Annotated in this window: 104 protein-coding genes and 1 tRNA gene (2 of these 105 running past the window's edge); 64 read left to right on the top strand and 41 right to left on the bottom strand. The window is 68.6% G+C overall.

Annotation, left to right across the window (positions count from 1 at the left end; all coding sequences use genetic code 11):
• Positions 1–313 carry the 5' end (the start) of an ATP-binding protein gene (locus RALTA_RS02655; protein WP_012351868.1) on the bottom strand. 959 nt of this gene lie to the left of the window's left edge, so 313 of the gene's 1,272 nt are visible here — the first part of the coding sequence; the start codon lies at positions 311–313; its stop codon lies off the left edge, out of view.
• Between the two features lie 67 nt (positions 314–380).
• Positions 381–1,124, bottom strand: a complete 744-nt coding sequence (locus RALTA_RS02650) for a response regulator (RefSeq protein WP_012351867.1) — start codon at positions 1,122–1,124, stop codon at positions 381–383.
• Positions 1,125–1,449: 325 nt separating this feature from the next.
• Between RALTA_RS02650 and RALTA_RS02645 the strand changes: the two genes are divergently transcribed.
• Genes RALTA_RS02645 through RALTA_RS02630 form a run of 4 tightly spaced genes read left to right on the top strand, consistent with a single transcriptional unit; the run spans position 1,450 to position 10,903 of the window.
• The gene (locus RALTA_RS02645) at positions 1,450–2,934 is read left to right on the top strand and encodes an MdtA/MuxA family multidrug efflux RND transporter periplasmic adaptor subunit (protein WP_012351866.1); all 1,485 of its coding nucleotides are present in this window, start codon (positions 1,450–1,452) and stop codon (positions 2,932–2,934) included.
• A gap of 9 nt (positions 2,935–2,943) precedes the next feature.
• Positions 2,944–6,066: an MdtB/MuxB family multidrug efflux RND transporter permease subunit gene (locus tag RALTA_RS02640; protein WP_012351865.1), complete on the top strand. Its 3,123-nt coding sequence runs from the start codon at positions 2,944–2,946 to the stop codon at positions 6,064–6,066.
• Between the two features lie 2 nt (positions 6,067–6,068).
• Positions 6,069–9,368, top strand: coding sequence for an efflux RND transporter permease subunit (locus RALTA_RS02635; RefSeq protein WP_012351864.1), 3,300 nt, complete (start codon positions 6,069–6,071; stop codon positions 9,366–9,368).
• 17 nt (positions 9,369–9,385) lie between these two features.
• Positions 9,386–10,903, top strand: a complete 1,518-nt coding sequence (locus tag RALTA_RS02630; RefSeq protein WP_041232056.1) for an efflux transporter outer membrane subunit — start codon at positions 9,386–9,388, stop codon at positions 10,901–10,903.
• On the opposite strand, the gene RALTA_RS02625 is transcribed toward RALTA_RS02630, so the two are convergent.
• Positions 10,900–11,802, bottom strand: coding sequence for a LysR family transcriptional regulator (locus RALTA_RS02625; RefSeq protein ID WP_012351862.1), 903 nt, complete (start codon positions 11,800–11,802; stop codon positions 10,900–10,902). The genes RALTA_RS02630 and RALTA_RS02625 overlap by 4 nt on opposite strands.
• A gap of 108 nt (positions 11,803–11,910) precedes the next feature.
• Here RALTA_RS02625 and RALTA_RS02620 point away from each other — a divergent pair, with 108 nt between their 5' ends.
• The 7 genes from RALTA_RS02620 to RALTA_RS02590 all read left to right on the top strand — a co-directional run bounded on the left by RALTA_RS02620 (position 11,911) and on the right by RALTA_RS02590 (position 18,715).
• Positions 11,911–12,375, top strand: a complete 465-nt coding sequence (locus RALTA_RS02620) for a PACE efflux transporter (RefSeq protein WP_012351861.1) — start codon at positions 11,911–11,913, stop codon at positions 12,373–12,375.
• A 282-nt stretch (positions 12,376–12,657) separates the two neighbouring features.
• Positions 12,658–13,911 carry a flavin-dependent oxidoreductase gene (locus tag RALTA_RS02615; protein ID WP_012351860.1) on the top strand — a complete coding sequence of 418 codons (1,254 nt, stop codon included), beginning with the start codon at positions 12,658–12,660 and terminating at the stop codon, positions 13,909–13,911.
• Positions 13,912–13,954: 43 nt separating this feature from the next.
• The gene (locus RALTA_RS02610) at positions 13,955–15,106 is read left to right on the top strand and encodes an ABC transporter substrate-binding protein (RefSeq protein WP_012351859.1); all 1,152 of its coding nucleotides are present in this window, start codon (positions 13,955–13,957) and stop codon (positions 15,104–15,106) included.
• Entirely contained in the window at positions 15,103–15,690 is a 588-nt protein-coding gene (locus RALTA_RS02605; protein ID WP_012351858.1) for a MarR family winged helix-turn-helix transcriptional regulator, read from the top strand. The genes RALTA_RS02610 and RALTA_RS02605 overlap by 4 nt, the downstream gene beginning before the upstream one ends.
• A 51-nt stretch (positions 15,691–15,741) precedes the next feature.
• Entirely contained in the window at positions 15,742–17,343 is a 1,602-nt protein-coding gene (gene dacB, locus RALTA_RS02600; RefSeq protein ID WP_012351857.1) for a D-alanyl-D-alanine carboxypeptidase/D-alanyl-D-alanine endopeptidase, read from the top strand.
• 188 nt (positions 17,344–17,531) lie between these two features.
• Complete coding sequence (locus tag RALTA_RS02595; protein ID WP_012351856.1) at positions 17,532–18,380, top strand: AzlC family ABC transporter permease; 849 nt, start codon at positions 17,532–17,534, stop codon at positions 18,378–18,380.
• The gene (locus RALTA_RS02590; RefSeq protein WP_012351855.1) at positions 18,377–18,715 is read left to right on the top strand and encodes an AzlD domain-containing protein; all 339 of its coding nucleotides are present in this window, start codon (positions 18,377–18,379) and stop codon (positions 18,713–18,715) included. The genes RALTA_RS02595 and RALTA_RS02590 overlap by 4 nt, the downstream gene beginning before the upstream one ends.
• Positions 18,716–18,881: 166 nt before the next feature.
• Here RALTA_RS02590 and RALTA_RS02585 read toward each other — a convergent pair whose 3' ends face one another.
• The 7 genes from RALTA_RS02585 to RALTA_RS02555 all read right to left on the bottom strand — a co-directional run bounded on the left by RALTA_RS02585 (position 18,882) and on the right by RALTA_RS02555 (position 26,712).
• Positions 18,882–19,871, bottom strand: coding sequence for an L-threonylcarbamoyladenylate synthase (locus RALTA_RS02585; protein WP_012351854.1), 990 nt, complete (start codon positions 19,869–19,871; stop codon positions 18,882–18,884).
• A 13-nt stretch (positions 19,872–19,884) separates the two neighbouring features.
• Entirely contained in the window at positions 19,885–21,129 is a 1,245-nt protein-coding gene (locus tag RALTA_RS02580) for a 5-(carboxyamino)imidazole ribonucleotide synthase (RefSeq protein ID WP_012351853.1), read from the bottom strand.
• A gap of 52 nt (positions 21,130–21,181) precedes the next feature.
• Positions 21,182–21,679: a 5-(carboxyamino)imidazole ribonucleotide mutase gene (gene purE, locus RALTA_RS02575; RefSeq protein ID WP_012351852.1), complete on the bottom strand. Its 498-nt coding sequence runs from the start codon at positions 21,677–21,679 to the stop codon at positions 21,182–21,184.
• 119 nt (positions 21,680–21,798) lie between these two features.
• Complete coding sequence (locus RALTA_RS02570; RefSeq protein WP_012351851.1) at positions 21,799–22,707, bottom strand: phosphoribosylaminoimidazolesuccinocarboxamide synthase; 909 nt, start codon at positions 22,705–22,707, stop codon at positions 21,799–21,801.
• A 163-nt stretch (positions 22,708–22,870) separates the two neighbouring features.
• The gene (gene fba / locus RALTA_RS02565; RefSeq protein WP_012351850.1) at positions 22,871–23,935 is read right to left on the bottom strand and encodes a class II fructose-bisphosphate aldolase; all 1,065 of its coding nucleotides are present in this window, start codon (positions 23,933–23,935) and stop codon (positions 22,871–22,873) included.
• A 50-nt stretch (positions 23,936–23,985) separates the two neighbouring features.
• Positions 23,986–25,422, bottom strand: a complete 1,437-nt coding sequence (pyk, locus tag RALTA_RS02560) for a pyruvate kinase (RefSeq protein ID WP_012351849.1) — start codon at positions 25,420–25,422, stop codon at positions 23,986–23,988.
• Between the two features lie 93 nt (positions 25,423–25,515).
• Positions 25,516–26,712 (bottom strand): phosphoglycerate kinase, encoded by a 1,197-nt coding sequence (locus tag RALTA_RS02555; protein WP_012351848.1) that lies wholly within the window; start codon positions 26,710–26,712, stop codon positions 25,516–25,518.
• 414 nt (positions 26,713–27,126) lie between these two features.
• Between RALTA_RS02555 and RALTA_RS02550 the strand changes: the two genes are divergently transcribed.
• A complete protein-coding gene (locus RALTA_RS02550; RefSeq protein WP_012351847.1) occupies positions 27,127–28,230 on the top strand; it encodes a helix-turn-helix transcriptional regulator in 1,104 nt (367 codons plus the stop codon).
• A 99-nt stretch (positions 28,231–28,329) separates the two neighbouring features.
• Positions 28,330–29,469: a helix-turn-helix transcriptional regulator gene (locus tag RALTA_RS02545; RefSeq protein WP_012351846.1), complete on the top strand. Its 1,140-nt coding sequence runs from the start codon at positions 28,330–28,332 to the stop codon at positions 29,467–29,469.
• Between the two features lie 34 nt (positions 29,470–29,503).
• Here the strand turns inward: RALTA_RS02545 and RALTA_RS02540 are convergent, their stop codons facing one another.
• Complete coding sequence (locus RALTA_RS02540) at positions 29,504–30,520, bottom strand: Bug family tripartite tricarboxylate transporter substrate binding protein (protein ID WP_012351845.1); 1,017 nt, start codon at positions 30,518–30,520, stop codon at positions 29,504–29,506.
• 321 nt (positions 30,521–30,841) lie between these two features.
• The gene (locus RALTA_RS02535; protein WP_012351843.1) at positions 30,842–33,835 is read right to left on the bottom strand and encodes a DEAD/DEAH box helicase; all 2,994 of its coding nucleotides are present in this window, start codon (positions 33,833–33,835) and stop codon (positions 30,842–30,844) included.
• A 250-nt stretch (positions 33,836–34,085) separates the two neighbouring features.
• On the opposite strand from RALTA_RS02535, the gene RALTA_RS02530 reads away from it, so the two are divergent.
• From RALTA_RS02530 to RALTA_RS02505, 6 genes are all read left to right on the top strand, one after another.
• Positions 34,086–35,006 carry a branched-chain amino acid transaminase gene (locus RALTA_RS02530; RefSeq protein ID WP_012351842.1) on the top strand — a complete coding sequence of 307 codons (921 nt, stop codon included), beginning with the start codon at positions 34,086–34,088 and terminating at the stop codon, positions 35,004–35,006.
• Positions 35,007–35,101: 95 nt separating this feature from the next.
• Complete coding sequence (locus RALTA_RS02525; protein WP_010812205.1) at positions 35,102–35,296, top strand: zinc-finger domain-containing protein; 195 nt, start codon at positions 35,102–35,104, stop codon at positions 35,294–35,296.
• Positions 35,297–35,414: 118 nt separating this feature from the next.
• Positions 35,415–36,437, top strand: a complete 1,023-nt coding sequence (gene waaF, locus RALTA_RS02520; protein WP_012351841.1) for a lipopolysaccharide heptosyltransferase II — start codon at positions 35,415–35,417, stop codon at positions 36,435–36,437.
• Between the two features lie 31 nt (positions 36,438–36,468).
• Complete coding sequence (locus tag RALTA_RS02515) at positions 36,469–36,909, top strand: YybH family protein (RefSeq protein WP_012351840.1); 441 nt, start codon at positions 36,469–36,471, stop codon at positions 36,907–36,909.
• A 41-nt stretch (positions 36,910–36,950) separates the two neighbouring features.
• The gene (locus tag RALTA_RS02510; protein ID WP_012351839.1) at positions 36,951–38,030 is read left to right on the top strand and encodes a YheT family hydrolase; all 1,080 of its coding nucleotides are present in this window, start codon (positions 36,951–36,953) and stop codon (positions 38,028–38,030) included.
• Between the two features lie 36 nt (positions 38,031–38,066).
• A complete protein-coding gene (locus RALTA_RS02505; protein ID WP_012351838.1) occupies positions 38,067–38,657 on the top strand; it encodes a DUF2946 family protein in 591 nt (196 codons plus the stop codon).
• Positions 38,658–38,676: 19 nt separating this feature from the next.
• On the opposite strand, the gene RALTA_RS02500 is transcribed toward RALTA_RS02505, so the two are convergent.
• Entirely contained in the window at positions 38,677–40,500 is a 1,824-nt protein-coding gene (locus tag RALTA_RS02500) for a beta-barrel assembly-enhancing protease (protein WP_041232054.1), read from the bottom strand.
• A 110-nt stretch (positions 40,501–40,610) separates the two neighbouring features.
• On the opposite strand from RALTA_RS02500, the gene moaC reads away from it, so the two are divergent.
• The 3 genes from moaC to RALTA_RS02485 all read left to right on the top strand — a co-directional run bounded on the left by moaC (position 40,611) and on the right by RALTA_RS02485 (position 42,288).
• The gene (moaC, locus tag RALTA_RS02495; RefSeq protein WP_012351836.1) at positions 40,611–41,090 is read left to right on the top strand and encodes a cyclic pyranopterin monophosphate synthase MoaC; all 480 of its coding nucleotides are present in this window, start codon (positions 40,611–40,613) and stop codon (positions 41,088–41,090) included.
• 233 nt (positions 41,091–41,323) lie between these two features.
• Positions 41,324–41,758, top strand: a complete 435-nt coding sequence (locus RALTA_RS02490; protein WP_041232053.1) for a hypothetical protein — start codon at positions 41,324–41,326, stop codon at positions 41,756–41,758.
• Between the two features lie 14 nt (positions 41,759–41,772).
• A complete protein-coding gene (locus tag RALTA_RS02485; RefSeq protein WP_041232052.1) occupies positions 41,773–42,288 on the top strand; it encodes a glycine zipper family protein in 516 nt (171 codons plus the stop codon).
• 1 nt (position 42,289) lies between these two features.
• Here RALTA_RS02485 and RALTA_RS02480 read toward each other — a convergent pair whose 3' ends face one another.
• From RALTA_RS02480 to recA, 8 genes are all read right to left on the bottom strand, one after another.
• On the bottom strand, positions 42,290–44,104 hold the full coding sequence (locus RALTA_RS02480) for a PglL family O-oligosaccharyltransferase (protein ID WP_012351834.1): 1,815 nt from the start codon (positions 44,102–44,104) through the stop codon (positions 42,290–42,292).
• A gap of 96 nt (positions 44,105–44,200) precedes the next feature.
• The gene (locus RALTA_RS28970; protein WP_012351833.1) at positions 44,201–44,695 is read right to left on the bottom strand and encodes a pilin; all 495 of its coding nucleotides are present in this window, start codon (positions 44,693–44,695) and stop codon (positions 44,201–44,203) included.
• 316 nt (positions 44,696–45,011) lie between these two features.
• Entirely contained in the window at positions 45,012–45,707 is a 696-nt protein-coding gene (locus RALTA_RS02470; RefSeq protein ID WP_012351832.1) for a TerC family protein, read from the bottom strand.
• Positions 45,708–45,960: 253 nt separating this feature from the next.
• Entirely contained in the window at positions 45,961–46,842 is an 882-nt protein-coding gene (gene sucD / locus RALTA_RS02465) for a succinate--CoA ligase subunit alpha (RefSeq protein WP_012351831.1), read from the bottom strand.
• Positions 46,843–46,930: 88 nt separating this feature from the next.
• On the bottom strand, positions 46,931–48,097 hold the full coding sequence (gene sucC, locus RALTA_RS02460; RefSeq protein WP_012351830.1) for an ADP-forming succinate--CoA ligase subunit beta: 1,167 nt from the start codon (positions 48,095–48,097) through the stop codon (positions 46,931–46,933).
• Positions 48,098–48,186: 89 nt separating this feature from the next.
• Positions 48,187–48,894, bottom strand: coding sequence for a DUF2889 domain-containing protein (locus RALTA_RS02455; protein WP_041232051.1), 708 nt, complete (start codon positions 48,892–48,894; stop codon positions 48,187–48,189).
• Between the two features lie 324 nt (positions 48,895–49,218).
• Positions 49,219–49,686: a recombination regulator RecX gene (gene recX / locus RALTA_RS02450; RefSeq protein WP_012351828.1), complete on the bottom strand. Its 468-nt coding sequence runs from the start codon at positions 49,684–49,686 to the stop codon at positions 49,219–49,221.
• A 111-nt stretch (positions 49,687–49,797) separates the two neighbouring features.
• Positions 49,798–50,862: a recombinase RecA gene (gene recA / locus RALTA_RS02445; RefSeq protein ID WP_012351827.1), complete on the bottom strand. Its 1,065-nt coding sequence runs from the start codon at positions 50,860–50,862 to the stop codon at positions 49,798–49,800.
• A 235-nt stretch (positions 50,863–51,097) separates the two neighbouring features.
• Between recA and RALTA_RS02440 the strand changes: the two genes are divergently transcribed.
• The 5 genes from RALTA_RS02440 to RALTA_RS02420 all read left to right on the top strand — a co-directional run bounded on the left by RALTA_RS02440 (position 51,098) and on the right by RALTA_RS02420 (position 55,867).
• On the top strand, positions 51,098–51,787 hold the full coding sequence (locus RALTA_RS02440) for a response regulator (protein WP_012351826.1): 690 nt from the start codon (positions 51,098–51,100) through the stop codon (positions 51,785–51,787).
• Between the two features lie 48 nt (positions 51,788–51,835).
• Complete coding sequence (locus RALTA_RS02435; RefSeq protein ID WP_012351825.1) at positions 51,836–53,383, top strand: sensor histidine kinase; 1,548 nt, start codon at positions 51,836–51,838, stop codon at positions 53,381–53,383.
• On the top strand, positions 53,380–53,712 hold the full coding sequence (locus tag RALTA_RS02430) for a DUF4212 domain-containing protein (RefSeq protein WP_012351824.1): 333 nt from the start codon (positions 53,380–53,382) through the stop codon (positions 53,710–53,712). The genes RALTA_RS02435 and RALTA_RS02430 overlap by 4 nt, the downstream gene beginning before the upstream one ends.
• Before the next feature lie 247 nt (positions 53,713–53,959).
• Positions 53,960–55,657, top strand: a complete 1,698-nt coding sequence (locus RALTA_RS02425) for an MFS transporter (protein ID WP_012351823.1) — start codon at positions 53,960–53,962, stop codon at positions 55,655–55,657.
• Positions 55,658–55,790: 133 nt separating this feature from the next.
• Positions 55,791–55,867, top strand: a tRNA-Met gene (locus tag RALTA_RS02420).
• 118 nt (positions 55,868–55,985) lie between these two features.
• Here the strand turns inward: RALTA_RS02420 and RALTA_RS02415 are convergent.
• The 4 genes from RALTA_RS02415 to RALTA_RS02400 all read right to left on the bottom strand — a co-directional run bounded on the left by RALTA_RS02415 (position 55,986) and on the right by RALTA_RS02400 (position 60,175).
• Positions 55,986–56,573, bottom strand: coding sequence for a YcbK family protein (locus tag RALTA_RS02415; RefSeq protein WP_012351822.1), 588 nt, complete (start codon positions 56,571–56,573; stop codon positions 55,986–55,988).
• A gap of 35 nt (positions 56,574–56,608) precedes the next feature.
• On the bottom strand, positions 56,609–58,198 hold the full coding sequence (locus tag RALTA_RS02410; protein ID WP_012351821.1) for a L,D-transpeptidase family protein: 1,590 nt from the start codon (positions 58,196–58,198) through the stop codon (positions 56,609–56,611).
• 93 nt (positions 58,199–58,291) lie between these two features.
• A complete protein-coding gene (locus tag RALTA_RS02405; RefSeq protein WP_240991129.1) occupies positions 58,292–58,909 on the bottom strand; it encodes a response regulator transcription factor in 618 nt (205 codons plus the stop codon).
• A gap of 198 nt (positions 58,910–59,107) precedes the next feature.
• A complete protein-coding gene (locus RALTA_RS02400) occupies positions 59,108–60,175 on the bottom strand; it encodes a CaiB/BaiF CoA transferase family protein (RefSeq protein WP_012351819.1) in 1,068 nt (355 codons plus the stop codon).
• Positions 60,176–60,524: 349 nt separating this feature from the next.
• Here RALTA_RS02400 and RALTA_RS02395 point away from each other — a divergent pair, with 349 nt between their 5' ends.
• On the top strand, positions 60,525–60,965 hold the full coding sequence (locus tag RALTA_RS02395; RefSeq protein ID WP_012351818.1) for a universal stress protein: 441 nt from the start codon (positions 60,525–60,527) through the stop codon (positions 60,963–60,965).
• Positions 60,966–61,016: 51 nt separating this feature from the next.
• Here RALTA_RS02395 and RALTA_RS02390 read toward each other — a convergent pair whose 3' ends face one another.
• Positions 61,017–62,063, bottom strand: a complete 1,047-nt coding sequence (locus RALTA_RS02390) for a serine/threonine protein kinase (RefSeq protein WP_012351817.1) — start codon at positions 62,061–62,063, stop codon at positions 61,017–61,019.
• An 18-nt stretch (positions 62,064–62,081) separates the two neighbouring features.
• Complete coding sequence (locus tag RALTA_RS02385) at positions 62,082–63,632, bottom strand: DEAD/DEAH box helicase (protein ID WP_012351816.1); 1,551 nt, start codon at positions 63,630–63,632, stop codon at positions 62,082–62,084.
• A gap of 299 nt (positions 63,633–63,931) precedes the next feature.
• Between RALTA_RS02385 and RALTA_RS02380 the strand changes: the two genes are divergently transcribed.
• The 15 genes from RALTA_RS02380 to RALTA_RS02310 all read left to right on the top strand — a co-directional run bounded on the left by RALTA_RS02380 (position 63,932) and on the right by RALTA_RS02310 (position 80,152).
• Positions 63,932–65,617: a ClcB-like voltage-gated chloride channel protein gene (locus RALTA_RS02380; RefSeq protein ID WP_012351815.1), complete on the top strand. Its 1,686-nt coding sequence runs from the start codon at positions 63,932–63,934 to the stop codon at positions 65,615–65,617.
• A gap of 204 nt (positions 65,618–65,821) precedes the next feature.
• Positions 65,822–66,211, top strand: a complete 390-nt coding sequence (locus RALTA_RS02375) for a hypothetical protein (protein WP_012351814.1) — start codon at positions 65,822–65,824, stop codon at positions 66,209–66,211.
• A 90-nt stretch (positions 66,212–66,301) separates the two neighbouring features.
• Entirely contained in the window at positions 66,302–67,654 is a 1,353-nt protein-coding gene (gene miaB, locus RALTA_RS02370; protein ID WP_012351813.1) for a tRNA (N6-isopentenyl adenosine(37)-C2)-methylthiotransferase MiaB, read from the top strand.
• 49 nt (positions 67,655–67,703) lie between these two features.
• On the top strand, positions 67,704–68,705 hold the full coding sequence (locus RALTA_RS02365) for a PhoH family protein (protein ID WP_012351812.1): 1,002 nt from the start codon (positions 67,704–67,706) through the stop codon (positions 68,703–68,705).
• Positions 68,706–69,461 carry an rRNA maturation RNase YbeY gene (gene ybeY, locus RALTA_RS02360; protein ID WP_012351811.1) on the top strand — a complete coding sequence of 252 codons (756 nt, stop codon included), beginning with the start codon at positions 68,706–68,708 and terminating at the stop codon, positions 69,459–69,461. It begins immediately after the preceding gene.
• Positions 69,462–69,593: 132 nt separating this feature from the next.
• Entirely contained in the window at positions 69,594–70,481 is an 888-nt protein-coding gene (locus tag RALTA_RS02355) for an HlyC/CorC family transporter (protein WP_012351810.1), read from the top strand.
• Positions 70,478–72,091 (top strand): apolipoprotein N-acyltransferase, encoded by a 1,614-nt coding sequence (gene lnt, locus RALTA_RS02350; RefSeq protein WP_012351809.1) that lies wholly within the window; start codon positions 70,478–70,480, stop codon positions 72,089–72,091. The genes RALTA_RS02355 and lnt overlap by 4 nt, the downstream gene beginning before the upstream one ends.
• A gap of 571 nt (positions 72,092–72,662) precedes the next feature.
• On the top strand, positions 72,663–73,613 hold the full coding sequence (gene glyQ, locus RALTA_RS02345) for a glycine--tRNA ligase subunit alpha (protein ID WP_012351807.1): 951 nt from the start codon (positions 72,663–72,665) through the stop codon (positions 73,611–73,613).
• The gene (locus tag RALTA_RS02340; RefSeq protein WP_012351806.1) at positions 73,610–74,248 is read left to right on the top strand and encodes a hypothetical protein; all 639 of its coding nucleotides are present in this window, start codon (positions 73,610–73,612) and stop codon (positions 74,246–74,248) included. Before glyQ ends, RALTA_RS02340 begins: the two co-directional genes overlap by 4 nt.
• A 38-nt stretch (positions 74,249–74,286) precedes the next feature.
• Complete coding sequence (gene glyS / locus RALTA_RS02335) at positions 74,287–76,410, top strand: glycine--tRNA ligase subunit beta (protein WP_012351805.1); 2,124 nt, start codon at positions 74,287–74,289, stop codon at positions 76,408–76,410.
• Positions 76,411–76,453: 43 nt separating this feature from the next.
• Entirely contained in the window at positions 76,454–77,062 is a 609-nt protein-coding gene (gene gmhB / locus RALTA_RS02330) for a D-glycero-beta-D-manno-heptose 1,7-bisphosphate 7-phosphatase (protein WP_012351804.1), read from the top strand.
• 49 nt (positions 77,063–77,111) lie between these two features.
• Positions 77,112–77,876: a lysophospholipid acyltransferase family protein gene (locus tag RALTA_RS02325; RefSeq protein ID WP_012351803.1), complete on the top strand. Its 765-nt coding sequence runs from the start codon at positions 77,112–77,114 to the stop codon at positions 77,874–77,876.
• Positions 77,873–78,733, top strand: coding sequence for a M48 family metallopeptidase (locus tag RALTA_RS02320; protein WP_012351802.1), 861 nt, complete (start codon positions 77,873–77,875; stop codon positions 78,731–78,733). The genes RALTA_RS02325 and RALTA_RS02320 overlap by 4 nt, the downstream gene beginning before the upstream one ends.
• 94 nt (positions 78,734–78,827) lie before the next feature.
• Positions 78,828–79,235, top strand: coding sequence for a lactoylglutathione lyase (gene gloA, locus RALTA_RS02315; RefSeq protein ID WP_012351801.1), 408 nt, complete (start codon positions 78,828–78,830; stop codon positions 79,233–79,235).
• A 65-nt stretch (positions 79,236–79,300) separates the two neighbouring features.
• On the top strand, positions 79,301–80,152 hold the full coding sequence (locus tag RALTA_RS02310) for a DMT family transporter (RefSeq protein WP_050976467.1): 852 nt from the start codon (positions 79,301–79,303) through the stop codon (positions 80,150–80,152).
• Between the two features lie 64 nt (positions 80,153–80,216).
• On the opposite strand, the gene trpS is transcribed toward RALTA_RS02310, so the two are convergent.
• The 5 genes from trpS to RALTA_RS02285 form a co-directional block, all read right to left on the bottom strand.
• Positions 80,217–81,254, bottom strand: coding sequence for a tryptophan--tRNA ligase (gene trpS / locus RALTA_RS02305; RefSeq protein WP_012351799.1), 1,038 nt, complete (start codon positions 81,252–81,254; stop codon positions 80,217–80,219).
• A gap of 77 nt (positions 81,255–81,331) precedes the next feature.
• Positions 81,332–82,165, bottom strand: coding sequence for a 16S rRNA (adenine(1518)-N(6)/adenine(1519)-N(6))-dimethyltransferase RsmA (gene rsmA, locus RALTA_RS02300; protein WP_012351798.1), 834 nt, complete (start codon positions 82,163–82,165; stop codon positions 81,332–81,334).
• 17 nt (positions 82,166–82,182) lie between these two features.
• A complete protein-coding gene (gene pdxA / locus RALTA_RS02295; RefSeq protein ID WP_012351797.1) occupies positions 82,183–83,271 on the bottom strand; it encodes a 4-hydroxythreonine-4-phosphate dehydrogenase PdxA in 1,089 nt (362 codons plus the stop codon).
• 49 nt (positions 83,272–83,320) lie between these two features.
• Complete coding sequence (locus RALTA_RS02290) at positions 83,321–84,790, bottom strand: peptidylprolyl isomerase (RefSeq protein ID WP_012351796.1); 1,470 nt, start codon at positions 84,788–84,790, stop codon at positions 83,321–83,323.
• Between the two features lie 9 nt (positions 84,791–84,799).
• Complete coding sequence (locus RALTA_RS02285) at positions 84,800–87,241, bottom strand: LPS-assembly protein LptD (RefSeq protein WP_012351795.1); 2,442 nt, start codon at positions 87,239–87,241, stop codon at positions 84,800–84,802.
• Between the two features lie 264 nt (positions 87,242–87,505).
• Here RALTA_RS02285 and RALTA_RS02280 point away from each other — a divergent pair, with 264 nt between their 5' ends.
• From RALTA_RS02280 to RALTA_RS02200, 17 genes are all read left to right on the top strand, one after another.
• Positions 87,506–88,540: an aminoglycoside phosphotransferase family protein gene (locus RALTA_RS02280; protein ID WP_012351794.1), complete on the top strand. Its 1,035-nt coding sequence runs from the start codon at positions 87,506–87,508 to the stop codon at positions 88,538–88,540.
• A gap of 4 nt (positions 88,541–88,544) precedes the next feature.
• Entirely contained in the window at positions 88,545–89,348 is an 804-nt protein-coding gene (locus RALTA_RS02275; protein ID WP_012351793.1) for an AzlC family ABC transporter permease, read from the top strand.
• Positions 89,345–89,671 carry an AzlD domain-containing protein gene (locus RALTA_RS02270; RefSeq protein WP_012351792.1) on the top strand — a complete coding sequence of 109 codons (327 nt, stop codon included), beginning with the start codon at positions 89,345–89,347 and terminating at the stop codon, positions 89,669–89,671. The genes RALTA_RS02275 and RALTA_RS02270 overlap by 4 nt, the downstream gene beginning before the upstream one ends.
• Entirely contained in the window at positions 89,668–90,393 is a 726-nt protein-coding gene (gene murU / locus RALTA_RS02265) for an N-acetylmuramate alpha-1-phosphate uridylyltransferase MurU (protein WP_012351791.1), read from the top strand. The genes RALTA_RS02270 and murU overlap by 4 nt, the downstream gene beginning before the upstream one ends.
• A gap of 82 nt (positions 90,394–90,475) precedes the next feature.
• Complete coding sequence (locus RALTA_RS02260) at positions 90,476–91,888, top strand: aminopeptidase P N-terminal domain-containing protein (protein WP_012351790.1); 1,413 nt, start codon at positions 90,476–90,478, stop codon at positions 91,886–91,888.
• Positions 91,885–92,364, top strand: a complete 480-nt coding sequence (locus tag RALTA_RS02255) for a hypothetical protein (protein ID WP_012351789.1) — start codon at positions 91,885–91,887, stop codon at positions 92,362–92,364. Before RALTA_RS02260 ends, RALTA_RS02255 begins: the two co-directional genes overlap by 4 nt.
• Entirely contained in the window at positions 92,345–93,583 is a 1,239-nt protein-coding gene (locus tag RALTA_RS02250) for a UbiH/UbiF/VisC/COQ6 family ubiquinone biosynthesis hydroxylase (RefSeq protein WP_012351788.1), read from the top strand. Before RALTA_RS02255 ends, RALTA_RS02250 begins: the two co-directional genes overlap by 20 nt.
• 322 nt (positions 93,584–93,905) lie before the next feature.
• Positions 93,906–94,967 (top strand): tRNA dihydrouridine synthase DusB, encoded by a 1,062-nt coding sequence (gene dusB, locus RALTA_RS02245; RefSeq protein WP_012351787.1) that lies wholly within the window; start codon positions 93,906–93,908, stop codon positions 94,965–94,967.
• Entirely contained in the window at positions 94,964–95,197 is a 234-nt protein-coding gene (locus tag RALTA_RS02240; RefSeq protein ID WP_010813887.1) for a Fis family transcriptional regulator, read from the top strand. Before dusB ends, RALTA_RS02240 begins: the two co-directional genes overlap by 4 nt.
• Positions 95,198–95,219: 22 nt before the next feature.
• Positions 95,220–96,794, top strand: coding sequence for a bifunctional phosphoribosylaminoimidazolecarboxamide formyltransferase/IMP cyclohydrolase (purH, locus tag RALTA_RS02235; protein WP_012351786.1), 1,575 nt, complete (start codon positions 95,220–95,222; stop codon positions 96,792–96,794).
• Positions 96,795–96,948: 154 nt separating this feature from the next.
• Complete coding sequence (gene ruvC, locus RALTA_RS02230) at positions 96,949–97,494, top strand: crossover junction endodeoxyribonuclease RuvC (RefSeq protein ID WP_012351785.1); 546 nt, start codon at positions 96,949–96,951, stop codon at positions 97,492–97,494.
• A gap of 86 nt (positions 97,495–97,580) precedes the next feature.
• Entirely contained in the window at positions 97,581–98,825 is a 1,245-nt protein-coding gene (locus RALTA_RS02225; RefSeq protein ID WP_081479463.1) for a glycerophosphodiester phosphodiesterase, read from the top strand.
• Positions 98,826–98,897: 72 nt separating this feature from the next.
• Positions 98,898–99,479, top strand: coding sequence for a Holliday junction branch migration protein RuvA (ruvA, locus tag RALTA_RS02220; protein WP_012351783.1), 582 nt, complete (start codon positions 98,898–98,900; stop codon positions 99,477–99,479).
• A 59-nt stretch (positions 99,480–99,538) separates the two neighbouring features.
• Positions 99,539–100,603: a Holliday junction branch migration DNA helicase RuvB gene (gene ruvB, locus RALTA_RS02215; protein WP_012351782.1), complete on the top strand. Its 1,065-nt coding sequence runs from the start codon at positions 99,539–99,541 to the stop codon at positions 100,601–100,603.
• A gap of 198 nt (positions 100,604–100,801) precedes the next feature.
• On the top strand, positions 100,802–101,395 hold the full coding sequence (locus RALTA_RS02210; protein ID WP_012351781.1) for a hypothetical protein: 594 nt from the start codon (positions 100,802–100,804) through the stop codon (positions 101,393–101,395).
• Between the two features lie 44 nt (positions 101,396–101,439).
• On the top strand, positions 101,440–102,024 hold the full coding sequence (locus RALTA_RS02205) for a BPSL1445 family SYLF domain-containing lipoprotein (protein WP_012351780.1): 585 nt from the start codon (positions 101,440–101,442) through the stop codon (positions 102,022–102,024).
• Positions 102,025–102,214: 190 nt separating this feature from the next.
• Positions 102,215–102,940: a queuosine precursor transporter gene (locus RALTA_RS02200; RefSeq protein WP_012351779.1), complete on the top strand. Its 726-nt coding sequence runs from the start codon at positions 102,215–102,217 to the stop codon at positions 102,938–102,940.
• Between the two features lie 8 nt (positions 102,941–102,948).
• On the opposite strand, the gene RALTA_RS02195 is transcribed toward RALTA_RS02200, so the two are convergent.
• The 4 genes from RALTA_RS02195 to tyrS all read right to left on the bottom strand — a co-directional run bounded on the left by RALTA_RS02195 (position 102,949) and on the right by tyrS (position 106,140).
• The gene (locus tag RALTA_RS02195) at positions 102,949–103,623 is read right to left on the bottom strand and encodes a histidine phosphatase family protein (protein WP_012351778.1); all 675 of its coding nucleotides are present in this window, start codon (positions 103,621–103,623) and stop codon (positions 102,949–102,951) included.
• An 87-nt stretch (positions 103,624–103,710) separates the two neighbouring features.
• On the bottom strand, positions 103,711–104,370 hold the full coding sequence (locus RALTA_RS02190; RefSeq protein WP_012351777.1) for a YbhB/YbcL family Raf kinase inhibitor-like protein: 660 nt from the start codon (positions 104,368–104,370) through the stop codon (positions 103,711–103,713).
• A gap of 59 nt (positions 104,371–104,429) precedes the next feature.
• The gene (gene dtd, locus RALTA_RS02185; protein ID WP_012351776.1) at positions 104,430–104,891 is read right to left on the bottom strand and encodes a D-aminoacyl-tRNA deacylase; all 462 of its coding nucleotides are present in this window, start codon (positions 104,889–104,891) and stop codon (positions 104,430–104,432) included.
• Between the two features lie 7 nt (positions 104,892–104,898).
• The gene (gene tyrS, locus RALTA_RS02180; protein ID WP_012351775.1) at positions 104,899–106,140 is read right to left on the bottom strand and encodes a tyrosine--tRNA ligase; all 1,242 of its coding nucleotides are present in this window, start codon (positions 106,138–106,140) and stop codon (positions 104,899–104,901) included.
• Positions 106,141–106,390: 250 nt separating this feature from the next.
• Here tyrS and RALTA_RS02175 point away from each other — a divergent pair, with 250 nt between their 5' ends.
• Positions 106,391–107,782 carry a M23 family metallopeptidase gene (locus RALTA_RS02175; RefSeq protein WP_012351774.1) on the top strand — a complete coding sequence of 464 codons (1,392 nt, stop codon included), beginning with the start codon at positions 106,391–106,393 and terminating at the stop codon, positions 107,780–107,782.
• 49 nt (positions 107,783–107,831) lie between these two features.
• A complete protein-coding gene (locus RALTA_RS02170; RefSeq protein ID WP_050976466.1) occupies positions 107,832–108,920 on the top strand; it encodes an anhydro-N-acetylmuramic acid kinase in 1,089 nt (362 codons plus the stop codon).
• Here the strand turns inward: RALTA_RS02170 and RALTA_RS02165 are convergent.
• Positions 108,908–109,822: a LysR family transcriptional regulator gene (locus tag RALTA_RS02165; RefSeq protein ID WP_012351772.1), complete on the bottom strand. Its 915-nt coding sequence runs from the start codon at positions 109,820–109,822 to the stop codon at positions 108,908–108,910. The two genes, RALTA_RS02170 and RALTA_RS02165, sit on opposite strands and share 13 nt — an antisense overlap.
• Before the next feature lie 91 nt (positions 109,823–109,913).
• Between RALTA_RS02165 and RALTA_RS02160 the strand changes: the two genes are divergently transcribed.
• Entirely contained in the window at positions 109,914–110,711 is a 798-nt protein-coding gene (locus RALTA_RS02160) for a phytanoyl-CoA dioxygenase family protein (RefSeq protein ID WP_012351771.1), read from the top strand.
• A gap of 60 nt (positions 110,712–110,771) precedes the next feature.
• On the opposite strand, the gene erpA is transcribed toward RALTA_RS02160, so the two are convergent.
• The 4 genes from erpA to rplM form a co-directional block, all read right to left on the bottom strand.
• The gene (gene erpA, locus RALTA_RS02155) at positions 110,772–111,140 is read right to left on the bottom strand and encodes an iron-sulfur cluster insertion protein ErpA (protein WP_010813904.1); all 369 of its coding nucleotides are present in this window, start codon (positions 111,138–111,140) and stop codon (positions 110,772–110,774) included.
• A 102-nt stretch (positions 111,141–111,242) separates the two neighbouring features.
• Positions 111,243–111,719, bottom strand: coding sequence for a bactofilin family protein (locus tag RALTA_RS02150; protein ID WP_012351770.1), 477 nt, complete (start codon positions 111,717–111,719; stop codon positions 111,243–111,245).
• 258 nt (positions 111,720–111,977) lie between these two features.
• Complete coding sequence (gene rpsI / locus RALTA_RS02145) at positions 111,978–112,370, bottom strand: 30S ribosomal protein S9 (protein WP_012351769.1); 393 nt, start codon at positions 112,368–112,370, stop codon at positions 111,978–111,980.
• A 12-nt stretch (positions 112,371–112,382) separates the two neighbouring features.
• Positions 112,383–112,811, bottom strand: coding sequence for a 50S ribosomal protein L13 (gene rplM / locus RALTA_RS02140; protein ID WP_010813907.1), 429 nt, complete (start codon positions 112,809–112,811; stop codon positions 112,383–112,385).
• A gap of 728 nt (positions 112,812–113,539) precedes the next feature.
• On the opposite strand from rplM, the gene RALTA_RS02135 reads away from it, so the two are divergent.
• On the top strand, positions 113,540–113,892 hold the 5' portion of the coding sequence (locus tag RALTA_RS02135; protein ID WP_012351768.1) for an OsmC family protein. It continues 70 nt past the right edge of the window; the window shows 353 of its 423 coding nt (coding positions 1–353); it begins with the start codon at positions 113,540–113,542; its stop codon lies off the right edge, out of view.

The following is a 113,892-nucleotide window of genomic DNA, read 5'->3' as shown; positions in this document are numbered from 1 at the left end:
CTTGCGGCAACCGGCTGATGAACTGCTCCACCAGCCGGCGCGAGCGCCCGCCCTTGGGCGCGGTGGCGTGCTCGTCGGCATCGGCGGTGTTGGCGGTTTCCACCAGGCTGGGCAGCTTCGCCGGCGGCCGCGCGTCGAGCGCGCGCTCGATGCTGTCGAGCTGGAACAGCATCTGCTCCACCGAATAGTCGACCTGCTGCTGGCGCCGGTCCATGCGCAGGATGGCGAGCCACGAGAAATGGCTGATCACCAGCACCGCGGCGATCAGCAGCGCAATGCGGCCGAACAGGGTATCGATACGTCGCAACTTCATCGGGAAGCAGGTCCTGGTGGCGCCGGATGCGGGGCGCCAGCAGCGCCGGCGCATGGCCGGCGCCGGGTTATTCGGGGAGGCCCGCGGGAATCTCTTCCGCTTCGTCAGGCACGAAGGTGTAGCCGCGGCCGCGCACGGTCTGGATATAGCGCGGGCGCTGCGCGTCCTCGTCGAGCAGCCGGCGCAGGCGCCAGATCTGCACGTCGATGCCGCGGTCGCTGATGCCGCTGGCGCTGCCGTACATCAGCTCGACAATGCGCTCGCGCGACAGCACTTCGAGCGGATGCATCAGCAGCAGCTTGAGCAGCGCGAACTCGGTATCGCTGATCGACAGCGCCTGGCCGGCACGCGCCAGCGTGCGCTGGCGGAAGTTGACGCGGAACGGGCCGAACGCAACCGACTCGCGGTCCTCGGGCGCCGCCGCCGGGCGCGCCAGCTTGCGGCGCAGCACGGCGTTGATCCGCGCCAGCAGCTCGCGCGGCGAGAATGGCTTGCCGAGATAGTCGTCGGCGCCGATCTCCAGGCCGACGATGCGGTCGATCTCGTCGCTGCGGGCGGTGAGCAGGATCACCGGGATATCGTCGTTCCTGGCGCGCAGGTTGCGCAGCGCGGTCAGGCCGTCGACCTTGGGCATCATCAGGTCCAGCACGATCAGCGCCGGCCGCTCGCGCTCCAGGCGCGCCTGCAGGCCGTCGCCGTCATGCATCACCGAGACGGCGAAGCCTTGCTGGGTCAGGTACTCGCGCAGCAGATCGCGCAGTTCGGGATCGTCGTCGACGACGAGGATCTGGGTAGGCTGGTTCGTTCGCATAGGCACATGATAGTCAGCCCCGGCGCCACATACGCCGGCGGGGCCGGACGGTTTTGTTTCCGCAGGTTACACCCGGGGTCCTGGTAATCCTCTGTAATAAATCGGCCGGACGCGGAAATACGGGCGTCCGCGCCCGCACATTATCCTTGCCGCATGACTTGCCGCCGGCGCCGCCCCATGCGCGCCGCGCGGCACTCGGGCCCGCTGCCCCGCAAGGCCGGCCGGCGCCCATTGCAATGCGTGCGATGCGGCATACTGCGGCATCGTCACTTGCCAGCAGAACACATGACGGTGCGCCGGGCGCGCCGTCCCCAGGATTGCGGACATGTCCAACCCCGAACACGGCCAACCTAACCCTACCCCGTCCCCGTCTTCCCCCCCGCCCGGTTCGTCCGGCACCCCGCCGCGCCGGAACCGGCGCCGGCTGTATGCCGGGCTGCTGGTGCTGTTGCTGGCCGGCGGCGCCTGGTACTGGCATGCGCACCGCGGCGACGCCTCCAAGGGCAGCCCGGGCGGGCCCGGCGGTGCCAGCGGACCGGCCGCCGCCGGCCCTGGCGGCCCTGGCGGTCGCCCCGGCATGCCGCGCTCGCCGGTGGTGGTCGCCACCGTGGCCCAGCGCGACATGGACGTGGTCCTGAACGGGCTGGGCAACGTGACCCCGGTCTCGAACGTGACCGTGCGCGCGCAGGTGTCCGGCCCGCTGCTCAAGGTGCTGTTCAAGGAAGGCCAGATGGTCACGGCCGGCGACGTGCTGGCCGAGATCGACCCGCGCCCGTTCCAGGCCGCGCTCGACCAGGCCGTGGGCCAGCTGGCGCGCGACCAGGCGCTGCTGCAGAACGCGAAGCTGGACCAGCAGCGCTACCGCACGCTGCTGGGCCAGGATTCGATCTCCAAGCAGCAGGTCGATACCCAGGACGCGCTGGTGCGCCAGTACGAGGGCGTGGTCAAGACCGACCAGGGCAACGTCGCCAACGCGCGCCTGCAACTGGGCTACACGAAGATCGTGGCGCCGGTGTCGGGCCGCATCGGCCTGCGCCAGGTCGACCCCGGCAATATCGTCAACACCAGCGACACCAACGGCATCGCGCTGATCACGCAGATCCAGCCGATCGCGGTGATGTACACCATCCCCGAGGACAACCTGCCCTCGGTACTGAAGAAGCTCAACGCCGGCGAGAAACTGCCGGTGCAGGCCTGGGACCGCCAGGTGCGCAACCAGCTGGGCGAAGGCACGCTGCTGACCACCGACAACCAGATCGACACCACCACCGGCACGGTCAAGCTCAAGGCGGTCTTCCCCAATGCCGACGGCATGCTGTTCCCCAACCAGTTCGTCAATGTCCGCACGCGCGTCGACACGCTGCGGGACGCCACCGTGATCCCGGTGGCGGCGATCCAGCGCGGCCAGCAGGGCACCTTCGTCTATACCGTCGACGAAGCCAGCAAGGTCAAGGTGCAGGTGGTCGAGCTGGGCCCCGGCGACGGCGCCCGCACCGCGGTGCTCAAGGGGCTCGAGCCGGGCCAGCGCGTGGTGGTCGACGGCGCCGACCGGCTCAAGGAAGGCATGACGGTCGAAACCGTCGACCCGGCGGCACGCGCGGCCGCGGTGGTGCCGGCCAGCCAGCCGCGCGCGCGCGGGCGGCGCCATCGCGATGGTGCGAGCGGTGCGGGCGGTGCCGGCGGTGCCAGCGGCGCGCAGGCCGATGCCGGCGCTACAGGCGCTGCAAGCGCTTCGGCACCGCAAGGCGAACGCCGCCGCCACCGCGAAGCCGGCGCCAGCGCACCGGCCGCGCGCGCGCCGCAGCAGTAAGGACGCCGCATGAACCCGTCCCGCCTCTTCATCGAGCGCCCGGTCGCGACGGCGCTGCTGATGCTGGCCATCCTGCTGTCCGGGCTGGTGGCCTACCGGCTGCTGCCGCTGTCGGCGCTGCCCGAGGTCGACTACCCGACGATCCAGGTCACCACGCTATACCCCGGCGCCAGCCCCGACGTGATGACCTCGTCGGTGACCGCGCCGCTGGAGCGCCAGTTCGGCCAGATGCCGGGCCTGAAGCAGATGTCGTCGTCCTCGTCAGGAGGGGCGTCGGTGATCACGCTGCAGTTCGAGCTGACGCTGCCGCTGGACGTGGCCGAGCAGGAGGTGCAGGCCGCCATCAATGCCGGCAGCAACCTGCTGCCGTCGGACCTGCCGATGCCGCCGGTCTACAGCAAGGTCAACCCGGCCGACGCGCCGATCATGACCATCGCCATGACGTCCGACACCATGCCGCTGCCCAAGCTGCAGGACATGGTCGATACGCGCGTGGCGCAGAAGATCTCGCAGATCCAGGGCGTGGGCCTCGTCACCATCAGCGGCGGGCAGCGTCCCGCGGTGCGCATCCAGGCCAACCCGACCGCGCTGGCGTCGCTGGGCATGTCGATCGACGACCTGCGCACCGCCATCGGCGCGTCCAATGTCAACGGCGCCAAGGGGAGCTTCGACGGCCCGCAGCGCGCGTCGACCATCGACGCCAACGACCAGCTGCGCTCCGCCGACGAATACCGCCAGATCATCCTCGGCTACAAGAACGGCGCGCCGATCCGCATCACCGACGTGGCCGAGATCGTCGACGGCCCCGAGAACAGCCGCCTGGCCGCATGGGCCAACGACAAGCCCGCGATCGTGCTCAACATCCAGCGCCAGCCCGGCGCGAACGTGATCGAGGTGGTCGACCGCATCAAGGCGCTGCTGCCGCAGCTGCAGAACGCGCTGCCGGCGTCGGTGCACGTGCAGCTGCTGACCGACCGCACCACCACCATCCGCGCCTCGGTCGAGGACGTGCAGTTCGAGCTGCTGCTGGCGATCGCGCTGGTGGTGCTGGTGATCTTCCTGTTCCTGCGAAATATCCCCGCCACCATCATCCCGGGCGTGGCGGTGCCGCTGTCGCTGGTGGGCACGTTCGGCGTGATGTACCTGGCCGGGTTCTCGATCAACAACCTGACGCTGATGGCGCTGACCATCGCCACCGGCTTCGTGGTCGATGATGCGATCGTGATGATCGAGAACATCATGCGCTACATCGAGAAGGGCGATTCGCCGATGCAGGCGGCGCTCAAGGGCTCGAAGCAGATTGGCTTCACCATCATCTCGCTGACCTTCTCGCTGGTCGCGGTGCTGATCCCGCTGCTGTTCATGGGCGACGTGGTGGGTCGGCTGTTCCGCGAGTTCGCGATCACGCTGGCGGTGTCGATCCTGATCTCGGCGGTGGTGTCGCTGACGCTCACGCCGATGATGTGCGCGCGGCTGCTGCACCATGTGCCGGAGGAGAAGCTATCGCGCTTCCACCGCGCCACCGGCCGCTTCTTCGACAACGTGATCGAACGCTACGGGCGAGGCCTGGAGTGGGTACTCGACCGCCAGAAGGCCACGCTGGTGGTGGCGGTGGCCACGCTGGCGCTGACCGTGCTGCTGTACCTGCTGGTGCCCAAGGGCTTCTTCCCGGTGCAGGACACCGGCGTGATCCAGGGCATCACCGAGGCCGCGCAGACCACCTCGTTCAACGCCATGGCGCGCAAGCAGGAAGCGGTGGCCAAGGTGGTGATGCAGGACCCGGCAGTGGCCAGCCTGTCGTCGTTCATCGGCGTGGATGGCAGCAACGCCACGCTCAACGCCGGGCGCATGCTGATCAACCTCAAGCCCAAGGGCGAGCGCGACCCGATCGACGTGGTCACCCAGCGCCTCCAGCAATCGGTGCAGAGCCTCGGCGGCGTGTCGCTGTTCACGCAGCCCGTGCAGGACCTGACCATCGAGGACAAGGTCTCGCGCACGCAGTACCAGTTCACGGTGGAAGACCCCGATCCCGCGACGCTGGCGGCGTGGGTGCCGAAGCTGGTCGAGCGCCTGCGCCAGGAGCCGGAGCTGCGCGATGTCACCAGCGACCAGCAGAACAACGGCCTGCGCGCCTATGTCGACATCGACCGCGACGCCGCGGCGCGTTTCGGCATCACCACCGCGGTGATCGACAGCGCGCTGTACAGCGCCTTCGGCCAGCGGCTGGTGTCGACCATCTTCACGCAGTCGAGCCAGTACCGCGTGGTGCTCGAGACCATGCCGGAATTCCGCACCAGCCCGCAATCGCTGGCCGAGCTGCGGCTGCCCTCCTCGTCCGGCGGACAGGTGCCGCTGGGCGCGTTCGCGCGCATCACCGAGCGTACCGGGCCGCTGGTGATCAACCACCAGGGGCAATTCCCCGCGGCGACGATCTCGTTCAACCTGGCGCATGGCGAATCGCTCGGCGCCGCGGTCGACAAGATCACCCGGGTCGAGCAGGAGCTGGGCCTGCCGATCTCGATGCAGACCAGCTTCCAGGGCGCGGCGCTGGCGTTCCGTGCGTCGCTGTCAAACACGCTGTGGCTGATCCTGGCCGCGGTGGTGACCATGTATATCGTGCTGGGCGTGCTGTATGAAAGCACCATCCACCCGGTCACGATCCTGTCGACGCTGCCGTCGGCCGGCGTGGGCGCGCTGCTGGCGCTGCTGGTGGCGGGCATGGACCTGGGCATCATTGCCATCATCGGCATCATCCTGCTGATCGGCATCGTCAAGAAGAACGCGATCATGATGATCGACTTCGCGCTAGAGGCCGAGCGCGAGCAAGGCATGTCGCCGCGCGACGCGATCTTCCAGGCCTGCCTGCTGCGCTTCCGCCCGATCCTGATGACCACCATGGCGGCGCTGCTGGCGGCGCTGCCGCTGATGCTGGGCTCGGGCATCGGCAGCGAGCTGCGCCGGCCGCTGGGCGTGACCATGGTGGGCGGCCTGCTGGTCAGCCAGGTGCTGACGCTGTTCACCACGCCGGTGATCTACCTGGCGTTCGACCGCGTGGCGACGCGCGTGAAAGGCTGGCGCAAGCGCCGCTTCGGCGATCCGGAGGAAGGCGGCACGGGCGAGGAGCCGGTGTAACGATGAATCTCTCGGCTGCCTTTATCCACCGCCCGGTCGCGACCGCGCTGCTCACGCTGGGCATCCTGCTGGCGGGGCTGGCGGCGCTGCGGCTGCTGCCGGTATCGCCATTGCCGCAGGTGGACTTCCCGACCATCTCGGTGTCGGCGTCGCTGCCGGGCGCCAGCCCGGAAACGATGGCCGCCACCGTCGCCACGCCGCTGGAGCGCGCGCTCGGCACCATCGCGGGCGTGACCGAGATTACCTCGAGCAGCTCGCTGGGCTCGACCCGTGTGACGCTGCAGTTCGACCTGTCGCGCGATATCGACGGCGCCGCGCGCGACGTGCAGGCGGCCATCAACGCCTCGCGCGCGACGCTGCCGACCAGCCTGCCCAACAACCCGACCTACCGCAAGGTCAACCCGGCCGACGCGCCGATCATGATCATCGCGCTGACCTCGCCGACCATGACGCGCGGGCAGCTGTACGACGCGGCCTCGACCATCCTGGCGCAGAAGCTGTCGCAGGTCGAAGGCGTGGGCCAGGTCACCATCGGCGGCGCCTCGCTGCCGGCGGTGCGGGTCGAGCTGAATCCGACCGCGCTGAACAACTACGGCATCTCGCTCGAGGACGTGCGCAACACCATCAGCGCGACCAATGCCAACCGGCCGCTGGGCACGCTGGAAAACGCCAGCAACAACTGGCAGGTCTACGCCAACGACCAGGCGATGAAGGCGGAAGACTACATGCCGCTGATCATCCGCTACGCCACGCCGGGCACCTACTCGTCGGCGTCGGCGGGCGCGCTGATCGCCAGCACCGCCAACGCGACCGCCAGTGGCGGCGTCAGCACCAAGGTCGTCAACGGCGTCACCGTGACCACGCTCACCACCAGCAGCGGCACCACCACCATCACCAGCGGCGCCACCGGCGGCACCAGCGCCACCAGCGGCCCAAACTCGTTCGCGGTGCCGGTGCGGCTGCGCGACGTCGCCAACGTGGTCGATTCGGTGCAGGACATCCGCAACGCGGGCTCGGCCAACGGCAAGCCGTCGGTGCTGCTGGTGCTGAACCGCTCGCCCGGCGCCAACATCATCGAGACCGTCGACCGCGTCAACGAGATGCTGCCAAACCTGCAGAAGATGATCCCGGCGGCGATCTCGATGGACGTGATGATGGACCGCACGCCCACCATCCGCGCCTCGCTGCGCGAGGTCGAGCACACGCTGATGATCTCGGTGGCGCTGGTGATCATGGTGGTGTTCGTGTTCCTGCGCAACGTGCGCGCCACCCTGATTCCCAGCGTGGCGGTGCCGGTATCGCTGATCGGCACGTTCTCGGTGATGTACCTGGCCGGGTTCTCGCTGAACAACCTGTCGCTGATGGCGCTGACCATCGCCACCGGCTTCGTCGTCGACGATGCCATCGTGGTGCTCGAGAACATCTCGCGCCATATCGAGGAAGGCATGAAGCCGCTGGCGGCGGCGCTGCGCGGCGCGCGCGAGGTCGGCTTCACGGTGCTGTCGATGAGCCTGTCGCTGATCGCGGTGTTTATCCCGCTGCTGATGATGGGTGGGATCGTCGGCCGCCTGTTCCAGGAATTCGCGATCACGCTGTCCGTGGCGATCCTGGTGTCGCTGGTGGTCTCGCTGACCACCACGCCGATGATGTGCGCGCGCATGTTGCGGCCGGTGGAACCGGAAAAGCAGGGACGCTTCTTCCGCGCCACCGAGCGCATGTTCCAGTGGCTGCATGACGGCTATGCACGTTCGCTGTCGACCGCACTGCGGCTGAGCCCGCTGGTGTGGCTGGTGCTGATCGCCACCATCGCGCTCAACGTCTACCTGTATGTGATCGTGCCCAAGGGCTTTTTCCCGCAGCAGGACACGGGCCGGCTGATCGGCTTTATTCGCGCCGACCAGGCCACCTCGTTCCAGGCCATGCGCGGCAAGCTCGACAACTTCATCAAGATCGTCCAGTCCGACCCGGCGGTGGTCAACGTGACGGGTTTTACCGGCGGCTCGCAGCGCAATACCGGGCAGATGTTCGTCACGCTCAAGCCGCTGTCGGAGCGCAAGGAATCGGCCGACGCCATCATCGCGCGCCTGCGCGGCAAGCTGGCCAAGGAGCCCGGCGCCAGCCTGTTCCTGCAATCGGTGCAGGACATCCGCGTGGGCGGGCGCCAGAGCAGCTCGCAGTACCAGTTCACGCTGCAGTCCGACGACCTGGAGGTACTGCGCGCGTGGGAGCCCAAGGTGCGCGCGGCGCTGTCCAACCTGAAGGGGCTGGAGGATATCGACACCGACACCAACGACAAGGGGCTGCAGACCTCGGTCATCATCGACCGCGACGCGGCCTCGCGGCTGGGCGTGACCGCGCAGCAGGTCGATGCGGTGCTGAACGATGCCTTCGGCCAGCGGCTGGTGTCGACCATCTACCATCCGCTGAACCAGTACCGCGTGGTGATGGAACTGAGCCAGGAATACCTGCAGGGCCCCGATGCGCTCAAGGACATCTATGTCGTCACCGGCAACGGCAACCGCGTGCCCTTGGCGGCGTTCGCGCGCGTGACGCCGAGCAGCACGCCGCTGGGCGTGAACCACCAGGGCCAGTTCGCGGCCTCGACGATCTCGTTCAACCTGGCCGAAGGGACCTCGTTGTCGCAGGCGACCGACGCCATCAACCGCGAGATGGCGCGCATCGGCGCGCCGGAAACGCTGCGCGCCAACTTCCAGGGCGGCGCCAAGGCGTTCCAGGACTCGCTCAAGAGCCAGCCGGCCCTGATCCTGGCGGCGCTGATCACGATCTATATCGTGCTGGGCGTGCTGTATGAAAGCTATGTCCACCCGCTCACCATCCTGTCGACGCTGCCGTCGGCCGGCGTGGGCGCGCTGCTGGCGCTGCTGGCCTCGAAGACCGACTTCAGCATCATCGCGCTGATCGGCGTGATCCTGCTGATCGGCATCGTCAAGAAGAACGCGATCATGATGATCGACTTCGCCATCGACGCCGAGCGGCGCGAGGGGCTGTCGCCGCGCGACGCCATCTACCGCGCCTGCCTGCTGCGCTTCCGCCCGATCCTGATGACCACCATGGCGGCGCTGCTGGGCGCCGTGCCGCTGGCGCTGGGCCGCGGCGACGGCGCCGAGCTGCGCGCGCCGCTGGGCATTTCCATCGTCGGCGGGCTGGTGGTGAGCCAGTTGCTGACGCTGTACACCACGCCGGTGGTCTACCTGACGCTGGACCGCTGGCGCCTGAAGGTCAGGGCCTGGCGCCAGCGCCGCCGTGGTACCGGCACGCCTGACCAGCCGGCCGCCGTCTAGATTTGCGAAGACTCGACATGAATGCTTTTACCCGTTTCCTGACCCCTGCCCTGCCGCTGCCGCTCGCATGCGCGCTGCTGCTGGCCGGCTGCGCTGTCGGCCCCGACTACCAGCGTCCCGACGCGCCGATGTCGGCAGAGTTCAAGGAAGCCTCGGCCGATACTGCCACCCCGGCCTGGACCGGCGACTGGAAGCCGGCCGAACCGCAGGATGCGCTGGCGCGCGCCGACTGGTGGACCGTGTTCGGCGACGCGCAGCTCGATGCGCTGATGGCCGAGGTGCAGATCTCGAACCAGAACATCAAGGCCGCCGAGGCCCAGTACCGCCAGGCGCTGGCATCGCTGCAGGCGGCGCGCGCGGGTTTCTTCCCGCTGGTCGATGCGCAGGCCGGCGCCTCGCGCGCGCGCGGTGCCAGCGGCAACACCCTCAACGGGCAGAACGCCACGCTGGGCGCGACCTGGGAACTCGACGTCTGGGGCCGCGTGCGGCGCCAGGTGGAAAGCAGCGAGGCCAGCGCACAGGCGAGCGAGGCCGACCTTGCTTCAACGCTGCTGTCGACGCAGGCCACGCTGGCGCAAAGCTACTTCCTGCTGCGCGTGGCCGATGCGCAGAAGGCGCTGCTGGACCGCACCGTGGCCGACTACCAGAAGTCGCTGCAGCTGGTGCAGAACCAGTACGCGGCGGGCACCGCGCAGCGCTCCGACGTGCTGCAGTCCGAGACCCAGCTCAAGAGCGCGCAGGCGCAGCAGATCGACATCCAGATCACCCGCGCGCAGCTGGAGCATGCCATCGCCGTGCTGGTGGGCAAGCCGCCCGCGGCGCTGTCGCTGGCCGCGGGCGAGTTCCGCGCCGCGCCACCGCGCGTGCCGGCCGCGGTGCCGTCGCAACTGCTCGAGCGCCGCCCCGACATCGGCGCGGCCGAGCGGCGCATGGCGTCGGCCAATGCGCAGATCGGCGTGGCGCAGGCGGCCTACTATCCGACCCTGTCGCTGTCGGCCAGCGGCGGGCTGACCGCCAGCACGCTGGCGCGCTGGATGTCGCTGCCGGACCGGATCTGGTCGATCGGCGGCGGCCTGGCCGGCACGCTGTTCGACGGCGGCGCGCGCCGCGCGGCCAAGGCGCAGGCAGTGGCGGCCTACGACCAGACCGTCGCCAACTACCGCCAGACCGTGCTGGGCGCGTTCCAGGAAGTCGAGGACAACCTTGCCGCGCAGCGTCTGCTGGAACAGGAGGCGGTGGTGCAGAACGACGCGCTGCGCTCGGCGCGCGAGGCGCTGGCACTGGTGAACAACCGCTACCGCGCCGGCACCGCCGGCCTGCTCGACGTGCTGACGGCGCAGACCAGCGCCTACACTGCCGAGCGCACCGCGCTGTCGATCACCGGGCGCCAGTACACCGCTGCCGTGGTGCTGATCAAGGCGCTGGGCGGCGGCTGGCACGCGCAGCCGGCAGGTGCTGGCGGTAGCGCCAGTGACAGCGGCAATGACAGCGACAGCGGACAAGCCGCCGCGCCCGCCACCATCGGGCAGCGCTAGCCGCCGCGCTGCGGCGCGCTCGGCAGCGGCTGCGCGCAGATGCGCTCGCGCAGCCAGGTGGCGGCCTTGCCCAGCGGCCGCTGCTTGTGCCACACCAGTTCCATCGCCACCGGCCAGTCCTGCTGCTGGAACGCCAGCGGCGGCGACACCAGCTGCGCCGCGGCCGGCGAATTGGCCACCACGTGCCACGGCACGAAGGCCCAGCCCAGCCCGCGCTTGACCAGCTCGACGATCACCCACTGGCTTTCCACCCACCACACGTCGGCGGCCACGCGCAGGCGCATCTTTTCCTCGCTGTCGGTGCGGGTCGCGACCATCAGCTGGCGGTAGCGCTTGAGCTCTTCCCAGTCCACCCGCTGCGACGCCAGCGGATGGTCGGGCGCGCACAGGATCTGCATCGGCATCCAGCCGAGCGCATGGAAGCCCAGTTCCGGCGGCAGCACTTCCTGGCGCCACATGATGCCGAGGTCGGCGCCGCCCTCCAGCACCAGCCGGCTGACATCCTCCATCAGCGGGAACAGCAGTTCCAGCTCGACCGCCGGGAAGCGCCCGGAAAACTCCACCAGCAGCGCGCCCAGCGTCTCTTCCGGATAGAGCTCGTCGACCGCCAGCACCAGCCGCGTCTCCACGCCCTCGCCCAGGCTCTTGGCCACGCCGCGGAAATGCTCGCAGCGCTCCAGGATCACGCGCGCCTCGGCCAGCAGCCGTTCGCCGGCCGGGGTCAGCACCGGGTAGCGGCCGGTGCGGTCGAACAGCGCGTTGCCGGCATCGATCTCGAGGTTGGACACCGCCGCGCTGACCACCGACTGGGCCTTGCCCAGCCGGCGCGCGGCGGCCGAGAACGAGCCGGTGTCGGCCGCGGCGACAAAGGCCTGCAATTGCTCCAGCGAGAGACTCATACGCAACCCCACCCCTTCATCTATCTGTTATGCCGATAGTATCCAACTTGGCAATCCCTGCCGAGCAGATAGACTAGGCCCCATCGTCTTTGCCCGCAAGGAGAAATCATGCGCAATACCAGGGACCGGATTCGCCATGCCGTTGGCTTCGAGGTGGTCGGCCTGCTGATTTTCGCCCCGCTGGCGAGCTGGGCCTTCGGCTATGAACTGCACCAGATGGGACTGATCGGCGCGGTCGCCTCGCTGGTCGCCACCGGCTGGAACTACCTGTACAACGTGCTGTTCGACAAGGGCATGCTGCGTTTCACCGGCCAGCTGCGCAAATCGGTGCCGGTGCGCGTGCTGCACGCCGTGCTGTTCGAACTGGGCCTGCTGGTGGTGTTCCTGCCGTCACTGGCGTGGTACCTCGGCATCAGCCTGATCGATGCGCTCATCATGGACATCGCCGTGGCCGGCTTCTACATGGTCTATGCGCTGGTGTACAACTGGCTGTACGACATCGTGTTCCCGGTGCCGTCGCTCAAGGCAAAGTCCGCGGCCCCGGCTAATCCGGAAAACGCCGCGCTGGGCTGAGCGCGGGGTTTTCACGACCCTGACACGTCGTTCCCGCGAAGGCGGGAACCCAGTGACTTCATCCCCGAAGGGGACTTGAAAGGCGCTGGATTCCCGCCTTCGCGGGAATGACGGTAGTGATTGGCACGCTACCTGTACTTCCTATCAAACCCGCTCCCCGCGGGTTTTTCCTTATCTGCAGGGGATTCGGTCGAATTGTTATACTCAATAACAAATTCAATTCGACCGGATGCAAAGCGCCCGCGCTTGCGTACCGGCGCGACCTGCCCGCGGGGAGACACCATGAAGATCGCAATCGCCGGCGGCGGCATCGGCGGGCTGACGCTGGCGCTGCTGTGCCACCGCCACGGCATCGAGGCCGAAGTCTGGGAAGCCAGCGAATCGCTGCGCCCGCTCGGCGTCGGCATCAACCTGCTGCCGCACGCCGTGCGCGTGCTGTCCGAGCTGGGCCTGCGCGATGCGCTCGCCGCCATCGCCGTCGAGACCTCGTCGCTGTCGTACTACAACAAGCTGGGCCAGCGCATCTGGCATGAGCCGCGCGGTCTTGCCGCCGGCTATGACTGGCCGCAGTTTTCGATCCATCGCGGCGAGTTCCAGATGCTGCTGCACCGCACCGTGGTCGAGCGCCTGGGGGCCGGCGCGGTTCATACCGGCCACAGCTTTGATACCGTGCTGGACACCGGCGCGCATGGCCAGGCGCGCTTCATGCTGCGCCGCCGCGCCGACAACGCCGCGGTCGAGTCCAGCGCCGACGTGCTGGTCGGCGCCGACGGCATCCATTCGGCGGTGCGCCGCCATTTCTATCCCGCCGGCGACCTGCCGCGCTTTTCGCGCCGGCTGCTGTGGCGCGCGGTTACCGAGGCGCCACCCTACCTGGACGGTCGCTCGATGTTCATGGCCGGGCACCAGGACCAGAAGTTCGTCGCCTACCCCATCTCCGAACCGCTGCGCCGCCAGGGGCGCGCGCTGGTCAACTGGATTGCCGAGTTGCGCGTGCCCGACAGCGTGCCCGACACCCCGCCGCGCAGCGACTGGAACAAGCAGGTCGACAAAGCGGTGTTCCGCGCGCGCTTTGCCGGCTGGCAGTGGGACTGGATCGACATCCCCGCGCTGATCGACGGCGCCGGCGCCATCTACGAGTTTCCGATGGTCGACAAGGACCCGCTGCCGCGCTGGACTTTCGATCGCGTCACGCTGCTGGGCGACGCCGCCCACCCGATGTACCCGATCGGCTCGAACGGCAGCGCCCAGGCCATCCTCGACGCGCGCTACCTGGTCGACAGCCTGCTCGGCACCCGCGACACCGGCTACGCCCTGCGCGAATACGAGGCAGAACGCCTGCCGCGCACCGCCGGCATTGTGCTGCGCAACCGCATGAACGGGCCGGAGCAGGTGATGCAGCTGGCTGAAGAGCGCGCGCCGCAGGGATTCAGCGATATCGACCAGGTGATCCCGCGCGCCGAGCTCGAAGCGATTTCGCTGCGGTACAAGCAGCTGGCGGGCTTCGACCGGCAGTCGATGCAGGGCAAGGCGTAAGCCTGAAAACACATCAATTCACTCAGCGTCGAGGAGAACAACCATGACGTCCCAGACCGCTGCCAGGCTCGCCCGCCTCGCACTCGGCATCGCCGTAGCCTTCACCGCCACCACCGCCCTGGCCGACATCACCGTCGGCGTCAGCCTGTCCACCACCGGCCCGTCCGCTTCGCTGGGCATTCCGCAGAAGAACTCGCTGGCCTACCTGCCGCAACGGATCGGCGGCGAGCCGGTGCGCTACATCGTGCTGGACGATGCCTCCGACCCGACGCAGGGCGCCAAGGCGGCGCGCCGCTTCGTCGCCGAGGACAAGGTCGACATCATCCTGGGCTCGTCCGCGGTGGCGCCGTCGATCGCCATTGCCGAGGTGGCCGACGAAGCCCAGACCGTGCAGCTGGCGTTTTCGCCGATCGAGCTCAAGCCCGGGCGTGGCGCATGGACCTTCCGCCTGGCCCAGCCGGTGCGGCTGATGGCCAATGCCGTGGCCGCCACCGCCAAGACCCACGGCGTCAAGACCATGGGCTTTATCGGCTTTGCCGACGCCTACGGCGAGACCTGGCTGAAGGACTTCACCGCCGCCGCCACCGCCAACGGCATCCGCCTGATCGCCACCGAGCGCTACGGCCGCGCCGACACCAGCGTGACCGCGCAGGTGCTCAAGCTGATCGCCGCCAGGCCCGATGCCATCCTGATCGCCGGCGCCGGCACCGGCGCCGCGCTGCCGCACACCACGCTGCGCGAGCGCGGCTACGGCGGCACCCTGTACCAGACCCACGGCGCGGCCACCCGGGACCTGATCCGCATCGGCGGGCGCCTGGTCAACGGCGCGATCCTGCCCGCCGGCCCGGTCATCGTGCCGGAGCAGCTGCCCGCGGGCGACCCGGTGCGCAAGCCCGCCCTGGACTACGTCACCCGCTATGAGAAGCAGTACGGCGCCGAGACCCGCACGCAGTTCGGCGCCCATGCCTACGATGCCGGGCTGGTGCTGGAGCGCATCGTGCCGGTGGCGCTGAAGCAGGCCCGTCCCGGCACGCCGGCCTTCCGCCAGGCGCTGCGCCACGCGCTGGAGACCGAGCGCGACATCGTGGTCTCGCACGGGGTGCTGAACTTCAGTGCGCAAGACCACTATGGCTTTGACCAGCGGGGACGGGTTATGGTGACAATTGAGAACGGCAACTGGAAACTGCTCAAATGATTCCCGACGCATCCGGCACACCGCCCGCCACCCCCGCGCGGCGGGCCCGCACCGCCGCAGCCCCCGCGCGGCGCAGGACGCGCGATGCGCTGGCGCCCGACCCGGCCGCCGGTGATGGTGCCGATGGCGGCTTCGACCCGCATGTGCCGAACATCGACTACGGCGTGCTCGACGACCTGGTCGGCTATGCCATCCGCCGCGCGCAGATCCGCATCTACGAAGACTTCGTGCAGTCGCTGGCGCAGTGGCAGATCACGCCGCCGCGCTTCTCGGCACTGGTAATCATCTCGCGCAACCCGCACCTGAAGCTGACCGAGCTGGCGCAGATCCTGGGCATCGCGCGCTCGGGCGCGGTGCTGCTGGTGGACGCGCTCGAAGCCATGAAGCTGGTGGCGCGGCGCCCCGCGGCTGGCGACCGGCGCGCCTACAGCCTGGTGCTGACGCCGGCCGGGCGCCGCACGCTCGAAGCGGCCACGCAGGCGGTGGTGGCGCACGACGCCCACGTCAGTTCGGCGCTGAGCGAAGCCGAGCAGGCCACGCTGAAAGCCCTGCTGGCACGGCTGGCCCCGCCGCGCGCCGGCTGAACCGCGGCGCCAGCGTCACTGTCAGCCGCTTGCGGGCGGCCATGCGTTAACATGGCCGCCATGCCCAAGACCCTCGCCGCGCCCACCGCAGCGCGACCCGGCGCCCTGCTGCGCCGCCTGTCGCCGCTGCTCTCGCCCCTCCTTGCCGCCGTGCTGCTGGCCGGCGGTCCGGCACTGACACCGGCCTACGCCAAGCCGCCTGCCAAGACCGCCAAAGCGGTCAAGGCGGCCAAGCCCGCAAAAGCGCAGAAGGTCGCGGCCGATCCGGCGCTGCTCAACGCCGGCGTGCCCGCGCCGGTGGCCGCGGCGCTGCGCCGCGCCGGCGTGCCGGCCGCGGCCGCCAGCTTCTACGTGGTGCGGCTGGGCGACAGCAGCGCGCGGGCGAGCTGGAACGCGCAGCAGCCGATGAACCCGGCGTCGACCATGAAGCTGGTCACCACCTTCGCCGGCCTGCAGCTGCTGGGGCCCGACTACCGCTGGCAGACCTCGCTCTACGCCGACGCGCAGCCCGGCTTCGACGGCACCGTCAACGGCAACGTGTACCTGCGCGGCCACGGCGATCCCAAGCTGGTGCCCGAGGAAATGGCCAAGCTGGTGGCGCGGGCGCGCGCTGCCGGGGCGACCACCATCAACGGCGACCTGGTGCTGGACCGCAGCTACTTTGCCGATGGCCTGGACAGCAACGGCACCATCGACGGCGAGGTGCAGCGCGCCTACAACGTCGGCCCCGATGCGCTGCTCTACGCCTTCAAGACGCTGTCATTCACGCTGACGCCCGACCCGGCCACGCAGACCGTGGCCGTCAGCGTCACGCCGGAGCTGGCGCAGCTGAAGCTGGACAACCGGCTCACGCTCACCAACGGCCGCTGCGGCGACTGGCAGAGCAGCGCCAGCCCGACCGTGCTGCCGCAGGCCGACGGCACCGTGCTGGCCTCGTTCTCGGGCGACTATGCCAGCGACTGCGGCGAGCACGTGCTCAATATCGCCACGCTGTCGCATGCGGAATTCACCTGGGGCGGCTTTGTCGCCGAATGGCAGCGCGCCGGCGGGCGCTTTGCCCGCCTGCCCGCGCTGCGCAGCGGCAAGGTGCCGCGCGGCGCGGTGCTTCTGGCGCGCCACTACGGCCTGCCGCTGGCCGACATCGTGCGCGACATCAACAAGTTCTCGAACAACGTGATGGCGCGGCAGCTGTTCCTGACGCTCGGCGCCGAGATGGACCGCGGCGGGCCTGCCAGCACCGGGCGCTCGATCCGCGTGGTGCAGCGCTGGCTGGCGCGGCAGGGGCTGGACATGCCGGGGCTGGTGCTGGACAACGGCTCGGGCCTGTCGCGCGCGGAACGCATCAGCGCCTATGACATGGCGCGGCTGCTGCAGCAGGCCGCGGCCAGCCCGGTGGGGCCGGTGTTGATCGACTCGCTGCCGGTGCTGGGCGTCGACGGCACGCTGCGCAACCGCCTGACCCGCGCCAGTGCGGCCGGCAGCGGCTACCTGAAGACCGGCACGCTGGCCGATGTGCGCGCGCTGGCCGGCTACGTGGATGCCGCCGAAGGCGGCCGCTACGTGGTGGTGAGCATGATCAACCATGCCAACGCCGCGCAGGCGCAGGAGGCGCACGACGCGCTGCTGCAGTGGGTGTACCGCGGGGCGCATTGACACCCCGCCGGACCGGCTACGGCGCGGCGCCGTGGCCTGCCGCCAACGCCGCGACGGCATTTTGTTAAGCACTCGCTTACCAGTCCGCCATCCCACCCTATAATGCCAGGGTGCCAGCCGCGTCCTGCGGCGGCAGCCTTCCGGGCCGGCCTGCGGCCCCGGGCCGCATCGCCCCCGCTTCCTCTGACATGACTTCCCGACAACCCCCGGTGTGGTTGCGCCTCTGGCATCGCTTCGCACCCGCCGAACGCGCCGGCTTTCTCGACGGCGCGCGCCGCTTTGCCCCGTCCCTGCCCGCGGTATTTTCCTGGGGTCTGGTCACCGGCGTGGCCATGAGCAAATCCGTGCTGACCGTGCCAGAAGCCATCGGCATGTCCCTGCTGGTCTACGCCGGCTCGGCGCAGCTGGCGGTGCTGCCGCTGTTCGCCGCGGGGCTGCCGCTGTGGACCATCTGGCTGACCGCGGCCATGGTCAACCTGCGCTTCGTCATCTTCAGCGCCGGCATGCAGCCGCATTTCAGCTACCTGACGCTGGCGCGTCGCACGGTGCTGGGCTTCTTCAACGGCGACCTGCATTTCGTCTATTTCCTGCAGAAGTACAGCACGCCCGGCTATGAGCCCGGCAAGGAAGGCTACTTCTGGGGCATGGCGCTGACCAACTTCTGCATGTGGCAAGTGTCGTCGATCATCGGCATCGTGCTGGCCAGCCTGTTCCCGGACAGCTGGGGCCTGGGGCTGGCGGGCACCATGGCGCTGATCCCGGTGATGATCGCCACCATCAATTCGCGCTCGACGCTGATGGCAGTGGTGATTTCCGCGGTGCTGGCGCTACTGTGCTTCGACTTGCCGTACCGGCTGGGGCTGGTGGTGGCGGTGGTCGGTGCCATCGCTGCCGGCATGGCCAGCGACGAACTGGCCGCGCGAGCCGCGCTGCGCGGCATCCAGCGGCGCCGGCAGGCACCGCTGGCCAAGCCCGCTTCAAAGCCCGCTTCCAAGCCGGCACCTGAGCCGGCGGACGTACCCGGAGACCGCGCATGAGCCATACCGAAGTCTGGATCGCGCTGGTCGGCATGGCGGTCGTCACCGTGATTACGCGCGCGCTGTTCCTGATGGCCGGCGAGCACATCACCGTGCCGGACCGCATCCAGCGCGCGCTGCGCTATGCGCCGGCAGCGGCGCTGGCCGCCATCATCCTGCCGGACCTGATGACCTGGCAGGGGCATTTCACCGTGGCGTTTTCGAACTACAAGCTGATGGCGGGCGTGGCCGCGACGGTGTTCTACCTGGTGACCAGGAAGATGGTGGGGATGATTGTGGTGGGGATGGCGGTGTATACGGCGTTGCGGTTGTTGGGGGGGGTAATGTTGACGTAGGCGTGCTTGGCACACGCCGGCCCTCTCCCCCGGCCCTCTCCCGCAGGCAGGAGAGGGAGCAAAACGCGGGTATGCGAGAGCGTTGGAGCTGCCGACATCCCTCGCAAGGTGGGGGAAAGGGCCAAAGCTTCAACGAAGTAATCCCCCACGCAAACCATCGTCCCGCCTACCCCCCAAACGCCGCTGCCGCCCGCTCCAGCCGGTCCCTTACCCCGGCCCAGTCCTGCCCTTCGGGCAATACCTCGAACACCAGCTGCGTATACCCCTGCCGATCCAGCTTGCGCAGCAGCCGGTACAACTCCTGCGCATACGCAGCAGCATCCCCCGGCGCCTGCACCCAGGTGCAGCGCTGGTCCGCCAGCGGCGCGCGGCCGACCCATGCCACGCGGGCATCCGCCGGCAGCGCTTCCAGGCGCGCGGCGGCAGCCTGCGCATCGGCCAGCAGCAGCGGCGTGTGCGGGGCGTAGTGGGCCTTCAGCGTGCCCGACGCGCGCGGTGCGGCGGCATCCGGCGGCAGCGGGGCTTCGCCCAGCACCTGCGCGAGCATCCCCACCGTGACCGCACCCGGGCGCAGCAGCACCGGGCCGATGCCCTGGTCCAGCCGCGACAGGTCGACGATGGTCGATTCGATGCCGACCTCGACGCCATCGCCCTCCAGCACATAGACCGCGTCGCCGAATTCCTCGCGCACATGCTGCGCCGTGGTCGGGCTGACCTGGCCGAACTTGTTCGCCGAAGGCGCGGCAATGCCGCCGCGGCCGCGCTTGAAGCGCGACAGCAGCGCCTGCGCCACCGGATGCGACGGGCACCGCAGGCCGATGCTGTCCTGCCCGCCCGCCACCGCAGCATCGATATGCGCGGCGCGCTTCAGGATCAGCGTCAGCGGGCCGGGCCAGAAGGCGTCGATCAGCTGCTGCGCGGCCGCGGGGACGTCGTCGGTCCAGTAGCCGATATCCGCGCCATCGACCACGTGCACGATCACCGGGTGGTTCGACGGCCTGCCCTTGAGCGCGAAGATGCGGCCGACCGCCGCCGGGTTTTCGGCATCGGCGCCGAGGCCATAGACGGTCTCAGTCGGAAAGGCGACCAGTTGCCCGGCCTCGAGCAGGCGGACGGCTTCATCGAGTTCAGCAGCCGTGGGCGTGCGCGGCGACATCGTGTTCCTTGCGTCAGAGCGGGATATGCAGTGCCTGCGCGGCTGCGGTAAAGGCAGCATCGGCGGCTTCGGCATGCTCGCCGATGCAGTTGACGTGCCCCATCTTGCGCGACGGGCGCGCATCGCTCTTGCCGTACAGGTGCAGCTTGGCGCCGGGTTGCGCCACCACCTCATCCCACGCGGGCGTGCGCTCCAGCCCGAACTCGAACCACACGTCGCCCAGCAGGTTCAGCATCTTGCCGGCCGAATGCTGGCGCGTGCTGCCCAGCGGCAGCCGCGCCATGGCGCGCACCTGCTGCTCGAACTGGCTGGTCTCGCAGGCGTCCATGGTGATATGGCCGGAATTGTGCGGGCGCGGCGCCATTTCGTTGGCGACCAGCGAACCGTCGGTCAGCACGAAGAACTCGATGCACAGCACGCCGACATAGCCCATCTCGGTGGCAATCGCGGCGGCGGCGGCGCGGGCGCGCTCGGCGATTTCGGGCGAGACGCTGGTCGACGGCATCTCGGTCGAGAACAGGATGCCGTCGCGGTGCACGTTCTCGGCCAGCGGCCAGGTCGCGGTGGCGCCGTCCGCGCCGCGCGCGGCCAGTACCGACACCTCGTACGCCAGCGGCAGCATCTGCTCCAGCACGCATGGGACGTGCTGCATCGCTTTCCACGCGGCGCGCACGTCGTCGCGCGTCTTCACGCGCGCCTGGCCCTTGCCGTCATAGCCCATGCGCGCCGTCTTGAGGATGCCGGGCAGCACGTGGTCGGGCAGCTGGTCGACATCCGCATCGTGCTGGATCACCCAGTGCGGCGCGGTTGGCACGCCGGTGCGCTCGGCGCACGCGGCGAAGAATTTCTTCTCGCCGATGCGGTTCTGCGCGATCGACACGCAATAACCGCGCGGGGCAACGAACGCGCCCAGCTGCTCCAGCCGGTCCAGCGACAGCGACGGCACGTTCTCGAACTCGGTGCTCACCGCCTGGCACAGCTTGCCCATCTCGGCCAGCGCGGCCTCATCGGTGTACGCCGCGCAGATGTGCTTGTCGGCCACCACGCCCGCCGGGCTGTCCTGGTCGGGGTCGAGCACGCACACGCGATAGCCCATCGCCTGCGCCGCATGCGTGAACATGCGGCCGAGCTGGCCGCCGCCCAGCATGCCCAGCCACGCGCCCGGCAGGATGGGCGCGTCGGGACGGTCGACGCCGAACTCGGCGCGCGATTCCGGCGTGTGGGCTTCGGAGAGGTAGGGATGGATATCGGTAGGCATTGCTCGGTTCCGCGTTGAGGTTCGGAAGGTCCGGAGAATTACAGCGCCAGCATTACAGCGGCAAGGTCATGGCGCGCGCGGCTTCGGTCTGCTTCGCGCGGAACGCTTCCAGCGCGGCGGCCAGCGCGTCGTCGGTCGTCGCCAGCGTGGCGATGGCATGCAGCGCGGCATTGGCGGCGCCCGCCTCGCCGATGGCGAAGGTGGCGACCGGCACGCCCTTGGGCATCTGCACGATCGACAGCAGCGAGTCCTCGCCGCGCAGGTACTTCGACGGCACCGGCACGCCGAACACCGGCACGATGGTCTTGGCTGCGATCATGCCGGGCAGGTGCGCGGCACCGCCGGCGCCGGCGATGATGGCGCGGATGCCGCGGCCGCGCGCGCTCTCGGCATAGCGGAACATGTCGTCGGCCATGCGGTGTGCGGACACCACCTGGGCCTCGAACGGCACGCCGAAGTCCTTCAGCATCGCCACGGCGTGCTGCATCACGTCCCAGTCGGAGCTGCTGCCCATTACGACGCCGACGAGCGGCTTGTCTTGCTTGCTCACTTTCTTCGTTCCTTTGATTGTCGTTCCCGCGAAGGCGGGAACCCAGTGACTTTGCCTTCGGCTTCAACGCGGCGCAAAAGACGCTGGATTCCCACCTTCGCGGGAATGACAGGAGAGTCTTACTTCAATTCCTCGCCCGTCAGGCGCGTCAGCGCCTCACGGTACTTCGCCGCGGTCTTCTCGATCACGTCGTCCGGCAGCTTGGGCGCCGGCGCGGTCTTGGGCCAGGGCTTGCCGTCGATGCGCACGGCCTCCAGCCAGTCGCGCACGAACTGCTTGTCGAACGACGGCGGGTTGGTGCCCACCTGGTACGAATCGGCCGGCCAGAAGCGCGACGAGTCGGCGGTCAGCACTTCGTCCATCAGCGTCAGCACGCCGTTGTCGTCCAGGCCGAACTCGAACTTGGTATCGGCGATGATGATGCCGCGCGTGGCGGCGAACTCGGCCGCTTCCTTGTACAGGCGGATCGAGATCTCGCGCATCTGGCGCGCCAGCGCGATGCCGATGCGGGCCTCGACCTCGGCGAACGAGATGTTCTCGTCGTGCTCGCCCATCTCGGCCTTGGCCGCCGGCGTGAAGATCGGCTCGGGCAGCTTCTGCGCGTTCTGCAGGCCCGGCGGCAGCTCGATGCCGCACACCTTGCCGGTGGCCTGGTAGTCCTTCCAGCCGCTGCCGGCGAGGTAGCCGCGCACCACAGCCTCGACCAGGATCGGCTTCAGGCGCTTGACCACCACGGCGCGGCCCCTGACCTGCTCCACTTCATCCGCGGCCACCACGGTCTCGGGCGCGATGCCGGTCTCGTGGTTCGGCACGATGTGCGCCAGCTTGCGGAACCAGAAGTTGGCCATCTGGTTCAGCACGCGGCCCTTGTCGGGGATCGGCTCGCCCATGATGACGTCGAACGCCGACAGGCGGTCGGTGGTGACGATCAGCAGCTTGTCGTTGCCGACGGCGTAGTTGTCGCGCACCTTGCCGTGGCCGAGCAGCGGCAGCGAGTTGATGGAGGACTGGTAGAGAGCGTTGGTCATGATGGTTCCGATCGAGCGGAGGTAAAGCACAGCGTCCGCAAAAAACACTGACGCTCAAAAATGCGTCGTCCCCGCGGAGGCGGGGACCCAGTGACTTTTGCCTTTGGTCAGCGCCGCGTTAAAGACGCCGGGTTCCCGCCTGCGCGGGAACGACGATTAAAACTTACTGCACGACCTGCGCCAGCTTGCCCGACTTGTACTGCTGCGCGATCTCGCTCAGCGCCACCGGCTTGATCTTGCTGGCCTGGCCTTCGCAGCCGAACGCGAGGTAGCGTGCCTTGCACACCTGCTTGGCGGCTTCGCGGGCCGGCTTCAGGTATTCGCGCGGGTCGAACTTGCTCGGGTTCTCGACGAAGAAGCGGCGGATCGCGCCGGTCATGGCCAGGCGGATGTCGGTGTCGATGTTGATCTTGCGCACGCCGTACTTGATCGCTTCCTGGATTTCCTCGACCGGCACGCCGTAGGTTTCCTTCATGTCGCCGCCGAACTTGCGGATCTCTTCCAGCAGTTCCTGCGGCACCGACGAGGAGCCGTGCATCACCAGGTGGGTGTTGGGGATGCGCGCGTGGATTTCCTTGATGCGGTTGATCGCCAGGATGTCGCCGGTCGGCTTGCGGGTGAACTTGTAGGCGCCGTGCGAGGTGCCGATGGCGATGGCCAGCGCGTCGAGCTGGGTGGCCTTGACGAAGTCGGCGGCCTGCTCGGGATCGGTCAGCAGCATGGAGTGGTCCAGCTTGCCTTCGGCGCCGATGCCGTCTTCCTCGCCGGCTTCACCGGTTTCGAGCGAGCCCAGGCAGCCCAGTTCGCCTTCGACGGTCACGCCGATGGCGTGCGACAGCTGCACCACCTTGCGGGTCACGTCGACGTTGTATTCGTAGTCGGCCGGGGTCTTGCCGTCTTCGCGCAGCGAGCCGTCCATCATCACCGACGAGAAGCCCAGGTCAATGGCCGCCTGGCAGATCGCCGGCGACTGGCCGTGGTCCTGGTGCATCACCACCGGGATGTGGGGATAGGCTTCGACCGCGGCCTCGATCAGGTGGCGCAGGAAGTGCTCGCCGGCATATTTGCGGGCGCCGGCCGAGGCTTGCATGATCACCGGAGCGTTGACCTCGTCGGCCGCCTGCATGATGGCCTGCACTTGCTCGAGGTTGTTCACGTTGAAGGCCGGCAGGCCGTAGCTGTTCTCGGCTGCGTGGTCCAGCAGCTGGCGCATCGAAACGAGTGGCATGTCTAACTCCTAAATGAAAATGGGATGTCTCGGTATTCTTCTGTCGGCGCTCAATGCCCCACCCTGACGATCTTCAGGGTGTTGGTACCGCCCGGCTGCCCCATCGGCTCGCCGATGGTCAGCACGATGAAATCGCCCCGCTGCACCACGCCCTGCGCCAGCAGCAGCTCCTCGGCCTGCTCCAGCGCGGTATCGCGGTCGGTGCTGGACTGCAACGGCAGCGGCACCACATTGCGGTACAGCTGCATCTTGCGCTGCGACGCCAGGTTGGGCGTCATCGCGTAAATCGGTACATGGATGCGGTGCCGGCTCATCCACAGCGCGGTCGCGCCCGAATCGGTCAGCGCCGCGATCGCCTTCACCTGCAAATGATAGGCGGTGAACAGCGCGCCCATCGCCACCGACTGGTCGATGCGCGAGAAGGTCTGGTTCAGGAAATCGGTGTCGAGCTGCACCACCTCGGATTTCTCGGCCTCGATGCAGACCGCGGCCATGGCCTCGACGGTTTCCACCGGGTAGCGGCCCGCGGCGGTCTCGGCCGACAGCATCACGGCATCGGTGCCGTCCAGCACGGCGTTGGCCACGTCCGAGACCTCGGCGCGCGTCGGCACCGGGTTGACGATCATGCTTTCCATCATCTGGGTGGCGGTGATGGTCAGCTTGTTGGCCTCGCGCGCCAGCTTGATCATGCGCTTCTGCAGCGCGGGCACGGCGGCATTGCCGACCTCCACGGCCAGGTCGCCGCGCGCCACCATGATGCCGTCGGAGGCCTGCAGGATTTCTTCGAGCACGCCCGGATGGATCGCCTCGGCGCGCTCGATCTTGGCGATCATGCGGGCCCGGTGGCCGTGCGGCTGGCCGGCCACGGCGGCCAGCTGGCGCGCCATTTCCATGTCGGTGGCGTTCTTGGGGAAGCTCACCGCGAGGTAGTCCGCGCCCAGCGCCATGGCGGTCTTGATGTCCTCCATGTCCTTGGCGGTCAGCGCCGGCGCCGACAGCCCGCCGCCCTGGCGGTTGATGCCCTTGTTGTTGGACAGCTCGCCGCCCACGCGCACGGTGGTGAAGATCTCGTTGCCCAGCACGCGGTCGACCACCAGCACGATCAGGCCATCGTTGAGCAGCAGCAGGTCGCCCGGGCCCACGTCGCGCGGCAGGTCCTGGTAGTCCAGGCCGGCGCGCTCCTCGTTGCCCAGCTTGCAATTGGAATCGAGGATAAAGGGCTCGCCCGCCTTGAGCAGGATCTTGCCGTGCTCGAACTTGCCGACGCGGATCTTGGGACCCTGCAGGTCGGCCATGATGGCGACTTCGCGCCCGCATGCCTGCGCCGCCTCGCGCACCAGCCGGGCGCGGTCGAGATGGTCCTGGGCGGTGCCGTGCGAAAAGTTCAGCCGCACCACGTCGACCCCTGCCGCGATCATGCGCGTCAGGATCTCCAGCGAGCTGGAGGCGGGGCCGATGGTGGCGACGATCTTGGTGGAGCGGGTCATGCGGGGGTTTCCTGGTTTCAGCGCTCGATGGCCCGACGGCCGGTGTTGCGCGACCGGCGGGCCGACGGCTCCGCCAGGCGCGGGGCGAATGCGTCAGCCTGCGGCGCGCTGCTCCAGCACTTCGAAGGCGGGCAGCGTCTTGCCTTCCAGGAACTCCAGGAACGCGCCGCCGCCGGTGGAGATATAGCCCACGCGGTCGGCGATGCCGTACTTGGCGATGGCCGCCAGCGTGTCGCCGCCGCCGGCGATCGAGAACGCCTTCGACTCGGCGATGGCTTCGGCCAGCACCCTGGTGCCGTTGCCGAACTGGTCGAACTCGAACACGCCCACCGGGCCGTTCCAGACGATGGTGCCGGCGGCCTTCAGTTGATCGGCCAGCAGCGCGGCGGTCTTCGGGCCGATGTCGAGGATCATGTCGTCGTCGGCCACGTCCTTGACGTCCTTGACCGTAGCGGTGGCGGTGGCGCTGAATTCCTTGGCGCAGACCACATCCACGGGGATGGGCACCGAGGCGCCGCGCTCGGCCATGATGTCGATGATGGCCTTGGCATCGCCGACCAGGTCGGCCTCGGCCAGCGACTTGCCGATCTTCAGGCCGGCGGCCAGCATGAAGGTGTTGGCGATGCCGCCGCCGACGATCAGGTTGTCGACCTTGTCGGCCAGCGACTTCAGGATGGTCAGCTTGGTCGAGACCTTGGAGCCGGCCACGATGGCCACCAGCGGACGCGCCGGCTGGCCCAGCGCCTTGCCCAGCGCGTCGATCTCGGCCGCCAGCAGCGGGCCGGCGCAGGCGATCGGCGCGTATTTTGCGATGCCGTGGGTGGTGGCTTCGGCGCGGTGTGCGGTGCCGAAGGCATCGTTCACATAGACGTCACAGAGCTTGGCCATCTTCTGCGCCAGCTCGTCGCTGTTCTTCTTTTCGCCCTTGTTGACGCGGCAGTTTTCCAGCAGCACCACCTGGCCCGGCGCCACTTCGACGCCGTCGACCCAGTTCTGGACCAGCTTGACCGGCTTGCCGAGCAGTTCGGACAGGCGCGCGGCAATCGGCGCCAGCGAGTCTTCGGGCTTGAACTCGCCCTCGGTCGGGCGGCCCAGGTGGGACGTGACCATCACCGCAGCACCGGCGGCCAGGCAGGCCTCGATGGCGGGCACCGAGGCGCGGATGCGGGTGTCTTCGGTGATGTTGCCGGCGTCATCCTGCGGCACGTTCAGGTCGGCACGGATGAACACCCGCTTGCCGGAGAGTTTGCCTTGGGAAATCAGATCGGAAAGACGCAGGACAGAGGTCATGACGGTGGATGGCGCGAGATTTCGCTACGGACTCGGGGAAACCGGCATTTTACCTGAACGCGATCGGGCCTTTGCCGAATCCGGACCGGCGCCGGCCATGATGCGGCCCGCAAGGCACAAACCAGCCCGCCGGCCAGTGCCAACGCGGCCCCGCCTGCCTCGACTCCCCACCAAAGAAGGGGCGCTGGCGTTTTCCGCGAGACCCCCAAGTGCGGTAATGTACGCAACGTCTGCTACAACAGACACGCAATCACGCCAGAGCCGGTTTACAAACGGCCAAGACCAGCGGCGGCGGCAAGAAGCTGACAATAGGGCCGGCCGCAAGCAGCCAGAACAACAAAGCATGCCGGGGCGCGAGCGGACGCGCCACCGGCGCCGCGCATTATTTTGTCGCGAATGCAAGGGGTAAGTCAGATGAATGAAGCCGACATGCACGGAGCCATCCGCGGCTTGTACGAGGGCATTCTGGATCCGGGAGCCTGGCAGGACAGCCTGCGCACCCTGACCGGGCTGGCGGGCGCGGCACATGCCTCGATGATGGTCTGGGACACGGTGCGCGACCAGATCACCGTCAACGAGATCGTCAATCCGGTGGTCGAGCTGTTCACCGAATACGAAACGGACTACCAGGCGATCGACCCGGCCAAGCAGTTCGCACCGGCCATGCGGCCGGGCGACTGGTATATCGACGCGCGCGAGCTGGGCGAAGGCACCATGGCGCGCCATCCGTTCTACCGCGACTTCTTCCACCGCTATGGCCTGCGCTCCTACGTGGCCTGCCTGGTCGAGCGTCAGCCCCATTACGAAGTCTATTTCTCGATGCAGCGCGCGCGCCGGCAGCCGCTGTTCTCGAGCGCCGACACCGGCGGCCTGGACTGGATCGTCCCGCATATGCGCAGCGCCATGGCGATGCGCGACCGCACGCTCGGTCTGACGGTGCTGGCGCGGCTGTCGACGCAGCTGGTGGAGCGGCTCAATTTCGCCCTGCTGGTGTTTTCGCCGCAGCGCCACGTGCTGTTGTGCAACCGCGCCGGCGAACGCTGGGCGCGGCGTCTCGACCCGGCCGGCAAGGTTTCGGAGTGGACCCTGTCGCGGCCGTTCGCCGACATGGTCCAGGCCGCCTGCGACCCGCGCCGCGCGGTGGCCGCGCAGGCGGCGCGCGCCACCAGCGGCGACGCCTCGGCGCAGGTCATCGTGCTGCCGCTGCCGCCGTCGCACGCCTTTGCCGCGCAATGGCAGGAACCGGCCGCACTGGTGATCGTGCACGAGCAGGACCGCGCGCCGCTATTGCTCGGCCCGGTGCTGCGCGACCTCTACGGGCTGACGCCGGCCGAGACCCGGCTGAGCGTCCAGCTGGCCCACGGCCAGGGCCTGCCCGAAGCCAGCCAGCAGCTCGGCATCCGCCACGAAACCGCGCGCACGCAGCTCAAGGCGGTATTCCACAAGACCGGCTGCAACAGCCAGGCCCAACTCACGCATCTGCTCTCGCGCCTTGGCGCGGCGCTGGACCAGGGCTGAATACGCAAGCACTGCTACGGGCGGAGGCCGCTGCGGCGGCACGCGCGCCGCCACGCGGGTAAAGTGCTAAAAATAAAAGAAATAAGAAGAAGGGAAGCCATGACCGACACACAGATGCACGACACCATTCGCGCGCTGTACGAGGGAATATTCGACGCCGATGCCTGGCAACGCAGCCTGGGCGCGCTGTGCCAGGCCAGCGGCAGCAGCCACGCCCACCTGCTCGTGCTCGACACGGTGCACGAACGCGTGCTGGTGCACCAGGAGGTCAATCCGATGCCCGAGGCCGTGGCCGCCTACCGCGAACAGTTCGCCGCGATCGACCCGGCGCTGCCGTTCGCCCGGCGCATGGCGGTGGGCAGCTGGTACATCGATTCGCGCGAGCTGGGTCCGCAGGTCATGCGCAAGTCGCCCTTCTACGGCGAGTTCCTGCGCCCGATCGAACAGTCGTCGGTGATGGCCTGCCTGATCGAGCGCCAGCCGCACTATGACGTCTTCCTGTCGCTGCAGCGCCCGCATGGCCACGACCATTACTCTCCCGAGGACGCGCGCGCACTCGACTGGGCCATCCCGCACATGCGCCAGGCCATGGCGCTGCGCGAGCGCACCCACCAGGTGTCGGCGCTGGCGCATGCCTCGTCGCAGTTGATGGAGCGGCTGCCGTTCGGCGTGATCGTGTTCCGCGACGACGGCAAGCCGCTGCTGTCCAACAGCATCGGCGAAAACTGGGTGCGCCGGCTGCTGCCGGCGGTGTCGATCGAGACCAGCGTCGCGGCGCCGCCAGGCGCCGCGCGCGACGATGGCGGCTGGACCCTGTCGCGCCCGTTCGCAGACGCGCTGCGCGCGGTGAGCAACCCGGCCAGCGCGCAGCCGGCGCAGGCCCTGCGCGCCGTCGACAGCGCCGGCCGGCAGGCGCAGGTGATCCTGATGCCGCTGCCCCCGGCCCATCACCTGGCGCTGGACTGGCAGCGCCCCAGCGTGCTGGTGGCGATACACGAGCCGGGCGCCGCACCGATGACGCTGCCCACCGTCTTGCGCGAACTCTACGGCCTGACGCCGGCGGAGATCCGGCTGGCCCTGCAATTGTCCACGGGCATCGGCCTGCCCGAGGCCTGCGAGCTGATCGGCATCCGGCGCGAGACCGGGCGCACGCAGCTCAAGGCGATCTTCACCAAGACCGGCACCGGCACGCAGGCGCAGCTGGCGCACCTGCTGACGCGGCTTGGCGTGCGGGCCTAGCGCCGCAGCCGGCGCCCCGCACGCCGTCGACGCATCAGTCGATCGACGCGCCCACGGTCTTGACCACGCCCGCCCACTTCTGGCGGTCGGCCTTCACCGTCGCCTTGAACTGCTCCACGGTCTCGACCCGCGGCGTGTTGCCGGCATCGATAAGCTTCTGGCGGATCGCCGGCGTTTCCAGCGCCACCCTGACCGCGTCATTGACCTTGCGCGCGATCTTCGGGTCCAGCCCCCTGGGCCCGAACAGGCCGAACCAGATGGTGCTGTTGAAGCCGGGCAGGCCGCTCTCGGCAATGGTCGGCACATCGGCGATCACCTGCACGCGCTGCCTGGTGGTCACGCCCAGCAGGCGCACCTTGCCGGCGCGGAACTGCGGCAGCACGCTCTGCACCTGGTTGAAGATGCAGCACACCTCGCCCTTCACCACTGCCTGCAGCGCGTCGGGGCCGCCCTTGTAGGGCACATGCACCATGTCCAGCCCGGCGCGCGCATTGAACTCGGCAAACGCCAGGTGCGTGCCGGTGCCGTTGCCGGTGGAGGCAAAGTTGTACTTGCCCGGATTGGCCTTGACCTTCTCGATGAACTCCTTGACCGACTTGACGTCGAGCACCGCCGGGTTGACCGTCAGCACGTTGGAGACCTCGACCAGCGGCGCGATCGGGGTGAAATCGGCGTCGGCATCGAACGGCAGCGCCTTGTACAGCGCCGGGTTGATGCCGTGCGTGGCGGCGGTGCCCAGCAGCAGCGTATAGCCGTCCGGCTTGGCATGCGCCACTACCTCGGAGGCAACGTTGCCGCCGGCACCGGGCCGGTAGTCATAGACGATGGTGGTCTTCAGCGACTTCTGCAGCGACTCCTGCAGCGTGCGGCCGACGATGTCGACGCCGGAGCCCGCGGTGAAGCCCATCAGGATCGTCACCGGCTGCGTCGGCCATTCGCCCTGCGCATGGGCGGGCAGGCTGGCCGTGCCGGCCACGGCGGCGCACAGCGCGGCCACGCGGGCGACGGAACGGAAGGACAAGCGCGGAAGCAGTCGGGACGAGTTGGGCATGGGGGCACCGTCGGTGAATGTCACAAGGAAGCGGCCCGGCGCGGCGGACTTCGCGGCGGACCTGAGCGATGGCCGGGATCTGAGCCCCGGGCCAGCGCAACAAGATAGCAAGGTTCCTGCCAAAACCAAACGACTGAGTTTGCCTGAAGGTATGCCGTGCGGGCATATGGCGGGGCGTGGTGTCATGCCGTTCAGTTAACGCCGTCGTTCCCGCGCAGGCGGGAACCCAGTGACTTTATCCCCGAAGGGGACGTTGAAAGACGTTGGATTCCCGCCTTCGCGGGAATGACAGTCGTGGTTGATACCTTAAGGCACTGTGGTTCAGCGCCGCAGCAGCCCCACCAGCTCGTCCACATCCGGCAGCGGCGCGCCGGTGCCCGCGGCGTGATCGTCGTCGGCCTCCAGCAGGCCATCGGCCAGCGCGCGCTTGTCGCGATGCAGCTCGACAATGCGCTCCTCGATGGTGCCGGCATTGATCAGCCGGTACACCGTGACCGGGCGCCGCTGGCCGATGCGGTGCGCGCGGCCCATGGCCTGGTCTTCGGCGGCGGGGTTCCACCAGGGGTCGGCGACGATGACGTAGTCGGCCGCGGTCAGGTTCAGGCCGAAGCCGCCGGCCTTCAGGCTGATCAGGAACACATCGCCCTCGCCCGCCTGGAACGCGGCCACGCGGCGCGTGCGCTCGGCCGCGGGCGTGGCGCCATCCAGGTATTGCAGCGCCAGCCCGGCGCGCTCCAGTCCCTGGCGCAGCAGCTGCAGGAAATCGACGAACTGGCTGAACACCAGGGTCTTGTGGCCGCTGGCGGCCAGCCCGCTGGCCAGTTCGACGAAGGCGCGCACCTTGGCGCCTTCGCCGCCCTGGTCGCTCAGCTGGGCGGCCACTTCCGGCGTGACCAGGCGCGGATCGCACGCCGCGCGGCGCAGCCGCATCAGCTGCGCCAGCACGTGCAGGCGCACCTGGTGCTGGGCCTGCGCCGGCACCCGGGCGCCGGCAGGCGCATCGCGGGTGGCCTTGCGCGCTGCATCCAGGCGTGCCAGCGCGGCCTCGGCCTCGGTCTGGGCCTGGCGGCGCAACGCCTCGTAGTGCGCGGCTTCCACCGGCCCGGGCTCGACCCGGATGACCAGTTCGGTACGCGGCGGCAGCTCGTCCAGCACCTGCGCCTTGGTCCGGCGCAGCACGAATGGCGCGATCATGCGGCGCAGCCGCAGGCGCGCCTCGCGGCTGCCGGCGCGTTCGATCGGGTTGGCAAAATGCTCGTTGAAGCGGGCCAGAGAGCCCAGCAGCCCCGGATTGCAGAACCGCATCACCGACCACAGCTCGGCCAGCCGGTTCTCCACCGGGGTGCCCGTCAGCGCCATGCGGAAGCCCGACGGCAGCGCGAACATCGCCTGCGCCCGCCGCGTGACCGCGTTCTTGAAGGCCTGGGCCTCGTCGGCCACCACGGTATGCCATTCGCGCGCGCAGAATTCCTGGCTGGCCTGCTGCAGCAGCGTGTACGAGACGATCACCAGGTCATGCGCCCCGGCCTGCGCCAGCAGCGCGTCGCGCTCGCCCTCGGCATAGACGTGGACGTTGAGGGTGGGCGCGAAGCGCCGCGCCTCGGCGGCCCAGTTGCCGCACACCGAGGTCGGCGCGATCACCAGCGCCGCGCCGCCGCCGGCGCGCGCGACCAGCACGGCCAGCGCCTGCAGCGTCTTGCCCAGGCCCATGTCGTCGGCCAGGCAGGCGCCGAGGCCCGAGGCGGCCAGCGTCATGGCCCAGCGGTAGCCCGCTTCCTGGTAGGGGCGCAGCTCGGCCGCGAGCGTGGCCGGCAGCGCGATCTCGGCCTCGCGCGCGGCGCGCAGCCGGGCGATGCGCGCGCGGAAATGCGCGTCGGGATCGACACCCGCGCCGGCGAGCACGTCGTCCAGCCATGGCGTGGCCATCTGCGGTACGCGGATGCCGTCAGGCACCCGCTCGCCCACGCCGGCCAGGTCGCGCAGCCGGCCGCGCAGCACCTGCGTCAGCGCCACGTAGACACCCTGCCCGATCGGCACGAAGCGCCCGGCATGGCCGGCAGTCCAGTCGATCAGCTTGCCCAGTTCCAGCACCAGCCCTTCGGCCACGCGCAGCTCGCCCGCCAGCCTGTACCACGCACCGCGGCTCTCGATCTGCACCCCCAGCTGCGGCAGGTCGGCCGGCAGCACGCGCAGCGCCTTGCCGCGCGGCCATTCGACCGCCTGCACGGCGGGCAGCGACGGCAGCGCCTCGACCACCGCGAGCGCGTCTTCGGGATCGTCCAGAGACCAGGTGTACTCGCCGCCCGGCGGCGACAGCGCCACCAGCTGCGGTAGCGCGGCGAAGACTTCGGCCACGCTGGCCAGCTCGGCGTCGAGGTCGCGTTGGGTGGACAGGGTCTCGCCGCGCACCGCGGCCATCAGCCGCTCGCGCCCCGCGCCAGGTGCCAGCCGCGGCCCCAGCGGGCCCAGCGGTGTCACCACAAGCCGCAGCGAGATGCCGCGCCCCACCGGCGCCACTTCGGCACGCAGGCGCGGCTCGGCCTCGACCGTGCGCGAGCCGGCGGCGGCATCGGCCTGGACCTGGAACTGGCCGGCCAGCGCGCGCAGGGTCTGGTCGAGCCGGGCATGGCCTTCCTCGGGAATCGCCAGGCCGTTGCCGATCAGCCGCGCGGCCTCGAACTGGGCCGGGGTATAGCGGATCAGCCGCAGCCGGTGCGGGCCGTCGCGCAGCAGCGTGAGCTGGCGCAGCGCCTCGGCCTCCTGCCGCGCGGCGGCGGGCAGCAGCGCCTCCAGCGCCGGCGCCTCGCGCACCGGCGGGAACAGGCGCAGCACGTAGCGGCCGGCGCTGCGCACCGCCTCCAGCGCGGGCGCGTCCTCGACCACCTCCAGCGTCTGGGTTGGCGCGTGGGCCAGCACCACGCCCGGGTGCCCGGCCAGCGCCATGACCGCCATGGCGCGGTCGAGCACGTAGCGCCGGTTGTGCGAGGCGTCGCGGCGGATGGCGCGCGCCACGCGTGCATCCCAGGGTTCGAGCCGGTCGTCCTCGGCGATCCGCGCCAGCGGCACCGGCCTGGGCTTGCCCCAGCCCTTCGCGCCGCGCACCTGCTCCAGCGGCTCGATCGTGCCGGGCGCGCCGTCGGCGTCCAGCGTCAGCGCCCACAGCAGGCGCCGCGCGGGCCCGGCCGCGCCCGCGGCGGGATCGGTGCCGGCGAGGGCACGCAGCGCTTCCAGCGCCTGCTGCCAGTCGGCCGGCGGCGATTCATTGGACGCTGACTCGGGCGGCGATTTGGAGGCGTTGTGTGTGGTCAGGGGCACAGCATGATCCGATGGAACGAGGGTTCAACCCAACCGTCATTCCCGCGCAGGCGGGAATCCAGTGACTTATCCAGTAACTGACAAAGACGCTGGGTTCCCGCCTGCGCGGGAACGACGAGCGGCCAACTGAACGGAATCGCCACAAAAAGAGGCATTCTAGACCGCCGCGGCGCCCGCGCCGCGTTGTGACCCATGCCCCCGGGGCTTACAATATCGTTTTTGCTATATCCACGGCGCAGGGAGAACAGACATGTCGATGGCGGATCGCGACGGCAAGATTTGGATGGATGGCAAGCTGATCGAATGGCGCGACGCCAAGATCCACGTGCTGACGCATACGCTGCACTACGGCATGGGCGTGTTCGAGGGCGTGCGCGCCTACAAGACCCCCGAAGGCACCGCCATCTTCCGCCTGAAGGAACACACCCGCCGCCTGTTCAATTCCGCCAAGATCTTCCAGATGGCCATGCCGTTCGACGAGGCCACGCTGGAAGCCGCCACGCGCGAGGTGGTGCGCGCCAACAACCTGGAATCCTGCTACATCCGCCCGATCGTGTGGATCGGCTCGGAAAAGCTGGGCGTCTCGGCCAAGGGCAACACCATCCATGTCGCCATCGCCGCGTGGCCGTGGGGCGCCTACCTGGGCGAGGAAGGCATGGAGCGCGGCATCCGCGTGAAGACCTCGTCGTTCACCCGCCATCACGTCAACGTGTCGCTGGTGCGCGCCAAGGCCAGCGGCTACTACATCAACTCGATCCTGGCCAACCAGGAGGCCACCGGCCTGGGCTACGACGAAGCGCTGCTGCTCGACACCGACGGCTACGTCAGCGAAGGCTCGGGCGAGAACGTCTTCATCGTGCGCAACGGCGTGATCTACACCCCGGACCTGGCCTCATGCCTGGACGGCATCACCCGCGACGCCACCCTCACCATCGCGCGCGACCTGGGCATCGAGGTGCGCGAGAAGCGCATCACCCGCGACGAGATGTACTGCGCCGACGAAGCCTTCTTCACCGGCACCGCCGCCGAAGTCACGCCGATCCGCGAGCTGGACGACCGCATCATCGGCGAAGGCCGCCGCGGCCCCGTGACCAGGCAGATCCAGGATGCGTTCTTTGCCGCCGTCGGCGGCACCGACGAAAAGTACAAGAAGTGGCTGACGTCGGTCTGAGCACCGGCCGGCTGCCCGCGTGCCAGTCGCCCGCCCGCGCGGGCGCTGCACGGCCCTTGTTTTGACGAACAATAAGTTTTATTCCCTGCAACACCATGACGCAAACCGCGACCATCATCGAAATCGGCGCCGAAGACATTCCGCTGCACTGCCCGACCGCCAACACCCCGGCATGGAACTACCATCCGCGCGTGTTCCTGGACGTGGCGGACACCGGCGAAGCCAAGTGCCCCTACTGCGGCACCGTGTACAAGCTCAAGCCGGGCACCGTGCTGAAGGGCCACCACTGACCCGAGCCGCCTGCCATCGCACCATCCTGACGCTCCGGGCCGCCCTCAGGCGCCCCGGAGCGTTGGCGTTGGCGGCGTCCGCGCCGCTGCGCCGGTGCCGGCTCCTTGCGCCCCTTCCATGAAGAAAGCCCTCGTCATCGCCCCCAACTGGATCGGCGACGCCCTGATGGCGCAGCCGCTGTTCGCGCTGCTCAAGGCGCGCCATCCGCGCCTGGTCATCGACGCCCTCGCGCCCAAGTGGGTCGCGCCGGTGCTCGCGCGCATGCCGGAAATCGGCCGCGTGTTCCCGTCGGACCTTGCGCACGGCAAGCTGCAGCTGTCGGCGCGGCTGATGTTCGCGCAGCAGCTGAAGAACGAAGGCTATGACCTGGCCTACGTGCTGCCGAACTCGCTCAAGTCGGCGCTGATCCCGTGGCTGGCGGGCATTCCGCTGCGCATCGGCTACCGCGGCGAAGCGCGCTTCGGCATGCTCAACGTGCGCCACGCCAATCCGCCGCGCGACCACCGCCCGCCGATGGTGGAGCACTACGCCCGCCTGGCGCTCAAGCCCGGCGCGCGCCTGCCCGAGAACCTGACCGAGCCGCGCCTGCGCGTGGACCCGGCGCGCGTGGCCGCCACCGCCGAGCGCTTCGGCCTCGCCCCGCACACGCGCGTGATCGCGTTCTGCCCGGGCGCCGAATTCGGCCCGGCCAAGCGCTGGCCCGCGGCCCATTTCGCCAGGCTGGCGCAGATGCTGCGGCGCTCCTACCCGTACGCGCAGATGATCACGCTGGGCTCGGCCAAGGATGCCGAGATCGCCGCGGAGATCGTCAGCGAGGCCCCCTTCGTGCGCAACCTGTGCGGCCAGACCTCGCTCGACGACGCGGTCGACCTGCTGGCGCTGTCCGAAGCCGCGGTCTGCAACGATTCGGGCCTGATGCACGTGACCGCGGCGCTGGGCCGGCCGCAAGTGGCGGTGTATGGATCGAGCGATCCGCGCCACACACCGCCGCTGTCACAGGCAGCGAGTATCATGTGGCTGCAGCTCGAGTGCAGTCCGTGCTTCAAGCGCGAGTGCCCGCTGGGGCACCTGCGCTGCCTGAAAGAGATCGAACCGGAAATGGTCTTCGTCGAGCTGCGCAAGCTGCTGCACCGGCCCTGACTTCCCTGCCCTTGCCACGTCCATTGCCACCATGCCTCGCTTTGCCCGCCTGTTCGATTCCGCCGAAGACATCGTCGACGCCTTTCGCGAAGCGCTGAAGCTGCGCGACGCCGAAGGCGCGCTGCGCCTGTGGCTGGACGAAGACTCGATCACCTGCGTGCTGCCCGACGGGCAGCGCCTGATCGGCCACGAACAGCTGCGCCAGGCCTTCTCGCAACTGCTGGAAGAGCAGCCGGTGCTGGTCGACGCCATCGAGACCAGCAGCCATGCATCGATGGCCGTGTCGATCTTCGACGTGACCGAGGCCTTGCGCTTCGGCAGCGACCGCGTCGAGGCCGACCTGTATGTGCACACCACCTACGTGCTGATGCAGAACCACGAAGGCTGGCGCCTGGCCCACATCCACTGCAGCCCCGCCAACGCGGTGCAGGTTGCCGCCGTGGCCGCCACGCCGGGCCAGGCATTGCACTGAAACCGCGGCCGCGCAGCGGCCGTTGCTACCACATCGCCGGCATGACGCAGCTTCCGCACCACCGCCTGCCGCAAGCCGTCCAGGACGCCGCCGCCCCGGCGCAGGGCTATTGCGCGAGCCTGCCGATGCCGTGGTGGCTACGCGGGGGCCACGCGCAGACCATCATTCCCGCGCGCTTTTCGCGCCGCCCGCCGCGCGTGCGCTTTCACCGCGAACGCTGGGCCACGCCCGACCAGGACTTCATCGACCTCGACTGGACCACCCACCCGGTGCAGGCGGACACGCCGCTGGTGGTGATGTTCCACGGCCTCGAGGGCGACTCCGGCAGCCACTACGCGCAAGCGCTGATGCATGCGCTGTCGCTGCGCGGCTGGCAGGGCGTGATCCCGCATTTCCGCGGCTGCTCCGGCGAACTCAACCTGGCGCCGCGCTTCTACCACTCGGGCGATTCGGCCGAGATCCGCTGGGTGCTCGAGCGCATGCGCCAGCACCACTGCGCCGGCGGGCGCAAGCTGCTGGTGGTGGGCATCTCGCTGGGCGGCAACGCCTTGCTGCGCATGCTGGGCGAAGACGGCAGCACTGCCGGCCACGTGCATGCGGCGGCGGCGATTTCCGCGCCGCTGGACCTGGCCGCCGGCGGCGCGGCGCTGTCGGCTGGCTTCAACCTGGTCTACACCCGCATGTTCCTGCAGACGCTCAAGCGCAAGTCGCTGGCCAAGCTGGAGCAGTTCCCGGGCCTGTTCGACCGCGACACGATGCTGGCCAGCCGCGACCTGTACGCCTTCGACAACGTCGTCACCGCGCCGCTGCACGGCTTTGCCGATACCGACGACTACTGGCGCCGCGCCGCCAGCAAACCCGTACTGCGCGACATCGCCGTGCCCACGCTGGTGCTCAACGCGCGCAACGATCCGTTCCTGCCGGCGCGGCACCTGCCCGGCCCCGCCGACGCCAGCCCGCAGGTCTGGCTGGAACAGCCCGAGCACGGGGGCCATGTCGGCTTCATGACGCCGCCCGCGGGCTGGCGCCGGCATATGCCGCTGCAGGCCGACGGGCGCTTCGGCGGCCATATCGAGTGGCTGCCGGCGCGGATCCTGCAATTCTTCGACAGCATGATGTAAGGCGGGCATCTTCCCAAGCCCGCCGGGGAGACAGAGATGGACGACATCGTCAGGCAGGCCATGGCACGCTGGCCCAACGTGCCCAATGTCTATGGCTGGCTCACGCTGGACCGCCGCGGGCAGTGGCGGCTGCGCAATGAGTATGCCCAGCAGCACGGGCTCTCGGGCGACCCCATCCGCCATGAAGCGCTGATCGGCTTTATCGAGCGCAACTACCAGTGCGACGAGCGCGGCTGCTGGTATTTCCAGAACGGGCCGCAGCGGGTGTTCGTCGCGCTGGGCTACGCGCCGTGGATCGTGCGGCTCCACCAGGGCGCGCTGCAGACCACCACGGGGCAATCCTTCACGCTGCAGGCCTGCTTTGCCGACGAGCACGGCAACGTGGTACTGGCCGGCAGCGTCGCCGGCATGGCCGCGGACACCGCGCCGGCGCTGCAGGCCGCGCTGCTGCACGACCACGACCTGGAGCAGTTCAGCGGCGCCAGCACCTGGCATGGCGAAGCCTGCGGCGCCGACCTGGGCGTGTTCCACCACGATGGCCGCGACCTGGCGATCGAGCCGATTGCCGAGAGCGAGGTGCCGAAGCGCTTCGGCTTCGTGCGCGAGCCGGCGGCGCCGGCCGGCTGAGCCGCACCAACCTCGAACCTCAGTTCGGCATGCCCTTGTTGTCCTGCTTGTCCTCGCGATACTGGCGCTCGAGCTGGTGCAGGCGCGCATCGACCTCGGACAGCGTATAGAAATCGCCGTCGCCGGCCTTGCGCGCGATCTGCAGCTGCTCGATGGCGGCCTGGTAGGCGCCGTCCATCGCATACTTCTCGGCCAGCGCCTGGTGTTGCTGCAGGCGCTTGCCCTGGCCCGCGTAGGCGCGCGCCAGCATCTCCCACCATTCGCTGCGGCCGGTTTCCTGGCGCGTGCGCTCGCGCAGGAAGCGCACGGCTTCCTCATGGCGGCCGGCGCCGATCAGGGTCTCGGCATAGGCCACCGCCACCGCGTGCGACAGCGGGAAGGCCTTCATCGAGGCATTGGCCTGCGACAGCGCCTCGGGCACGCGGCCCTGCGCGCGCGCCAGCTCCACCGCCATCACGTCCAGCATCGGGCTGCCCGAGCTGGCGCCGGGGATGGTGCCATACAGGCGGCGGGCTTCGGCCAGCTCCTGTTCGGCGGCCGGATAGCGGCGCAGGCGCTGCTCGACGAAGGCCAGCGCATAGTGCACCGCCGGCGCGCGCAGCGCCGACGCCCCGGCCAGTTGCGTGCGCAGCGCGGCGCGCAGGTTCTGCAGGTCGCTCGGCGACGCTTCCTGGATCACGCGGGCGCGCATGCGCGCGAATTCGTACTCGGGCGTGTTCGGCACCTTGCGCTGGCTGGCATGGCTCACGCGGTCCTGCATGTCCGCGATACGTTCGGAGGTCAGCGGGTGGGTGCGCACATAGGACGGCACTGAGTTCTCGGCGGTGCCCGAGGCGCGCTGCAACCGCATGAAGAAATCGGGCATCCCTTGCGGATCGAAACCCGCTGCGGTCAGGATCTGGAAGCCGACCCGGTCGGCCTCTCGCTCCGCGCCGCGCGAGAACGACAGCTGGTTGGCGATGGCGGCGCCCTGCCCGCCCATCGCCAGCGCCGCCGCCGCATCCGGGCTGCGCGTGGCGGCCAGCCCGGCCAGCACCATCGACGCCAGCGCGATCCACATCGACTGGTCTTGCTGGGTGATGCCGCGCGCGATATGCCGCTGCATCACGTGGCCGATTTCGTGGCCCAGCACCGAGGCCAGCTCGGACTCGGTATCGGACTGCACCAGCAGCCCGGTGTGCACGCCGATATAGCCGCCGGGCAGCGCAAAGGCGTTGATGCTGCGGTCGCGCACCGCGAACAGGTCGAAGCCAGTGGCGAAGGTGCCGCCGCCGGTCGAGCCCGAGATGCTCTGGCGCCGCGCCGCCTGCACCAGCCGGTAACCGAGCGCATTCAGGTAGTCGGACAGCAGCGGATCGGGCACGTACAGCGGATCGCGCCGGATATCGCGCATGATGCGGTCGCCCAGGCGTTTTTCCATGTCGGGCGACAGCGCGGCGGTGGAGGGGTCGCCGAGGTCCGGCAACTGCACGCCGCCCGCCTCGACCACGGCGTTGTTGGTGCGCAGCCCGAACTCTGACTTCTGGCCCGCCTTCACGCTGCGGTTCAGGTTGTCGTAGACCTGGTCGGCCGCTTCGCCCGACGTGGCCGGCGCCGGCGCGCGCGGCGCGGCCACCGGCGCCGCTGGCGCGGTCGCCGTGCGCGGCGTACCCTGAGGCCAGGCCGGTGCCGCGAAGGTCAGCGCCAGCAACGCCGCCAGCGGCCGCCGCCAGGGCGCCCAGGCGCCGCCGGCGCGGCAGTGGCTGGCAGCGCCGCGATGTGACGCGGAACCGGCAGGGACGGCATCCGCCACGGCGCCACGGCCACATGCGGCAGAGCTGCGAAGCGATGGGTGTTTTGGCATGTTGCTATGATAGCGGCCTCCCGTGGCCGTTCCCATCGGACGCGTCGTTCAGACGCCTCCGGGTGGCCCTGGCAACTCCGATGCATGCAGTTCGCCCGAAGCCTTCGATCATGACCCAGCTCACCCATTTCGACACCGCCGGACAAGCCCACATGGTCGACGTCGGCGACAAGGCCAGCACCCACCGCGTCGCGGTGGCCACCGGCACCATCACCATGCAGCCTGCCACCTTCGCCCTGGTGCGCGACGGCAGTGCCAAAAAAGGCGACGTGATCGGCATCGCCCGCGTGGCGGCGATCATGGCCACCAAGCGCACCGCCGACCTGATCCCGCTGTGCCACCCGATCGGCCTGACCAAGGTGGCGGTCGAGTTCGTGCTGGACGAGGCCACGGCCACCGTCGCCTGTGTCGTGCGCACCGAGACCCGGGGCCAGACCGGCGTGGAGATGGAGGCACTGACCGGCGTGCAGGTCGCGCTGCTGACGATCTATGACATGTGCAAGGCGGTGGACCGCGGCATGGTGATCGGCAATGTGAAGCTGCTGGAGAAGCATGGGGGCAAGTCCGGGGATTGGATGGCGGCAGGCTGATCCCTGTCCTCGCGGCACGGCTTGCGTGATGCCCGCGGTACGCCCGGCGAGGGCGGACGCGGCCGCTTCTTACGCCATATTGCTTCCCTGGTAATAAAGGTAACGCCACATTTCCACGCACGCCGTCGCCGCCATCCGCGCGCGACAATTTGGTATTCAATACGATTGCGGGCCGCCAGCGATGGCGGCCGGCTGACCCGGTCCGCGGCGCGCGCGGGGAAGAGGTAGATACCATGAACGGGCGCATGCTCTGCCAGATCGCCCTGGCATTCGCGGCCACGGCCGCCAGCGGCGCCGCCCTTGCCGGGCGGGCCGATCTCCACGATGCCGCCTGGCATGGCGGCGATCTGCGCGACGGCATGGTCAAGACACGCACCAGCGTAGGCGTCGGCATCTATCTCGGGCCGGGCGCATTCTACGGCGGCTATCCCTACGGCTACCCCGCTCCGTACTACTACCCGCCCGCCGTGGTCGCGGTGCCAGAGGCGCCGCCGCAATACATCGAGCAAGGCCCGAACGGCCCGGTGCCCGCCCCCGGCCCGGACGGCGTCATGCCGCAGCAGGGCTGGTGGTACCACTGCAGCCAGCCGGAAGGCTACTACCCTTACGTCGCATCCTGCCCCGGCGGCTGGCAACGCGTGCCGGCGCAGCCCTCGCCCAATTCCTGACACCGGGTGACACCATGCATGCCCTGACCCGCGCCACGCTGGCCGTGGCCACCCTAGCCCTCGGCGCCTGCGCCGTGCTGCCCTCCGGGCCCAGCGTGATGGCGCTGCCCGGCACCGGCAAGAACTTCGAACAGTTCCGCGCCGACGACTACAACTGCCGGCAATTCGCCCTCGGGCGCGTCGGCGGAGTGTCTTCGGCCCAGGCGGCCAACAATGCCGCGGTCGGCAGCGCGGTGGTCGGCACCGCGCTGGGCGCTGCCGCGGGCGCGGCCTTCAACGGCGGATCGGGTGCGGCGGTGGGTGCGGGCGTCGGCCTGCTCACGGGTGCTGCGGTCGGTGCCGGCAATGCGCAATACGCCGGCTATGGCACGCAACAGCAGTACGACGCGGCCTATGTGCAGTGCATGTACGCCAGCGGCAATCGCGTGCCCGTGCCGGGGCGCGTGGCCGCCGTCCCGGCGCCGGCGCCGCGGTACTACTATCCGCCGCCCCCGCCGCCGGTCTACTACAGTCCGTATCCGTACTACTAGGTCAGTCCCGGCCCGGCGCAAGCCGCCGCGAGCGGTCAGCCACCCACCCGCAGAACGCCTGCGGGCGCTGGTCCGCCTTCACGCCGCGGCACGCCTGCGCGATCGTCGCGTACTGCGCGGCCTCGTCGCCAAGGTAGTACCAGCGCAGGCGCTCCATCCACTGCCGGCCTTGCGCGGCATCACCCGTCAGCGCCAGCAGCCATGCCGTGCGCGCGATCATGGCGGGAGTCGGCAGCAAGTGCACCGCCGCCACATGCTGCGGCAGCAGTGCCGCGGCATTCTCGGGCGTGATCGCGGCCTGTCCTGCCGCATCGGCCGTCGCATGCTGGCGAAACCAGAAGCGCGGCATCGGCAAGGCCTCGCGGCCTTCATTGCTGGCATACTCGCGCGCCTCCGCGCGGCGATAGTCCTGCCACATGGTGCCCAGCACCACCGCTGCCACCGCGACAAACGCCAGCGCCAGCCCCCGCGCCACCGGCAACGGCACCCGCCAGCGCCCGAAGCCCGACGGCTCCAGCCACCCCAGCATGAAGCAGAACGGCAGGAAGAAATACAGGTAATGCAGCGGGTATTCCAGCATCGAATGCGCGCACAGCATCGCCAGCCAGGTCAGCACCAGCACCGTCTGCCTGCGCTCCTCGGCATCGCCATGCCACAACCGCGCCCGCACCACCCGCCACAGCCACGCCAGCAGGATCACGGCCACGCCAGCGGTGCCGACGATCCCGGTCTTCGCCAGCAGATCGAGAATCGCGTTGTGGGCGTGCAGCGACATCTCGACCTTCACGCCGACCTGATCGAGCTGCTGGAATTGCGCCCAGCCGAACTCCCCCCAGCCGACGCCGAACCACGGATGGGCGCGGAACATGGCGATGGCGTGCGCCCACAGCGCGCCCCGCGCTGAGATCTGATCTTCGGCTTCGAGCTGGGCGACGGTGTCGAACAGGCGCCAGTCGAAGGCCTGCCCTGCCGCCTTGATCGTGGATTGCAGCACCAGCAGCATCGCCACCATGGCAACGGCAGCGACAACCAGTCCGACCGGGCGCCGCATCGGATCAGCTCCGCGCCGCTCGCCTCGCGCCAGCCATGCCGCAATCATCGCGTAGCCCGCGGCAAGGCCCACATGCAGCACGCCGGTACGCGAGCCGGACAGCACGATGCCGCTTTCCAGCAAGGCCACCGCGGCAAGCCACATCGGAAAGCGCAAACGCCCGCGCGAGGCCAGCCACACCGACGCGACCAGTGCGAGGCCGTGGACGGTGGCCTGGTGGTTGGGCTGGTTCAGGTTGCCCCAGAGGCGGCGGTTGGTGTCGTAGAAGTAGGTGGAGACGAGGCCGAAGGAGCGGGGTTCGAGGTGGAAGAGTTGAACCCACTGCGTAACGGTACCGAGCAGTCCGGCAATCAGCGCCGCAATGGCAAGGGCGTCCACGGTGTCCAATGCGCTGCCAGTCTGCATGCGGCGGTACCACCATGCAGCCGATGCCACGGCTGCGCCGAGAAGCAACGTCAGGACAGTCATCAGGCGGCTGCCGGAAACGTCGGAGTGTCCCAGGCTCGCGAAGATCAGGCTGACGACGACAAGCCACAGAAATAGCAGTGAGATCAGCGGCATCGATGCAGAAGAGGCGTCAGTCGAGACAACTGGCCTGCGAACCGCTTGAAACACGACGGCAGCAACCGCGACCATGCTGCACAGCGCGGCGGCCCATTCGCCGTAGAGCGTCGCTAGCGGCAGCGTGTGCCGGGAGACCAGCAGCGGGATGACGATTGCTGCGATGAGGACAGCCGACGAGAAGTTTGGCCGGGACGGCGGCATTGCGGCGCCTGGGTTGGGAAAAGGCGCATGATAGCGTGGCCGTGAGGCAAAGAAAAAGCGCCCGAAGGCGCTTTCGTTACAGCATCTAGAGAATTTTTAGATACCGGTCTGGGCACGCGTGCAGGTCGCTCCCGTCGTCGCTCCAGTCCAAACGATCGAGTTCGCGTTGCTGGTGCCGGTAAGAGTTACGACACAACCGTTTGCTGCGCCCAAGTTGTTTGCCGTCGCGGTCAACTCAATAGTAGTCGTGGTCGCGGTTGGGGCAGTGGGCGCACCCGCGCCAAACAGCAGAGTAACACCAGCCGGAGTCGGTACAGCCGGGTAACCGGTCGCAGCGGTAAGCTGGGCAAGCGTTCCACATGCGGTCAAGTTACCACCGGACACTTGCGCACATTGTGCAATCGCTTGCTTCAGCGGGGCAATTTCCGTGAGCGGGCTCGACCACCGCGACCGCGTCACATAATCCTGATACTGCGGAATCGCAATCGCCGCCAGGATACCAATGATCGCCACCACGATCATCAGTTCGATCAGCGTAAAGCCCTTCTGGACGCGGCGGCCCAGCTTCTTCAGTTGTTGTACCCGTTGCATGATTTGACCCCTCGAAGAGATTTTGGTTAAGCGTTGCACGTCTTCGGTTGCGTGACGCGGGGACGATTGAGCAGCAAGTGTGCCAGGCACATCCCCCATCGGTAGGGGGTGAAAAGCGACAAATTTCGTCACCCGTCGGGGTGAGGCTTGCCGCTTGCGCCAAAAATTGTCACCCGGGACCGCTATCACAGGCAAGCGCGACAAAAAGTGCGATCACTCACATGAGTTAGTTGGCGCGGGCACCGACACACGTGGCGCCGCGCCCAACGAAAAAGGGCGGCCAGCTGGCCGCCCTTCCCGCATAGGCTGATTGCCGTCAGGCGGCCTGTGCCGACCGGCGGCTCAGCAGCTTGCCGATGATCACCACCAGGATCGCGCCGGCGGCGCCGAAGACCAGGTGGGCGTGCGGCACGTGGACTTCGAACCAGGCGGCATCGACCGGGTCGCTGACCAGCATCTCGCCAGCAAGGTATCCCAGCAGCGCGGCGCCCAGCACGATGATGACCGGGAAGCGCTCCATCACCTTGAGCAGGAGGGTGCTGCCGAACACGATCAGCGGGATCGACAGCCCCAGGCCGACGATCAGCAGCAGCAGCTGGCTGCCTTCCGGGCCCTTCTGCGCGGCGGCAGCCACGGCGACCACGTTGTCCAGCGACATCACCAGGTCGGCGATCAGGATGGTACGGATCGCGGCCCAGATATTGTCCTTGGCGTCATGGCCGTCCTCATCGTCCTCGCCGGTCAGCAGTTGCACGCCGATGTAGACCAGCAGCACGGCGCCGATGATCTTCAGGTACGGCAGGCTCAGCAGCTTGACCGCGGCCACGGTCAGCACCACGCGCATGATGATGGCGGCGGCGCTGCCCCAGAAGATGGCTTTCTTCTGCTGGGCCGGCGGCAGGTTGCGCGAGGCGAGCGCGATCACCACCGCGTTGTCGCCGGACAGGACGATGTTGGTCAGGATGATCGATCCCAACGCAATCCAGAAAGTGGTGGAAGACAGCAGTTCCACGGGGAGGCTCCTCGAGTTCTATGTAGTAGCGGTTCTATGTACTGGCGCGCCCCGTCATCTGACGGGTGTTCGGATGTCTGAAAGCGCAGACATGACTGTTTAACCCACGAACCTTTCGATTACATTTCAATCCTGTAATCTTTCGGGGTTTTCCTGGCGCCGGGATCACTCGCCGGAAAAACAATGCCCCCGCCGAAGGGCGGGGGCATCACACAGCCGTCATTCCCGCCACAGCGGGAACGGCAAGCAGACCTTACAGCATCGCCTTCAGCAGGCGGCCCATCTCCGACGGGTTCTTGGTCACCTTGATACCGCAGGCTTCCATGATTTCCAGCTTGGCCTGGGCGGTGTCGGCACCGCCCGAGATCAGCGCGCCGGCGTGGCCCATGCGCTTGCCCGGAGGCGCGGTCACGCCAGCGATGAAGCCAACCACCGGCTTCTTCATGTTGTCCTTGATCCAGTGGGCCGCATTGGCTTCGTCCGGACCGCCGATCTCACCGATCATGACCACGGCGTCCGTTTCCGGATCGTCGTTGAACATCTTCATCACGTCGATGTGCTTCAGGCCGTTGATCGGGTCGCCGCCGATGCCGACAGCCGACGACTGGCCTAGGCCCAGCGCGGTCAGCTGGCCCACGGCTTCGTACGTCAGCGTGCCCGAGCGCGACACCACGCCGATGCGGCCCTTCTTGTGGATGTGGCCCGGCATGATGCCGATCTTGATTTCGTCCGGCGTGATCAGGCCTGGGCAGTTCGGCCCGAGCAGCAGGGTCTTCTTGTTCTCGCGGCGCATGCGGTCCTTGACTTCCATCATGTCGCGCACGGGGATGCCTTCGGTGATGCAGACCACCAGGTCCAGGTCGGCGTCAACGGCTTCCCAGATCGCGGCAGCGGCGCCTGCGGGCGGCACGTAGATGACCGACACGGTGGCGCCTGTCTGGGCCTTGGCGTCCTTGACGCTGGCGTAGATGGGAATGCCTTCGAAGTCTTCGCCGGCCTTCTTCGGGTTCACGCCGGCGACGAACGCGTTCTTGCCGTTGGCGTAGTCACGGCAGCCACGGGTGTGGAACTGGCCGGTCTTGCCGGTGATGCCCTGGGTGATGACTTTGGTGTCTTTGTTGATCAGAATCGACATGCTTTCGTCCTTTGCTTGACTCTGGCAGCGCGGGCAAAGGCCACGCGCGCTGCCGAAGTTCGCTTGTATTGGGTAACGGCGCCTCGGCTTACTTGCCGGCGGCGGCAGCCACGACCTTCTGGGCGGCTTCTTCCATCGTGTCGGCCGAGATGATCGGCAGGCCCGAGTCAGCCAGCATCTTGCGGCCCAGTTCTTCGTTGGTGCCCTTCATGCGCACGACCAGCGGCACGTTCAGCGACACGGCCTTCGAGGCCGAGATCACGCCCTCGGCGATCACGTCGCAACGCATGATGCCGCCGAAGATGTTGACCAGGATGGCCTGCACGTTCGGGTTCTTCAGCATCAGCTTGAAGGCTTCGGTCACCTTCTCGGTGGTGGCACCGCCGCCCACGTCGAGGAAGTTGGCCGGCTCGCCGCCGAACAGCTTGATGGTGTCCATGGTGGCCATGGCCAGGCCGGCGCCGTTCACCAGGCAGCCGATGTTGCCGTCCAGCGAGATGTAGGCCAGGTCGAACTTCGAGGCTTCGATTTCGTTGGCGTCTTCTTCATCCAGGTCGCGGTAGGCGACGATTTCCGGATGACGGAACAGCGCGTTCGAGTCGAAGTTGAACTTGGCGTCCAGCGCGATCACCTTGCCGTCGCCGGTCAGGATCAGCGGGTTGATTTCGGCCAGCGAAGCATCCGTTTCGTAGAACGCCTTGTACAGGCCTTGCAGGGCCTGGCGGGCTTGCGCCACGCTCGCGTCGGGCACGCCGATCTTGCGGGCGATGTCGTCGGCGTCAGCATCGGTCAGGCCGGTCGACGGCTCGATGATCAGCGTGTGGATCTTTTCCGGGGTGTGGGCAGCGACTTCCTCGATGTCCATGCCGCCTTCGCTCGACGCCATCAGCGCGATCTTCTGCGAAACGCGGTCCACCACCAGCGAAACGTACAGTTCCTTCTTGATGTCGGCGCCTTCTTCGATCAGCAGGCGATTGACCTTCTTGCCTTCCGGACCGGTCTGGTGCGTGACCAGCTGCATGCCCAGGATGTTGGACGCGTAGGTCTTGACCTCGTCCATGCTCTTGGCAACCTTGACGCCGCCGCCCTTGCCGCGGCCACCCGCGTGGATCTGCGCCTTGACAACCCACACCGGGCCGCCGAGTTGTTCTGCGGCCTTCAGGGCCTCGTCAACCGAGAACGCGGGGATGCCGCGCGGAACCGGCACATTGTATTTGCGCAGGATTTCCTTGCCTTGATACTCATGGATATTCATGCGTGTTTCCTTTCGGGTAGGCGTAAAAGGTAGAAGGGAAGAATCTGAAAGAAGACGAACTCTCTCGTCGGGCTGGCCGATCCTGAGAATCAGCCGGAGGTGCCGGTCGGCCTGTCGGCCGGGACAGCGTCGTTGCCGTCGATTGCGTGACCACCGCGGTCGCCATTGGCCGCGGGCTGCTGCGCCTGAGGCGCGGATGCGACGGCAGGCGCGGCCTCGGCCCTTGCCTTGGGCGTCGGCTGGTGACCATACCAGCGCGGGTAAAACTGACGAACCACCTCGCCGTCGAAACGCAGGGCGTGGCAGCCGTTCAACTGATAGGGCGGCTCCGGATTCGGATCGTCCTCGCCGTTGTCGCGGATACTGATGACCTCGCCGGCAAAGGCCTGGATCGCGGTGCTGGGCAGCACACCAGCGGCTTCGGTCAGGTGCGAGCAGCCGTGCATGCCGCCCAGGCGCTCGCGCACCGCCTTGCGAAAGCCCTTGCGCAGGTTCAACCCGATCAGCTTGCGGTAAGCCGGGCCGATCGTGTCGCAATGAGACGGGTACGGCACCCAATCCGAGCAAGCCTCGGCATCCAGCACCGTCATTTCCTCGTCGATCGTGATGCGCAGCCACAGGTCGTGCAGCGGCTGGCCTTGCGGGCGGATGCGGTCGCCGGCCAGTTCGATGTCGCGGGGCTTGGTGTCGGTCAGGCGCACCTCGATATCCCACAGGCCGTCCTCCCTCCGGTACGCCTCGGCCGCAATGGCGCGGCGGTGACGCAGGGAGCGGTTGACGGGCTGGGACAGAGGCATGGCCAGGCTGGAAATACGGAAGATACGGAGGCTACGGAGAATCCGGGGGCTGGGGCACCGTGGTGCCGGGGTACCGAATAACCCGGGGAGTTTAACATGCCATGCCGCGTTGGCCGGGAACATCCTTGTGCGGCAACTGTCGCGCCCGGATTGTCGGCCGACCATGGCGCCCCGGCAGGCCGGGCGGCCTTGCCGCAATGCACCAGCCGGCACCGGCTCCCGCCCCCGACAAGAACCCGGCGCCGGCATGGCGCGATGACGCAACGCAGCGAAATACACATGACGGCAGCGCAGGTACTTCCCGATGCTGCCTCGTCACGCGGCTCAGTCCGCGTCGCCGCCGTCCTCGTCCGCGCCCCGAATGATTTTGCCGACCACCGCGCGCGAGAAGCCGCGTGCCACCATGAAGCGGATCTGCTTGGCCCGGGTCTCGGGCGTGTCGGGCGGCGTGCCGAAGCGCTTGCGCCAGACCTCGCGGGCGCGCTCGACTTCGGTGGCGCGCAGGCGCTCCTGCAGCTCGCCCAGCTGCTCGTTGTCGAGCTTGTGGGTCTTGGCTTCCTGCATCACGCGCGCGGTGCCGTAGCGGGCGCCGCGGCGATGCACCAGGCTGTCAGCGAAGCGCTGGTTCGACAGCCAGTTCTCGCGCTCCAGCGCGTCCAGCAACTGTTCCAGCTGCTCGGCCGACTCGGCGTGAGGCGCCAGCTTGCGCGCCAGCTCGGCGCGGCTGTGCTCGCGGCGCGACAGGTAGCCGACGGCGCGGGCCTTCAGCGACAGCGGGGGACGGGTTGCCATGGATAAGCGGGATCAGCGGATGGAGGACCGGGCCGCCTGCGGGCCAAGCAAAAAGGCCGGGGCATCGGCGATGCCCCGGCCTTCCGGATGGCGCAGCGGCCGCCGGCGCGGTCAGTCTTCGACCGTTGCCGCCACGGCTGCGGCCGTGGGGTTCATGGCGACCACACCCAGTGCCGCGCGCACCTTGTTTTCGATTTCGGCGGCAATGTCGGGGTTCTCGCGCAGGTATTCGCGGGCGTTGTCCTTGCCCTGGCCGATCTTCTCGCCGTTGTAGCTGTACCAGGCGCCGGACTTCTCGACGATCTTGGCATCCACGCCCAGGTCGATGATCTCGCCCTGGCGCGAGATGCCCTGGCCGTAGAGGATGTCGAAGAAGGCCTCGCGGAACGGCGGCGAGACCTTGTTCTTGACCACCTTGACCTTGGTCTCGTTGCCGATCACGTCGTCGCCCTTCTTGATCGAGCCGATGCGGCGGATGTCCAGGCGCACCGAGGCGTAGAACTTCAGCGCATTGCCGCCGGTGGTGGTTTCGGGCGAGCCGAACATCACGCCGATCTTCATGCGGATCTGGTTGATGAAGATCACCAGGCAGTTGGTGCGCTTGATGGTGCCGGTCAGCTTGCGCAGCGCCTGGCTCATCAGGCGGGCCTGCAGGCCGGGCAGCGAATCGCCCATTTCGCCTTCGATTTCGGCCTTGGGCACCAGTGCGGCCACCGAGTCGATGATGATCAGGTCGATCGAACCCGAACGCACCAGCGCGTCGGTGATTTCCAGGGCCTGCTCGCCGGTGTCGGGCTGCGAGATCAGCAGGTCGCCGACATTGACGCCGAGCTTGGAAGCGTAATTGACGTCCAGTGCGTGCTCGGCATCGATAAAGGCGCAGGTGCCGCCCAGCTTCTGCATCTCGGCCACCACCTGCAGCGTCAGCGTGGTCTTGCCCGAGGATTCCGGCCCGTAGATCTCGACCACGCGGCCGCGCGGCAGGCCACCGACGCCAAGTGCGATGTCCAGGCCGAGCGAACCGGTGGAAACCACCTGAATGTCCTTTTCGACCTCGCCGTCGCCCAGGCGCATGATCGAGCCCTTGCCGAACTGCTTCTCGATCTGGGAGAGCGCGGCGGCAAGCGCCTTTTGCTTCTCGGCGCTCACGCCGGCACCTGCCTTCTTGTCGTCCATGGTCGTCCTTGAGTCAATGGTGTATAAATAGGCCGCATGTGGCGCGGCACCGGCATTTGCCGGCATCTGCGCCGGCCCGGCTGTCTGCGCGGCCGCACTCCAGGGGGTCTCCCCGGGCGGCCCTAGCGGAACGTGCGGGTACTGTATAAAAAAACAGTATGCTTGGCAAGCCCCTTCGCGCCCCCGTGCCCGTTGCGCACCGGTGCCGGCTATGCCGGCCAGGGTGGAGACAACCATGCGCATTCTGATCGCCGAAGACGACGACGTGCTGGCCGACGGCCTGACCCGTTCGCTACGTCACTCGGGCTACGCCGTCGACCATGTCGCCAATGGCCTGGAAGCCGATTCGGCCCTGTCGACCCAGACTTTCGACCTGCTCATCCTCGACCTGGGCCTGCCGCGCATGTCCGGGCTGGAGGTGCTCAAGCGCCTGCGCGCGCGCGGCGCGATGCTGCCGGTGCTGATCCTGACCGCCGCCGACAGCGTCGACGAGCGCGTCAAGGGCCTGGACCTGGGCGCCGACGACTACATGGCCAAGCCCTTCGCCCTGTCAGAGCTGGAAGCGCGCGTGCGCGCGCTGGTGCGGCGCGGCGCCGGCGGCGGCGCCACGCTGATGCGCCACGGGCCGCTGGCCTACGATCAGGTCGGGCGCATCGCCTACCTGAACGACCAGATGCTGGACCTGTCGGCGCGCGAGATCGGCCTGCTGGAGATTCTGCTCACGCGCAGCGGCCGCCTGGTGTCGAAGGAACAGCTGGTGGACCACCTGTGCGAATGGGGCGAGGAAGTCAGCAACAACGCCATCGAGGTCTATGTGCACCGCCTGCGCAAGAAGATCGAGGTGGGCGGCATCCGCATCGCCACCGTGCGCGGGCTGGGCTACTGCCTGGAGAAATTCCAGCCGGCGGTGGCCGCGCCGCATTGATCCCAGCACCGCAGGCCATGCGACCGACCTGAACGCAACCTCGCCGACATGAGCCTGCTGCGACTGCCGTGGCGGCGCGTGCCCCGCGCCGCGCCCGCTCCGTCCTCCACGCCGGACGTCACCGACCAGGACCTGACCGACGCGCTGCCGCACCTGGAGGAAAGCACCGCCCATCCCGCGCCGCGCTCGCTGTTCGGCGAGATCCTGGACTGGATGCTGGCACCACTGCTGCTGCTCTGGCCGATGAGCATCGCGGTGACCTACCTGGTGGCCAAGTCGATCGCCAACGGCCCCTTCGACCGCGCGCTCGAAGCCAGCGCCATCGTGCTGTCGCAGCAGGTGCGCGAGGTCAACGGCCGCGTCACGCTGCAGCTGCCGCTGTCCGCGCGCGAGATCCTGCGCGCCGACGAGACCGACAACGTCTACTACCAGGTGGTCGGCAAGCGCGGCGAGTACATCGCCGGCGACCAAGACCTGCCGCTGCCTTCCGAGGACGACCAGGGCCACGCCGGGCTGGTATCGCTGCGCGATGACCGCGTGGCCGGCAACGACGTGCGCGTGGCCTACACCTATATCGAACTGAAGCAGGTCAGCGGCACACAGCCGGTGCTGGTGCAGGTGGCCGAAACGCTCGACAAGCGTGCGCGCCTGGCCAACGAGATCATCAAGGGCGTGATCTTGCCGCAGTTCGTGATCCTGCCGCTGGCGGTGGTGCTGGTGTGGTTCGGGCTGTCGCGCGGGCTGGCGCCGCTGACCGCGATCCAGCAGCGCATCCGCGCGCGCAACCCGGGCGATACCAGCCCCATCGACGAGCGCGCCGCGCCGCAGGAGATCACGCCGCTGGTGGGTTCGTTCAACGACCTGCTGGCACGGCTGGACCAGTCGGTGCAGACCCAGAAGCGCTTTATCGCCGATGCCGCGCACCAGATGAAGACACCGCTGGCGGGCCTGCGCATGCAGGCCGAGCTGGCGCAGCGCGAGCAGTCGCCGGAAGAACTGCGGCGCTCGCTGGCGCAGATCGCCGGCAGCTCGGAACGCACCGCGCACCTGGTCACGCAGCTGCTGTCGCTGGCGCGCATGGAGAACCTGGCCGGCACCGGCGGCATGGCCGCGCTGGACCTGGCGGCGCTGGCGCGCGAGGTGGTGAAGGACTGGCTGCCGCAGGCATGGGCGCGCGACATTGACCTGGGACTCGATGCCGACGACCATCCGGTGATGGTCCAGGGCAACCGCCTGATGCTGACCGAGATGCTGAACAACCTGCTCGACAACGCCATCCGCTACACCCCGCGCGGCGGCCGCGCCACGGTGCGGGTCAGCGCCGACGCGTTCGAACCGTTCGCCTACCTGGACGTGGAAGACACCGGCCCGGGCATCGCGCCGTCCGAGCGCGAGCGCGTGATGGAGCGCTTCTATCGCGTGCTCGGCACCAACACCGAAGGCAGCGGCCTGGGCCTGGCGATCGTGCGCGAGATCGTGCAGCAGCACGGCGGCGACGTCCAGATTACGGACCACGTCTACCAGCAATCGCCACGCCTGGCCGGCGCGCATTTCCGCGTAACGCTGCGCCGTCCCGAGAACTTTCCGCCAGCATGAACGACACCCCTGCCCCCGGCAGCGCCGAGGCACGCCATCGCCTCGCCTGGCACCGCAACCTGCGCTGGATCTGCGGCCTGCTCGCGGTCTGGTTTACGGTCACCTTCGTGGTGGCGTGGTTTGCACGCGACCTGCGCTTCGACTTCTTTGGCTGGCCGTTCTCGTTCTGGGTCGGCGCGCAGGGCGCGCTGGTGGTCTATGTGCTGATGGCCGCCCTGTACGCCTGGCGCATGAACCGGGACAACGCCGATGACCGAAGCGTCGAGGCGCCGCCGCCGGCAATGCCCTCGCAAGGCGCCTCGCGCGGCCCGGGCGCGGATGCTGCATAGCCGCACGCCCCGCACGGCGCATAACTGTGCCAAGCGCATGCGCCGAAGCCTTGCAGCGCAGCATCGGCAGCCCTGCCCGCGGCTAGCGTATACCCCGAGGTTTTTTGCCTTTGGCGCCCTGGAATCTGTCAGACCGCAGTAAGTTTCGCCACCCACAATCCTCTGCAACTCTGGGCATAGCGGCCAGCCGCGCGGCGCTTTCCGCGCATCACGCCCGCCCGAGATCCATTCCAGACGGAGGAGACAAATGGCAAACGTGCAAAACGTTGCGGTGCCCGGAGGGGGCGCGCAGAACGCACCGATGACTGCCGAAGAGCGCAAGGTGATCTTTGCCTCGTCGCTGGGCACGGTGTTCGAATGGTACGACTTTTACCTGTATGGCTCGCTGGCGGCAATCATCGCCAAGCAGTTCTTTGCCGGGCTGGATCCGACCTCGGCCTTCATCTTCGCGCTGCTCGCGTTTGCCGCCGGCTTTATCGTGCGGCCGTTCGGCGCGCTGGTGTTCGGCCGCCTGGGCGACATGATCGGGCGCAAATACACCTTCCTGGTGACGATCCTGATCATGGGCGTGTCGACCTTCATCGTCGGCCTGCTGCCCGGCTACGCCACCATCGGCTGGGCCGCGCCGATCATCCTGATCGCGCTGCGCATGCTGCAGGGCCTGGCGCTCGGCGGCGAGTACGGCGGCGCCGCCACCTACGTGGCCGAACACGCCCCGCACGGCAAGCGCGGTGCGTACACCTCGTGGATCCAGACCACCGCCACGCTCGGCCTGTTCCTGTCGCTGATCGTGATCCTGCTGTGCCGCGAGGCGACTGGCCCGAACTTCGAGACCTGGGGCTGGCGCATCCCGTTCCTGGTGTCCATCCTGCTGCTTGGCGTGTCGGTGTATATCCGGCTGTCGATGAACGAATCGCCGGCGTTCCAGCGCATGAAGGCCGAGGGCAAGACCTCCAAGGCACCGCTGACCGAATCGTTCGGCCAATGGCGCAACCTGAAGATCGTGATCCTGGCGCTGCTGGGCCTGACCGCCGGCCAGGCCGTGGTCTGGTACACCGGCCAGTTCTACGCACTGTTCTTCCTGACCCAGGTGCTGAAGGTCGATGCCAAGACGGCCAACCTGCTGATCGCCGGCGCACTGGTGATCGGCACGCCGTTCTTCATCTTCTTCGGCGCGCTGTCGGACAAGATCGGCCGCAAGTGGATCATCATGGCGGGCTGCGCGCTGGCCGTGCTGACCTACTTCCCGCTGTTCAAGGCCCTGACCCACTACGCCAACCCGGCGCTGGAGCGCGCCCAGCACAGCGCCCAGATCGTGGTGACCGCGGATCCGAAGCAGTGCTCGTTCCAGGGCAGCCCGATCGCCCGCGAGATCGACTTCCGCAGCTCCTGCGACATCGTCAAGCGTACCCTGGCGCAGGCTTCGGCCAGCTATGAAGTGGTCGAGGCCCCGGCCGGCACCGTGGCCAGCGTCAAGATCGGCGACAAGGAGATCAAGGCCTTCGATGCCAAGCTGGTAAATGGCCACAGCTTCGACGACGCCAGCAAGCAGCAGATCGCGGCGTTCAAGAAGGAAGTGGGCAGCTCGATGGCCGCGGCCGGTTACCCGACCAAGGCTGACCCGGCGCAGATGAACACGATCATGGTGCTGGTGATCCTGGTTATCCTGGTGATCTACGTCACCATGGTGTACGGCCCGATCGCCGCCATGCTGGTGGAACTGTTCCCGACCCGCATCCGCTACACCTCGATGTCGCTGCCCTACCATATCGGCAACGGCTGGTTCGGCGGCCTGCTGCCCACCATCTCGTTCGCGCTGGTGGCCCAGAACGGCAACATCTACTACGGCCTCTGGTACCCGATCATCATCGCCGCGCTCACCTTCGTGATCGGCGCACTGTTTATCCGCGAGACCAAGGACGTGAACATCTACGCCAACGACTGAGCGGTCGTGCGGCATCAAGCAGAACGGCAGGCCCGCGGGCCTGCCGTTTTTTTATGCACGGAAGCGTCGTGCAAAATCTTCGCCGGAAGGTGTTGACAGCCGAGAAAGCCCAGGTATAATCTCAGTCTTCGTTGGCGAATTAGCTCAGTCGGTTAGAGCGACGGAATCATAATCCGCAGGTCCGGGGTTCGAGTCCCTGATTCGCCACCATCTATTTGAAAAGCCGCGATCCCGCAAGGGTTCGCGGCTTTTTGCTTTGGGTCTCGCGGACAGACGTTGCCATCGACGAGCCGGGGCCATCCATCGCGGACGGTCCCGCGGGCCACGCTTACCAGTAGCGCACGCGCCCGGTGTCGATATGCACGAACTGGTCGGTCTCGTAGTAGCCCACACCGCCGCCCTGCAAGGACTTGGCGGCATCGCGCACATCGGCCAGCGACACGCCGGCCAGGCGGATGTCGATGGCCTTGCCGTCCATATGCAGGCTGTGCTTGGCTACCCCGCCGCCGCGCGAGTTGCGCAGGCGCGAATTGGTGGCCGGGCTGCGGTAGCCGGAAATGACCTGGAACGGCTGGTCGGTGCCGAGTTCGCGGCGGACCTGGAACAGCAGGTCGAACAGTTGCGGATCGATGGTGCCGACCTTGCCCGAGTAATGGTCGCGCAGGAAGCCATTGAGCGTCGTCAGCGCTTCGGGCACGAAACGGTCGCCCACGGCATAGACCAGCGACACGCGCTCGCCGGTGTGGGTGTGGTCGAAAGCCAGCGTGCGGGCGTCCGGCAGCCCGGCCAGCGCCCCGTGGGCGGGCAGGCTCGCCAGCGCGCGGCGCGGCGCAAACGGCATCAGGCCGGCGGCGAGCGCCAGGGTTCCGGTGGTATGAAGAAAGCGGCGGCGTGCCTTGCGCGTCGCGTCAGTCATGGTACTTCCTCTTGAATGTGCCGGGTGCGGCGCCCTTAATGGATGGCGCCGGAGGCGCTTGCAATAGCGCGCGGCTGGGGGCGCCCGGTGCGTTGCCGCAGCGCCTTGTCCAGCAATTTGTCGTGACCGTAGATGTCAGGCTGGAAGGATACACGACCATCGGCGCGCGCGATGACCGTGCCGTAAGCCAGCACCACCGGCAACGGCTGCTGCAGGCGCACCGTATTCGACTTGCCTCGCGCCATCGCTTCCCGGATGCGGGCTTCGTTCCAGTCCGGCATATCGTGCAACACGAACTGCGCCAGCGCTACTGGGGCTTCCACGCGGATGCAACCGTGGCTGAAGTCGCGCCGGTCGCGCTTGAACAACTGTGGGGACGGCGTGTGGTGCAGGTAGATGTTCTCGTTGTTGGGGAACACGAACTTGATGTCCCCCAGCGCGTTGAGCGGGCCGGGCCGCTGGCGGATGCGCAGGCTGCCGTTCAGCACCGCATCCAGGTTCTCCTCGGACAGCGTGGTCACGGCCTTGCCGTCGCCGCCCACGAACTCCAGGCCCTGCCGGCTGAAATACCCCGGATCGCGGCGCAGCCGCGGCACCGTCTCGCGGCGCGCGATCGACGGCGGGATGTTCCAGTACGGGCTGAACTCGATATAGCGCATGTCCTCCTCGAACAGCGGCGTGCGCGTGTCGAGCGCCTTGCCGACGATCACCTTCATCTCCAGCTTGATATCGAGCTTGCCGTCGCGGATTTCATAGGCGCGCAGCATGAACTCCGGCACGTTGACCACGATCATGCGTGGGCCGTCCAGCGGGGTCCAGCGCAGGCGCTCCATGGTCAGTTCGATTTGCCGCACGCGGTCGGCGATGGGCAGGTTCAGCTGCGCCAGCGTGGCCGCGCCGATCACGCCGTCGGCCTGCAGGCCGTGGCGCGACTGGAAGGCCTTGACGCCGTCGACCAGCGCGCCCTCGTAGCGCGCCGGCGGCTGCGTACCCGCCGGCAGGTCGCCCAGCGCCACCAGGCGCGCGGTCAGTGCGGCGGCACCGGCCCACGGCTGGCCCGGCGTCAGCTTGCTGGCCGGTAGCGGCGGCAGCGGCTGTTGCCACACCGGCTGCCGGGCGATGTCGCGGTAGCGGGCCAGGGCCTGGCGCAGTGTGCCGTACAGCGGGAAGGTGGGTGCCGCCTGGCGGATGGCATCGGGCAGGCGATGCTGGGCGACGGCGTCGCGCAGCCAGGTGGCGGCATCGAAGGGCCGTTCCGCCGGTGGCGCAAAATTGGCATGGACCGCGCGCGGATTGATGCGGCCGCCATGCAGGTCGGACAGCATCCGCTCCATGGCGGCGGTCAGCGCCGCATCCAGCCGCGCCGCGGCATCGGGTGGCAACGCCGGGCCCTGGGCGGCCTGGGTCACAGCCTGGCGCAGGGCTTCGGCATCGTAGTCGCGGGGATCGAGGCCATCGGCGGTGACGGCGGCCAGCGCGTCCACCGCCTGCCGGGCCTCCGGCACGGGCCGGCCCTGCACGAACCACATCGGCTCGCTGGCGAAGGCGGGCACGGCAAGCCACGTGGCGCAGGCAATGGCGACAGCGCCGAGGCGCCGTACGGCTGCATTCAGGGTCTGGGGCATCGGGCGGATAGCTCGGATTCGTCACAGATGCCCACAGTCTACCTGCGATGGCTGACGGGCGCGGCATGGCGCGGCAAACCCGCCAGGTGGCGCTCACCACACCAGCTGGTGCCGGCGCGCGTAGTCCACCATTTCGACCAGCGAGCCCACATGCAGCTTGGCCATGATATTGGCCTTGTGCGTGCTGACCGTCTTGCTGCTGATCAGCAGTTGCGCGGCAATTGCCTTGTTGGAATGTCCGCGCGCCAGGTATTGGAGGATGGTGATCTCGCGGTTGCTCAGCCGCGGCAGGCCGGCCTGCTGCTGCTCGCCGAGCTGGCGCACGGTCTCGAGCGTCTGCAGCGGAAACACCAGGTAGCCGCTCAGCACGCCGCGCACGGCCTGCATGACGTCTTCGACGCCGCGCTGCTTGGCCACGAAACCGTGCGCGCCGGCGCGCAGTGCCCGCACCGGCGCCTGGGCAGTGTCGTTGCCGGACAGGACCAGCAGCGGCACGCCGGGCAGCGTGGCTACCACCCTGCGGACGAAGTCGATGCCGGCATTGCCGAAGCGTTCGACATCGACCAGCACCAGGCCGGGCCGGTGTTCGCGCGCGAGGCGGTATCCCTCGCGGACGCCATCCGTTTCCAGGACCGCGTCGCCGTCGAATTCGGCGACGAGGTCAGCGCATAACAAGGTGCGGAACCTGGAGGGTTCGTCGACGATCAGCACTGGTGGCAATTCAGGGCTCCTTAACAACTGGCGAGGAATTGGCCAGGCGACTGGCTATGCCAAGGTTAAGGGCCCTGAGTGGCCTTGATGCGCCGAATTCTCACTGCGCAGGCGCAGCAGATTCTGCACGAGAGTCAGGCTTTTCCTTCGATGACGCGGCTGGCGTCAGGTGCCTGCAGCGTCAGGCAAGCGGCATCGTCATTCCGTCCCGGCAGGCAGGAAGCGCGGCGCGGGAGCGGAGCGCGGCACCTCGCGCTCGCCCTGCCGATAGAGGCGGTACGTGCCGCGCGCCTGGTTGTGCGGATGACGCGCGGCCTCGTCCAGCGTCAGCACCCGCGCGAAGCACACGTCGGTGCCACCCAGCACGGACTCCCAGTGGGTGCTGGGCTGGCTGGCAATGGTCGCGGCGATGCGGGCCTTCACCGCCGGCCACTGCGCGCGGTCGTACTGCGCGGCCGGGTCGATGTCGGTCAGCGCCAGCCGCTCGAGCAGTTCGCGGTAGAACTGCGGCTCCAGCGCGCCGAGGGTGATGGCGCGCCCGTCCGCACACGGGAACACGTCATAGAACGGCGAGTCATGGAACGGGCTCGGCTGCGGGCCGCCCAGCGTGCCCGCCGCGCGCGACACCTGCACCAGCGAGCCGAGCATGGCGACGATGTCGGTGATGGCGGCATCGACCACGCAGCCCTCGCCGCTGGCGCGCGCGCTGAGGATGGCGCTGGTGATGCCGAACGCCAGCCCGAGCGCGCCGGTGGCATCGCCCATCACGGTCGGCGGCACCATCGGCAGGCTGCCTTCGCGCGCGGCCATCGACAGCAGGCCGGTCAGCGCGATGTAGTTGAGGTCATGGCCCGCGCTCTGCGACAGCGGGCCGGTCTGGCCCCAGCCGGTCATGCGGCCGTACACCAGGCGCGGATTGCGGGCATGGCAGGCCCCGGGGCCCAGCCCCAGGCGCTCCATCGCGCCGGGACGCAGGCCCTCGATCAGCGCATCGGCGCCGGCCACCAGCTCCAGCGCGGCGGCGACGTCTTCGGGCGCCTTCAGGTTCAGCTGCACCACGCGCTTGCCATGCTCCAGCTCCATCTCGGCAGGCACGGACTGGCCGCGCAGGATGCGCCGCGCGTCGGGGGCCACCGGCCGGGTCACCAGCGTGACTTCAGCACCCAGGCCGGCCAGCATGGCGCCGCACAGGGGACCTGGGCCGATGCCTTCGAATTCCACGACCTTGATACCGCGCAGGGGCAGCAGGTTGCCGCGCTCACTCATGATGGTTGTCTCCGGTTCGCCGCCTGCGCGCGCCAGGGCGCGAGGCGGCTTGCATTGGGGGTGGGGTCGGTCTGCCCTGCGCCGCACGGGCGGGCCATGCTGGCCGCGGGGCTCGGGAGCATGCTACGCGCCGCCGCGTTGACGGGGCAATGGCCAAATGCTTCAGCCGGATTGACGCAATCCGACAGGGAGCGGCCAACCGGTTATCGCACCGAAAATCGGACAAATCCGATCCGACTTGATCTGAATCGCATCCTGGCAGGACACTAGGGGGCAAGATGGTCCCAGATGGCGTTGCGGCCACATGGCCGCGGCGCTTGCCGACAGCCCCCATCCAGGAGATCCCGCCATGACCAATATCGTCCTCGCCACCGACGGCTCGGCCTTCAGCGACGCCGCGGCGCGCTTTATCGCCGAAGGCAAGCTGCTGCAGAACGGCTTCACCGTGCATGTCGTGCATGTGGCGCCTGAAGTGAGCGGCCAGGTGCGCGCCTTTGTCAGCAAGGAAACCATCGACGACTGGCACAAGGAAGCCAGCGACAAGGCGATGGCAGCGGTCTGCGACATCCTCGCCGCGGCCAATGTACCCTTCGAGCGGCACGCGCTGCATGGCTTCGCGCCCGAGCGCATCGTCGCCTATGCGAATTCGGTCGACGCCGCCGCCATCGTGATGGGCACGCACGGGCGCGGGTCGTTCTTCGATGCCGTGATCGGTTCGGTGGCGGGCCGGGTGCTGGCCCAGGCGGACTGCCCGGTGGTGCTGGTCAAGACACCGGAAAAGAAAGGTTAAGCACCCACACGGAGGGGCGGTGCCGCAACGGCGCCCCCGTCCGGGCAGGCTTCAGGCGCCCCACAGGGGCGCTTCGTCCATCAGCGCGACCTGTTCGCGCAGCTCCAGGATGCGGTCCTGCCAGTAGCGCGCCGTGCCGAACCACGGGAAGGCGGCGGGAAAGGCGGGATCGGCCCAGCGGCTGGCGAGCCACGCGCTGTAGTGCAGCAGTCGCAGCGTGCGCAGCGCTTCCACCAGCCACAGTTCGCGCGTCCGGAATTCCGCAAAATCCTCGTAGCCGGCGACGATGTCGGCCAGCTGGCCTTGCATTGCCGCGCGGTCGCCCTCGAGCAGCATCCAGATATCCTGGATCGCGGGGGCCATGCGGCTGTCGTCGAAGTCGACGAAGTGCGGGCCCGGCTCGCCATGGGCGCCGCCGCGCGCGTCGTCTTCGTCGATCCACAGCACATTGCCGCGATGGCAGTCGCCATGGACGCGCAGCAGCCGCACGTCGCCGGCGCGCTCATAGCAGCGCTGTACGCCGTCCAGCGCCAGTTGCGCCACCGACTGCCATGCGGGCAGCAGGTCGGCCGGAATGCAGCCGCTGGCAAGCAGCCAGTCGCGCGGGGCAATGCCGAAGGTATGCAGGTCCAGTGCCGGACGCGCCTGGTAGGGCTGGGCCGCGCCCAGCGCATGGATGCGGCCGATGAACCGGCCGAGCCAGGTCAGCGTATCGGCGCGGTCCAGCGCCGGCTCGCGGCCGCCGCAGCGCGGGAACACGGCAAAGCGGAAGCCCGCGTGATGCCGCAGCGTACCGGCCTCGCCCGGCGCCAGCGCCATGGCGGGCACGGCGGGGACCTCGGCGTCGGCCAGTTGCTGCACGAAGGCGTGTTCTTCCAGGATGGCCGCATCGGTCCAGCGGCCCGGGCGATAGAACTTGGCGATGACCGGCGCAGCGTCCTCGATACCCACCTGCCAGACGCGGTTCTCGTAGCTGTTGAGCGCCAGCAGGCGCCCGTCGGGGCGCAGGCCGGCGCCCTCGAGCGCGTCCAGCATCAGCTCCGGCGTCAGGCCGGCATAGGGGACACCGGAGTCGGCGGGGGCGTCGGACGGGTGCATGGTGCCGGCCGGCTTTGCTTAGCGCGCCGGCTTGCGGCTGCCGCCCAGCAGCGCCGCCTGCGGCGCCGGACGGCGGTTGCGCGCGGGTGCCGGCGCAGCGTCGTGCGGCTGGCGCGCGGGCTGGGCCGCGGCCCGTTGCTGGCGTGCCGGGTCCTGCCCGTCGCGGCGCGGCGCGGGGTTGCGCGCGCCCGCGGGCTGGGCGGCACGGTTGCCGTTGGCGGCGCCGTTTCCGCGCTGACCGCCCGGCGTGCCCGCGCCACCGTGGGCGCCCTGCCCCTGGCGCGCGGGACGCTGGCGTTGCGCGCCCTCGCCAGCGCCCGCCGGACGTGCCTCGGCGCGTCCGCGGCCCTGGCCCTGGCCGCCACCGCCGCGCTGCTGGCGGCCCTTCTGGATCGGCTCGGGGGCGATGCTCGGGTCGACTTCGAAACCCGGCAGCACGGTCTGTTCGAGCTTGCGCTTGATCAGGCGTTCGATGTCGCGCAGCAGGCCCAGTTCGTCCACGCACACCAGCGAGATCGCCTCGCCTTCGGCGCCGGCGCGGCCGGTGCGGCCGATACGGTGGACGTAATCCTCGGGCACGTTGGGCAGGTCGAAGTTGACCACGTGCGGGAGCTGGTCGATGTCGATGCCGCGCGCGGCGATATCGGTCGCCACCAGCAGCCGCAGCGTGCCGGCCTTGAATTCAGACAGCGCCCGCGTGCGCGCCGACTGGCTCTTGTTGCCGTGGATCGCCAGCGCCGACAGGCCGTCCTTGGTCAACTGCTCGGCCAGGCGGTTGGCGCCATGCTTGGTGCGCGTGAACACCAGCACCTGGTGCCAGTCATGCTGGCGCACCAGGTGGGCCAGCAGCTCGCGCTTGCGTTCGCGGTCGACCGGATAGACGCGCTGGTCCACGGTCTCGGCGGTGGTATTGCGCCGCGCCACCTCGATCGAAGCGGGATTGTTCAGCAGGCGGTCGGCCAGCGCTCGGATGTCGTCCGAGAACGTCGCCGAGAACAGAAGGTTCTGGCGCTTGGCCGGCAGCACGTTGAGGATCTTGCGGATATCGTGGATGAAGCCCATGTCGAGCATGCGGTCAGCTTCATCGAGCACCAGCAGTTCCACCTGCGACAGGTCGATGGTGCGTTGTGACACATGGTCCAGCAGGCGGCCCGGCGTGGCCACGACGATCTCCACGCCGCGCTTGAGCTGCTCGATCTGCGGGTTGATGCCGACCCCGCCGAACATCACCATCGAGCGCAGGCGCAGGTACTTGCCGTAGTTGCGCACGCTCTCTTCGACCTGCGCCGCCAGCTCGCGTGTGGGCGTCAGCACCAGCGCGCGCACCGCCACGCGGCCGCCGCGCTGGGCGCCGCCGGCCTGGCGTGCCGCGGTTTCGGACAGCAGCTGCAGCATCGGCAGCGTAAAGCCGGCGGTCTTGCCGGTGCCGGTCTGGGCGCCGGCGAGCAGGTCGCCGCCTTTGAGGATGGCGGGAATTGCCTGGGCCTGGATGGGAGTCGGGGTGGTGTAGCCCTGTTCGGCTACGGCACGCACAATCTTTTCGGACAAGCCGAGTTCAGAAAAAGACATGAATTGCTGCTTGGGCCATCGCTGCGCACGCGGTGCGCCAAACGCCGGATGGCTCCTTGTAATCGATCGGAATCGGAACGCGAACGCCGGGAAGCCGGCCTGGCAGGGCACCGGCCCGCCCGCGAAGGAAAGAGCGGTAGTGTACCAGTCCGGCGCAGGCGGGTTCTGCACTGGATCCGGCCCCGCATGCGCGCCGGCGCACATGGGCTGCGCGCGGGTGGCGCTGCGCTATCATGACGGCCTGCGCCCGCCCCGCCGCCACGGGCCGGCACGTCGACCCGCCTGCCCGGAAAGCCGCCATGCGCTTGCGTTTCCTCGAAGACCAGGAAGTCACACTGCTCGCGGCCATCCCGGTCGGGATCTGCGCCGCCATTGCCACGACCCTGTTCAAGGAAGCGCTGGACGGCGCGGGCTTCGTGCTGTTTTCCAGCCATGCCGACGTGGTCACGGTGTTCGCCACGCTGGCGCTGACTTGGCGCGTGGTGGTGCCCGCCGTGGGCGGCGCGCTCGCGGGCGCCCTGCTGGTGCTGGCCAACCGCCTGGCCAGCACCCACCCCGGCGCCACGGACTATATGGAAGCGGTCGCCAACGGCAGCGGCCGGCTGCCGGTGCGCATCACCCTGCTGCGTGCGCTGTCTTCGTTCTTTTCGATCGTCAGTGGCAGCTCGGTCGGCAAGGAAGGCGCGATGATCCAGCTGGCGGCGCTGTGCGGGTCGCTGTTCCCCTCGACTCGGATCGAGCGCGGCGGCGGCTCCAACATGCGCCGCATGCTGACCGCCTGCGGCGCAGCGGCGGGCCTGGCCACTGTCTACCACACGCCGCTTTCCGCAGCGGTCTTTGTCGCCGAAGTGGTGTTCGGCGCGCTCGCGGTGCAGCGCCTGATGCCGCTGTTCCTGGCCTCGGTTGCCGGCGCCATGGTCAGCCAGTGGCACGGCGGGCTGCAGCCGCTCTACCCCGGCCTCGATATCGCCCCGGACCTGCGCCCGCAGATTCTGCTGGCCGCGGCGGCGCTGGGCGTGGCCGCCGGCATCGCGGGGGCGTTGTTCCTGCGCGCGGCCGGCTTCGCGCGCAGCCGCTTCGCGGCTCTGCCGGGCGGGCCCGTGGCGCGGCTGGCGCTGGGCGGCGCGCTGGTCGGCGTGCTGGCCATGGCGGTGCCGGAGGTCGTCGGCAACGGTTTTTCCACCATCCAGACCCTGCTGCAGGAGCAGCCGCTGAGCGTGCCGGTGGCGGCCGTGCTGCTGGCCAAGCTGGCGGCCACGGTGATCAGCATGGGCTCCGGGGCGGTCGGCGGCGTGTTCACGCCGTCGCTGTTCGTCGGTGCGGCGCTGGGCCAGCTGCTGGCGCTCGGCATGCAGGGCTCGGCAGCGGGCGCCGCGCCGCTGCTGCCGCTGGTGGGCATGAGCGCCTTCCTGGCGGCCACCAGCCAGGCGCCGCTGATGTCGGTGCTGATGGTGTTCGAGATGACGCTGGCGCCGGCGCTGCTGCTGCCGTCGATGATCGGCGCGGTGGCGGCGTACTACACCGCGTCGCGCTGCCAGACGCTGTCGCTGTACAGCGTGATCGCCGAGCGCGCGCAGGCATCGGCGGCCGCCGAGCATGCGCGCGCGCTGACGCTGGCCGGCCTGTGCGACCCGACCGACACCGTGCTCGATCCCAACGCCACACTGGCCGACGCCGCCGACAAGTTCGCCGAGACCGGTACCCGCTACCTTTACCTGGTGCAGGCCGACGGCCGCCTGCTGGGTGCGCTGTCGATCCATGCCTTGCAGCGCGCCCAGCGCGAGGGCGCACCCGACGATGTGCTGGCGCTGGCCGAGCGCGACTTCCCGGCGCTGACGCCGGATTCGCGGTTGCGCGACGCCCTCGAAGTGTTCGCCGGGCACGGCATCAACCGCATCCCGCTGGTGCGCGACCCGGCCGGGCGTGAATTGATGGGCACGGTGTCCAAGCAGCGCGTGCTGCAAGAGGCATCCTGCTTGTTCTGAGCGTGTGCCCCGGCGCCCGCACCGAGGTGCCATCCAAGGGTAAAATGGCGGGTTGCGCCGCCTGCATGCAGGCGCTCAGCTAATCCACCGTCGTTCCCGCGCAGGCGGCAACCCAGTGACTTTATCCCCAAAGGGGACGTGAAGACGCCGGATTCCCGCCTGCGCGGGAATGACAGTGGCGTTCCCATTGCCGGAGTCCTCCTTATGCCAGCAGGTCGTGATACGCACCGCCCGCCGCAGGAATCAGTCAAGCCTTCGCGCAGCCTGTGGCCTTCACTGGCATGCGCGGCCGCCCTGCTGCTCGGTACGGCCAGCGCCGCGGCCCAGCCGGTGCGCGTGCTTCCGGACGATGCCGCGGCGGCCAGGCTGGTCATCGCCGCGCCGTCGGCCGGCGCGCCGCAGACCGCCACGCTCGACGGCAAGCGCGTAGGCGTGGCGCCGGGCCTGCGCCTGTTCGGCACCGACAACCAGTTGCTGGCCAGCGCCGCAGTGGCGGGCCAGAAGCTGCCGGTGCGGTACAAGCTGGACCTGTATGGCCAGCTGCTGACCGCGTGGGTGCTGAGCGAGGCCGAACAGCAGGCGCTGAAAAAATAACCACCCCCGAAGTGCGACCGGCGTGCCCCACACGCCGGCCGTGTTGTTGCAACACCCTGATGCCCCCAGGTCAACCACTGAGATCGGCATATGAAGAAAGTTTTCGTCAAGACGTACGGCTGCCAGATGAACGAGTATGACTCGGACAAGATGGTCGACGTCCTCAACGCCAGCCAGGGGCTGGAAGCCACCGACAACGTCGAAGACGCCGACGTGATCCTGTTCAACACCTGCTCGGTGCGCGAGAAGGCGCAGGAGAAGGTGTTCTCGGAACTGGGCCGGATGAAGGCGCTCAAGGCCGTCAAGCCCGACCTGGTGATCGGCGTCGGCGGCTGCGTGGCCAGCCAGGAAGGCGCCAGCATCGTCTCGCGCGCGCCCTATGTCGACGTGGTGTTCGGCCCGCAGACGTTGCACCGCCTGCCTGACCTGATCGCGCGCCGCCAGCGCACCGGCCAGTCGCAGGTGGACATCTCCTTCCCCGAGATCGAAAAGTTCGACCACCTGCCGCCCGCGCGCGTCGAGGGCCCGAGCGCGTTCGTGTCGATCATGGAAGGCTGCTCCAAGTACTGCAGCTACTGCGTGGTGCCGTACACGCGCGGCGAGGAAGTGTCGCGCCCGTTCGAGGACGTGCTGGCCGAAGTGGCGGGCCTGGCCGAGCAAGGCGTGCGCGAAGTCACGCTGCTGGGCCAGAACGTCAACGCCTACCGCGGCAAGATGGGCGACACCAGCGAAATCGCCGACTTCGCGCTGCTGATCGAATACGTGGCCGAGATCCCCGGCATCGAACGCATCCGCTACACCACCAGCCATCCCAAGGAGTTCACCTCGCGCCTGGTCGAGCTGTACGGCCGCTGCGACAAACTGGTGAACCACCTGCACCTTCCGGTGCAGCATGCGTCCGACCGCATCCTGATGGCGATGAAGCGCGGCTACAGCGTGCTGGAATACAAGAGCATCATCCGCAGGCTGCGCGCGCTGCGCCCGGACATGTCGATGTCGTCGGACTTTATCGTCGGCTTCCCCGGCGAAACGGATGCCGACTTCGACAAGCTGATGGCGATGATCGAGGAGATCGGCTACGACACCTCGTTCTCGTTCATCTTCAGCCCGCGTCCCGGCACGCCTGCGGCCAACCTGCACGACGACACCCCGCGCGAGGTCAAGCTGCAGCGCCTGCAGCGGCTGCAGGCCACCATCGAGGAGAACGTGCAGCGCATCAGCCAGGGCATGGTCGGCACGGTGCAGCGCATCCTGGTCGAAGGCCCGGCGCGCAAGGACCCGACCGAGCTGCATGGCCGCACCGAGAACAACCGTGTGGTCAACTTCGCGCTGCCCGGGGTGCCGCAGGCCGGGCGCGACCGCCTGGTCGGCCAGCTGGTCGATGTCAGTATCACGCAGGCATTCCCGCACTCGCTGCGCGGCGAGATCGTGGTGCGCCAGTAATGCTACGACCCATCCATCCAGCAGCTTTCAGCGAGGCCATCGCCCACCGATGAAAATCCCTTCCGCAGAATTTGTCGCCCCGCGGGACGACAACACCCGGCTGCAGAACCTGTGCGGCCCGCTCGACGAGAACCTGCGCCAGATCGAACAGGCGCTGGACGTGACCATCCAGCGCCGCGGCCACCGCATGACCATCCGCGGCACCCACGCGCAGGATGCCGCGCTGGCGCTGGAGCGCTTCTACAACCAGGCGCGCACGCCGCTGTCGATCGACGACGTGCAGCTGGGCCTGGTCGAGACGCGCCAGCTCAGCGCGCATGGCAGCTACCTGCCCGGCAACGGCGATGACGACGAGGCCGAGCGCGAGGAAGGCGACGAGTCGCCGGTGCTGCATACGCGCCGCACCGGCCTGCAGGGCCGCACCGTGGCGCAGCGCGACTACCTGCGCAATATCCTGTCGCACGACCTGACCATGGGCATCGGCCCGGCCGGCACCGGCAAGACCTACCTGGCGGTGGCGTGCGCGGTCGACGCGCTGGAGCGCGACGCGGTCAAGCGCATCGTGCTGACCCGCCCGGCGGTGGAAGCCGGCGAACGGCTCGGCTTCCTGCCCGGCGACCTGGCGCAGAAGGTGGACCCCTACCTGCGGCCGCTGTACGACGCGCTGTACGACCTGCTCGGCTTCGACCGCACCCAGAAGATGTTCGAGCGGCAGATGATCGAGATCGCGCCGCTGGCCTACATGCGCGGGCGCACGCTGAACCATGCCTTCATCATCCTGGACGAGGCGCAAAACACCACGCCCGAGCAGATGAAGATGTTCCTGACCCGCATCGGCTTCGGCTCGAAGGCGGTGATCACCGGCGACACCACCCAGATCGACCTGCCCAAGGGCCAGAAGAGCGGCCTGGTCGAAGCGCAGCACGTGCTGCGCGACGTGCGCGGCATCGCCTGCACCCGCTTTACCAGCATCGACGTGGTGCGCCATCCGCTGGTGGCGCGCATCGTCGACGCCTATGACGAATACCACGCCCAGCACAAGGACGCGTAATTGAAATCCCCGAAATCCAAGTCTTCCGGCGTCAGCCTGACCCTGTTCGATAACGAAGGGCGCGCGCGCAAGAGCGCCGCGCATGCGCTGCGCGTGCAGTTGCCCGACGGCCGCAGCCTGACGCTGGACCTGTCGCAGGCCGCCGACGGCGTGGTCGCGCTGCTGGCCGAACACACCGATCCCAACCAGCAGGCCGGCCTGCTGGTGCGCCCGGACAACCATGATGCGCTCTCGGTGGCGGTGACCGCCGCGCCGCTGACCACCACCACCGGCACCCCGGCCACGCCGCCGGCGCTGGAGCTGGAGGTCCAGCACGGCGACGGCATCGGCAAGGGCAACGGCCTGCCGGCGCGGCGCAAGCTGGAAACCTGGGTCAAGTCGGCGCTGTACGCCGACGCCGCGCTGACCATCCGTTTCGTCGGCGAGGAAGAGGGTCGCACGCTGAACCGCACCTATCGCGGCAAGGACTACGCCACCAATGTGCTGACCTTCGCCTATGCCGAGCGCGAGGACGACCCGGTCACCGGCGACATCGTGCTGTGCTGCCCGGTGGTGGAAGCCGAGGCGCGCGCGCAGCGCAAGCCGCTCGAGGCGCACTACGCCCACCTCGTCGTGCACGGTGTGCTGCATGCGCAAGGCTACGAGCACGAGGACGACGCCGAGGCCGAGGAAATGGAAGCGATCGAGACCGAGACGCTGCAGGCGCTCGGCTATGCCGATCCCTATCGGGCGGAGAAGGCCGACCGGGCCGCGTGATGCGGCTGCCGCAGCAGACGCCCGCGAGCGTCTCCTGCGGCACATCCGAAGGTCGGCCACGGCCCGCCGTCACGGGACCGACAGGCTTTTAGTGTATCCTTCAGACGATCTCCACCACGCGCTCGCCGCGAAATGAACGACCCCTATCCCAGTTCGAAGCCCGCTTACCTGAAGCAGGCCGATCGGCCCAGATCGCTGCTCGAACGCCTGTCAGACCTGATCTCCCCCGAGCCGGACACCCGCGCGGAATTGCTTGAAGTGCTCCAGGAAGCGCATGAGCGCAGCCTGATCGATGCCGATTCCCTGTCGATGATCGAGGGCGTGTTCCAGGTTTCCGAACTGACCGCCGCCGACATCATGGTGCCGCGCGCGCAGATGGATCTGGTCAATATCGCCGACGCGCCGGAGACCTTCATTCCGTTCATGCAGCAGACCGCGCACTCGCGCTTCCCGGTCTACGAAGGCAGCCGCGACAACATCATCGGCATCCTGCTGGCCAAGGACCTGCTGCGCTACTACACCGACCCAGCCTTCGACCTGCGCGAGACCCTGCGCCCGGCGGTGTTCATTCCCGAATCCAAGCGCCTGAACATCCTGCTGCGCGATTTCCGCATCAACCGCAACCACATCGCCATGGTCGTCGACGAATACGGCGGCGTGGCCGGGCTGGTGACGATCGAGGACGTGCTGGAACAGATCGTGGGCGATATCGAGGACGAGTTCGACCTCGACGAGGACCAGGACAAGATCCTGCCGATGCCCGACGGCAGCTGGCGCGTGCACGGCCTGACCGAGATCTCGCAGTTCAACGAGGCCTTCGGCACCGCCTTCTCCGACCACGATGTCGACACCGTCGGCGGGCTGCTGTCCAACCACGTGGGCCACGTGCCCCATCGCGGCGAAGTCATCACGCTGCCGCCGATCCGCTTCGAAGTGCTGCGCGCCGACGCGCGCCAGGTGCACCTGCTGCAGGTGCATCGCGAAGCCAACGCTGACAGCGCCAGCGCCGCCAGCGCATGAAGCTTCCCGCCCCGCTCCCCGACGGCGCCGCAGCCGACGCCGGCACGGCGGGCGTGCCCGGCGCGCGCGCGCAGTCGCGCGCCGCGATGCTGGCGCGCCTGCTGCTGGCCGGCGTGCTCGGCATCGCCCATACCCAGGCCTTCGCCCCGCATGACTGGTGGTGGCTGCAGATCCTGTCGCTGGCAGGCCTGGCCGCGCTGATCGCCGATGCCCCGCGCACGCGCGCGGCCGGCGCGATCGGCTATGCCTTCGGGCTGGGCTGGTTCCTGTCCGGCATCTGGTGGCTCTATATCAGCATGCACGTGTACGGCGAGATGCCGTCGTGGATGGCCGCGCTGGCGGTGCTGCTGTTCTCGGGCTTCCTGTCGCTCTACCCAGCGCTGGCCGGCGCGTTCTGGCACCGGCTGACGGCGCGCCTGCCCGCGGGCACGCTGCTGGCGCCGCTGGCGTTCGGTGCAGCGTGGGGCCTGAGCGAATGGCTGCGCGGCGTGGTGTTCACCGGCTTTCCGTGGCTGTCGGGCGGCTATGCGCACGCCGACGGCCCGCTGGCGGGGTACGCGCCGGTGCTGGGCGTGTATGGCATCGGCGCGCTGGCCGCCGCGGTGGCGGCGCTGCTCGCCGCCGCCGTGCGCGGGCTAGGCCGTGGCGAACGGGGCCGCGCGCTGGGCGCGCTGGCGCTGGCCGGGCTGGTGCCCGCCGCCGGCGCGGCGCTGGCGCCGCTGGCCTGGACCACGCCCGCGGGCAAGCCGCTGACGGTGCGGCTGCTGCAGGGCAACGTGGCGCAGGACATCAAGTTCGAGCCCGTGGGCATCCAGCGCTCGATCGAGCTGTACCGCGACATGATCACCGCGGCGCCTGCCGACCTGGTGGTGACGCCCGAAACCGCGTTCCCGGTGATCCTGCAGGAGCTGCCGGTCGAGGTGGCCGTCGCCGTGCGCGACTACGCGCTCACCAGCGGCACCACGGTGCTGTTTGGCGCCGCCGGCGCCGATTCCCCGGTCGACTTCACCAACAGCGTGTTCGGCCTGGGGCCGGAAACCGAGCGCCTGTACCGCTACAACAAGCACCACCTGGTGCCGTTCGGCGAATTCATCCCGCTGGGCTTCCGCTGGTTCGTCGACATGATGAAGATGCCGCTGGGCGACTTCCGCCGCGGCGGGCTGGACCAGGCCTCGCTGCCGGTGCGGGGCGTGCGCGTGGCGCCGAACATCTGCTACGAGGATTTGTTCGGCGAAGAAATCGCGCAGACGCTGCGCCAGCAGCCGGCGCCGGCCAACCTGCTGGCCAACCTGACCAACCTGGCGTGGTTCGGCGACACCATCGCGCTGGACCAGCACCTGCAGATCTCGCGCATGCGGGCATTGGAAACGCGCCGTCCGATGCTGCGCTCGACCAATACCGGCATGACCGCGGTGGTGCGCCCGGACGGCACGGTGCAGCAACGCCTGCCGACCTTCACCGTCGGCACGCTGACGGCCGAGGTGCAGGGCATGCACGGGCTGACGCCCTATATCCGCTGGGGCAACGCGCCGGTGCTGGCGCTGATCGCGCTGGTGCTGGGAATGGCGGCGTGGCGCGCGCGCCGGGCAGGCGGGCGCAGGCGCGGCTGAAGGCGCAATGCCGGCGGGCCCCGGGGCGCGGCGGATCACCGCCGCGGGCCCGGTGCCGGAGGCGCTCAGCGGCGCGCGGGCAGGTTCAGTTCAGCAGCCCGGTCACCACGGACACGGTGGCCGCGGCGATCATGACCGCGATTGCGACCAGATAAGGTTTGCGAGAAAGAAGTGCCATGATCCGAATGTCCCCATCAATAATCAGTTCCTGACATACGGCTGCCGCGGCAAGGCCCGGCGGCCGCCGTGCCTGCATACCGGCACGGCCTGTCAATCGCAACGCTCTGAAACGGGTTGCTTACTCATACTGTATACAAAAACGTTATCGGCAAGCAGCGGCGCAACCTGAAATGGGCGTCGGTATTTTCCCGAGGCGTTGCGCCGGACCGACATTGACGCACCGCGGCGCGCCGGCCCGGCCATCGGTGCGTGCCCTATGCAGCCCTGCCAATCGGGGCGCCGCGCCAAAAAGCCGATAGAATTCAGGGTTTGGCAAAATCCGTATGCGGCGGCTCCGGCACGCGCTGCGCGGCCTCGGCTTGCCTCCCGCTTGCCTCTACCAAGTTTTCCTATGCTGACCTTCCAACAAATGATTCTGACCCTGCAGGCCTACTGGGACCGGCAGGGCTGCGCGCTGTTGCAACCCATCGATCTGGAGGTCGGCGCCGGCACTTCCCACGTCCACACCTTCCTGCGCGCGATCGGCCCCGAGCCGTGGCGGGCCGCCTACGTGCAGCCGTCGCGGCGCCCGAAGGACGGCCGCTACGGCGAGAACCCCAACCGGCTGCAGCACTACTACCAATACCAGGTGGTGCTCAAGCCCGCGCCCGAGAACATCCTTGTGTTGTACCTGGGCTCGCTCGAGGCGCTCGGCCTCGACCTGAAGCAGAACGACATCCGCTTCGTCGAGGACGACTGGGAGAACCCCACGCTGGGCGCCTGGGGCCTGGGCTGGGAAGTCTGGCTCAACGGCATGGAGGTGACCCAGTTCACCTACTTCCAGCAGGTGGGCGGCATCGACTGCAAGCCCATCACCGGTGAAATCACCTACGGCATCGAACGCCTGGCGATGTACCTGCAGAAGGTCGAGAACGTCTACGACCTGGTCTGGACCGAGTGGGTCGAGAACGGCGAGACGCGCCGCCTGACCTACGGCGACGTGTACCACCAGAACGAGGTGGAGCAATCCACCTACAACTTCGAGCACAGCAACACCGAAATCCTGTTCCGCCATTTCGCCGAGCACGAGGGCGAGGCCAAGCGGCTGATGGGCAATGGCGACGGTGCCGACGCCGCTGCGGAAACCGGCACGCGCCTGGCGCTGCCGGCCTACGAACAGGTGCTCAAGGCCGCGCACACCTTCAACCTGCTCGATGCGCGCGGCGCGATCTCGGTCACCGAGCGCGCAGCGTATATCGGCCGCATCCGCAACCTGTCGCGCCAGGTGGCGCAGGCCTACTACGACTCGCGCGAGGCCCTCGGCTTCCCGATGTGCGGCCAGCGCGACGGAGCGCGGGCATGAGGCTGCTGGCGCGCAGCGCGCTGGGCTGCGCCCTGGCCCTCGCCACGCTGGCCGCGGCGGGCAATGCCGCCGGCGCGCGCGCGCAGGCCGCTCCCAGCGCGCAGGTGCTGATGCTGCCGGCCGAACTGAGCAATGTGTGCGAGGCCGATGCGCAGGCGCTGCAGCTGGCGATGGCGCGCCAGTGGCGGCCATCGCTGAACGCGCTGGACCAGTGGACGCAACTGGTGCGCTCGTTCTCGTGCGACCTCTCCGGCCAGCGCGACCTGGGCTGGCACCGGGTGCCGCTGCGCGCCTATGAAAGCGCGATCCGCTACCCGCTGACCTGGATCGAAACCGAAACCCACAACGGCCGCACCCGGCGCAAGGTCAAGACCTACTACTCGGCGTCGCAGTTGCCGCCGAAGATCGATTTCTGGGTGGGCGGGCGCATCGACGAGATCCGCTACGACAAGCGCCTGCGCCGCATCGACGCGCGCTTCCCGGCCGCGGGCAGCCGCGGCGGCACCAATGGCGCCGCCAGCGCCGCCGCCGCAGCAGCCGCCGCGCAATGCGCCTACACCACGCTGCAATTCCGGCAACAGAACGGCCTGTGGCTGCTGTCCGGAGTGGAACCTAATCTTTCGCCGCGCTGCTGACCCGGGCAGCGCGCGCTACAACCTGTTGGATACGATTCATGTCGCAACCCATGACCGACTCGCTGCTGATCGAACTGTTCACCGAAGAGCTGCCCCCCAAGGCGCTGGCGCGCCTGGGCGACGCCTTCGCGCAGGGCCTGTTCGCCGGCCTCGGCGAGCGCGACCTGCTTGAGCCGGGTGCCACCGTGACGCCGTTCGCCACCCCGCGCCGCCTGGCGGCGCTGGTCAGCGGCGTGCGCCGCAACGCGCCGGACCGCGAACAGCGCGAGAAGGTCCTGCCGCTGTCGGTGGCGCTGGACGCCAACGGCGAGCCGACCGCCCCACTGGCCAAGAAGCTGGCCGCGCTGGCCAGGTCGGTCGGCGTTGCCGAGATCGACTGGCAGGCGCTGGAGCGCGGCTCCGACGGCAAGGCCGAAGCCTTCTTCTACCGCTACACCGCGCGCGGCGCCGAGCTGGCCGCCGGGCTGCAGGCCACGCTGGAAGACACCGTGGCGAAGCTGCCGATCCCCAAGGTCATGAGCTACCAGCGCCCGGACGGCAGCACGGTGCATTTCGTGCGCCCGGCGCACAGCCTGATCGCGCTGTTCGGCAGCGAGATCCTGCCGGTGACGCTGCTGGGGTTGCAGGCCAGCAACCTGACCCAGGGCCACCGCTTCCTGTCGCATGGCGCGATCGAGATCCGCCACGCCAACGACTATGCGCAGCAGCTGGAGTCCGCCGGCCGCGTGGTGGCGAGCTACGCCGAGCGCCGCGAGCGCATGCGCAGCGCGCTGCTGCAGGAAGCCGGCGCCGACCAGGTCATCATGCCCGAGGCGCTGCTCGATGAAGTCAACTCGCTGGTGGAATGGCCTGTGGTGTATGCCTGCCATTTCGAGGAAGCCTTCCTGGCGGTGCCGCAGGAATGCCTGATCCTGACCATGCAGACCAACCAGAAGTACTTTGCGCTGACCGATGCCGACGGCCACTTGCGCAACCGCTTCCTGATCGTGTCGAACCTGGCCACCGAGACGCCGCAATCGATCATCAGCGGCAACGAGCGCGTGGTGCGCCCGCGCCTGGCCGACGCCAAGTTCTTCTTCGACCAGGACCGCAAGAAGACCCTGGCCTCGCGCGTGCCGCAGCTGGCCAGCGTGGTCTACCACAACAAGATCGGCACGCAGCTGGACCGCGTGCAGCGCCTGCAGCAGATCGCCGGCCATGTCGCCGACGCGCTCAACGCCGCCGGCGTGGCCACCGACAAGGCGGCGGCGATGCGCGGCGCCGAACTGGCCAAGGCCGACCTGCTGACCGACATGGTGGGCGAGTTCCCCGAGCTGCAAGGCACCATGGGCACCTACTACGCCCGCCACGACGACGAAGCCGAGGACGTGGCGCTGGCCTGCTCCGAACACTACCGTCCGCGCTTTGCCGGCGACGCGCTGCCGGCAGGCGCGGTCAGCACCGCGGTGGCGCTGGCCGACAAGCTCGAGACCCTGGTCGGGATCTGGGGCATCGGCCTGCAGCCCACCGGCGAAAAAGACCCGTTCGCGCTGCGCCGCCACGCGCTGGGCATCCTGCGCATGCTGATCGAAAAGCCGCTGGCGCTGTCGCTGGCATCGCTGCTGGCGCAGACGCAGCAGGCCTTCGCCGGCATCGCCGCGGTCAAGCCGGCGCCCGAGGCCATCCTCGACTTCCTGTACGACCGCGTGCGCGGCTACCTGAAGGACAAGGGCTACACCACCAATGAAGTCGAGGCCGTGGTCAGCCTGCGCCCGGACCAGCTGCATGACATCCTGGGGCGCATGGAAGCCGTGCGTACCTTTGCCGCGCTGCCCGAGGCCGAGGCCCTGGCCGCCGCCAACAAGCGCATCACCAATATCCTGCGCAAGAACACCGAGCCGGTCGGCGCGGTGAACCCGGCGCTGTTCCGGGAAGACGCCGAAGGCGCGCTGCACGCCGCCATCGAACGCGTGCGCCCGGCGGTCGAAGCCGCCTTCGCCAGCGGCGACTTCACCACCGCCCTGCGCGACCTGGCCCAGCTGCGCGACGCCGTCGACCAGTTCTTCAACGACGTGATGGTGATGGCCGAGGACGCGCAGCTGCGCGCCAACCGCCTGGCGCTGCTGGCCTCGCTGCATGCGCTGGCAAACCGCGTGGCCGACATCTCCAAGCTGGCCGCCTGAGCGGTTCCCGCCGCTACGCCCCAAGCAACCGCCGGAGCCGCACATGCCACAGACGCCGCCCAAGTTTGTCATCCTGGACCGCGACGGGGTGGTCAACCTCGACAGCGACCAGTTCATCAAGACCCCCGACGAATGGGTGCCGATCGACGGCAGCCTGGAAGCCATCGCCGCGCTGAACCAGGCGGGCTATCGCGTGGTCATCGCCAGCAACCAGTCCGGCATCGGCCGCGGGCTGTTCGAAATGAGCGCGCTCAACGCCATGCACGAGAAAATGCACACCGCGCTGGCGCGGCTGGGCGGCCGCGTCGAGGCGGTGTTCTTCTGCCCCCATACCGCCGCCGACGGCTGCGAGTGCCGCAAGCCGCGCCCGGGGATGCTGGAACAGATCAGCGAGCGCTTCGGCATCGAGCTGCGCGGCGTGCCGATCGTCGGCGATTCGCTGCGCGACCTGGAAGCCGGCGTGGCGGTCGGCTGCGCACCGCACCTGGTGCGCAGCGGCAAGGGCCTGAAGACGCTCGACAAGGGCGGCCTGCCGCCCGGCACCCAGGTGCACGACGACCTGCGCGCCTTCGCCCGCTGGCTGACCGGCAACGACGGCGGGCAGCGGCAGCCCGCGCCGAGTGCCCAGGGCGGCCACGGCGCCGCCGGCTGACCGAGCCCGCGGCCGACCGTCCGCACCCATTTTCCATTTGCGCCCCCGCATGACTTTCCTTCGTTCCCTGTTGTTCGCGCTGTACCTGCTGGTGCTGACGCCGCCGTACGCCTGCGCCTGTTTCGTGGTGTTCCCGTTCATGAATGCCGACCAGCGATTCCGCTTCGTGCGCGGCTGGCCGCGGATGGTGATCGCCGCCGCGCGCGCCATCTGCGGCATCCAGTACCGCATCGAGGGCCATGAGCACATGGACGCCATGCTGGACAAGCCGGTGGTGCTGCTGTCCAAGCACCAGTCGGCCTGGGAAACCGTGGCCTACGTCGCGCTGATGCCCAGGCCGCTGTGCTTCGTGTTCAAGCGCGAGCTGCTGCTGGTGCCGTTCTTCGGCTGGGCGCTGGGCATGCTGAAGATGGTCCATATCAACCGCAAGGAAGGCACCCGCGCCTTCGCCTCGGCCGTGCGCCAGGGCCGCGAACGGTTGGCCGAAGGCGCCTGGATCATCATGTTCCCGGAAGGCACGCGCACCCCTTCCGGCCTGGAAAAGCCGCGCTACAAGAGCGGCGGCGCGCGCCTGGCGGTGGAGACCGGTGCCTGGGTGCTGCCGATGGCCGTCAATTCCGGCCGGGTCTGGCCGCGCAATTCCTTCATGAAATACCCGGGCACGGTGACGATCTCGGTCGGCCCGCCGATCGCATCGGCCAACAAGACCGCCGACCAGCTCAACCAGGAAGTGGCCGACTGGATCGAACGCGACATGCGCCGCATCGACCCGGAAAGCTACCGGGTCACGCAGCGCAGCGAGTCGGCCGCATGAAGCTGCTGCGACCCGCTGCGGAGGCCGACGGGGCGCAGCTGGAGCTGCCGCTGGCGGAAGCCGCCCACGCGCCGCAGCCGGCGGCGCCGCTGGCACCGGAGCCGCTGCAAGCGCCGGCCTGGCCGGTGCCGCAGCCCAACGCGCGCCTGCTGCAGATCGGCGAGCGACCGCTGCACTACACCCTCAAGCGCTCCGCGCGCCGCACCATCGGCTTCACCATCGACGACCGCGGCCTGTCGATCACGGCGCCGCGCTGGGTCACGCTGGCCGATATCGAGGCGGCCATCCTGGAAAAACAGCGCTGGATCTTCAACAAGCTGGGCGAGTGGCGCCACCGCGAAGCGCGTCGCGTGCTGCCGACGGTCCAGTGGCGCGATGGCGCCGCCCTGCCCTTCCTCGGCCAGCCGCTGACGCTGGCACTGGAGTCGCCGATCGGCGCACTGCTGTTCGATGCCGACCGCCGCGTGCTGCATCTGGCGCTGCCGGCCCATGCCGACGAGCAGCAGATCAAGGACCGCGTGCAGGGCTGGCTGCAGCAGCAGGCGCGCCGCCTGCTGGCCGAGCGCCTGGACCTCTATGCCGCCAGGCTGGGCATACGCCACACCGGCTTCGCGCTGACCTCCGCCGCCACGCGCTGGGGCAGCTGCACCGCCGACGGCAAGATCCGGCTGAACTGGCGCCTGATGCATTTCCCGCTGTCGATGATCGACTATGTCGCCGCGCATGAACTGGCGCACCTGAAGGAAATGAACCACGGCCCGCGCTTCTGGGAAACCGTCGAGTCGATCTTTCCCGAGTTCCGCGATGCCCGCGCGCAATTGCGCGCGCACCCGCCGGAGCTGCTGCCGACGTTCTGAGGGCCGCTACCGGTACTGGGACCGGGCCGGTAGGTTTCGGCCAAAGGCACTAAAATGGCGCCTTCCTATACCGATAACAGTTGAAGGCCCTCCCATGCGACTCCTCCACACCATGCTGCGCGTCGGCGACATGCAGCGCTCCATCGATTTCTACACCCGCGTGCTCGGCATGCAGCTGCTGCGCGAAAGCGACAACCCCGAGTACAAGTACCGCCTCGCCTTTGTCGGCTATGGCCCGGAGAGCGAAACCGCGGTGCTGGAGCTGACCTACAACTACGGCGTCGACAGCTACGACCTGGGCACGGCCTACGGCCATATCGCGCTGGAAACCGACAATGCCGCGGCCGCGTGCGAGCGCATCCGCGCCGCGGGCGGCAAGGTCACGCGCGAAGCCGGCCCGGTCAAGGGCGGCACCACCGTGATCGCCTTTGTCGAAGACCCGGACGGCTACAAGATCGAGCTGATCGAGCGCCATTCCACCCGCGACGCCAGCCGTCCCTGAAGGCCTGCGCCGTGAGCACGCAAGGCGTCGCACGCCAGCCGCTCGACGGCACCGCCATCGGCCTGATGGTGGTGCTGTGCGCCGCCTGGGGACTGCAGCAGGTGGTGATCAAGGTAACCGCGCCGCTGATGGGCGCGGTGCTGCAGGCCGGCGTGCGCTCGGCCGTGGCGGCGCTGCTGGTATTCGGCTTTGCGGCATGGCGCGGCACCCCGCTGTGGCGGCGCGACGGCACGCTCAACGCCGGCCTGCTGGCCGGCTTGCTGTTTGGGGCCGAGTTCTTCTGCATCTTCGTCGGCCTGGGCCACACCACGGCCTCGCGCATGGCGGTGTTCCTGTACACCGCGCCGATCTTCACCGCGCTGGGACTGCATATGGTGGTGCCCGGCGAACGGCTGCGCCCCGGCCAGTGGCTGGGCGTGGCGCTGGCGTTCGCGGGCATGGCGCTGGCCTTTGCCGATGGCATCGCCGCTCCATCATCTCAGGGCAGTACGCTCTTGGGCGATGCGCTTGGCATCCTCGCCGGCGCGCTGTGGGCGGCCACAACCGTGGTGGTGCGCGCCAGCCCGCTGGCCGGCGCACCGGCCAGCAAGACCCTGCTGTACCAGCTGGCGGTGTCCGCGGTGATGCTGCTGGGCATGGCGCTCGCCGGCGGCCAGACCGCCACCGTGCAGATCGACGGCGTGGTGCTGGCGAGCCTGTTCTACCAGTCCGTGCTGATTGCCTTTGCCAGCTACCTGGCCTGGTTCTGGCTGCTGCAGCGCTACCTGGCTTCGCGGCTGTCGGTGTTTTCCTTCCTGACGCCGCTGTTCGGGGTCGCCTTCGGCGTGGTGCTGATGCACGATGCCGTGGGCCCGCGCTTTGCGGTGGCAGCCGTGCTGGTACTGGCGGGGATCGTGCTGGTGAACCGGCGGGGGTGAGAACGGAAGCTTCCCTCTCCCGCGCGCGCGGGAGAGGGAGCAAACCCTCAGCACGTCAGCGTGCTTAGCGGCGTGACTCGAACGAGAACATGCCGAGCGCGTCGCGCACTTCTTCCAGCGTCTGCTGGGTCAGTTCGCGCGCCTTCGCGGTGCCCTGGCGCAGGATGTCGAAGACATAGTCCGGATCCTTGGCCAGCGCTTCGCGGCGCTCGCGGATCGGGGCCAGCATGTCCTGCAGCACGCCCTCGATGCGGCGCTTGAGCACCATGTCGCCGAGCCCGCCGCGCTGGTAGTGTTCCTTCAGCGCCTGGACTTCCTCGGTGTTCGGATCGAACGCATCCAGGTATGTGAACACCACGTTGCCCTCGACCTGGCCGGGATCCGACACGCGCAGGTGGTTGGGGTCGGTGTACATGCTGTGCACCGCGGCCTTGATCTGCTCGGGCGCGGCCCCCAGCGCGATCGCGTTGCCCATCGACTTGCTCATCTTGGCCTTGCCGTCGACGCCGGGCAGGCGGCCGAACTGGGGGATCATCGCCTTGCACTCGGGCAGCACGTCGCGGCCGACCTGGTGGTTGATGCGGCGCACGATTTCGTTGGTCTGCTCGATCAGCGGCGCCTGGTCCTCGCCCACCGGCACCACCTCGGCCTTGAAGCCGGTGATGTCGGCGGCCTGCGAGGCCGGATAGCACAGGAAGCCGGCCGGGATGTCGCGGCCAAAGCCGCGTGCCTGGATCTCTTCCTTGATGGTCGGGTTGCGCTCCAGCCGCGCCACCGTGACGAAGTTCAGGTACATCAGCGTCAGCTCGGCCAGCGCGGGCAGGTGCGACTGCACCGTGATGGTGGTCTTGGCCGGATCGATGCCGACGGCCAGGTAGTCCAGCGCCACCTCCAGCACGTTGCGGCGCACCTTGTCGGGATCGTGCGCGTTGTCGGTCATGGCCTGGGTGTCGGCCAGCAGCAGGTATTGCTCGTGCGAATCCTGCAGCGCGACGCGGCTCTTGAGCGAGCCGACAAAATGGCCGAGGTGCAGCGGGCCGGTGGGACGGTCGCCGGTCAGGATCACGGGACGCCGGTTGGTTTGGCTGGTTTGGGCTGTCATGGGACGGTCTTGCACGGAAATAGTCGCGGGAGAATCGGGATGCTAGCGAATGCGGGAATTTGGCGGGTTCGGGGGCCTCAGGCGGCCTGGCCGGAAGCCTTGTCGCCCAGGCGCCGGGCCAGCTCGACATACTCGCCGACCGGCACCTCCTCGGCGCGCCGGCCCAGGTCGAAGCCCATGGCATCGAAATCGACCTGGTCGCGCAGGAACGACAGCGTGTTGCGCAGCACCTTGCGCCGCTGCGAGAACGCCGCCGTGACCACGTCGCCGAGCACGGTGATGTCGCAATCGGCATGCGGCGAACGCAGCCGGCCGTCGCCGTGGCGCGGCCACGGGATCATGCGGACCACCGCGGAGTCCACCTTCGGCGGCGGATTGAAGGCGCCCGGCGGCACATCGAGCACATGCTCCATGTAGTAGCGCACCTGCAGCATGATCGACAGCCGGCCGAAGGCCTTGCTGCCGGGCTCGGCGACCATGCGCTCCACCACCTCCTTCTGCAGCATGAAATGCTGGTCGTGCACGTGGTCCGCGAACTCCATCAGGTGGAACAGCAGCGGGCTGGAAATGTTGTACGGCAGGTTGCCGACGATGCGCAGCGGACGGCCCGGCACGGCGAGCTTGTCGAAGTCGAAGTCGAGCGCGTCGCCGGCGTGGACCTGCAGGCGCTCGCCATAGCGGCGGCGCAACCGCTCAACCAGGTCGCGGTCCAGTTCGACCACCTGCATCTGCGGGATCCGCTCGAGCAGCGGGTCGGTCAGCGCGCCCAGCCCGGGGCCGATCTCGACCAGCACGTCGCCGGCCTGCGGGCTGATGGCATTGACGATGCCGTGAATGATGGTGTCGTCGACCAGGAAGTTCTGCCCGAATCGTTTGCGGGCCACATGGCCCTGGTGCACGTTAGAACGCATGATGTATTAGTCCGGCGTCAGCATGGCGGCTGCGTGCCGGAAGGGGTATGGCCCGCGGCACCGCCGCCGGGCCGTCGGCCGTTGGCGTGGCCAGACATGATAACCGCCGTGCGGATGGCCTCGATCATGCTGCCGTGCTCGGCCTGGCCGGTGCCGGCGAGGTCGAGCGCGGTGCCATGGTCCACCGACGTGCGGATGAAGGGCAGCCCCAGCGTGATGTTGACGCCGTGGCCGAAGGTGCCGTACTTGAGCGGCGCCAGCCCCTGGTCATGGTACATCGCCAGCACGCAGTCGGCATCGCGCAGGTGGCGCGGCTGGAACAGCGTATCGGCCGGGAACGGCCCGCGCGCGTCGATGCCGGCATCCTTGGCCTGCGCCAGCGCGGGCGCGATGATGTCGATCTCTTCGCGGCCCATGTGGCCGCTTTCGCCGGCGTGCGGGTTCAGGCCCGTAACCAGGATGCGCGGGCGCCCGATGCCGAAGCAGCGGCGCAGGTCGGCATCGATGATCGCCAGCGTCTGCACTAGCAGCGGCACCGACAGCGCATCGGGCACCGCGCGCAGCGGCAGGTGGGTGGTGGCCAGCGCCACGCGCAGCATGGCGTCGTCGTGCGCCGGCTGCGGGCCGGCCAGCATCATCACCACGCGCGCCACGCCGGCGCTTTCGGCAAGGTATTCGGTATGGCCGGTGAAGGGCACGCCGGCGTCGTTGATGGTGCTCTTCTGCACCGGCGCCGTGACCATCGCGGCATAGCGGGGCGCGGCGCCAGCCTGCGACCGGCAGCCTTCTATGGCGGCATCGAGCAGCTTCAGCACATAGGGGCCGTTGCGCGCGTCGAGACGTCCGGCCTCGCACGCCACCGCCAGCGCGATGTCCTCGACCACCACGCCGCCGTCGGCAAGGCGCCGCTCCCAGGCATGGGTGACGCCCAGCGCCTCGGCCCGCTCGGCCAGCAGGCGGGCATCGCCCAGCACATGGAAGCGGTAGGCTCCGCCGTCAAAGCCATGGTTGGCGCCCGCCAGCTGCAGCAGCGCCCCGATAGTGATATCGGGGCCGATGCCGGCGGGTTCTCCGGTGGTAATGGCCAGGGCTAGCGGGTCGGGCATGTCGGCTTGGCGCTGAAAGGCTGACGGGCGGGCGGACGGGAAGCGCGCGTCAGCGCTGCCGGTTGACCCGGTACTCCACGTACGCCTGCGAGCGCAGCTGGCGCACCCAGTCATCATAGGCGGCGCGCAGCTTCTGTTCGCGCACTTCGGCACGAGCGAAGTCGCGCTGCTTCTCCGGCGACAGCTCGGTCTCGCGGCGGTTCAGCACCTGGATCAGGTGCACGCCGAACTGCGTGACCACCGGCTCGGAGATCTCGTTCGGGCGCAGCCGGCTCATGGCCTGCTCGAACTCGGGCACCAGTTCGCCCGGCGAGACCCAGCCGAGGTCGCCGCCGTTCTGCGCCGAGCCGTCCTGCGAAAAGCGCCTGGCCGCGTCGGCAAAGTCGCCGCCGTGGGTGATGCGGTCGCGCAGCGTGCCGAGCTGGCGGCGCGCCTCGGCCTCGGGCATGTTGGGGCCGGTGCGGATCAGGATATGGCGCACCTGGGTCTGAGTGATCTTGCCGGCCGCGGCGGGGCCGGAGGCCGGCGCCGCGCGCTTGGCCACCAGCTTGATCACGTGGAAGCCGGCGGCGCTCTCGATCACCTGTGGCGCCACCCCGCCGGGCTGCAGGTCGACCACGGCATTGGCGAACAGCGCCGGCAGGCGGCCGATTTCGCGGAAGCCCATGGCACCGCCCTGGGCCGCTTCCGGCCCTTCGGAGCTGGCCTGCGCCAGCTGCGCGAAGTCGGCGCCGTCCTGGGCCTGCTTGAGCAGCCCCTCGGCCTTGGCGCGTAGCGCCTGCTTCTGCGCGTCCGAGGCATTCTCGGGCACGCGCACGAGGATCTGCGCCATGTTGTATTCGGTCGGGCCGGCGGCCGCGCCCTGGCCGCCGCGAGCCGCCAGGTAGTTGTCGATCTCGCCGTCGTAGACCTGCACCTTGGAATCGACCTCGCGCTCGCGCAGGCGGATCACCTGCACCTGCTTGCGCAGCTCGTCGCGGTACTTGGTCCAGGTCATGCCGCTGGCCTCGACCCGGCGGCGCAGCTCGGCCGCGTTCATCTGGTTCTGCTGCGCCACCGATTCGATGGCGCGGTCGACTTCCTGGTCGGTCACGCGGATGCCGGCGTCCTGCGCGGCCTGGGTCTGCACGCGCTCCATCACCAGGCGCTCGAGCACCTCGCCCAGCAGGTCGGCGCGCGCGGGCACCGGACGGCCGCCGGCACGCAACTGGCTCTCGATCTCGTCGGCACGGTCAAGCAGTTCGCGCCGCGTGATCACGCTGTTGTTGACCACCGCCACCACTTCGTCGATCAGCTGCGAGCGCTTCTGGCCACCGGCCTGCGGCACGCCCAGCTTGGGCTGGCTGGACGGCGCGGTGACGTCGGACGCCTGCGGCACGAAGATGCCGCTGGCGCGCGCCCCGGGTGCCTTCAGTTGCGCGGCGGCGGGCACCGCCATCGCGGCCAGCACGGCCGGCAGCAGCAGGCGGTGCCAGGACGTCAGCAAAAAGGAAAACACGGCGAATTCTTGACGTTTCATCGTAATCCGTCATTCATAGTGATCGAACTGGGTCGTCGGCACCGGCTTGGCCGAGACCGGCTCGTAGCCTGGCACGTTCAGGCGCAGGATGTTCAACGGGTTGGACCCGATCTTGGAAAGGCCACGGAACTCCACCTGCAGGAAGACCCGCCCGGTGTAGCCCTGGGTGGTGTTGCGGAAACGCTGGTAGACCACGCGGCCAACCCAGCAGTCCGCGGCGTACTCGACGCCGGCCAGCGCATCGACCATCTGGCTGGCGGTCAGGTCGAAGGCGAAGCGCGCGATGCCGTAGGCGCGGCGCGTGATCGGCCACTGGCTCGACACCTCGAACTGGTCGATCGCGGTGTTGTCGGTCACCGAGGTGGGCCGGCGATAGCGGTAGCCGGCGTTGATCACCTTGCGCGACTCGGGGCGGTAGGTAAACGCCACATTGCCGTAGTTGATCCGGTCCGAATCCGGGTTGAACTGCACCCCCGCATCCAGGTAATAGCCGCGGAACAGCTGGATGGTGGTGGCGGCGAGCAGATCCGACGAGCCTGACTTGGGGTCGGCCAGCGTGCCGTTGAGCTGCACGCGCTGCCCGGTGAAGTCATAGCGCTGGGCAATCGTGCCGCGGAAGCGCTCGATGCCGGTATCGGACTCGATCAGCCGCGTGGTCACCCCGCCGGTCAGCTTGTTGTTGTCGGCGATGCGGTCGTAGCCGGTGAACGGGTTCTCGCTGAAGATCTGCCCGTAGCCGAAGTCGGACTGCACCGTGTCGAACAGCGGGAACTGGCTCTGGTCGCGGAACGGCGTGTAGACGTAGAAGAGGCGCGGCTCGAGCGTCTGCACGTAGTTGACCCCGAACAGGCGGCTGATCGTCGGCGCATCGCGCTCGAAGGTCATGCCCGAATCGAGGCTGACGGTCGGGATCGCGCGCGACAGGTTGTTCTGCGCGGTCGGCGTGTTGGTGGCCGCTTCCATCTGGTACTGCGCGGCGCTGAACGACACCTTGGGCGTCACGTACCAGCCGGCGCGCACGATGGGGTAGCTGATGCTCGGCTGGAAATACATGCGCTCGCCCTGCGGCTGCTGGAAGCCGGTGGACGTCAGCGGAATGCGGAAGCGGGTGTAGTCGGCTTCCATCTGCACGTCGAAGCCGCCCAGGTCATAGCGGAGGTACTTGCCGTTCAGCTGCGGCACGCGCTCGTACGATGGTTCGCTGGGGCGCAGGGTCTGGAACTTCTGCACCCGCGCCAGCAGGGTGAAGTCCTGCCAGTTATAGGTGACGCCACCCTCCTGCGTGTACTGCCGCAGCGTCGATTGCGACACGCTGCGGTTGAAGTCGTCCGGGTAGCGGTCATCCGACACCCGGTTCAGGTTCAGGTACGCGGCCAGCCCCGGCGCCAGCCGCTGCGTGTGCTGCAGCGAATAGGCCCAGCGGTTCGAGTTGGTCTTCTTGTCGTCCGGCAGGAACTCGGCGCGCACGCGCCCGGAGTAGCTCTCGCTCAGGTAACGGTACTCGCCCCCCAGCTGCAGGCCGCGCTCGGTCATCAGCCGCGGGTAGATGGTCAGGTCCCGGTTGGGTGCGATATTGACGTAGTACGGCGCGGTCAGGTCGAAACCCGATTTCGAGCTGTAGCCCATCAGCGGCGGCAGGAAACCGCTGCGGCGGTCGTCGTTCAGCGGGAAGCTGAACGCGGGTGCCGCCGCGACCGGCACGCCGAAGAAATTCAGCACGCCGCCGTAGGCCACGCCCACCTGGCGGTCGCTGTCCAGGTCGATCCGGTTCGCGCTGAAATACCAGTCGGCATTGTCGGGCGAGCAGGTGGTGTACGACGCCTGCCGGGCCGTGCTGCGGTTCTGGTCCAGGAAATCGATGCGCTCGGCCTTGCCGGTGCCGCCGGTCTGCTGGAAGTAGTAGTCCGGCGACAGCATGTAGCCTTCGTTGGCCTCGACCTTGAGCCGAGCCTCCGGGCCCACCGCCAGCGTGCCGGCGCGCGACATGCGCACATTGCCCTGCGCGAAGGCTTCGTCGGTGTCCTGGTCGTAGGTGAGCTTGTCGCCCTTGACCACGCCGCCGTCGCGGCGCAGTTCGGCATGGCCTTCCAGTTCGACGCCGCGCTCGCTGTAGCCGGTCATGCGGTCAGCTTCGATAAAGGTGGGCGCGTCGGGATTGGACTCGCCTTTCGCGGCCGGCTCGGCCAGGCGCGGCACCAGTTCGCCGGACTCGACCGGCAGCGGCGGCGCCGGCGGCGCGGCTTCGAAGACCGGCTCGACCTGGTCCAGGTCGGGGATCGCCGAGCCGGTGATCTGCGCCTGGGCGCCGGCCGACAGGCCAGCCATGGCCAGCACCAGCGGGCGCAGCGCGCCTGCGTGCAGGCTGCCGCCGCGCCTGGCTCGGGCCGGGGCGCGGGGAGAAGCAGGCGAAGGCAAGGCCCTGTTGTTCGGTGATCGTTGTGGTTCGGTCATGCGCACGGGTTGTCAGTCTCGGCACGGGCAGCGGCTCGCCTGCAGGCCGCCAGGCCCCCGCCGGGGCAGGCTGCGGGGCAACGCGGCCCCTCCCGGAGGCCACCGGCGCCCCGGTCTGGTCGGGTATTATACGGGGCAACCCGGGGTGCTCTTGCCGCTTACTTCCGGTTTCATTTCCGGTTTCATTCGCGGTGTCATCGAGGGCTTTCACTTTCGTTCCGCCCCCGCGCCCCATCCCCACACGTGCCTCCGACAAGTACCTGTATGGCAGCTCTTCCCCACGACCCGCGCCTGGACCAGCTCAAGGCCTGGGTGGCCGGACTCGGACCGGCATGGTCCGCCGATCCCGATTCCTGCGTCCCGGCTTCGGCCGATGCCAGCTTCCGGCGCTATTTCCGCGTCAGCACCCGGCATCCCGGCCATCCCACCGCGATCGTGATGGACGCCCCGCCCGCGCACGAGGACTGCCGACCGTTCATCCATGTCTGCGCGCTGTTCGGCGCCGCCGGCGTGACCGTGCCGACGGTGCTGGCCCAGGACCTGGATCAGGGCTTCCTGCTGCTGGCCGACCTTGGCAGCCAGACCTACCTGTCGAAGCTGGACGATTCCTCCGCGCCCGGCCTGTACGCCGGCGCCGCCGCCGCGCTGGTGCGCATCCAGGCCGCCACGCGCCCCGGCGAACTGCCCGCCTACGACCGCGCGCTGCTGCAGCGCGAACTCGACCTGTTCCCGCAGTGGTACGTGGCCCGGCATCTTGGCGCGACCCTGAGCGAGGCCCAGCAGGCCGACTGGCACGAAGTGACCGAGGCGCTGCTTGCCAACAACCTCGCCCAGCCGCAGGTCTACGTGCACCGCGACTTCCACTCGCGCAACCTGATGGTGCTCGAAGGCGCCGCCAACCCGGGCGTGCTCGATTTCCAGGACGCGGTGACCGGGCCGATCACCTACGATGCGGTCTCGCTGTGGCGCGATGCCTATATCGAATGGGATGAAGAGCAGCAGCTGGACTGGCTGATCCGCTACTGGGAACGCGCGCGCAAGGCCGCGCTGCCGGTGAACGCCGACTTCGGCGAGTTCTACCGCGACTTCGAGTGGATGGGCCTGCAGCGCCATCTCAAGGTGCTGGGGATCTTCGCCCGCCTGTACCACCGCGACGGCAAGGACGGCTATCTGGCCAACCTGCCGCTGGTGATGAAGTACACCCGCCAGGTCGCCGGACGCTATACCGAACTGCGCAAGCTGATCCGCCTGCTGGACGCGCTCGAAGGCGTGTCCAGCCCGGCCGGCTATACGTTCTGACGCCATGCGCGACGACGCCTCCGGTCCGGACGACAGCGCCGCGCCCGCCATCACCGCCGCCGGCGAATGGCTGGCCGGGGCACGCGCGCTCGCGCCGATGCTGCTGGGCGTGGTGCCGTTCGGGCTGATCTACGGCGTGCTGGCGGTGGGCGCCGGCATGCCCGCGTGGCTGGCCTGCGCAATGAGCGCGATCGTGTTCGGCGGCGCCTCGCAGATGATCCTGACCCAGCTGTGGACTGCGGGCACCCCGGCGGTGGTGATCACGCTGACGGTGGCCATGGTCAACCTGCGCCACGCGCTGTACTCGGCCACCATCGCGCCGACCCTGGCGCACCTGCCGCGGCGCTGGAAGGCACTGATCGCCTACCTGCTGACCGACGAGGCCTTTGCCGCGATGACGCACCGGCTGGGCGACACCGGCCCGCGCGCCCGCTACCGACACTGGTATTACTTTGGCGGCGGCTTCGCGCTGTGGGCCAGCTGGCAGCTGTCGACGCTGGCCGGCGTGCTGGTCGGCGCCCAGGTGCCGCGCCACTGGCCGCTGGACTTTTTCCTGCCGCTGACCTTCATCGGCATCATCGTGCCGGGCCTCAGGCACCGCTCGCATGTCGCCGCCGCGCTCGCCGCCAGCGCGCTGGCGGTGGCCTGCTACAGCCTGCCGCACAAGCTTGGCCTGATGGTGGCCGCGCTCGGCGGCATCGCGGTGGGCATGCTGGTGCTGGGCCGCGGCAACCGACCCGGGCCGCGAGCCGCCAGCCACGCCGCCGATTCTGGCACCGGCGGCGCCGCCGGCAAGGAGGCCGCATGAGCGCGCTGACGCTGCTGTGGGTGTTCCTGGCCGCGGGCCTGGCCACCTTCCTGATCCGCCTGTCGTTTATCGCCGTCGAAGGCCGGGTGCGGCTGCCGTCGTGGTTCCGCACCGCGCTGCAGTTCGTGCCGGCCGCGATGCTGTCGGCGCTGATCGCGCCCGACCTGCTGATGCAGCAGGGCGAACTTGCCCTGACCCCGACCAACGCCAGGCTGGTGGCCGGCGTGGTCGCCATCCTGATTGCCGCACGTACCCGCAGCGTGGGCTGGACCATTGCCGGCGGCATGGCCACGCTGCTTGCCCTGGAGGCCCTGTTCCGATGAAGGTGATGATCTTTGCCGCCGGCCGCGGCGACCGCATGCGCCCGCTGACCGATGCCTGCCCCAAGCCGCTGCTGGCGGTGGGCGGCAAGCCGCTGATCGTGTGGAAGATCGAAGCGCTGGCGCGCGCCGGGCTGCGCGACATCGTCATCAACCACGCCTGGCTGGGCGCGCAGATCGAGGCGGCGCTGGGCGACGGCAGCCGCTTCGGCGTGCGCATCGCCTACTCGGCCGAGGGCGAGGCGCTGGAAACCGCCGGCGGCATCGCCAAGGCCCTGCCGCTGCTGTCGCACGACCCGGTCCGCGGCGAGATCTTCCTGGCGGTGTCCGGCGACATCTTCTGCGACTACGATTTCCGCGCGCTGCTGCCGCGCGCACAGGCGCTGGCGGGCGCGGCCGCGCCGCACATGCACCTGGTGATGGTGCCGAACCCGCCGTTCCATCCGCGCGGGGATTTCGCGCTGGACGACCACGGCCGGCTCTCGCTCGAGGCCGAGCCGGCCAGCGGCGCGCGCCTGACCTTCGGCAATATCGGGCTGTACGACACCCGGCTGTTTACCGATATCGTGCCGGGCACGCGGCTGGCGATGACGCCGATCTACCATGCCGGCATCGCCGCCGGCACCGCCACCGGCGAGCGCTTCGACGGTCGCTGGGAGAACGTCGGCACGCCGGCGCAGCTGGCCGAGCTGGACGCGATGCTGTCGGCCGCACCGGGGCGCTAGCGCGCGCGACTTTGGCGCCACTGGCGCAGCGGCGCCGCCAGCGGCGGTAGAATCGGCCTGATCCCCTTATCAGGCCAGACCAATGTCCGCACCCGATCACGCCCACCTCGCCGCCCTCCTCGCCGCCTGCCGCGATCGCCGCGCCCGTGTGCTGCAGCAACTGCGCGCCGGCGGCGGCGGCGTGGCGATCCTGCCCACGGCGCCGGAAGCCATGCGCAATCGCGACAGCGACTATCCTTACCGGCACGACAGCTATTTCTATTACCTGAGCGGCTTCACCGAGCCCGAAGCGGTGCTGGTGCTGGTGGCCGGCGCGCCAGGCGAGCCGGCCGAGGCCGACCGCAGCATCCTGTTCTGCCGCCCCAAGCATGAAGAGCGCGAGATCTGGGACGGCTTCCGTTTCGGCCCGGAAGGCGCGCGCGCCGCATTCGGCTTCGACGAAGCGCATTCCATCGAAGCCATCGACGCCACGCTGCCGCCGCTGCTGGCCAACCGCGCGCAGATAGCCTACCCGCTGGCGGATTCGATCCGCACCGACATGCAGATGCGACGCTGGCTCGACGCGGTGCGCATGCAAAGCCGCGCCGGCGTGGCCGCGCCGTCGGTGGCGATCGACATCCGCACGCTGCTCGATGAGATGCGCCTGTTCAAGGATGCCGGCGAGCTGGGCATCATGCGCCGCGCCGCGGCGATCTCCGCCGGCGCCCATGTGCGCGCGATGCAGGCCACCCGCGCCGGCCTGCGCGAATACCACCTCGAGGCCGAACTGCTCTATGAATTCCGCCGCCATGGCGCGCAGAGCGTGGCCTACAACTCCATCGTCGCCGCCGGCCCGAATGCCTGCGTGCTGCACTACCGCGCCGGCCCGGCAGAGCTGAAGGACGGCGACCTGTGCCTGATCGACGCCGGCTGCGAGCTGGATGGCTACGCCTCGGACATTACCCGCACTTTCCCGGTCTCGGGCCGCTTCTCGCCGGCGCAGCGCGAACTGTATGACCTGGTAGTGGCCGCGCAACAGGCTGCCATTGACGAGACTCGCGCCGGTGTACCGTACAACGTGCCGCATGACGCCGCCGTGCGCGTGCTGGCCCAGGGCATGCTCGATACCGGCCTGCTCGACCGCAACAAGGAAGGCACCCTCGACGACGTGCTGGCCAGCGGCAGCTACCGCCGCTTCTACATGCACCGCACCGGCCACTGGCTGGGCATGGATGTCCATGACGTGGGCGAGTACCGCGTGGCCAGCCACAGTGGCGAAGGCGAGCGGCCGTGGCGGCCGCTGCAGCCCGGCATGGTGCTGACCATCGAGCCGGGCATCTACGTGCGCCCGGCCGAGGACGTGCCCGAGCGCTACTGGCATATCGGCATCCGCATCGAGGACGACGCCGTGGTCACCGAGGGCGACTGCGAGCTGATCACGCGCGGCGTGCCGGTGCTCGCCGACGAGATCGAAGCGCTGATGCGCGACCGCGCCACCGCGGAGGGCCAGCGATGATCGGCTGGCTGCGCAGGATCCTGCCGGGCCAGGGCGGCGTCGGCGGGCATGCCGGCAGCGCCCGGCGCCACGGTCCGTCCGATCCGTTCATCGTCAACCTGTACGACGACCGCGTGGTGGTGCACCGCCCCGACGGCCAGCGCGAAGAGATCACCTGGAACGTGCTCGAGCGCGTCGTGGTGCGGGTCTCAGACCGCGCGCCATGGGCCGGTACCGCCTGGCTGATCCTGATCGGCGCGCCCGACTCGGGCCAGGGCTGCGTGGTGCCGTTCGACGCCGCCAACCATGCCGCGCTGCTGGAGCAGCTGCGCGCGCTGCCGGGCTTCAACCAGCAGAAACTCGACAACGCGCTGCGCGACGCCGCCGCAGGCAAGTCGCGCTCGGACGCGATCTGCTGGAAGCGCGGCGCCGAATCCCGGCCCGGAACCGATGCAGACCATGCAGGAGCCAGTGACGATGCCGGCCCCGCAGCCTGATTTCGGCGGCCCGGCCGATATCGCCATCGTCGGCGGCGGCCCGGTCGGGCTGGCGCTGGCCTGCCAGCTGTTGCGCACCACCGGCTGGCGCATGGTGCTGGTCGACGCCGCCACGCCGGCGCGCGCGGCTCGCGACCCGCGCGCGATCGCGCTGTCGCACGGCAGCCGCCAGCTGCTGGAGCAGATCGGCGCGTGGCCGGTGCCGGGCAGCCCGATCGAGCATATCCATGTGTCGCAGCGCGGCCGCTTCGGCCATGTCCGCCTGCACCATGACGACTACGGCGTGCCGGCGCTCGGCTACGTGGTGCGCTACGGCGAGCTGTGCAACGTGCTGGAGCGGGCGCTGGCGCAGGCCGCGCAGGCCGCCGGCGAGGGCCGGCTGCGGCGCGCCTTCGAAACCCGCATCGAGCGGATCGAACAGGACCCGGTGCCGCGCGGCGCCGACGTGGCCGATGCCGGCATGGTGCAACTGCAGGGCACGGGTCCCGACGGCCAGGCGGCACGGTTTGCCGCGCGCCTGGCGGTGCAGGCCGAGGGCGGGCTGTTCCATGAGCAGGCCGCGCACCAGGGCCGCGGCGCGCGCACGCGCGACTACCGCCAGACCGCGGTGATCGCCCATGTCACCTGCTCGCGCCCGCAGCCCGGCTGGGCCTGGGAGCGCTTTACCGAGGAAGGCCCGCTGGCGCTGCTGCCGCACGAGGAACACGGCACGCCCGGCTACGCGCTGGTGTGGTGCTGCCCGCCGGAGCAGGCCGCGCGCCGCCTCGCGCTGCCCGAGGCCCAGTTTGCCGCGGAGCTGGGCCGCGCCTTCGGCGACCGCATGGGCCAGTTCGCGCTGGCCGGCAAGCGCCATGCCTTCCCGCTGGGGCTGAACGCCGCCCCGGTCACGGTCAACGGTCGCGTGGTGGCGGTCGGCAATGCCGCCCAGACGCTGCATCCGGTGGCCGGACAGGGGCTGAACCTGGGCCTGCGCGACGCGTTTGCGCTGGCCGACTCGCTGCGCGGCGCCTGCACCCCGCAAGCGCTGCAGGCATTTGCCGGGCGCCACCGCCTCGACCGCGCCGTCACCATCGGCGTGACCGACCTGCTGCCGCGCGTGTTCGGCATTGCCTACCCGCTCGCCGCCCATGCGCGCGGCGCTTCGCTGGCGGCGCTGGCATGCCTGCCGCCGCTGCGGCACGCGCTGGCGCGCCACATGATGTTCGGCATGCGCCGCTGACCAGCCGGCTTGCCGCCGCCAGTGGCGCTTGCGCCACTGGCGGCGGCGTCATGGCGCCACGGTGCTGGCCCCTTGCGCCGCGGATGCTCAAATCTTGGGCAATGGCGACCGATTGGCGGTAGAATTCTGCCCTCGCACATGTCCCGATCCACCGCCGGCCGCAGTTTCGGCAGGGGCATGTTTTTCCGTTTCGTCTCTGTTTCGTTCCCGCCCCGGCGCAGACTGTCCCGATCCGTCGCGGCGCATGTCGTGCGGCGACGCCGGGGCCATCGGGACGGGCCACCAGAACCGCCGCTTCACCGCCACAACCGCCACCACCGCCGTGCAGATCGGACCTCACCAACTCCGCAACAACCTGTTTGTCGCCCCGATGGCGGGCGTGACGGACCGGCCCTTCCGCCAGCTGTGCAAGCAGCTCGGCGCGGGCTACGCGGTGTCGGAGATGGTCGCGTCCAACGCCCAGCTGTGGAAAAGCGAAAAGACCATGCGCCGCGCCAACCACGCCGGCGAGGTCGAGCCCATCGCCGTGCAGATCGCCGGCGCCGAGCCGTCGATGATGGCCGAGGCCGCGCGCTACAACGTCGACCGCGGCGCGCAGATCATCGACATCAACATGGGCTGCCCGGCCAAGAAGGTGTGCAACGTCGCCGCCGGCTCGGCGCTGCTGCAGAACGAGCCGCTGGTGGTGCGCATCGTCGAGGCGGTGGTTGCCGCGGTCGGCGACCGCGTGCCGGTCACGCTGAAGATCCGCACCGGCTGGAACCGCGAGAACCGCAATGCGCTGCGCGTCGCGCAAATGGTCCAGGACGCCGGCATCAGTATGCTGACCATCCATGGCCGCACCCGTGCCGACCTGTACCACGGCGACGCCGAATACGAGACCATTGCCGCGGTCAAGGCAGCGGTGTCGATCCCGGTGGTCGCCAACGGCGACATCACGACGCCGCAGAAGGCAAAGCAGGTGCTGGCGCTGACTGGCGCGGACGCGATCATGATCGGCCGCGCCGCGCAGGGCCGGCCTTGGCTATTCCGTGAAATCGAGCACTTCCTGAAGACCGGCGAGATGCTGCCGTCGCCGGAAGTGGCCGAGATCCGCGCCATCATGAACGCGCACCTGGAAGACCACTACGCCTTCTACGGCGAGTTCACCGGCGTGCGCACCGCGCGCAAGCACATTGCCTGGTACACGCGCGGGCTGCGCGGCGCCAACCTGTTCCGCCACCGCATGAACACGCTGGAAAGCACCGCCGAGCAGCTGGCGGCGGTCAACGCGTTCTTCGACGAGCAGGCGCAGATTTCCGACCGGCTGGTGTATGTCGACGATGCAGGGCCAGACAAAGACGAAGCGAACAACAACAAAAACGGGGAGTTGCTTGCCGCATGAGCCGCAACGCTATCGACCAGTGCATCCGGGAAAGCCTGGACACGTACTTTCGCGACCTGGACGGCGAGGAGCCGTCGAACATGTACAACATGGTGCTCGAGGCGGTCGAACGGCCGCTGCTGGAAGCCGTGATGGTGCGCGCCGAGCGCAACCAGTCGCTGGCGGCCGCCTACCTGGGCATCAATCGCAATACGCTGCGCAAGAAGCTGCAGCAGCACGGTTTACTTTGAATTTGAAGCGTTTCCCACTGCCATGATCAAGCAAGCCCTACTCTCCGTTTCCGACAAGACCGGCATCGTCGAATTCGCGCGCGAACTGAACGCGCTCGGCGTCACGCTGCTTTCCACCGGCGGCACCGCCAAGCTGCTGGCCGACAGCGGCCTGCCCGTGACGGAGGTGGCCGACTACACCGGCTTCCCGGAAATGCTCGACGGCCGCGTCAAGACGCTGCACCCGAAGGTCCACGGCGGCATCCTGGCGCGCCGCGACCTGCCCGAGCACATGGCCGCGCTGGCCGAGCACGATATCCCCACCATCGACCTGCTGGTGGTGAACCTGTACCCGTTCCAGCAGACCGTGGCCAAGGATGACTGCACCCTGCCCGACGCGATCGAGAACATCGACATCGGCGGCCCGACCATGCTGCGCTCGGCGGCCAAGAACCACCGCGACGTGACCGTGATCGTCGATCCGGCCGACTATGCCGTGGTGCTCGGCGAAATGCGCGCCAACGGCAACAGCGTCGGCTACGACACCAATTTCCGCCTGGCCACCAAGGTATTCGCGCACACCGCGCAGTACGACGGCGCCATCACCAACTACCTGACCAGCCTCGGCGCCGACAAGTCGCACCAGGCCCGCAGCGCGTATCCGCAGACGCTGAACCTGGCCTTCGACAAGGTGCAGGAAATGCGCTACGGCGAGAACCCGCACCAGTCGGCGGCGTTCTACCGCGACCTGAAGGCGGTGGACGGCGCGCTGGCCAACTACGTGCAGCTGCAGGGCAAGGAACTGTCGTACAACAACATCGCCGACGCCGATGCCGCATGGGAGTGCGTGAAGTCGTTCGACGCCGCCGCGGCCGCCGCCTGCGTCATCATCAAGCACGCCAACCCGTGCGGCGTGGCGCTGGGCGCCAACGCGCTCGAAGCGTATGACAAGGCCTTCAAGACCGACTCGACTTCGGCCTTCGGCGGCATCATCGCCTTCAACGTGGAACTGGACGAAGCCGCCGCGCAGGCCGTCGCCAAACAATTTGTCGAAGTGCTGATCGCGCCGTCGTTCAGCGCCGCCGCGCGCGCCGTGTTCGCGGCCAAGCAGAACGTGCGCCTGCTCGAGATCCCGCTGGGCAAGGGCATCAACCAGTATGACTTCAAGCGCGTTGGCGGCGGCCTGCTGGTGCAGAGCCCGGACGCCAAGAACGTGCAGCCGTCCGAGTTGCGCGTGGTGACGCGCCGCCACCCGACCCCGAAGGAAATGGACGACCTGATGTTCGCGTGGCGCGTGGCCAAGTTCGTCAAGTCCAACGCCATCGTGTTCTGCGGCGGCGGCATGACGCTGGGCGTGGGCGCAGGCCAGATGAGCCGCGTCGATTCCGCGCGCATCGCCAGCATCAAGGCGCAGAACGCCGGGCTGACCCTGGCGGGCTCGGCGGTGGCGTCGGACGCGTTCTTCCCGTTCCGCGACGGCCTGGACGTGGTGGTCGACGCGGGCGCGACCTGCGTGATCCAGCCGGGCGGTTCGGTGCGCGATGACGAAGTGATCGCCGCCGCCGACGAGCACGGCATCGCGATGGTGCTGACGGGCACGCGGCATTTCCGGCATTAAGCACTCCCGATCCCATCGGGTGGCCCCTCTCCCGCAAGCGGGAGAGGGAGCACACAAGCGTCTTGCAAGCCATCGCTGGCCTTTCCCCAGGCCACGGCGCGAACCCCCGCGCAAAAAGCAATACACTAGCAGCGGCATCCACTCTACCTACCCCATGCGAATCCTAGGCATCGACCCCGGCCTGCGCACCACCGGCTTCGGCGTGATCGAGAAGCAGGGCAACAAGCTGGCCTACATCGCCTCGGGCACGATCAAGAGCGACGGCAACGCCAACCTGCCGGAGCGGCTGAAGACCTTGTACGACGGCATCAGCGAAGTGTCGCGGACCTATGCGCCCGACTGCGCGGCGATCGAGAAGGTCTTCGTCAACGTCAACCCGCAATCCACGCTGCTGCTTGGCCAGGCGCGCGGCGCGGCAATCTGCGGGCTGGTCGGCTACGGGCTGCCGGTGTTCGAATACACCGCGCTGCAACTCAAGGTGGCGGTGGTCGGCTATGGCCGGGCCAACAAGGCGCAGGTGCAGGAAATGGTCACGCGGCTGCTGATGCTGCCCGGCCAGCCCGGCAGCGATGCCGCCGATGCGCTGGGCGTGGCGATCTGCCATGCCAACGGCGGCGATACCCTGGGCACGCTGGCCGGCCTGGCGCCCGACCTGGTGCGCAAGGGCATGCGCGTGCGACGGGGGCGCCTGGTCGGCTGAACACGCCGGCCGCGGCGCTGGCGCTGCCGCAGCCATGCGCGCGCGTCTTTTACAATCGGGCCTTGGCCCCACCACAGGAACGCTGCATGCCTAGCCCGTCCCGACCGTGCGCGCCGCGCCCGCGCGCCAGCTTCGCCCGTGTTGTTGCCGCCTGCCGGCGCTGGCTGCTGCCGGCCGCTGCCGCCGCGGCGTGCGCGGCGCTGGCCGCCGGCTGCGCCACGGCGCCGCGTCCCAAGCGCGCCGCACCGGCGGCGCCACCGGCACCGGCGCCCGCAGCCAGCGCGCCGGCGTCCGCGCCGGCTGCGCAGCCGAAGCCCCTGGTGATCGCGCATCGCGGCGCCAGCGCGCTGCGTCCCGAGCATACGCTGGCCGCCTATGCCAAGGCGATCGAGGACGGCGCCGACGCGATCGAGCCAGACCTGGTCATGACCCGCGACGGCGTGCTGGTGGCGCGCCACGAGAACGACATCACCGGCACCACCAACGTCGCCGAACTGCCGCAGTTCGCCGAGCGCAAGCGCACCAAGGTGATCGACGGCGAGCGCCTGACCGGCTGGTTCACCGAAGACTTCACGCTGGCGGAACTGAAGACGCTGCGCGCGCGCGAGCGCATCCCGCGCCTGCGCCCGGCCAATGCGCGACTGAACGACCAGTTCGAGGTGCCGACCTTTGACGAGATCGTGCGCCTGGCCGAGCAGGCCGCGCTGCGCACCGGCAAACCCGTCGGCATCTATGCCGAACTGAAGCACCCCAGCTACTTCCGCGGCATCGGCTTGCCGCTCGAGGACAAGCTTGCCGCGGCGGTGCGCGCGCAGCCCTACCTGCGCAATGCGCCGGTGTTTATCCAGTGTTTCGAGAGCGGCAGCCTGCGCGCGCTGCGGCGCACGCTGGGCAACGGCTTGCCCAACGTCAAGCTGGTCCAGCTGATCGGCAACCCGCGCAAGGGCCCGGCCGACTGGAAGCTTGCCGGCGACGGCCGCACCTTCGGCGATATGCTGAGCACGACCGGCCTGCGCGAAGTGGCCGCCTACGCCGACGGCATCGGCCCCGAGAAGAGCAGCGTCGTGCCCCGCGACGCGCAGGGCGCCCTGGGCGCGCCGACCGCGGTCGTACAGCAGGCGCACGCCGCCGGCCTGTTCGTCCATCCGTACACCTTCCGCCCGGAAAACAGCTTCCTGCCCAAGGCGCTGCAGAGCGGCGGCGACGAGGCCACGCGCAGCCCGGCGGGGATGGAGCGCGAGGTGCAAGCCTTTGTCGCGGCCGGCATCGACGGCTTCTTTACCGACGACCCGGCGCTGGGCCGGCGCGCCGTCGACACGCCGGCGCGCTGAACCGGCCGGGTGGCCGCCGCGCTACACTGGCGGCCGCCTCTTTCCTGACCTCCTGTTTGTTTCCCCCGCACCATGATCGGACGCATCGCCGGCACCCTTATCGAGAAAAATCCCCCGCACCTGCTGGTCGACTGCCACGGCGTCGGCTACGAGATCGACGTGCCGATGAGCACCTTCTACAACCTGCCCGCGGTGGGCCAGCCGGTGACCCTGCTGACGCAGCTGATCGTGCGGGAGGATGCGCACCTGCTGTACGGCTTCGGCAGCGCGGCCGAGCGCAACACCTTTCGCGAACTGATCAAAATCACCGGCATCGGCGCGCGCATGGCGCTGGCGGTGCTGTCGGGCATGTCGGTGCCCGAGCTGGCGCAGGCGATCACGCTGCAGGAAGCCGGGCGCCTGACGCGCATACCCGGCATCGGCAAGAAGACCGCCGAACGGCTGTTGCTGGAGCTCAAGGGCAAGCTGGGCGCGGAACTGGGCCATGCGCCGGGCACGCCGGCGGTGCCCGACAGCGCCGTCGACGTGCTCAATGCGCTGCTGGCGCTGGGCTACTCCGAGAAGGAAGCCGCCGCGGCGATCAAGCAGGTGCCGGCCGGCACCGGGGTGTCCGAGGGCATCAAGCTGGCGCTGAAGGCGCTGTCCAAGGCTTGAGTCCGGTATAGGCGCGTAGAATGTCGGATTGTTGCCGCTGTCCGGGCCCCTGACCACCTATGATCGAAACCGACAAGCTTGCCGCCCCCGCCCGCGTGATCGCCGCCACCCCCGCCTCGTCGCAGGAGGAGGCGTTCGAGCGCGCCCTGCGGCCCAAGCTGCTGGACGAGTATGTCGGCCAGGAAAAGGTGCGCGGCCAGCTGGACATCTTCATGCACGCGGCGCGCAAGCGGCGCGAGGCGCTCGACCACGTGCTGCTGTTCGGCCCGCCTGGGCTGGGCAAGACCACGCTGGCCCACATCATCGCGCGCGAGATGGGGGTCAGCCTGCGCCAGACCTCCGGCCCGGTGCTGGAGCGCCCGGGCGACCTCGCCGCGCTGCTGACCAACCTGGAAGCCAACGACGTCCTCTTTATCGACGAAATCCACCGGCTTTCGCCGGTCGTCGAGGAAATCCTGTATCCGGCGCTGGAGGACTACCAGATCGACATCATGATCGGCGAAGGCCCGGCGGCGCGCTCGGTCAAGCTGGACCTGCAGCCGTTCACGCTGGTGGGCGCCACCACGCGTGCCGGCATGCTGACCAATCCGCTGCGCGACCGCTTCGGCATCGTTGCGCGGCTGGAGTTCTACACCGCCGAGGAACTGGCACGCATCGTCACTCGCTCGGCCCAGTTGCTGCAGGCCCGCATCGATCCGCAAGGCGCGCTGGAAATCGCCCGGCGCGCGCGCGGCACGCCCCGGATCGCCAACCGGCTGCTGCGCCGGGTGCGCGACTATGCCGAAGTCAAGGGCGACGGCACCATCACGCGCGAGATGGCCGATGCCGCCCTGGCCATGCTCGACGTGGACCGCGTGGGCTTCGACCTGATGGACCGCAAGCTGCTCGAGGCGGTGCTGCACAAGTTCGGCGGCGGCCCCGTCGGCGTGGACAACCTCGCCGCGGCCATCGGCGAAGAGCGCGACACCATCGAGGACGTGCTGGAGCCCTACCTGATCCAGCAGGGCTACCTGCAGCGCACCCCGCGCGGGCGCGTCGCCACCGCGGCGGCCTACCGGCATTTCGGCCTGGCCAGCCCGCAAGGCATGGCGGGCGACGCCGGCGAACTGTTCGGCGACGCCTGACCGCAAGTCGGCGCGAGGTGTGCCATGGCGCACACGCCGCAATCAATTAAACGTTTTAATCTCCCATCCCAAATTTTTTCGAAGTGGATTGCTGGCCGGTGGCCGATTGTCCACAATGGCTTCATCGGCATCCTCCCGCTGCCGTGAGGGCTGTGTCCGCCGGGGCACGGCTCCTTTGCAAACCTGTCAAGGAAAGCCATGATCCGCCAGTGTTCCCGCCTGCTTGCCGCACTTCTCGCCCTGACCGCATTCACTGCCGGCAGCGCCAATGCCCAGCGCCCGCCGGCGCCGGTCGGCGTGGCGGAAGAAGCGGTCATCAGCGGCAAGATCGTCGATATCGATCCGGAAACCAAGGCGGTGCTGGTGCAGGGCCCGCGCGGCAACGTGGTGGAGCTGGTGGGCGGCGACGAGGTCCGCAATTTCGGCCAGATCCGCAAGGGCGACATCCTGACCGTGGCGCGCGGCGCCGCGCTGGTCGCGGCGCTCGAGCCGGTCGACAGCAAGGCGACGGCCCTGGCCGAATCGGTCGACCGCACCACGCGCGCGGCCGAGGGCGGCAAGCCCGGCATCATGCGCGAGATCACCACCACGGTGACGGCACAGATTACCAAGATCGACCCGGCCAAGCGCCAGATCACCTTCCGCGGCCCGCGCGAGACACTGCGCACGGTCAAGGTCCAGGATCCCGCCATCGACCTGAAGGGCATCAAGCAGGGCCAGATGGCCAAGATCGTCTACCGTGAAGTCGTGGCCATTACGGTCAGGGCGCCAGCGGCAGCCGCAGCAAACTGAGCCACTGAATCAGGCGCGGTACTTTTCCCCTCAGGAGGTTACCTATGAATCGTCGCCACTTTGTTACCCGGGTTGCCGGATCGGGCCTGCTCGTCGCGACCGCGATGGCCGCGGGCTGTACCACCACCGGCACCGGCGCGTCCAAAGACCCGGTCGCCAAGAAGCAAGAGATCGATGCGGGAGTCGATGGCGCGCTGAACCGCCTGTTCTCCTCGGCCAACGGCTCGCGCGAGCTGGCGCAGCGCGCGCAGGGCATCCTGGTGTTCCCGCGCGTACTGGCCGGCGGCTTTATCGTGGGCGCCGAATACGGCGAAGGCGCGTTGCGATCGAAGGGCGCGACGGTCGGCTACTACAGCACGACGCAGGCCTCGGTCGGGCTGACCGCCGGCGGACAGTCCAAGGCGGTCATCATCATGTTCATGACGCCCGAGGCTTACAACAAGTTCGTGGCCAGCAAGGGCTGGACTGCCGGTGCGGATGCCAACGTGGCGGTCGCGAAGATCGGCGCGGACGGCAGGCTCGACACGCTGACCAGCCAGCAGCCGGTGATTGCCTTCGTGCAGACCAACGCCGGCCTGATGTTCGACGTCTCGGTGAACGGGTCCAAGATCAGCAAGCTGGATATCTGATATCACGGCGATGCCGCGCTGGCAGCGGCCGCCCTCTCCGACACGGTTCCCGGCCCAGGCCGGGAATTTCTTTTTCGGCCGCCCGATGGCTGTGGCACCTGGAGGCGCCCGGCGTGCGCGAACGCGCCGCGTGCTGGCATAATCGCGCCCAACTCACTGCGCCAGCGCGCACGCGACCGGGAGCCCCCCAATGTCTGCCACCACCGCCGGCCCGCCCCAGGCCGGCCGCGTCTACCGCTACTACGACTTCGTCATGGTGGCCTTCGTCACCGTGCTGCTGTGCTCGAACCTGATCGGCGCGGCCAAGGCGGCGCAGGTGACGCTGCCGCTGATCGGCACGGTCACCTTCGGCGCCGGCGTGCTGTTCTTCCCGATCTCATACATCTTCGGCGACGTGCTGACCGAGGTCTACGGCTATGGGCGCGACCGGCGCGTGGTCTGGGCGGGTTTTGCCGCGCTGGCATTCGCCACCTTCATGAGCCTGGTGGTGCTGAACATGCCGGTCGCGCCGTTCATGGCGGACTACCAGAAGAGCCTGCAGGACGTGTTCGGCAATACCTGGCGCATCGCGCTCGGCTCGCTGGTGGCATTCTGCTGCGGCAGCTTTGCCAACAGCTACGTGCTGGCCAAGATGAAGCTGTGGACCGCGGGCAGGTGGCTGTGGACGCGCACCATCGGTTCGACGCTGGCCGGCGAGCTGGTGGACTCGTCACTGTTCTACGTGATCGCCTTCTACGGCATCTGGCCGATCGAGCAGGTGATCCAGGTGGCAGTGGCGCAGTACGTGCTGAAGACCGGCTGGGAGGTGGTGATGACGCCGGTGACGTACAAGGTGGTGGGCTTCCTGAAGCGGGCCGAGAACGAAGATTACTTCGACCGGCATACCAACTTCACGCCGTTCCGGGTCAGGGTCTAGCGCCGCGGCTACGGCACGCGCCGGTCCACCTCGTCCAGCGCCAGGTTCTCCAGGTGGCTGACGTCGCCCCACTGGGCCAGCGTCAGGTGGGTGCTGTCGCTGCGCAGCCGGTTGACGCTGGCATTGAGCAGCTCATGCTGGCGTGGCGCTTCCAGCGTCATGCCGGTGGCCTCGCGGTAGAGGCAGTCGAGCACGCCCCCGTGCGCGACCAGCGCGATGCGCTCGCCCGGATGCCGGCGCGACAGCGCCAGCACCGCGTCCACCGTGCGTTCGTGGAAGCCCAGCAGCGATTCCCCCTCGGGCGGCGCGTAATCCGGCACGCGCGCCTGCCAGCGCGCAAAATCTTCCGGCAGGTGCTCGGCCACCTCGGCGTAGGTCTTGCCCTGCAGCGAGCCATAGCTGCGCTCGCGCAGCCGCGCATCGGGACGCACCTGCAGCCCCAGCGCCTGCGCCAGCGGTGCGGCGGTGGCCATCGCGCGCGACAGGTCGCTGGAGTACACCGCGTCGATCGGCTCGCCCGCCAGCGCATGCGCCAGCGCGCGGGCCTGGGCATGGCCGGTCTCGTTCAGCGGAATATCGAGCTGGCCCTGCAGCCGGCGCTCCCGGTTCCAGGCCGTTTCGCCGTGGCGGATCACGATCAGGTGGGTAAAGGCCAGCGAATGCGGCCCGGGGCTTTGCGACATGCCGTTTCCTTCGGGGATATTGCTGCGGGTACTGGCTTGCGGCCGGGCGGGCGCGGCACCGCGAAGAACGCGGCACCGGCCCGGGCGTCAGGCCGCCGATGAGGTGGCCAGCTTCGGGTTCAGCGTATAGGTGCCGGTCAGGCTGGCCTGCGCCAGCACGTGCCCCTGGATCGCCTCGCGCACCTGGGTGCCGGTAAAGGTGCCTTCCAGCGGCAGCCGGTCGATGTCCAGCGCATACAGCGTGAACACGTAGTGGTGCAGCAGCGTGTCGTTCCACGGCGGGCACGGGCCGTCGTAGCCGTAGTAGTCGCCCTTCATGTCGGCGTCGCCGGCAAACCAGCCGGTGTAGTCGTTGATGCCATGGCGCAGGCCGCCCGCGGTGGCGGTGCCGCCGGTGGCTTCCGGCCCCGGCTTGCCGCGCGCGATCACGCCGTCGCTGTGCGAGCCGGCGGCGATCGAGGTCAGGCCGGGCGGAATGTCGACCAGCACCCAGTGGAAGAAGTCCACGCGCGGCAGCGACGCCGGCACTTCGCGGCCTTCCTGGTTGACGTCGTCGCCGCGGCTGGGCACGTCGCGGTCATGGCAGATCAGCACGAACGAGCGCGTCTCGGCCGGCGCGTCGTCCCAGTGCAGGTCGGGATTGCGGTTGTTCGACAGGGCCACGTGGGCGGCGGCGTCGGGCACGCAGAAAGCGAACTCGCCGGGGATCGGCGCGTTGTCTTGGAAGGACTTGCTCCAGAGTTTCATGGGTCTCTCCTGTCTTGATGCCGCGCCGGGGCGCGGCAGCGTGGAATCGGTTCAGGGGTTCAGGCCGGCGGCACGCGCAGCCAGAAGGTGACGGGACCGTCGTTGACCAGGCTGACCTGCATCATCGCGCCGAACTCGCCGGTCTGCACCTGCGGATGTGCCGCGCGCGCCTGCGCGACGAAATGCTCGTACAGGCGCCGTCCGTCCTCGGGCGAGGCCGCGGGCGTGAAGCTCGGCCGCGTGCCGCTGTTGGTATCGGCCGCCAGCGTGAACTGCGACACCACCAGCAGCCCGCCGGGGTTGCCGTTGCCGTCCATGTTCTGCACCGGCAGGTTCATCTTGCCGTCCGCATCGGAAAACACCCGGTACGACAGCATCTTGGCCAGCAGCCGCTCGGCCTGCGCCTCGGTGTCGCCGCGCTCGGCGCAGACCAGTGCCAGCAGGCCGGCGCCGATTTCGCCGGTGGTGCGGCCGGCGACCGTGACGCGGGCCTGGGCCACCCGCTGGATCAGCGCGATCATCGCCGCCTCAGGCCAGCGTCACGCGCGCGAAGCGGCGCTTGCCGACCTGCACGACGTAGGTGCCCGCCGCCACCCGGGTGGCCTTGTCGCTCACGGTGGCGCCGTCGATCTTGACGCCGCCCTGCTCGATATTGCGGTTGGCTTCCGAGGTCGACGGCACCAGGTTGGCCTGCTTGAGCAGTTGCGCGATGCCCAGCGGCGCACCTTCCAGGCTGACAGCGGGAATATCGTCCGGCACGCCGCCGCGGGCGCGGTGGTTGAAGTCTTCCAGCGCCTTCTCGGCGTCGGCCTGGCTGTGGAAGCGCGCCACGATCTCCTGCGCCAGCAGCACCTTGCAGTCGCGCGGGTTGCGGCCGGCGGCGATCTCCTGCTTCATCAGGTCGATCTCGCTCATCGGGCGGAACGACAGCAGCGTGAAGTACTGCCACATCAGGTCGTCCGAGATGCTCATCAGCTTGCCGAACATCTCGTTGGGCGCCTCGGTCACGCCGACGTAGTTGCCCTTGGACTTGGACATCTTCTCGACGCCGTCCAGGCCCACCAGCAGCGGCATGGTCAGGATGCACTGCGGCTCCTGGCCGTATTCCTTCTGCAGCTCGCGCCCGACCAGCAGGTTGAACTTCTGGTCGGTGCCGCCCAGTTCCAGGTCGGACTTCAGCGCCACCGAGTCGTAACCCTGCATCAGCGGGTAGAGGAACTCGTGCACGGAAATCGGAATGCCGGAACGGAAGCGCTTGGTGAAGTCGTCGCGCTCCATCATGCGCGCCACGGTGTACTTGGCCGCCAGCTGGATCATGCCGCGCGCGCCGAGCGGATCGCACCATTCGCTGTTGTAGCGGATCTCGGTACGGGCCGGGTCGAGCACCAGGCTGGCCTGGCGGTAGTAGGTCTGGGCGTTGGCCTCGATCTGCTCGCGCGTGAGCGGCGGGCGCGTGCTGTTGCGGCCCGACGGATCGCCGATGGTCGAGGTGAAGTCGCCGATCAGGAAGATCACCTGGTGGCCGAGGTCCTGCAGCTGGCGCAGCTTGTTCAGCACCACGGTATGGCCGATATGGATGTCGGGCGCGGTCGGGTCCAGCCCCAGCTTGATGCGCAGCGGCACACCGGTGGCCTCGCTGCGCGCCAGCTTCTGCGCCCACTCCGATTCGATCAGCAGTTCGTCGCAGCCGCGCCTGGAAACTTCCAGGGCCTGCATCACCGAAGGCGTCAGGGGGTATTTGGCCGGTGCGGCCGAGGCAACTTCAGTCATGACGTAAGTCTTTGAAATACTTGAAATTTTAGGAAATCTGCCGACAGCCGCCAGGGCCGGATTTTGGTATAATCCGCGCTTCCGGGCGCCCGCGGAAGCCTTTCCGGTGCGCCACCCGCCACTTTGCGCAGCAAGGCAGGCGGCCAATATTACTGAATACTGAACAGCACGCGCCGCACCTCGGGGGAGGAAGGCAGACGAGACACATCGTCCCCGGCAGCGGGCTCAGACCAAGGTTGAATTTTACGTGATGTGGTCCAGACTCCGCGAAGTTTTCGCGCGTGAGCTGGTGGTGCTGGTCGATCCGACCAACCCCCAGCATGCGCGGCGGCGCAAACAACTGACGGCCTCGGTCGGTGCGATCTTCACGCTCGGCATGGCCGCGGCCATGGGTGTCGCGCCGCGCAGCGCCTACGACGATCCGCGCGCGCCCCGCACCCAGCAGGTCCTGCGCATGCCCGACGTGCGCGAACAGCTCGAACAGCTCACCGACACCGAGGCGGTGTACGTGCGCGAAGAACGCATGCAGCGCGGCGACACCATCGCCAGCCTGCTCAAGCGCCTGGGCGTGGACGATGCCGACGCGCAGGCGTTCATCGTCAAGAACCCCACCGCGCGCGGCCTGTTCAACCTGAACCCGGGCCAGGCGGTGCAGGCGGAAATCGACGAGAGCAACACGCTGGTGTCGCTGCAGGCCAACCTGGGCGGCGACGCTGCGGCCTCGCGTGAGCTGGTGATCGAGCGCGTGCGCGTCGCCAGCGGCGACACCGCCGCCGCGTACAAGGCCAAGGTGCAGCGCGTCGACAACGACGTGCACTACGAGATGGCTTCGGGCGCGATTTCCTCGGGCGGCTTCTTCAAGGCCATGGACGCGGCCAACGTGCCCGACGAAGTGGTGCAGCAGATGCTGTCGATCTTCTCCGGCGTCATCGACTTCCACCACGACATCGCCGCCGGCGACCGCTTCCGCATCATCTATGAGGCAGGCTTCCGCGACGGCACCTTCGTGCGCAACGGCCGCGTCGTCGCGGTCGAGCTGATCAACCGCAACCAGCTGCACCAGGCGCTGTGGTTCGCGCCCGAGGGCAGCAAGGACAGCGGGGCTTACTACACCTTCGACGGGCGCAGCATGAAGCGGCCGTTCCTGCGTTCGCCGGTGGAGTTCTCGCGCGTGTCGTCGGGCTTCGGCGGCCGCGAGCATCCGCTGCATCATGACTGGGCCCAGCACAAGGGCGTGGACTTTGCCGCCCCGACCGGCACCAAGGTACTGGCCACCGGCGACGGCGTGGTGGAGTTCGTCGGCCAGCAGAACGGCTACGGCAACATCGTCATCCTGTCGCACCCGAACGGCTACTCCACCTACTACGCGCACCTGTCCGGATTTGCCGGCATGCGCCAGGGGCAGGCCGTGCGCCAGGGCCAACTGATCGGCTATGTCGGCGCGACCGGCTGGGCCACCGGCCCGCACCTGCACTACGAATTCCGCTTCAACGACGTGCCGCAGAATCCGCTGACCGTCACGCTGATGGAATCGCCGCCGCTGACCGGCAAGTCGCGCCAGGAATTCCTGACCTACACCAGCGGGCTGCTCAGCCGCATCAACGCGCTGCGCACCTACAACGTGCTGACCGCCGCCAACTGACGCGTCCATCGTGATCCCCGCGCCCGGCAGCGAACGCTACATCGGCATCATGTCCGGCACCAGCATGGACGGTGCCGATGCGGTGCTGGTCGATTTCAGCGGCGCGCGGCCCGCGGTGCTGGCGGCCAGCAGCCAACCCTTCCCCGACACGCTGCGCGCCGCCTTCGGCGCCTTGCAGCAACCCGGCGAGGATGAAATCCACCGCGAGGCCCTGGCGGCCAATGCGCTGGCGCAGGTGTACGCCGCTTGCGTCGCCGCGCTGTTGCGCGAGGCGCGCATCGATGCCGCCTCGGTGGCCGCCATCGGCGCCCATGGCCAGACCATCCGCCACCGGCCCGGCCTCTACGACGGCATCGGCTATACCCGCCAGAGCCAGCATCCGGCGCGGCTCGCGGAGCTGACCGGCATCGACGTGGTGGCTGACTTCCGCAGCCGCGACCTCGCCGCCGGCGGACAGGGCGCGCCGCTGGTGCCGGCATTGCACCACGCGCTGTTCGGCAGCGAGGCCGAGATCCGCGTGGCCTGCAATATCGGCGGCATCTCCAACATCAGCATCCTGCCGGCGGCAGGCGGCCCCGTCAGCGGCTTCGACTGCGGTCCGGGCAATGCGCTGCTCGACTACTGGATCGGCCGCCACCGTGGCCTGGCCTTCGACAGCAACGGCGACTGGGGCGCCAGCGGGCGGGTCGACGCCGCGCTGCTGGCACAGTGCCTGGCCGAGCCCTATTTCAGCGCGCCGCCGCCCAAGAGCACCGGGCGCGACCTGTTCCATCCGGGCTGGCTGGAAGCCCGGCTGGCGGCGTTCCCGGCGCTCGCGCCGGCCGACGTGCAGGCAACCCTGGCCGCGCTGACCGCCGAGGCCATCGCGCGCGATGTGCGCGCCTGCGCGCCCGCTGCGCGGCGGCTGATCGTCTGCGGCGGGGGCGCCCGCAATGCCTTCGTGATGGCGCGGCTGGCGCAGGCCCTGCCCGGCGTGGCCATCGAAACCTCGGACGACTACGGCGTGCCGGTGTCGCAGGTCGAAGCCATCGCCTTTGCCTGGCTGGCGCGCCAGTGCCTGCTGCGCCTGCCAGGCAACGTGCCCACCGTGACCGGCGCCGCCGGGCCTCGCGTGCTGGGCGCGATCTACCCGCGCTGACCTGCGGCGCGGTCCGCGCCGGTATCCACCCAATCCATGAATGCCTGCGCGAGCGGCGATGCCCGCATCGCCGGCGAGCGCGCCAGCACCACTCGCTGCGGCGTCACCGGCTCGCGCAGCGGCAGGCAGGCAATCGGCACGCCGTCGTAGCTGTGGTCGCCCGCGGGCCGCGTGCACGACAGCGCCACGCCGTAGCCGTGCGCCACCAGCCCGCGCTGCATCTCGAAGGTCTGCGTGTACTGGTGCAGCGCCGGGCGCAGCCCATGCGCCCAGAACAATGACAGGAAGTATTCGCGGGTCTGGGGGATGTCCTCGAGGATCAGCCGCTCGGCGGCCAGGTCGGCCAGGCTGACATCGGCACCGCCTGCCAGCGCATGCCCGGCCGGCAACAGCGCGTACGGGGCCAGCTCGGCCAGCGTGCGACGTTCGGTGCGGGCGTCGAGTCCCAGCTCATAGGTCACCGCCAGCTCCGCCTTGCCGGCTTGCAGGGTGCGATGGACGGCGGCGAGATCCGCCTCGAACAGCGTCACCGAGATGCCGGGATGGCGCTCGCGCAGGCCCGCCAGCAGGCGCGGCACGAAGTACGGGCCAAGGTCCTGGAAACAGGTCAGCGACAGCTGGCCGCTCAGGCCACGACCGGCGCCGTCGTCGGCGGCAAGCCCCGCTGCCAGCGCCAGCACGTCGCGGGCCCTGCCCAGCAGGCGCTGCCCGGCGGGGGTCAGCGACAGCCCGCGGCTGACCTGCCGCCGGAACAGCGGCTCGCCCAGCGTGGCCTCCAGCTGGGCGATCGCGGTCGATACCGAGGGCTGCGACACATGGCGTGCCCGCGCCGCGGCGCTGATGCTGCCGTGCTCGGCGGCGGCGACAAAGTACTCGAGCTGGCGGAACGAAAAAGGGATCATGATTTCCTATATCGCAACATAGGAAATATATGCTTTTCCTATTCCAGCCGCATGGCGATACTGGCCCCATCGTCCCCTCGCACACATCGCCATGGAAATCACCCGGGAACAGATCGACACCTACCAGCGCGACGGCGTGCTGGTCCTGCGCGGCGCCTTTACCGACTGGGTCGAGCGCCTGCGCGAAGGCTTCGCGCAAAACCTGGCCGAGCCCGGCCCCTTTGCGATCGAGAACGTGCGCGCCGGCGAGGGTGGGCGCTTTTTCGAGGACTATTGCAACTGGCAGCGCATTGCGCCGTTCGCCGCGTTTATCCGCGAGTCGGCCGCGGCCGGGATCGCCGGGCGGATCATGCAGTCGCAGGCGGTCCAGGTATTCCACGAGCACATCCTGGTCAAGGAGCCGGGCACGGCCAAGCCCACGCCGTGGCACCAGGACCTGCCCTACTACTGTGTGGACGGCACCCAGACCGCGAGCTACTGGATTCCGCTGGACCCGGTCACGCAGGCCAACACGCTGCGCGTGGTGGCCGGCTCGCATCGCTGGCCGCGCCTGGTGCGGCCCAAGCGCTGGGCCAGCAACGAGAACTTCTACGGCGGCGACGATGCCTTCATGGAGATGCCGGACGTGGAGGACGGCAGCCACACCTTGCTCGCGCCGGAGCTGGAGCCCGGCGACGCGGTAGTGTTCGACTTCCGCACCGTGCACGGCGCCGCCGGCAATACCGGCAGCGGACGGCGCCGGGCGTTCTCGGCCCGCTTCCTCGGCGACGACGTGCGCTTCATGCAGCGTCCCGGGCGAACCTCGCCGCCGTTCCCCGGCATCGGCCAGCAAACCGGCGAGCGCCTGCGCGAAGACTGGTTCCCGGTGGTCTGGCGCGCCGCGCAGTAAGGCGGCACGACCAAGAAAAAACGCACCCGGAGGTGCGTTTTTTTGTCAGCGCGGGATCGCTCAGACCGAGAACGACGAGCCGCAACCGCAGGTGGTCGAAGCGTTCGGGTTCTTGATCACGAACTGCGCGCCGTTGATGTCTTCCTTGTAGTCGATCTCGGCGCCGACCAGGTACTGGTAGCTCATCGAGTCGATCAGCAGGGTGACGCCGTTCTTGACCATGGTGGTGTCGTCTTCGTTGACTTCCTCGTCGAAGGTGAAGCCGTACTGGAAGCCCGAGCAGCCGCCGCCCTGCACGAACACGCGCAGTTTCAGCTCGGCATTGCCCTCTTCCTCGATCAACTGCTTGACCTTGTCGGCGGCGCTGTCGGTAAAGACGAACGGTGCCGGCACGTCCTCGGTAACGGGTGCCTCTGCGACTGCGTTCATGGGGTGTTCTCCTGTTTAGATACGCCTGTATTCTAAGCGCTACTGGGAAATCGTGCCGAAACCTTGTGTTTTCAAGGGGTTCCCGCCATCGAAGCGTCGCCGCTAGGCGGCCTTTTCAGTGGGACCGGCTTCGGCTGCCGGAGTTTCCCCGTCAACAGCGGCCGCTTCGGTCACTTCGTCCACCGGCGCCGCCTCGACCAGGTTCGGCAAAGCCTTGACCTCGCCCTGCACCAGCGGCATCAGGCGGCCCTCGACCAGCGCGCCCTGGTGCATTTCCAGCGCGGCATAGCGCACGTCGCCCAGCACCCGCGCCTGCGGCTGCAGCTCCAGCAGGTCGGCGGCGTGCACCGGGCCCTTGACGGTGCCATTCAGCACCAGGTGGCCGACGCTGATCTCGCCCTCGACCATGCCTTTCTCGCTGACCACCAGCATGCTGGCCTTGCCCGGTGCCGCGGTCACGTTGCCGCGCACGCGGCCATCCAGGCGCAGGCCGCCGGCAAACACCAGGTCGCCGTCGATGGCGGTGTCTTCGCCAATCAGCGTATCGATCGAAAGGCCCTTCTTCTTGGAAAACAGCATGACTCTCGCTCCTCTCTCGTTCGTGCCAGGCTGGCCTGCCCATGGCGCCATCGCGCCGGCAAGCCGGACGCGCCCTCGGCGACAGGGCGTGATTGTAGCCGCGAGCGGCCGGATACCCCACAAAAGTATGGCGGCCTGCCAGCTATGACGGCAGCACCATGCCGGTTCCGTAGCCCGCGGACGAAAAAAAACCGCACGGCCAGCGTGCGGTTTTTCTGGTCTCGCAAGATCCGGCCGGGCCGGACCTGCGATAACGCATCAGCGCTTCGAGAACTGCTTGCGACGACGCGCCTTGTGGAAGCCGACCTTCTTACGCTCGACTTCACGGGCATCGCGCGTGACGTAGCCAGCCTTCGACAGGGCCGACTTCAGGGTCGCGTCGTAGTCGATCAGGGCACGGGTGATGCCGTGGCGCACTGCGCCGGCCTGGCCGGTTTCGCCGCCGCCTGTCACGTTGACCTTGATGTCGAACGTTTCAGCGTGAGCGGTCAGTTCCAGCGGCTGGCGCACGATCATCAGCGAGGTTTCGCGAGCGAAATACTCTTTGATGGGCTTGCCGTTGACGACGATGTCGCCCTTGCCCGACTTGATGAAGACACGTGCCACAGCGCTCTTGCGGCGGCCAGTACCGTAATTCCAGTTACCGATCATGGATTGGCCTCCTTAGATTTCCAGCGCCTTGGGCTGCTGCGCTTCATGCGGATGCTCGGCTTCGGCGTAAACCTTCAGCTTCTTGATCATCGCGTAGCCCAGCGGACCCTTCGGCAGCATGCCCTTGACAGCCTTTTCCAGGGCACGGCCCGGGAAACGCTGCTGCATCTTGCCGAACGTCGTTTCGTAGATACCGCCCGGGTAGCCCGAATGGCGATAGTACTTCTTGTCCGTTTCCTTGGTACCCGTGACACGCAGCTTGGCTGCATTGACGATGATGATGTAATCACCCGTGTCGACGTGCGGAGTGAATTCCGGCTTGTGCTTGCCGCGCAGACGGCGTGCCACTTCGCTGGCGACACGGCCGAGGACTTTGTCCGTCGCGTCAATCACGTACCAGTCGCGCTTTACCTCATGAGGCTTGGCGGAAAAGGTCTTCATGATTTTTCCTGACTATGAGTTCGTGCCCGTAATCCGACTCGCGAAGGCTTGTGCTCGCCCCTGCAAGTCTTGTGGCTGCCCGTAACGGGTGGCCGGGTCCTGCTCTCTTCTTCCGCGGGCATGACGGAAAAGCCTTCGATTATACTCGGGGCCGTTGCGACCGCACAAGCAAAGACTGCGGTTTTCGTCAAGATCGTGGCGGAGGCAGCGGACTTGGGTCGCCCAGCGCACATTGGCAGCCGGGACCGGTGCTCCCCGGGAGCAGGGGCGAAAAAAAACCCAAGCGTTTGAGCTTGGGTTTGAATCCACCAAAGGAGGAGGGTGGAGGAGACACCTGGAGAATCGACGGGGGACTGCGGGCGGTGCGGAGGGCTCGGCCGGAGGCTTCGCTTTCGCACTCTGACGCGCTGTCAGCGCCGTCGTTCAATGATTGGAATTATACCTAGGGTTTGTCCGGATGCAAGGGAAATTTGCAGTGCGAAATGTGATTTCGCATTACGAAACACGGTAACCGCCTCATGCAGTGAAAAATTTCCTTTAAAAATCAAAGCCCTACTCGATAGTTGCGCATGTCACAGAACCGACATACTAGAGGAAACCCTCAGCTTTTCTAAGGTTATCGGCGCCGCTGCCCGGAACTTGACGTTGCCATATACTGGGAAATGCAAGATTCGAGATCACGCGCTTGTGATCGAAAACCGACAATACAAAGACAGGAAACGAACAAAATGGAATGCAAAGTAACATGGATGGGCGCCGATGGCATGAGCTTCGTCGCCCAGACCGGCAGCGGCCACATCGTTGCCATGGACGGCGCACCCGAAGGTGGCGGCCATAACCTGGCCCCGCGTCCCATGGAAATGGTGCTGCTGGGCACCGGCGGCTGCACCGCCTATGACGTAGTGCTGATCCTCAAGCGCGGCCGCCAGGACGTCACCGGCTGCAGCGTGCAGCTGCAGGCCGAGCGCGCCGGCGAAGACCCCAAGGTGTTCACCCGCATCAAGTTCCATTTTGTGGTGACCGGCAAGAATCTCAACCCCGCCACGGTCGAGCGCGCGATCAAGCTGTCGCACGAGAAGTA

It is taken from the genome of Cupriavidus taiwanensis LMG 19424, from assembly GCF_000069785.1.
In the GTDB taxonomy this organism is placed as follows: Bacteria; Pseudomonadota; Gammaproteobacteria; order Burkholderiales; family Burkholderiaceae; genus Cupriavidus; species Cupriavidus taiwanensis.
Note: the sequence above shows the minus strand (reverse complement) of the source record. Positions and strands in the feature narration are given on the sequence as shown.

Coding starts and splice junctions, on each gene's coding strand:
- RALTA_RS02650 (WP_012351867.1), bottom strand. CDS start 1,124: ATGCGAACGAACCAGCCTACCCAGATCCTCGTCGTCGACGACGATCCC.
- RALTA_RS02645 (WP_012351866.1), top strand. CDS start 1,450: ATGTCCAACCCCGAACACGGCCAACCTAACCCTACCCCGTCCCCGTCT.
- RALTA_RS02640 (WP_012351865.1), top strand. CDS start 2,944: ATGAACCCGTCCCGCCTCTTCATCGAGCGCCCGGTCGCGACGGCGCTG.
- RALTA_RS02635 (WP_012351864.1), top strand. CDS start 6,069: ATGAATCTCTCGGCTGCCTTTATCCACCGCCCGGTCGCGACCGCGCTG.
- RALTA_RS02630 (WP_041232056.1), top strand. CDS start 9,386: ATGAATGCTTTTACCCGTTTCCTGACCCCTGCCCTGCCGCTGCCGCTC.
- RALTA_RS02625 (WP_012351862.1), bottom strand. CDS start 11,802: ATGAGTCTCTCGCTGGAGCAATTGCAGGCCTTTGTCGCCGCGGCCGAC.
- RALTA_RS02620 (WP_012351861.1), top strand. CDS start 11,911: ATGCGCAATACCAGGGACCGGATTCGCCATGCCGTTGGCTTCGAGGTG.
- RALTA_RS02615 (WP_012351860.1), top strand. CDS start 12,658: ATGAAGATCGCAATCGCCGGCGGCGGCATCGGCGGGCTGACGCTGGCG.
- RALTA_RS02610 (WP_012351859.1), top strand. CDS start 13,955: ATGACGTCCCAGACCGCTGCCAGGCTCGCCCGCCTCGCACTCGGCATC.
- RALTA_RS02605 (WP_012351858.1), top strand. CDS start 15,103: ATGATTCCCGACGCATCCGGCACACCGCCCGCCACCCCCGCGCGGCGG.
- dacB (WP_012351857.1), top strand. CDS start 15,742: ATGGCCGCCATGCCCAAGACCCTCGCCGCGCCCACCGCAGCGCGACCC.
- RALTA_RS02595 (WP_012351856.1), top strand. CDS start 17,532: ATGACTTCCCGACAACCCCCGGTGTGGTTGCGCCTCTGGCATCGCTTC.
- RALTA_RS02590 (WP_012351855.1), top strand. CDS start 18,377: ATGAGCCATACCGAAGTCTGGATCGCGCTGGTCGGCATGGCGGTCGTC.
- RALTA_RS02585 (WP_012351854.1), bottom strand. CDS start 19,871: ATGTCGCCGCGCACGCCCACGGCTGCTGAACTCGATGAAGCCGTCCGC.
- RALTA_RS02580 (WP_012351853.1), bottom strand. CDS start 21,129: ATGCCTACCGATATCCATCCCTACCTCTCCGAAGCCCACACGCCGGAA.
- RALTA_RS02570 (WP_012351851.1), bottom strand. CDS start 22,707: ATGACCAACGCTCTCTACCAGTCCTCCATCAACTCGCTGCCGCTGCTC.
- fba (WP_012351850.1), bottom strand. CDS start 23,935: ATGCCACTCGTTTCGATGCGCCAGCTGCTGGACCACGCAGCCGAGAAC.
- pyk (WP_012351849.1), bottom strand. CDS start 25,422: ATGACCCGCTCCACCAAGATCGTCGCCACCATCGGCCCCGCCTCCAGC.
- RALTA_RS02555 (WP_012351848.1), bottom strand. CDS start 26,712: ATGACCTCTGTCCTGCGTCTTTCCGATCTGATTTCCCAAGGCAAACTC.
- RALTA_RS02550 (WP_012351847.1), top strand. CDS start 27,127: ATGAATGAAGCCGACATGCACGGAGCCATCCGCGGCTTGTACGAGGGC.
- RALTA_RS02545 (WP_012351846.1), top strand. CDS start 28,330: ATGACCGACACACAGATGCACGACACCATTCGCGCGCTGTACGAGGGA.
- RALTA_RS02540 (WP_012351845.1), bottom strand. CDS start 30,520: ATGCCCAACTCGTCCCGACTGCTTCCGCGCTTGTCCTTCCGTTCCGTC.
- RALTA_RS02530 (WP_012351842.1), top strand. CDS start 34,086: ATGTCGATGGCGGATCGCGACGGCAAGATTTGGATGGATGGCAAGCTG.
- RALTA_RS02525 (WP_010812205.1), top strand. CDS start 35,102: ATGACGCAAACCGCGACCATCATCGAAATCGGCGCCGAAGACATTCCG.
- waaF (WP_012351841.1), top strand. CDS start 35,415: ATGAAGAAAGCCCTCGTCATCGCCCCCAACTGGATCGGCGACGCCCTG.
- RALTA_RS02515 (WP_012351840.1), top strand. CDS start 36,469: ATGCCTCGCTTTGCCCGCCTGTTCGATTCCGCCGAAGACATCGTCGAC.
- RALTA_RS02510 (WP_012351839.1), top strand. CDS start 36,951: ATGACGCAGCTTCCGCACCACCGCCTGCCGCAAGCCGTCCAGGACGCC.
- RALTA_RS02505 (WP_012351838.1), top strand. CDS start 38,067: ATGGACGACATCGTCAGGCAGGCCATGGCACGCTGGCCCAACGTGCCC.
- RALTA_RS02500 (WP_041232054.1), bottom strand. CDS start 40,500: ATGCCAAAACACCCATCGCTTCGCAGCTCTGCCGCATGTGGCCGTGGC.
- moaC (WP_012351836.1), top strand. CDS start 40,611: ATGACCCAGCTCACCCATTTCGACACCGCCGGACAAGCCCACATGGTC.
- RALTA_RS02490 (WP_041232053.1), top strand. CDS start 41,324: ATGAACGGGCGCATGCTCTGCCAGATCGCCCTGGCATTCGCGGCCACG.
- RALTA_RS02485 (WP_041232052.1), top strand. CDS start 41,773: ATGCATGCCCTGACCCGCGCCACGCTGGCCGTGGCCACCCTAGCCCTC.
- RALTA_RS02480 (WP_012351834.1), bottom strand. CDS start 44,104: ATGCCGCCGTCCCGGCCAAACTTCTCGTCGGCTGTCCTCATCGCAGCA.
- RALTA_RS28970 (WP_012351833.1), bottom strand. CDS start 44,695: ATGCAACGGGTACAACAACTGAAGAAGCTGGGCCGCCGCGTCCAGAAG.
- sucD (WP_012351831.1), bottom strand. CDS start 46,842: ATGTCGATTCTGATCAACAAAGACACCAAAGTCATCACCCAGGGCATC.
- sucC (WP_012351830.1), bottom strand. CDS start 48,097: ATGAATATCCATGAGTATCAAGGCAAGGAAATCCTGCGCAAATACAAT.
- RALTA_RS02455 (WP_041232051.1), bottom strand. CDS start 48,894: ATGCCTCTGTCCCAGCCCGTCAACCGCTCCCTGCGTCACCGCCGCGCC.
- recX (WP_012351828.1), bottom strand. CDS start 49,686: ATGGCAACCCGTCCCCCGCTGTCGCTGAAGGCCCGCGCCGTCGGCTAC.
- recA (WP_012351827.1), bottom strand. CDS start 50,862: ATGGACGACAAGAAGGCAGGTGCCGGCGTGAGCGCCGAGAAGCAAAAG.
- RALTA_RS02440 (WP_012351826.1), top strand. CDS start 51,098: ATGCGCATTCTGATCGCCGAAGACGACGACGTGCTGGCCGACGGCCTG.
- RALTA_RS02435 (WP_012351825.1), top strand. CDS start 51,836: ATGAGCCTGCTGCGACTGCCGTGGCGGCGCGTGCCCCGCGCCGCGCCC.
- RALTA_RS02430 (WP_012351824.1), top strand. CDS start 53,380: ATGAACGACACCCCTGCCCCCGGCAGCGCCGAGGCACGCCATCGCCTC.
- RALTA_RS02425 (WP_012351823.1), top strand. CDS start 53,960: ATGGCAAACGTGCAAAACGTTGCGGTGCCCGGAGGGGGCGCGCAGAAC.
- RALTA_RS02415 (WP_012351822.1), bottom strand. CDS start 56,573: ATGACTGACGCGACGCGCAAGGCACGCCGCCGCTTTCTTCATACCACC.
- RALTA_RS02410 (WP_012351821.1), bottom strand. CDS start 58,198: ATGCCCCAGACCCTGAATGCAGCCGTACGGCGCCTCGGCGCTGTCGCC.
- RALTA_RS02400 (WP_012351819.1), bottom strand. CDS start 60,175: ATGAGTGAGCGCGGCAACCTGCTGCCCCTGCGCGGTATCAAGGTCGTG.
- RALTA_RS02395 (WP_012351818.1), top strand. CDS start 60,525: ATGACCAATATCGTCCTCGCCACCGACGGCTCGGCCTTCAGCGACGCC.
- RALTA_RS02390 (WP_012351817.1), bottom strand. CDS start 62,063: ATGCACCCGTCCGACGCCCCCGCCGACTCCGGTGTCCCCTATGCCGGC.
- RALTA_RS02385 (WP_012351816.1), bottom strand. CDS start 63,632: ATGTCTTTTTCTGAACTCGGCTTGTCCGAAAAGATTGTGCGTGCCGTA.
- RALTA_RS02380 (WP_012351815.1), top strand. CDS start 63,932: ATGCGCTTGCGTTTCCTCGAAGACCAGGAAGTCACACTGCTCGCGGCC.
- RALTA_RS02375 (WP_012351814.1), top strand. CDS start 65,822: ATGCCAGCAGGTCGTGATACGCACCGCCCGCCGCAGGAATCAGTCAAG.
- miaB (WP_012351813.1), top strand. CDS start 66,302: ATGAAGAAAGTTTTCGTCAAGACGTACGGCTGCCAGATGAACGAGTAT.
- RALTA_RS02365 (WP_012351812.1), top strand. CDS start 67,704: ATGAAAATCCCTTCCGCAGAATTTGTCGCCCCGCGGGACGACAACACC.
- RALTA_RS02355 (WP_012351810.1), top strand. CDS start 69,594: ATGAACGACCCCTATCCCAGTTCGAAGCCCGCTTACCTGAAGCAGGCC.
- lnt (WP_012351809.1), top strand. CDS start 70,478: ATGAAGCTTCCCGCCCCGCTCCCCGACGGCGCCGCAGCCGACGCCGGC.
- glyQ (WP_012351807.1), top strand. CDS start 72,663: ATGCTGACCTTCCAACAAATGATTCTGACCCTGCAGGCCTACTGGGAC.
- RALTA_RS02340 (WP_012351806.1), top strand. CDS start 73,610: ATGAGGCTGCTGGCGCGCAGCGCGCTGGGCTGCGCCCTGGCCCTCGCC.
- glyS (WP_012351805.1), top strand. CDS start 74,287: ATGTCGCAACCCATGACCGACTCGCTGCTGATCGAACTGTTCACCGAA.
- gmhB (WP_012351804.1), top strand. CDS start 76,454: ATGCCACAGACGCCGCCCAAGTTTGTCATCCTGGACCGCGACGGGGTG.
- RALTA_RS02325 (WP_012351803.1), top strand. CDS start 77,112: ATGACTTTCCTTCGTTCCCTGTTGTTCGCGCTGTACCTGCTGGTGCTG.
- RALTA_RS02320 (WP_012351802.1), top strand. CDS start 77,873: ATGAAGCTGCTGCGACCCGCTGCGGAGGCCGACGGGGCGCAGCTGGAG.
- gloA (WP_012351801.1), top strand. CDS start 78,828: ATGCGACTCCTCCACACCATGCTGCGCGTCGGCGACATGCAGCGCTCC.
- RALTA_RS02310 (WP_050976467.1), top strand. CDS start 79,301: ATGGTGGTGCTGTGCGCCGCCTGGGGACTGCAGCAGGTGGTGATCAAG.
- trpS (WP_012351799.1), bottom strand. CDS start 81,254: ATGACAGCCCAAACCAGCCAAACCAACCGGCGTCCCGTGATCCTGACC.
- rsmA (WP_012351798.1), bottom strand. CDS start 82,165: ATGCGTTCTAACGTGCACCAGGGCCATGTGGCCCGCAAACGATTCGGG.
- pdxA (WP_012351797.1), bottom strand. CDS start 83,271: ATGCCCGACCCGCTAGCCCTGGCCATTACCACCGGAGAACCCGCCGGC.
- RALTA_RS02290 (WP_012351796.1), bottom strand. CDS start 84,790: ATGAAACGTCAAGAATTCGCCGTGTTTTCCTTTTTGCTGACGTCCTGG.
- RALTA_RS02285 (WP_012351795.1), bottom strand. CDS start 87,241: ATGACCGAACCACAACGATCACCGAACAACAGGGCCTTGCCTTCGCCT.
- RALTA_RS02280 (WP_012351794.1), top strand. CDS start 87,506: ATGGCAGCTCTTCCCCACGACCCGCGCCTGGACCAGCTCAAGGCCTGG.
- RALTA_RS02275 (WP_012351793.1), top strand. CDS start 88,545: ATGCGCGACGACGCCTCCGGTCCGGACGACAGCGCCGCGCCCGCCATC.
- RALTA_RS02270 (WP_012351792.1), top strand. CDS start 89,345: ATGAGCGCGCTGACGCTGCTGTGGGTGTTCCTGGCCGCGGGCCTGGCC.
- murU (WP_012351791.1), top strand. CDS start 89,668: ATGAAGGTGATGATCTTTGCCGCCGGCCGCGGCGACCGCATGCGCCCG.
- RALTA_RS02260 (WP_012351790.1), top strand. CDS start 90,476: ATGTCCGCACCCGATCACGCCCACCTCGCCGCCCTCCTCGCCGCCTGC.
- RALTA_RS02255 (WP_012351789.1), top strand. CDS start 91,885: ATGATCGGCTGGCTGCGCAGGATCCTGCCGGGCCAGGGCGGCGTCGGC.
- RALTA_RS02250 (WP_012351788.1), top strand. CDS start 92,345: ATGCCGGCCCCGCAGCCTGATTTCGGCGGCCCGGCCGATATCGCCATC.
- RALTA_RS02240 (WP_010813887.1), top strand. CDS start 94,964: ATGAGCCGCAACGCTATCGACCAGTGCATCCGGGAAAGCCTGGACACG.
- purH (WP_012351786.1), top strand. CDS start 95,220: ATGATCAAGCAAGCCCTACTCTCCGTTTCCGACAAGACCGGCATCGTC.
- ruvC (WP_012351785.1), top strand. CDS start 96,949: ATGCGAATCCTAGGCATCGACCCCGGCCTGCGCACCACCGGCTTCGGC.
- RALTA_RS02225 (WP_081479463.1), top strand. CDS start 97,581: ATGCCTAGCCCGTCCCGACCGTGCGCGCCGCGCCCGCGCGCCAGCTTC.
- ruvA (WP_012351783.1), top strand. CDS start 98,898: ATGATCGGACGCATCGCCGGCACCCTTATCGAGAAAAATCCCCCGCAC.
- ruvB (WP_012351782.1), top strand. CDS start 99,539: ATGATCGAAACCGACAAGCTTGCCGCCCCCGCCCGCGTGATCGCCGCC.
- RALTA_RS02210 (WP_012351781.1), top strand. CDS start 100,802: ATGATCCGCCAGTGTTCCCGCCTGCTTGCCGCACTTCTCGCCCTGACC.
- RALTA_RS02205 (WP_012351780.1), top strand. CDS start 101,440: ATGAATCGTCGCCACTTTGTTACCCGGGTTGCCGGATCGGGCCTGCTC.
- RALTA_RS02200 (WP_012351779.1), top strand. CDS start 102,215: ATGTCTGCCACCACCGCCGGCCCGCCCCAGGCCGGCCGCGTCTACCGC.
- RALTA_RS02195 (WP_012351778.1), bottom strand. CDS start 103,623: ATGTCGCAAAGCCCCGGGCCGCATTCGCTGGCCTTTACCCACCTGATC.
- RALTA_RS02190 (WP_012351777.1), bottom strand. CDS start 104,370: ATGAAACTCTGGAGCAAGTCCTTCCAAGACAACGCGCCGATCCCCGGC.
- dtd (WP_012351776.1), bottom strand. CDS start 104,891: ATGATCGCGCTGATCCAGCGGGTGGCCCAGGCCCGCGTCACGGTCGCC.
- tyrS (WP_012351775.1), bottom strand. CDS start 106,140: ATGACTGAAGTTGCCTCGGCCGCACCGGCCAAATACCCCCTGACGCCT.
- RALTA_RS02175 (WP_012351774.1), top strand. CDS start 106,391: ATGTGGTCCAGACTCCGCGAAGTTTTCGCGCGTGAGCTGGTGGTGCTG.
- RALTA_RS02170 (WP_050976466.1), top strand. CDS start 107,832: ATGTCCGGCACCAGCATGGACGGTGCCGATGCGGTGCTGGTCGATTTC.
- RALTA_RS02165 (WP_012351772.1), bottom strand. CDS start 109,822: ATGATCCCTTTTTCGTTCCGCCAGCTCGAGTACTTTGTCGCCGCCGCC.
- RALTA_RS02160 (WP_012351771.1), top strand. CDS start 109,914: ATGGAAATCACCCGGGAACAGATCGACACCTACCAGCGCGACGGCGTG.
- erpA (WP_010813904.1), bottom strand. CDS start 111,140: ATGAACGCAGTCGCAGAGGCACCCGTTACCGAGGACGTGCCGGCACCG.
- RALTA_RS02150 (WP_012351770.1), bottom strand. CDS start 111,719: ATGCTGTTTTCCAAGAAGAAGGGCCTTTCGATCGATACGCTGATTGGC.
- rpsI (WP_012351769.1), bottom strand. CDS start 112,370: ATGATCGGTAACTGGAATTACGGTACTGGCCGCCGCAAGAGCGCTGTG.
- rplM (WP_010813907.1), bottom strand. CDS start 112,811: ATGAAGACCTTTTCCGCCAAGCCTCATGAGGTAAAGCGCGACTGGTAC.